Raw genomic sequence first — 109,556 nt, forward strand, 5'->3', positions numbered from 1 at the left:
AGCGCTTCTCTGCTGGCGGGTTTCGTATCATCGCGCTTGCCCGCTCAGCGGAGCTCATCAATCGACTTGCGCAAGAGCTTCCGGACGTGCACGCGGTGACCTGCGACGTCTCGGAGGAGGCTCAGGTGCGGACCGCAGTCGCTGACGTAAAGCGCCGCTTTGGCGCGGCGGACGTTCTCATCCACAACGCGGTCGGAGGGGGCTGGGGGAGTTTTCGCGAGATCGATCCGAAGATGCTGAAGGGCAACTTCGAAGTCAACGTGATGGGGCTGTTGTACCTGTCGCGAGAAGTGGCGCCTGACATGATCGATCGGGGCAAGGGCGCAATCCTGGTGACCGGCAACACCTCTTCGATCCGAGGCAAAGCCAATTTCGCCGGCTTCGCGCCGACGAAGGCGGCGCAGCGCATTCTGGCCGAGTCGATCGCACGTGAAGTAGGACCTCTCGGCGTCCACGTCTCCTACGTTCTCATCGACGCCGTTATCGATACGCCCCGGATGCGGGCGCGGATGAGCGACAAACCGGATGAGTTCTTCATCAAGCCGGCGGCGATCGCCGACGAATTATTGCATCTCTACGGTCAGGATCGCTCGGCTTGGTCGTTTCTCACGGAACTGCGGCCATTCAACGAAAACTGGTGATGCTCGAACACGGGCACGGCGGGCTGGGTCACTTTGGAGAGCTCTCCGTGGGGCTTGAAAGGTCAGAAACATGACGGATGGATCCATCTCGGTTGATACGGGGACGGACGAACTGCTGTGCGCGATCCGGGATCGCGTCGCGGTGATTACCTTGAACCGACCCGAAGCCCGAAATTCGTTGTCCGATCATCTTACGCCGGCGTTGCGCCGGATGGTCAAACAGAATGGAGATGATCCTGAGGTCGGAGCCCTCCTGATTACCGGTGCAGGCACTGCCTTCTGTTCGGGCGGCGATGTTAAGGGGATGGGCGGCAACGCTGCCGCGTCGGCGATGTCATTCAGCGACAAGGTTGCGCGATTGCGGGAACGTCAGCGAACCCTGACCGGCGCACTTGTTTCGGTGCGGAAGCCCACCATCGCGGCTTTGCCGGGACCGGCGGCTGGCGCCGGGCTTGCGATCGCACTCGCTTGCGACCTTCGTATTGCAGCCGAATCCACGATCATGACGACAGGCTATGCCAGGATTGCGCTCACCGGCGATTACGGCATTTCGTGGCTGTTGACCCGGCTTGCCGGGACGGCACGTGCTCGCGAACTGATGTTTCTGTCTGAACGGATCAGTGCACGGCGCTGCGAAGCATTGGGCCTTATTAATCGCGTGGTGCCTGATTCCGAACTGCAAAGCGAAGCATTCGAAATGGCGAGAGCATTGGCGAATGGCCCGGCGAACGCGTATGCCTCCATGAAGGATAACCTCGATCTTGCGCTGTCGGCCGACTTCTTGACGTCACTAGATCAAGAGGCCGAGAGGATGGTCCTCGCGGCGGGCACTGCGCAGCACGCCGAAGCCGTCCGGGCTTTTATTGAGAAGCGTCCGCCGACTTACAGGTGAAACTCTTTCAGGTCATTACTTCGAAGGCCTAGCGGGCCGCACCCGCAACCGCACAAGCTGGAGCTGCCAAGCTAATTGCTCATTCGACTGCGGCGATACGAATGGGACGCGTTCCAATCGGAGCGCCGGTCGCGCGGTCGATGGTGAGGGGATCGATCTCCGTTCCGTTCTCGGCATCAAAGAACCGGGTCACCTTGCCTCCGCTGCGATGCTTGCGTCCCCACGCGCCAATCGCGAATAGGACCGGCAAGAAGTCGCGCCCGGCTTCCGTCAGCACATATTCGTCCCGTGGCGGGCGGTCTGAATAACGGCGTTTCTCCAGCACTCCCTCGTCAACCAGCGCCGAAAGGCGCCCCGTCAGCATCGTCGGCGCGATACCGAGACTCCTGCGAAAATCGTCGAAGCGGGTCAGCCCCGCATGGGCGTCGCGCATGATCAGCATGCTCCATGCGTCTCCGACCAGCGCCAGGCTTCGGGCGATCAGGCAAGGCTGGGCCGAAAGTTTTTTCATGTAAGTCTCATTTTGGTAGTGACTTGATACTAAATTGATAGTAACAGATCATTCGTCGGTGTTCCACACCAAATTGGGAAGACCGGAGCCGAGGACGACAGACGCGGAATTGCGCTGATGCCGGGTGCTTCCGCCAGCATTGGGCTGGCGTCGGGGCCAAGGCCAACACAGCGGCCTATCAACACGTGCGTCTCTTGGTGCGCACAGGAAGAACCGCGTCATCCGATATCCCTCTGATCTCAGGGATTCCGGTGTCAGCCGAACTATGGAGTAAGTGATGTCAACTTATGTCAGCCACCCAGGATCGGTCGTGCGCTATGTCGATGCGCCGAATCTTTCGATCAGTGCTGCGGGAACAACTTTTGCCTATCGCGATATCGGTCCACGCACTGGCGTGCCATTGATCCTTCTCAACCATTGGGGCGCGGTTCTCGACAATTTCGATCCACCGATCGTCGATGGGCTCGCCACCATGCATCGCGTCATGGCGATCGACTACCGAGGCATCGGCGCTTCAGGCGGGAAAGCGCCTGTCACCGTTGGCGAAATGGCGCAAGATACGATCGCTCTGATCGCGGCGCTCGGCTTTGAAAAAGTCGATCTGCTCGGCTTTTCCCTCGGCGGCTTCGTAGCCCAGGATATCGCGCTGAAGGCCCCTGGTCTCGTGCGAAAGCTGATTCTGACCGGCACGGGCCCGGCAGGCGGCAAAGGTATCGAGAAGGTCGGGCCGGTGTCCTGGCCGCTGATGATCAAGGGCTTGCTGACTTTGCGAGACCCGAAATTCTATCTGTTCTTCACCTCCACGGCCAATGGCCGCCGGGCCGCAAAGGCCTTTCTGGAAAGGCTGAAGGAGCGCAAGTCAAATCGGGACAAAGGAGCCACGCCAGTGGCCTTGTTGCGGCAGCTCAAGGCGATCAAGAGCTGGGGCCAGCAGGCGCCTCAGGATCTCGGCAGCCTCCGCATCCCGGTCCTGATCGCGAATGGCGATAACGACATCATGGTGCCGACCGCAAACAGCATCGACATGGCACGGCGTATCCCGGGCGCCCAACTGGTCATCTACGAAGATGCCGGGCACGGCGGGATTTTCCAGTACTACGCCGATTTCGTGCCGAAGGCGCTGTCGTTCCTCGACGCCTGACGCCGCGACCAAATTTTCAAATTGGAGATGACATCATGAAGGCATTCGTCGTCGACAAATATAAGAAGAACGGGGCTCTGCGCTCGGCAACCATGCCAGAACCGGAGTTGCGGGACGATGATGTCCTGGTTCGGGTTCACGCAACTGCTGTGAACGTCCTGGACTCCAAGCTCAGGGATGGAGAATTCAAACTCATCCTGCCGTATCGTCCGCCCTTCATTCTGGGCCACGATGTTGCCGGGACGGTCGTGAGGGTTGGCCGCAATGTCAGGCGATTCAAGGCAGGCGACGAGGTCTATGCACGGCCGCGCGATCATCGGATCGGAACATTCGCCGAATTCATTGCCATGAACGAAGCCGACGTGGCGCCGAAGCCTGAGAACATCAGCATGGAAGCGGCCGCTTCCATCCCGTTGGTGGGACTGACCGCCTGGCAGGCGCTGGTCGAGGTGTGCAAGCTGAGGCCCGGCCAGAAGGTCTTCATCCAGGCAGGCTCCGGCGGGGTGGGGAGTTTCGCGATCCAGCTCGCCAAGCATCTCGGTGCGATCGTGGCGACGACGACGAGCGCGAAGAATGTCGAACTGGTCAAGAGCCTCGGCGCGGACTTGGTCATCGACTACAAGACCCAGGATTTCGAGAAGGTCTTGTCGGGCTACGATCTGGTCCTGCACAGCCAGGACGCCAAGACGCTTGAAAAATCTCTGCGCGTGCTCAAGCCGGGCGGCCTGCTCATCTCAATCTCCGGGCCGCCCGACCCCGAATTCGCGAGGGAACAGGGGATGAACCTCTTCCTGAAACTGGTGCTGCGTTTGCTGAGCCATGGTGTGCGGAAGAAAGCCAGAAAACTTGGTGTGCGCTTCTCATTCCTGTTCATGCGCGCGCAGGGACAGCAGCTACGCGAAATCACGTCCCTGATCGAATCCGGCGTGATCCGTCCGGTCGTGGACCAGGTTTTCCCGTTCGAAAAAGCCGGTGACGCGCTCGCCTATGTCGAGACCGGTCGAGCAAGGGGCAAGGTCGTGATTGCGGTGAAACAATAGTTCCGTAACGGTGCCGCCTGCGTTGCGACGCCATACGCCGGCCGGCACCAAGTGCATCCGAGGAAACGACATGACTGAATCCAACCGCGATACACAGCCTTTCCTGCAGGAAGTTGCACTCATTGTCGGCGGTGGCCCGGGCATCAGTTCGAGTTGCGCCAGGCTGTTCGCGGAAAACGGGATGCGTGTCGCCGTCGCAGCCAGGAATCCGGAAAAAGCCGTCCTTGAGACTCTCGAAAAGATGCACGGCGTGCGTCGGTACGCCTGCGATGCAAGCGAACCGGAGGCCGTGGCACAGCTGTTCGCGAATGTCGCTCGAGAGATCGGAACGCCGAGGCTTGTCGTGCATAACATCGATGGCCGCGTTCCCGGCATTTTCCGCAAGGGCATTCTCGAAGCCGACCCGATGATGGCGCTCGAAACAATCCGAAACTCGGCATTTAGCGCTTTTCTGGTAGGTCAACAGGCAGCTCGGCTCATGCTCGGAAACGAACCCGACGTCAATGGTACGAGAGGAACGATCATCTTTACGAACGCTAGCGCGGCGCTCAAGGGCTTTCCATCGAGTGGTGCATTTGCGATGGCGTGCCATGCCAAGTCCGGACTCGCGCAAAGCATGGCGAGAGAATTGATGCCGCAGGGAATCCATGTGGCGAATGTGCCGATCGATGCCGCGATCGGTTGGACTCAGGAGGATGGGACCCGCGCGCACCGGTTGGCGGGAACGACCGTGGACGACAACATGGCCGACCCTGTCCATATCGCGGAAACCTATCTGCAGCTGCACCGCCAGCATCGGTCGACCTGGGCTTTTGAAGTCGTGCTGCGGCCGTGGGTCGAGAAATGGTAATTACGCTCAGCTGACCCTTCCGAACAAGTGCGCGGAGACCACAAATTCTAAATTGGAATTCGATTTCTGCATCAAGAATTCCGCCATTTGCTGGTACATTCACGTCTGCTCGTCTTGACAGTTCTATTTTAGAACGGTTTACTCCGCGGGCCGATAGGAATGAAGGGTGCGGACCTCCCGGTTGAAGGGGGCCGCGCACGCTGCCGAAAACAAGGCGCGAGGGAGGATGGCATGAGGAGCGTGGACGAGCTCACCGCAGCCGAACTGCTGGACGGCCTGCCGTCCAGAGTGCACGAGGTTTACGTGCCGTTCGTGCGGGATATTCCGGATCATCCGGCCTTCGTGGAAGGCGGGCGTGCCTGGAGCTACCGGCAGTTCGCGGATGCGGTCGACGCTGCGGCAAAGAAGCTCGCCGGATTGGGCATCAGGCCCGGTGATCGCGTGTTGATTGCCAGTGAGAACAGCGTGGCCCTCGGCGTGATGCTCTTCGCAGCGAGCAAGCTCGATGCCTGGGGTATTCCGGTCAATCCCCGCCTTTCGCCCCGAGAGATCGACCTGATCGGGACGCACAGCGGTGCCAGACGCGTACTGTTCAACTCGGCGCTGTCGAAGGAAGCGGCCGACCATGCCAGCCGTATCGGTGCGAAAATCGGCGCCGTGGGGCCGTTCGGCGGAATCGGCATCGGTCCTCTCAATGCGGATGCCGAAGCGGAGCCCGTCGAGAAGGATGGCGCCCACCAGGTCGCAGGCCTTTTATACACCTCAGGCACGACCGGTGCACCGAAGGGCGTCATGCTGAGTCACCGCAATCTCCTCTTCACCGCAAGGACGTCGGGAATCCTTCGCCGAAGCAGTCCAGGCGACCGCATTTACGGCGTGCTGCCGATGTCACACATCGTCGGGTATGCGATCCTACTGATTTCGACGCTGATGCACGGCGGCACGTTGCATGTCGTGGCCAAGGCCGATCCCGCTGCGCTGGCTCATGCCATCGCCGAGCAAGGGATTACGAGCCTGTTCGGCGTGCCTGCCACATATCAGCGGCTGCTTGAGCACAAGGCGGTCAAGGGCATCCAACGGCTCGAACGGGGCAGCCTGCGGATCATGGCGGTGGCTGGCGCTCCGCTCGACCTCGATCTCAAGAAGCGGATCGAGGACGAGTTTGGAATCCCGCTGCTGAACAATTACGGCATAACCGAATGCTCACCAGGCCTCACGGGGGTCCGTTCGGAACAGCCTGTCCCGGACGAGTCGGTCGGCCCGTTTCTTCCCGGCATCGAGCACCGGATCGTGGACGGACAAGGAAAAAAGGTGGCGATCGGTGAAGTGGGCGAATTACACGTTCGAGGTCCGAACATCATGCTCGGCTACTATCGTGCGCCCGACCTGACGGCGGCGGCGATCGATGAGCAGGGATGGTTCAACACGGGAGATCTCGCGCGGGTGAACAGCAAGGGACATCTCTATATCGCCGGCCGCACCAAGGAGCTTATCATCCGCTCCGGCTTCAACGTTTATCCCGCCGAGGTGGAGGCGGTCCTGAACGCGCACGACCAGGTCGTTCAGTCGGCCGTCGTCGGACGAAAGATCGACGGCAACGAGGAGGTCGTCGCGTTCGTTCAGCTTCTCCCCGGTGCGAGCATCAGCGCGGAAGACCTCAAAGCGTACACGGCCCAATTGCTCACATCCTACAAGCGTCCGACCGAATTGATCGTCCTTGACGCTCTGCCCTCGGCCTCCACCGGCAAGATACTGAAACACAAGCTGCGGGAGATGGCGAACGAACAGGCCGCCCCGAAGGCGTCTCGTGCGGCAGCCGCTGGCTGACGGGCGGCAGGAGTAATTTGAACGGAATATGCGCTGCAGGAAAGAACGGTGAGCGACGGACCTGTCGCCGGAGGGAGATGACAATGTTGAGAAGCGCCATGATTGTAGCCGCGCTCGCGGCATCCGTAGCCGGCGCGCATGCGCAGACGCCGGGCGTCACCGAATCCGAGGTGAAGATTGGGGCGACGTTCCCTTTTAGCGGCCCCGCTTCGCCGCTCAGCAATACCGGAAAGGGCATGATCGCCTACGTCAATTCGATCAACGAGCGTGGCGGCATCAACGGGCGGAAGATCAATCTCATCACCTACGACGATGGTTACAGCCCTCCCAAGACGGTGGAGCAGACCAGGAAACTCATCGAGAGCGACGAGGTGGCGTTCCTGTTTGGCCCGTTGGGTACGCCCGGCATCAGCGCCACCATCAAGTACGTCAACGCGAAGAAAGTGCCGCACCTGTTTGTCGTGAGCGGGGTCAGCAAGTTCACGAATTTCGCTGAATTCCCCATGACCACGACGGGATTGCCAAGCTACGACACCGAAGGACGAATCTACGCAAAATACATCACCCGGACCCGTCCCGACGCGAAGATCGCGATACTGTATCAGAACGATGATTTGGGTAAGGACTTCGTCAATGCATTCAAGGCCTACCTGAAGGACGATTTCGACAAGAAGGTCGTCGTGTCCTCCTATGAGGTGACCGAGCCGACCATTGATTCCCACGTCGTGTCGCTGAAGTCGTCTGGCGCAGAGGCCTTTTTGGTGGCCGGCACGCCGAAATTCGCAGCGCAGGCCATCAAGAAAGTCGATGAGATCGGCTGGAAGCCGCTGTTCCTGATCAACTTCGTTTCGAGCTCCGTGTCGTCGACCATCATCCCCGCAGGACCGGAAAAGGCGGTAGGCATAGTCGCCGCGACAATCACGAAGGATCCGAACGACAAGAAGTGGGCCGATGATCCGGGCATTAAGTGGTACCGCGACTTTTTTGCCAAATACCTGTCAGGCGCCGATATCGGCGACAACAATTATCTGTTCGGTACCCAGCAGGGACAGATCCTGGAGCAGGTGCTCAAGCAGTGCGGCAACGATCTCTCGCGCGAGAATATCGTCAGGCAATCGCGCAGCATACGCGGGCTGTCTCTTCCGACTTCCATACCGGGTGTCGTGATCAACACGGGCCCGGAAGGCAGCATGGCGTACACGCAGCTGCAGCTTCAGCGCTGGAACGGGACCACGTGGGAGCAATTCGGTGACGTACTCAGTGCCGACGCAAAGTGAATTGTACCTTCTGAACATGCGGGGCGGATGATCTAAGTCCGCAAGACGACCACTAGATCATGGAGCACGGATGTCCATCGACGTTCTTTTCCAGCCTTGCAAGCTGAAAGGGCTGAACATTCCGAACCGGGTCGTGATGGCGCCGATGACGCGCTCGTTCTCTCCGGGCGGAATCCCGACCGAAGACGTCGCGCGGTATTACCGCCGGCGTGCCGAAGGAGCGGTCGGATTCATCATATCGGAGGGTACGGGCGTGGATCGTCCGGCATCCCTGAACGATCCGAACGTTCCCCGTTTTCACGGAGAGAAGGAGCTGGCGGGGTGGCGGCGTGTGGTCGACGAGGTGCATGCCGCGGGTGGTCTGATGGCACCGCAGCTATGGCACGTCGGAGCCGTTCGCACCCGCGCCAAGGATTGGTCTCCTCCGGGTGCCTACGACAGTCCGTCCGGCCTGTCGCGACCGGAGAAGAAATTCGGCGAGCCGATGAGCGAAGAGGACATCGCAGACGCCATCCGCGCTTTCGCCGATGCGGCGCTTGTCGCGAAGCGCTTGGGGTTCGACGCTGTCGAATTGCACGGGGCGCACGGCTATCTGATCGATCAATTCTTCTGGGAAGGCACCAATCGCCGCGAGGATGCCTATGGAGGCAAGGACCTGCCGGGTCGGGCGCGGTTTGCCGCTGATATCGTTCACGCCGTGCGCAAGTCGGTCGGACCCGACTTTCCGATATTGCTGCGGATCAGCCAGTGGAAACAGCAGGACTACGAAGTGAAGTTGGCCGATACGCCTCGCGCGTTGGAAGCCTGGCTCAAACCGCTGGTCGATGCGGGGGTCGATATTCTGCATTGCTCGCAACGGCGCTTCTGGGAGCCGGAGTTCGATGGTTCCGATTTGAACTTCGCCGGATGGGCCAAAAAGGTGACGGGGGTGCCGACAATCTCGGTCGGGTCGGTCGGCCTGACCGGCGAGTTCATTGCCGCATATGGCGGGGAGAGCTCCCGTCCGGCGTCCCTCGACGAACTGATCCGCCGCCTCGATCGCGAGGAGTTCGATCTTGTCGCGGTGGGGCGGGCGCTGCTTCAGGATCCGCGATGGCTCCTGAAGATACGCGACGGCCGGACGGAGCAATTGATGGCCTTCGAACGGACTGCGTTTGCTGCGCTGAGTTAAGGCTCAGCGATGACGGGTTGCGAGGCGGGCTGCGTCGCCGCTGAATAAAGGTTATCCAAATATTTGGTGGCTGATATTTCGCCTATCTGTCCAAGCTGACTACTAAAGAAGATCGGCGCATGCCGGTCGACGGGAGGGACATGCGCGTCATTGCGCAGTCGCCTGGAAGCAATTTGGAGACGAACAATGAGCGACGCCAAGACCCAAGTCGGCCATATTCGCACCGAGGTGCACGGGCATGTGTTCAAGATCATCATCGACAACGTGGCGAAGAAGAACTCATTCAGTCCGCAGATGATGGCGCAGATGTCGGATGCGATGACCCTTCTCGATCGCACCGACGATTATTGGGTCGGGGTACTCTGCGCCGAGGGTCCGGATTTCACGGCCGGGCTGGATATGCCGAAGTTCTTCGGACCCAAGGCCGAGAATACCGAGTTAGAGCCCGGCAACATCGATGCGTTCGCCTTGAAGAGCCGGTGCCGCAAGCCGATTGTGACGGCCGTACAGGGGATCTGCTTCACAATCGGAATCGAAATGATGCTGGCTGGCGACATCGTCGTGGCGGCCGACGACGCCAGGTTCTGTCAGATGGAATCCAAGCGGGGGATCGCGCCTCTTGGTGGTGCCCATTTCCGGTATTTGACGCGGGCGGGCTGGGGAGACGCGATGTATCACCTGTTCCTGTGCGATGAGTTCGGCGCAGCCCGGGCTCACAAGATCGGCTTCGTTCAGGAAGTCGTTGCATCCGGCCAGCAGATTGCGCGCGCGATGGAGATTGCGAATTTGATCGCCAAGAACGCGCCGATCGGCATTCAGGTGACGAAAGAGGCCGCGTTGAAATACATCGAGGCCGGCGAGAGAGCCGCGATCGACTACATTCCCAAGATCAAGGATCGCGTCTTCAGCAGCGAAGACATGAAGGAAGGCATCCAGTCTTTCGTGGAACGTCGCTCGGCCGTGTTCCGCGGGAAATAGGAATCCGGCGGACCGGACAGTAGGACTTCGCTCACGAGCCAGAGGATTTGACCATGGGAAGCATCAAGAAGGCATTTGATCTCACCGGCAGGAACGCCCTTGTTACCGGAGGCTCCCGTGGCCTTGGGTTGCAGATCGCCGAGGCGCTAGGTGAGCAAGGAGCACGGGTCGTGATCTCCTCTCGCAAGGCTCCAGACCTGGAAAAGGCCCAGGCGCATCTTGCCGGGCTCGGCGTCAAGGCGGAGTGGATCGCAGCAGATAATTCCAGGGACGAAGACGTCAAGCGGCTCGCCGACGAAACGATCAAGAAGCTCGGACGGGTGGACATTCTGGTGAACAACGCGGGCGCCACTTGGGGCGCGCCGACCGAAGATCACCCGATCGAAGCGTGGGACAAGGTGATGAACTTGAATATCCGCTCGCTGTTCCTGCTCAGCCAACAGATTGCGAAGGGCTCGATGATTCCCAACAAGTATGGCCGCATCATCAACCTTGCTTCGATCGCCGGCTTGTTCGGAAGTTCCGGGGATATGCAGACTGTCGCCTACAATACGAGCAAGGGTGCGGTGGTCAACTTCACGCGGGCGCTGGCGGGGAGTTGGGGGCGCTACGGAATTACAGCCAATGCTCTGGCGCCGGGATTTTTCCCATCGAGGATGACGAAGGGTACGATCGAAGCTGTCGGTGTCGAGAAGCTCGCCGCCGGTGCGCCGCTGCGCCGCATCGGTGACGAAGACGATCTGAAAGGGGCCGCGATTCTCTTTGCCAGCGACGCTGGCAAGCACATTACCGGACAGATTCTTGCCGTGGATGGCGGTCTGACTTCGGTGCTATCGTCTTCCTGACCGTCGCTATACAGCCGCCTCCGGTTCTGCGGATACCGTTCGTGGCAGGTGGAGAGCTAGGGGACCACCAGGGTCAGCGTCTCGGCGACCAGAGCCGGCGTTTGGCTATTCTCGATCTCAAGTACCGCGTTGCTCTTGATCAACAAACGCCCGTTGTCCTTTGGTTCGACACTGGTCATGGAAAGCTGAAGGCGAACGCGGTTACCCGATCTCACCGGTGTCAGGAACCTGACCTTGTCCAGGCCATAGTTGAAGACGGCAGATGCGTCGACCGGAGCAAGACCCAGGTTCATGCCGAGTGGCGCGATCAACGACAGGCTCAGGAAACCGTGAGCAATGGTGCCGCCTGCGGGACTTTCCTTGCTGGCGCGCTCCGCGTCCACATGAATCCACTGCCTGTCTCCAGTACAGGCCGCGAACTGGTCAATCATGGGCTGGTCGATGGTGATCCAGTCGGATGTTCCGAGATTCTGGCCGACGAAATCCCTGATCGCCTCGAGCTTGATCTTTGCCATCGCCGTGTCCGTTGGTTCAACTGCTTCGCATATTTCCCCAAACTGCGAGGAAAGCCATGTCGATTTTGTTGAACGGGGAACGCAATATTGAATAGCGGCCAAGATTTGATGGTTTTTCGTTTGCGTTCCGGGTCCTGCGATGTCGTTCGCACTCGGAGATTAGGGACGCAAAGCGCTTGCGCAAAGGACGAGCATGACCAAGGCCAGCTGGGATTTGTTTCGCTTGTTTTCCGTGGTGGCGAGAACTGGAAGCGTCAACCGCGCCGCCCATGAACTGGGAATGAGCCAACCGACATTGAGCAGGCGTCTGAAGGAGCTGGAGCGCTACGTGGCCGCTCCCCTGTTCTTTCGCGCCTCGTCCGGGGTGAAGCTGACGCGGGAAGGCGAGGACCTGCAACGCTCGGCGGGGGATATGATGATGGCATTCGAGTCGTTTCATCGCGATCTGCGCTCCCGGGTCGGGCAACGATCGTCAGTGGTCCGGATATCGGCGACCGAAGGCATGACCAAACATTGGCTTCTTCCGCGGGTTGCGGAACTGCGTCGGCGCGATAGTCGAATATATCTGGAAATAATCTCCACCGTGAACCAGCAGAGCTTGGCAACGAGCGATCTGGATTATGTCATCAGGATGGGAGATCCCGGCGAGAACGATCTCATTGGCAAGCGGGTCGCTGACGTACCGATGGGGATTTTTGCCTCCGAGCAGTACCTTGCCGGACGCTCGGCGCCTCGATCATTGCCAGAGCTGAGGGATCACGACATCATCGGCCATACTGCCGATTTTGTCTCGTTCCGCAACGTTCGGCCTAATCAGAGGCATTTGTTGGAATATTTCTCGGAAGCCGCGGGCATCCGCAGCGTTGTTCGGCTTAACCCGGTTGCTAACCATTTCGCCGCCGCCGGTTGCGGTCTCGGGCTTGCGCTTCTTGCTGTACCATTCGCGCAGGCCGAGGGATTGGTTCAGGTCTTGCCACAAGAGACAGTTACGATGAACGTATGGCTGCTTCGCAGGCGCGAGAGCGATCTGAGAAAGTTAACTCGTGAAGTCAGGCGATTCCTGGAAGCAGAATTCGCTGCTTCCAGGGAATGGCTCGCCGGCAGCCCTCGAAATGCGAGAGTAACCAAGCACAAGGCCTGAGGCCGTCTTACATGCTGCTTTCGCCGTGTCTGGAAATATCGCGGTAAGCGCGAAGAGGCCGTGGTCATTCTGCGCTGAATAGCGGTAGTTCAGAATTTAGATACTTGCCGGGCGCGGTGCCGGTCATCCTCCATCCCAAAAGTCATAATGGGAGGGATGGATGTCCAAATCGGAAGGGGCCTTACTGTCAACCCCGATCCAGACGATCGCGGAAATTCCGCGACGTTACGCGGCGATCACTCCCGACGCCGTCGCCGTGAGCTTCGAAGGGCGCGAGACAAGCTATAGGGTCCTGGACGAATTATCGAATCAAGTCGCCAATGGCTTTGTGGCGGGGGGGCTGCGACCGGGCAGCCGAATTGCGATACTCGACAAGAATTCAGATATCTTTTTTCAAGTGCTTCTCGGGGCAGCCAAGGCCCGCGCCGTCCTGGTTCCCATCAATGCAAGGCTGGCACCTCCTGAGGTCGTTTTCGCGGTGAACGATGCCAAAACCGAGATTCTCTTCGTCGGCGAATCGTTCGAGAAACTGATCACGGAAATCCAGGATCAGCTGGACACTGTTTACCAGATCATTGTGCTGGATTCGCGTTACCTGAAGTGGCGCGATGGCCACCCGCCGACTGAGGCGAGCCTGCCAGTCAGCCCCGATGACATTTGCCTGCAACTCTACACGAGTGGCACGACCGGCCATCCGAAGGGCGTGCAGCTTTCTCACGCAAATTTTCCGCTACACGCGCTTGACGACTGGAAGGCGTGGTCGTCCGACGATGTCATGCTCCTGGCAATGCCGTTGTTCCACATCGCAGGGGTCGGTACCGGCGTATTCGGTCTGGTCGCCGGGCTCAAGACGATCGTGCTTCGCGAGTTCGTTCCATCGCCGGCGCTTGAAACGATACAGCGCGATCGAGTTACGGTCACGTTCCTCGTTCCGGCAATGTTATTGGCGATGCTGGCCGAACGGAACGTCGAGACACTCGATCTCTCCTCACTGAGACAAATTCTTTACGGGGCCTCCCCGATACCGCTCGAGCTTCTCAAGAAGTCGCTCCGAGTGTTCAGGCATACGGGGTTTTTCCAGGTCTACGGTCTTACCGAAACGACCGGGGTCATCACCGTTTTGGCAGACGCAGACCACGCCGTTGGGGATGGCGAACTCTTAAGGTCGTGTGGCCGCCCTATCGAAGACGTTGAGCTGCAGATCGTCGACGCTTCGGGAAAATCGCTGCCGGCTCGACAGGTGGGTGAGGTCGTGTGTCGCTCATCACAAAATATGCGGGGGTATTGGAATCGGACGGACGACACCGCGAGGACCATCCGGGACGGGTGGCTGCATACCGGCGATGCCGGATTCCTCGATGAAAACGGCTACTTGTACATTCATGATCGTTTGAAAGACATGATCGTTTCCGGCGGAGAGAACGTGTACCCCGCCGAGATCGAAAGCGCCTTGTATGGACACGCGGATATCGCCGATGTCGCCGTCATCGGGGTGCCTGACGACCGGTGGGGTGAAGCGGTCAAGGCCCTCATCGTGTTGAAACCGGATCGTACGGCGGACCCGGCGGGCATACTGCATTTCGCGCGAGGAAGGCTGGCGGGGTTCAAGATCCCAAAGTCGATCGAATTCGTGCACGAGCTTCCCCGCAATCCATCCGGGAAAATCCTGAAGCGGCTGCTGCGAGAGCGCTACTGGGAAGGATACGAGCGGATGGTCAATTGAGTGCGGTTGGCCGAATTGGTTGGATCGGACCGGGAGACGTTTTTGCTAGGCGACCGCTGCGTCCTGCAACTTGAGCGACTGAAGCGTCAGCACCTCGGTCAAGCGCAAGTGTTCCGTCATCAAATCGGTGGCGAGTTTCACATCCCGGCTAAGAATGGCTTGGGCCAGTGCCCAATGTTCGGCGCGCAGATCACGATCCGCGCGCGACATTCGCACATTGATACGGCGATAGCGTTCGCCCTGGACGTAGAGTTGGTCGCGAATTCGCAGCAGCCAGGGGCTGTCGCAAGCCGCCACCAGGGCAGCATGGAATTTCGCGTGTGCGATCATCCAGTCGTCGCCCAGGTCGTGAATGTCATGGGGCGTATGCGAGAGTTCATGATCGGCTGCGACAATAGCAGCCTCCCATTTGAGGCCGCCGAGTTTCATCGCGCGGTGCGTGCATTTCAATTCGATGTCGATTCTGACGGCCGTCAGGTCCGAAACGTCGGCGGCATTGATGGGCGCCACCCGGAAGCCCCGCTGGGGCTCTGCAATGACAAGTGCCTCCGCAGAGAGACGCGAAAGCGCCTCCCGCACGACGCTCGGGCTCACCATAAGGTGTTGAGCTAAATCCCGAATTTTCAACTTCCCACCGGCCGGCAAGCGGCAGGCCAAGATGTCCGAGCGAAGCCGGGCATAGGCTGAAACGGTAAGGCTGGTGGCGTCTGGGGACATCCTCCCATTTTCGTAAGGATTCGGAAGAATACAAGACAAAGTCAAAAATATCTTTTTTCTATTGACCGTATGATTTTTTGGACTACCGTTCCATTATCGAACTTTAAGGCCGCTTAAGAAAAAGTCCGGAGGAAGCTAATGACCACATCAAACGAGTTGGTTGCCGTCAGTCGGGAGGGCGATCTCGTTACCCTGACGATGACTTTCGCTCCCTATAATCTCGTGGCAAAGCCGCTGCTGACTGCGCTCCTGGACGCAGTCGAAAAGGCTCATAAGGAAGGCGCGCGCGCCATTATCCTTCGCAGCGGGTTGCGACACTTCTCCGCCGGTGCTGAAATAGAACTATTCGACAATCGCGGTGAACGGCTGCCCGAAATTGATGTGTGCGCCTGCCTGGATGCGTTCGAACAGGTCCCGGTGCCGATCATCGCAAGCATGCACGGATTGGCCCTCGGTGGCGGATTCGAGCTGGCCCTGGCCTGCGACATCATCGTTGCCGCTGACTCCGCGAAGGCCGGCATGGTCGAAGTGACGCTGGGCCTGCATCCGCTGATGGGCGCTATACAACGTGTGGCATCGCGCGCCGGCGTGGGGCGCGCCAAGGAGATGGCTCTGTTCGGACGTCGCTATGATGCGGCGACGTTGGAGCGCTGGAATATCGTCAATCGCGTCGTGCCCGAAGCCCAGCTTGAAGAAACGACGCGAATCCTCGCGCTCGAGCTTGCGATGGGCCCGACGGTGGCGCATGGCGCCACCAAACGGCTAATCCGCGAATACATGGACGAGAGCGTCGTGAAAGCCGACCGCGCAATGTCTGACGCGCAGCGTCCGATCTTCCAGAGCAACGATCTCGTCGTCGGCCTCAAGGCCTTCCGCGAGTCCGGGCCTGGTCACGCCATCTTCTCCGGCCGCTGAGGGACATCGTCATGACAAATCGTGCCCCCCTTGCCGGAATCAAGGTCGTCGACTTCTCGCGCGTCCTTGCTGGTCCTCATTGCACCAGGGCCCTGTCGGACCTCGGTGCCGACGTGATCAAGATCGAGCCGCCGCGCGGAGACATCTCACGGTACGCACTGCCTGGCGACGAAACCGCGAGCATGTCCTACTACTATATCCAACAGAACGTCGGGAAACGTAACATCAGCATCGACCTGAACTTCCCCGAAGGAAGAGAAGTCGTGCGCAAGATGTGCGATAGCGCCGACATCATCGTTGAGAATTTTCGCGCCGGCACATTGAAATTCTTTGGCCTCGATTATGAATCCGTCGCCGTGCGCAACCCGAAAGTGATTTACGCCTCAATCAGCGGCTACGGCCAGGGCAGCGCGCTGTCACACCGCAGCGCCTACGCGCCGACCGTCCATGCCGAATCCGGCTTTGTCGGCGGGATGATCGACCATCTCGGCGAGGATCTCACGGTCAAACGGCATGATGCCTATTCGCATGCTGACGTTTATACGGGCCTCGAAGCGATCATTGGCATACTGGCTGCACTGCATCACCGCGACCAAACAGGCGAGGGCCAATATGTCGATATCGCGATGGCCGCCACCATGCTTGCCGTCAACGAGCGGGTGCACGCCGATCTCTCCGACGCGGATCTCGGCGCCGAACCGGCAGCGCTCGGACCTGCTGACTCACCGTTCTTCAAGACAAGCTACGGTGACGTCATTACAATCGCGACCAGTGTCGTCAGCAGTCTGACGTTTCCGAATTACATCGCGGCGATGCGTCGCCCCGATCTCGCTTTAGATCCCAGATTCGCCACGCCGGCGGCGCGCCGGAAGAATCTCAACGCCCTTTACGAGATCATCCAGCAGTGGATTCTTTCCTTTGCCACGGCCGGCGAACTCGATGCCCAGCTCGACGAAGTGAAGCTGGCGTTCGGTGTGGTCCGCTCGGTCAAGGACTTCGCCGGTTCGGAATGGGTCAAATGGTGGGGCGCGATAGAAGAAGTTACCGACCGCCGCGGAAAGGCGGTCAGAATCCCCGGCAAGCCCTGGCACTTCTCAAAGACGCCGCTGGCCGCTGCGCGCGAAGCCGCCTTTCGCGGCGAACACAACGTCGAAGTGATGAAGGAATACGGCTACTCCGATCAGGAGATTGCTGTTCTTACCAATTCGGGCGTGCTGTTGACGAACATTCCGCCGCGACCCTCGCCATTAGTAGGAGCATCCGCGCCGCCCGATAGTGCCCATGTCCTGAAGCAGGCGTCCTAGCTGCGCCGAAGCCAACTAGCCAAAAAGATGCGGGAGGGAAATCATGTCATTGTCGCTATCTTCGGAACAAACGCAAAAAATCTTGTCTAATCCGTCTTTTCGGGAGCTGACCGCCGCACGGGCACGGTTGCGGTGGGGGCTCTCGATCGTCACGTTGCTGATGTTCTTCGGCTTCATCGGGCTGATTTCGGCGGCGTCGTCAGCGCTCGGGAAGAGCATGGCAGGCGGAGCCGTTCCGTTGGGCATGGTGATCGCGCTTGGCATGATCGCCTTGGTCGTTGCCCTGACCGGTTACTATGTACGCCGTTCCAACACCTACTTCGACGGCCTGACACAGCTCGTTCGCCGGGAGTGTGGCCGATGATCATGCGTATTCTACTGGGGGCCATCGCGGCGACAGCATCCTTTCCGGCGCATGCTCAGGCGACCACCGTTGTAGCGGGGCGCGATCTTAACTGGGTTGCGATCAGCATGTTCCTGTTGATCGTCGCCGTCACGCTCCTCATCACCTATCGATCGGCTGGCCGAACCAAATCGAAGGTGGACTTCTATACCGCGGGACATGAGATCACACCCCTCCAGAACGGCCTGGCGATTGCGGGGGATTTTCTTTCGGCCGCGGCTTTCCTCGGTATCTCGGCGCTGATCTATGCGACCGGCTTTGATGGCCTCATCTATGCGCTAGGCTTCTTGACGGGTTGGCCGATCGTGCTGTTCATGATGTCGGAGCGCTTGCGCAACCTCGGCAGTTACACATTCGCCGACGCAGCGTCGTTTCGCCTTGATCGCACCTCGGTTCGTTTGGTCGCCGCCACGGGTAGTCTCGTGGTCGTGCTGTTTTACCTGATCGCGCAGATGATCGGCGCCGGCAAGGTTATTCAACTTCTGTTCGGCGTGAACTATCTGTTCGCGGTCGCTGGAGTCGGACTTCTGATGATCGTCTATGTGGCTGTCGGCGGCATGCAGGCTACCACCTGGGTTCAGATCACCAAGGCTCTGCTGCTGCTGATCGGCGGCACCTTGATGGCGCTGGTGGTGCTGTGGCGCTTCGATTTCAGTCTTGGACACCTATTCGCCGAGGCGAGCCGGGTGCACCCCAAGGGGGCCGCAGTTCTCTCTCCCGGCGGGCTGTTCGCTGAGCCGGTTTCAGCGATCTCGCTTGGACTCGCGCTGGTGTTCGGGACCGCTGGATTGCCGCATATCCTGATGCGGTTCTTCACCGTCAGGGATTCCGCAGGCGCAAGGAAGTCGGTTTTCTACGCGACGACCTGCGTAGCCTATTTCTGCCTGGTCATCCCGCTGTTCGGCTTTGCCGCGATGGTGGTCCTTATGCCGGACGCGAGTTTCTTCAACGTCGGCGCAGGCGGTCAATTCAACAAGATTACCGATTTGATCGGCGGTCCCAATATGGCAGCGGTGCACCTGGCGGGCGCTCTCGGCGGACCAATCCTGCTTGGGTTTATCTCGGCTGTCGCGTTTGCCACCATTCTCGCCGTGGTAGCCGGATTGACTCTCGCCGGCGCCTCCGCGGTGAGCCACGATATTTATGGGCAGGTGATTGCGAAGGGTAACGCGCCGGAGGCACGTGAGGTGATGGTTGCGAAGATTGCCGCGGTGGCGATAGGCATCGTCGCGGTGGGCCTGGCCATCACGTTCGAGAACCAGAATGTCGCGTTCATGGCCGGCTTAGCGCTATCGGTCGCGGCAAGCTGCAATTTTCCAGTGCTGGCGATGGCGATCTTCTGGCGCGGTACCACCACCCGCGGTGCGGTTGCCGGCGGCCTCGTCGGTCTGTTCAGCTCCCTCATATTTGTCGTGCTGAGCAAGACTGTCTGGGTCGCGGTGTTCCATTTCGCGGCGCCGTTATTTCCCTACGACAATCCCGCGCTCTTCTCGATGCCGTTGGCCTTCTTGGTGATATGGCTTGGTTCGCTAAGTGACCAAACGGCCCGTGCCTCGGCCGAGCGGCGCGCGTTTAATGCTCAGTTTGTCCAATCGGAAATCGGCATCTGGGTCCTCTGAAGACAACAAGGCGTTGGCGGGAGCTGCATGATGAAAGCTACGATCGACGAGACCCACGATCCGGCACGCCGCAGTTTTGTGTCGACCGCCAACGACCCCTCCGGCGACTTCCCCATCCAGAATCTGCCGCTCGGCGTCTTCAGCCGTGGCAAGGAGGGAAAACTGTCCGCGGGGGTTGGGATCGGCGATCAGATTCTTGATCTTCATGCGGCACACAGGTCCGGTCTCCTGCCGAGAGAAATTCCCGAGTGGACCGTCGCCGACTCCTCGCTCAACTCGCTGTTTGCGTTGGGGCCTGGCTCGTTGCGAACTTTACGAAAGGCAATCAGTGCCGCGCTTGACGCGGGTTCAAACGGTGAGGCTGCGCGCCGCCATGCGTCGGACCTGCTGGTCCCAATGAGCGCTTGCACGATGTATCGTCCGACCGCGGTGCCGAACTACACGGATTTTTATGCCGGCATACATCATGCGAAGGCGGCGGGCGCACTTCTCACGCCTGAAAATCCGCTGCCCGCCAACTACAAATGGGTGCCGATTGCCTATCACGGACGGGCGTCTTCGGTGCAAGTCGGGCAGGGTGTTGTTCGCCGACCCATTGGACAGCGGATGCCATCGGTGGACGGAGGCAGCCCCGGCTTCGGCCCTTGCGATCGGCTCGATTTCGAATTGGAGATGGGATTCTATCTCAGCGGCGGCAACGAGCTCGGAAGTCCAATCCCGGTTGCGCGCGCAAGCGAACAGATTGTCGGCTATTCACTACTCAACGATTGGTCGGCGAGGGACGTCCAGCGCTGGGAGATGTACCCACTCGGCCCGTTCCTCAGCAAGAGTTTCGCAACGTCTGTGTCGCCGTGGGTTGTTACCGCGGACGCATTGGCGCCGTTCCGCATTCCGGCGATGGTTCGTCCTCACGGGGACCCCCAGCCGTTGAAATATCTGCTCGACGACGATGATCAGAAAAGTGGCGGGCTGGACATAAGCCTGAAGGTGTTTCTCACGACCGAAAAGATGCGGGCCGCAAGGGACGTTCCGGTCGAAATTCTCAACTCGAACGCCAAACATCTATATTGGACACCGGCGCAGATGGTTGCGCACCACACGATCAATGGATGCAACCTTCTACCGGGGGACCTGATCGGCACCGGCACGATTTCCGGACCTACCGACGCTGAATTGAGCAGCATGCTCGAATTCACGTCTGCCGGAACCCGCCCCATTACGCTTCCCAACGGAGAGCGTCGCGGCTTTCTACACGACGGTGACGAGATCCGATTTGAGGGGCGCTGCACTCGTGAGGGTTTTGCATCCATCGGCTTCGGAGTGTGCGTCGGAACGATTGCGGCATCTCATCAGACGGAGCTTGAAAGCAGGGCGGCCTGATCCGCTCGTGTTAAGCGAAGAGTCGCCCCTCGAGCGATCCGCTCCGAGCGGGTTGGTACTGCCCGGAAGACGGCAGAACGATAGCTAGGAGAGGAACTGCCATGGACAGTTGCCACATGATCGCATACGCCATGATCACGATGCCGGACATCGACATGGAAGAGGTCCAGTTTGGGCAACTTCTCGTCGTTCTCGTAGCCTTATCGGTCGCGGTGGTGGGCCGCTTGGCTGCGTTTGTCTTCTGAGCCCTCACGAGGTGGTTGATGTAGCCGTGGGGTCAAGCAAACTCGGCAATCGTGTGTGGGAGCCTGCGTGATGGAAACTGCGGCGCTCCCTGTAGATTGTGCGCGAACTTTGAATTGGCCTGCGCGGCAGCGGGTCCCGATTTTGGTCTCTCGGCGCACTCGTTTAGTAGCTGTCAAGCCGTTGCTTCAAGGGACGCTTTTGACGAACTACCAAGGGTCTAGGTCGCGGGTTGGCTGCCCGATTGCGATCCGCGCTGGGCGCTTTTCCATTTGGAAAAGCCTGCTAAGCAATTGATCTCACTAGAGGCCAATTCGCACATTTTTTCCAAATGCGGCTTGAAATCGTTGAATAATCAAACTGATTTTGATTCCGCCATTCGGAGGTTCGATCCCTCCCGCCCCAGCCAGAAGCTTAAGCTGCTGTCTTGCGCAAGGCGGACGTTCAGCTTCGATCGGTTGGCAGCGAAGAGCCGAAACTGCCTCAATAAGCGCTTCACTGCGGCCGCATTTTGCGTGGCCCTCGTTTCTTCGGCCGACTGGAAGGATGCAGACCCCGCACCTCCTGCTGTTGAAAAAGTTCCGCGCAGATGCCACGCAGCCATTGGCTTGCCGGGTCGTGGTGGAAGCGGGCATGCCAATATTGCTTCACAGTAAAGCCGGCGATCGCAAGCGGGCAGTCGAACACGCGCAGTCCGTAATAGTGAGCCAGCGTTTCGCCAATGTGCCTTGGCAGGGTGGCGATCAGGTCGGTCGTCCCCACGATTGCGGGCAGTCCCAAAAAGCCGGGTAGCTCAAGCGCCACGTCAAGGACTATCCGCTGCTCCTGTAGCGCCGTCGCGAGCAACTGATGTCCAGTGCCGGAGCGAATGAGGACGTGGGCCTCGCGCCTGAAGTCCTTTGCGGTGATGCGGTCGCGGATCCGGGCATGTTTGGCGTTCGCCAAACAGACCCAATCCTGCGGAAAAAGTGCCTGTTGGAAATGTCCGGCGTCGAGACCCGAGATGTAGCCGAGGGCCAGATCGGCTTCACCGGATTGCAGCATCCGTGGGGTGTCCGCGCCGATCTGTGTCGCCTCGATACGAACGCCCGGGGCGACGCGGCGGATGTGAGCGAGGATGGACGGAAGCAGCGTGACGTGGCTTCCATCCGTCATGCAGATCGCAAAACGGCGCTTTGCGGTTGAGGGATCGAAGTCGGTGCGAAGCTCAGCCAGACGACGCAGCGTTTCCAGCGCCTGCCTCGCCGTGCCGATGAGAGCCTCGGCGCGCGGCGTTGGCAGCATTCCCTCCGCCGACCGGATGAAGAGCGGATCGTCCAGTTCCTTACGCAGTCGCGCCAGCCAGATCGAGATGGTCGGCTGACTTTGACCGAGCTTTTCTGCGGCCTTGGTGACGCTGCCCGTGGCGAATAACGCGTCGAAGAGCCTCAGCAGGCGCGGGTCCAGCAGGTTGGTCTCGACATCGTCCGTCTGCTTCATTGCGATTCACAATAGTAGATATAAAGATCATAGCATATCTTAATATGGATCGGCCTGCTACCACGCTTCCAGCGCCAAGAAGGGCGCGCGGGGAAGCGTTGGATGAGGATCTGCTTTATTGGAGCGGGAGCCTTGGGCTCGACCATCGGCGGCACGCTGGCGCGCGGCGGGGCCGAGGTCTGGCTCATCGATCCGTTCCAGGCTCATGTCGACGCCATCAATGCCGCGGGCCTTCGGATGCTTGAAGGCGACGCCGAAACCATCGTGAAGGTCGCCGCTGGCACCTCCGCGGCCCAAGTCGGCGTAGAGGCCGACCTCGTCATCGTCCTCGTCAAATCCTACCACACGCGGGATGCCATCCGGGCGGCAGCGCCGATCATCGGGCCGCAGACGGTTGTGATGTCGCTTCAGAACGGTCTTGGTCACGAGGACATCCTTTCGGAGGAAGTTGGTCGTGAGCGGGTCATGGCGGGCAAGACCTACGTTGGTGGCGTGCTGCTTGGCCCCGGTCACGTTCGCTCCGGGGTCATCGGCAAGGAAACCATCGTCGGTGAACTTGACGGACGCTTGACGGAACGCGCGCAGCGAATCTCCGAAGCTTTCAATCGTGCCGGCATTCTCACGCTGCTCAGCGACAACATCCTGGGCACGATGTGGGACAAGCTTTTCATCAACGTCGCCGGCGGCGGCGTCACCGCCATTACCGGCCTGACCTATGGCGGCCTCTATTCGCTCCCCATCCTGAAGGATTGTGCGCTGGCAGCGATTTCAGAGGGCATCGCGGTAGCGCAGGCGGCCGGCGTGAAGATCTCGATTACCGACCCACTCCGCGCCTGGACAATGGCATCCGCCGGTCTGCCGCCCGAGTTCAAGACGTCGATGTTGCAGAGCTTGCAGTCCGGCAATCTGACCGAGGTTGACTACATTCACGGCTCCGTCGTGCGTTGGGGCGCAAAGCTCAACGTGCCGACCCCGGTCAATTCTACCCTCGTCGCGTTGGTCAAAGGGCTCGAATACGCCCGCGGCGACTATCCTGGAAAGGGCTGAGACGATGTCGTTGCCTCGCGCTTATATCGAGCACGTCGCGATCCGTGTGCCGGACATTGATCGTCACGTTGACTTCTTTCGCGAGGTGCTTGGTCTCGCCATTCGCGACGAGCAACCCGCCGATGGTGCGCGCCCGCGCCAGGTGTGGGTGCTCGGAAGCGTGCAACTCATCGAGGATCCGAATTTTGTCGGACCGGAGGGGCGTCTCGCCCATCTCGGCATCATGGTCGACGACTACGAAGGCGTGCTCGTCCGCGCTGCCGCCTGGGGCGCCAGGGCGTTGCCCGCAGGACCGAACTGGCTCGAACTGCCGGGGGGGCTCAACGTCGAAATCTTGCAAGCCAGCGCAGGCGCTGTGGAAGCCGCCCTGGCGATCAATCCACGGGCCTGAGGAAAACGCGACATGATCGATGAGCGCTACTGGGACGATGCCAAGGTCGGTGACGAATGCGTCACCCCCTCGGTGACGGTCACCGAGGCGATGGTCAATGCCTATGCCGAGTTGACGGGTGATTTCACCCCGGTCCACCTCGACGAGGAATACGCCAAGACCACACCATTCGGCACGCGCGTCGCGCACGGGCTGTTTGGTCTGTCGCTGGCCGACGGTTTGAAGACCCGTGCCGACTACCGTTTTCTTCCGGGAATGTCATTGGGCTGGACGTGGGATTTCAAGCTGCCGATCAAGCTCGGCGACACCGTGCACGTGAAGTTCCGTGTCGGCTCGATGCGCGCCACGAAGCGTGATGGGTGGGGCATTGTTGTGCTGCCCTCGGAGCTGATCAATCAGCGCGGCGAAGTGGTGCAGCTAGGCGAGCATCGGTTGATGATTCCGATGCGCCCGAAGAACAACGCCGCAGGAGAGCAGGCATGACCGCGCAAGATCTGCCGCTCCAAGATCTGCCGCTCAAAGGCATTCGCGTCATCGACTACAGCCATTTCCTGGCAGGCCCGTTCATGGGCCGTTGCCTCGCTGCGATGGGCGCGGAAGTCATCAAGGTGGAGCGCCCTAGGGAAGGCGATGCGGGACGCGCCCACGGATATTTCAAGGACGGGCAATCCGGCTACTTCCTGCAGCAGAACATGGGAAAGCAGGGGCTCTGCATCGACCTGCGCGACAAGCGTGGTCTCGACATGATGATGAAGCTCGTCGACACGGCCGATGTCTTCATCGAGAACTACCGCCCCGGCGCACTCGAGCGCCTCGGGCTCGGTTACAAGGCGCTGTCGGCACGGAATCCCAGACTGATCTACTGCTCTGTCTCCGCCTACGGACACACCGGCCCCTATGCCGGCCGTCCGGGCTTCGGCCTGATCGCAGAGGCGATGTCGGGCGCCCTGGCGCAGCTGGGCACTCCCGGTGAAGCTCCGCCGTTGCTGCGGATGCCGCTGGCAGACATGTATACCGGCATCCACGGCGTAGCAGCCATCAACGGGGCGCTGGTCGGTCGCGTATCGTCCGGCCGTGGCCAACACATCGATCTGGCGCTGTACGACTGCATGGTCTCGATGCACGACTATGCGGTTCAGCGTTACTTCCTCTCCGACGGCGCCGACATGCCGAAGCAAACCGGCAGCGGACAGCCGGACTCGACCGTCTACGGCGTCTTCCCTGCCAAGGACGGTAATCTCGTCATCGCCGCGCAAGTCGATGATGCGTGGCGGCGATTGGCGACGCTGATCGGAGGGAACGCGTTGGCATCCGACCAGCGCTTCGCCCAACCTGCCGCACGCAACGCCCATTATGCCGAAGCCATGGAGATTGTGCGTAACTGGACGCTGTCGCAGCCGTCCCGGGATGCGTGTCTGGCAGCACTCGAGCAAGCAGGTGTGCCGTCCGCTCCCGTGCAGACCATCGGAGAAGTCGTGAAAGATCCGCAGATCCACGCGCGCGGAATGCTGGTCGAGCAGGAGCATCCCGTGCTCGGCAAGGTGACGTTGCCGAACCTGCCTTTCCGCTTCTCCGACTGCGACACCACGATACGCATGCCGGCGCCACTACTCGGTCAGGACAATCGGCGCATTGCCGCGTCACTGGGATTGTCGGCCGAAGCCGTCGACGCGATGGTGCGCGACGGCGTGCTGTACAACGAAGTCGCAGTGCAGGAGTGAGCGATGAGCGATCGTTATGCGGTGATTGGCAATCCGATCGGCTTCAGCAAGTCACCCCTTATCCATGGCACTTTCGCCAGAATGACGGGACAGGACCTTACCTATGAGGCAATCGAGGGGCCCCTCGATGGTTTCAACGAGCGGGTTGATCAATTCCGGACCGAGGGCGCCAAGGGGCTGAACATCACCGCCCCGTTCAAGCTCGATGCCTTCGAGTACGCAAATGAGCTTTCGGAGAGCGCCGAGCGAGCTGGCGCCGCAAACTGCCTGAAGTTCGTCGGCGATCGGATCATTGCCGAGAATTTCGACGGGATCGGCCTCGTCCGTGACATCACCGTCAATCTCGGCGTCAAAATGGCCGGCCGCCGCGTCCTGATGCTCGGCGCTGGAGGAGCGGCCCGCGGCGCGTTGCTGCCGTTCCTGCGCCAGGACCCCTCGGAGCTGGTTCTCGTCAACCGAACGCTGTCGAAAGCCGTGGCTTTGGCCGACGAGTTTGCCGGCTGTGGTCCCCTGATCGTCAGCGGCTACGCCGAGCTGGCCGATCTCGCGGAGGGCTACGACGTCGTCGTCAACGCGACGTCTGCCAGTCTGCGCGGTGAAATGCCGCCGCTTCCAGGCAATGTCTTCCGGGGGGCGGAGCTAGCCTACGAACTCGCCTACGGCAAGGGGCTCTCGCCCTTTCTGCACACGGCCCGCGCCGAAGGCGTCGCCAAGCTCGCCGACGGCGTCGGCATGCTGGTGGAGCAGGCGGCCGAAGCTTTTGCCTGGTGGCGCGGCGTTCGACCGAGCACGGCTCAGGTCATCGCCGAGCTGACCGTCCCATTGCGCTGACCGGCGGTGCCGAGCATGCAACCCAAACCCAGCTTCCTCGTCGGCCTGATCGGCAGCGGCATTGCTGCGTCCCGCACCCCGCCCATGCATGAAGCGGCCGCTGACGCCGCGGGCATCCGCTATCTCTACAAGAAGATCGATCTGTCCGAGTTGAAGCTCGGTGCGGAGGCATTGCCGGAATTGCTCATGGCCGCGAGGCGGATGGGCTTTGACGGGCTGAATGTGACCCATCCCTGCAAGCAGGCGATTATTTCACTTCTGGACGAGCTCTCGCCCGACGCGGAGGCGCTTGGCGCCGTGAACACCGTGGTCATCAGGAATGGCCGAATGACCGGCCACAACACCGACTGGTTCGGCTTCGCCGAGAACTTTCGCCGCAACATGCAAGGCGCATCACTCGGTCGGGTCGTCCAGTTCGGCGCGGGCGGCGCAGGCGCGGCAGTTGCTTTCGCGCTCATGAAGCTCGGCGTGCAGGAGTTGATCATTGTCGACTTGGACCTGGCCAAGGCGCAGAGCGTGGTGGACGGATTGTCCCCCGATTTGCAGAGGGGCGCTTGAAGGCCGGCCAGGATGTCGCAGCCGCCGTGGCTGCCGCAGACGGAATTGTCAACGCGACTCCGATCGGCATGGACAAGTATCCAGGGACGCCGCTGCCGACCGTCCTGCTGCGTCCGAGTCTCTGGGTCGCCGAGATCGTCTATTTCCCGCTGGAAACCGCACTACTGCGCGCGGCGCGCGCCCTTGGTTGCCGCACCGTCGACGGTGGCGGCATGGCGATCTTCCAGGGCACCGAAGCATTCCGCCTGTTCACGGGCATCTCACCTGATCCGGACGTCTTCTTCGCGACTTTCGCATCCCTGGGAGGGTGACACCCGGCCGATGGGCGAGCGGCACGCACAACGCCCGAGAGGAAACGCAAGATGGGCTATACGCTCGATTTCTCGGTGGTCTGGCAGGCGCTCCCAGCCTTGTTGTGGGGGTGCCTGGGGACGCTCGGGCTGGCGCTTGCCGGCATGACACTGGCGATGATCATCGGCGTCGCCGGCGTCGCGGCACGCGATTCGAAGGCGGCCTGGTTGCGTGCCATCGTGATTGGCTTCGTCGAGATCGTGCGCAATACGCCTTTCCTGGTGCAGATCTTCTTTCTGTTCTTTGCACTGCCGCTCATCGGATTGAAGCTCAATCCGACCGCCACCGCCATTATCGCACTCGGCGTGAATGGAGGCGCCTACGCCATCGAGATCATCCGGGGCGGCGTGCAGTCCATTCACCAAGGACAGGTTGAGGCCGGCTACGCGCTCGGTTTGCACAAAGGACAGGTGTTCCGCTTCATTGTACTCAAGCCCGCGCTTCGCGCGATCTACCCGTCGCTCACGGGGCAGTTCATCATGCTGACGCTGACCTCGTCGATCTGTTCGGCCGTCTCCGCCTATGAACTGACATCGGTTGCGCAGCGCATCGAAAGCGACACATTCCGCAGCTTCGAAGTCTATTTCTCCGTCACCTTCCTCTATCTCGCGATCTCCTGGCTGCTGATGCTCGGCTTTGCGGTCATCTCCCGCCGTTTCTTCTCTTATCCGACGCGCTGAGGAGAATTCATGACACCGCATTTTGGCCTTCCGGAGTTCGGCTTCCTGTTACGTGGTCTGCAATGGACCGTGCTGCTGACGCTGGTCGCATTCGCAGGCGGCTGCACGGCGGGGCTTGCCGTCGCATTGATGCGGACCTGTGGTCACAAGGGCGTGGAATGGATCACCAGCGTCTACATCGGGATATTCCAGGGCACTCCGCTGCTGCTGCAGCTTTTCGTCGTGTATTACGGATTGGCGCTAACCGGGCTGAAGCTCGATGCCTTCGTCGCGGTAGCGATTGGCTTCACCGTCAACGCTTCCGCCTTCCTCGGCGAGATCTGGCGCGGCGCAATCCAGGCCGTTCCGCGCGGCCAGTCCGAGGCGGCAATGGCGCTCGGCCTGCATTATTCCTCCCGCATGCGCGACATCGTGCTGCCGCAGGCGATCCGCATCTCGCTGCCGGCGACCGTCGGCTATCTCGTGCAACTCATCAAGGGCACCTCGCTCGCCGCCATCGTCGGCTTCATCGAACTCGCTCGCGCCGGTCAAATCGTATCGAACCAGACCTACCAGCCGTTGCTGGTCTTCGGCGTGGTTGGCGCGATGTATTTCATCCTCTGCTGGCCACTCTCATGGTGGGGCAGCCGGATGGAGGCCAGGCTCGCCCTGGCCAATCAAAGGTAGGAACGGCCGCACCTACCCAATCAAATACAGCCATCACCAGGAGGAGGAGAACACCAAATGCTATTTTCGATCACTCGCCGCCGGCTCGGCATCGGGCTACTCGCAGTGGCGGCTGTCGTCACTGCGGGCAAATTGCAGGCCGCTACGTTGGAAGACGTGAAGAAGAAGGGCGTCGTCGTCATCGGCATTCAGGGCGATAATGCGCCTTGGGGCTTTGTCGATAGCTCGGGAAAGCAGGAGGGCATCGATGCCGACATGGGGCGTGCCTTCGCTGAATTCCTCGGCGTGAAGGCCGAGTTCTCGCCTCTGGCCGTGGCCAATCGTATCCCGGCACTGACCACGGGCCGCGTGGACATCCTGTTCGCGACCATGGCCATGCTGCCGGAGCGCGCGAAGGCGGTGCAGTATTCCAAGCCGTACGTCGCCAATGAGATCACGCTCGTCGCGGCCCAGGCAACGCCGATCAACAGCAATGCCGATATGGGCAAATATGTCATCGGTGTCCCGCGCTCCTCGACGCAAGATACGCAGGTCACCAACAACGCCCCGTCCGGCACCGAGATCCGAAGATTCGACGATGACGCGGCCACGATACAGGCACTGCTCTCTGGCCAGGTCCAGGCCGTCGGTGCGAACTTGTTTTACCCGCAGCGTCTGAATGCCGCGAAACCGGAGCTCGGGTTCGAACCGAAGCTTCATTTCTCCGCTCTGTACAACGGCGCATGTACGCGCCTGGGAGACAAGGAGTGGAACGAGACGGTCAACAAGTTCATCGACCAGATCAAGTCGAACGGCAAGCTGGCCGCCTTCTACGCCAAATGGATGAAGGTGCCGGTCCCGGTTTTCCCCGACTCGGTCCCCGGCGTCCCTTTCACCGTTCAGTAGTCCCTGCGAGCGGCCGACGCGCGATCCGCGTTGGCCGCCGCCGACAGCGGAGGCCAGCATGCAGGACCAGATCCTGATCGTAATGAAGCGTGTGCAGAAGTGGTACGGCGGGTACCAAGCTCTCCGCGATGTCGATCTCACCGTGCGCAAGGGCGAGAAGATCGTGCTCTGCGGTCCGTCCGGTTCGGGCAAGTCGACGCTGATCCGCTGTATCAACCGCCTGGAGGCGATCCAGCAGGGCAGTATCGTGGTGAACGGTCATCGGCTGGACGACAGCATCAATGCGATCGATGTCGTACGTCAGGACGTCGGCATGGTTTTTCAGAGCTTCAACCTTTTTCCGCATATGACGGTGTTGCAGAACTGCATGCTCGCCCCCATTCGCGCGCGCCGCATCGGCAAGGCCGAGGCAGAGGCGACCGCGCGAAAATACCTGGAGCGGGTACGCATCGGTGACCAGGCCGACAAATATCCGGCTCAGCTTTCGGGCGGCCAGCAGCAACGTGTCGCGATCGCGCGTGCTCTCTGCATGCAGCCCAAGGTGATGCTGTTTGACGAGCCGACCTCGGCTCTCGATCCTGAAATGGTCAAGGAGGTGCTCGATACGATGATTGGCCTCGCCAACGACGGCATGACCATGATTTGCGTCACCCACGAGATGGGCTTTGCCCGCCAGGTTGCCGATCGTGTCATCTTCATGGCCGAAGGGCACATCATCGAGGAAGGCGCGCCCGACGCTTTCTTCCGCAATCCACAGCACACCCGCACCAGGCAGTTCCTCGGCGAGATACTTGCCCATCACTGAACGGAGTTCTTCCATGAGTCGTCTTGTCTACGTCCTCAACGGGCCAAATCTCAATTTGCTTGGCAAACGCCAGCCTCACATCTACGGTCACGAGACGCTTGCGGACGTGGAGCGGGATTGCCGGGCGCTGGCCGCGGAGCTCGGCCTGGAGATGCGCTTTTACCAATCGAACAGGGAATACGAGCTGATCGACTGGATCCACGAGGCGCGCGAGACGGCTGCCGGTATCGTGATGAATCCCGCGGCCTTCACCCATACCTCGGTCGCCATCCTGGATGCTTTGAACACGTTCGAGGGCACAGTGATCGAGGTGCACATTTCCAACGTGCACAAACGCGAGGAATTCCGCCACCACTCGTTTGTGTCCAAACGGGCTGATGGGGTCATCGCAGGCTTCGGTACTCAGGGCTATCTGCTCGGCTTGCGTCGTGTGGCCAAGCTGCTCGACGAGAAGAAGGGCTAGTATCGCGTGAGTGCACCCGCCCGCCCATCAGTGATGGGAGCGGGTCTCATCGGCGAGCGACACATCGAACACATTCTCGCGCGGCCGGAGCGGTGCAGCGGAAACCGGAGATCTCGTGTCGGTTTGATACTGGAAGGTGAAGCCGGCCTTGTTCAGACCCTTTGGCTGGTCCTCGTCACGGCGTTGCGGCGGCCCAGGGCCGCCGCAGCCGCATCGGGACGCCGCCGCCGGGCGGCGGGTCGTCGTCATCATCATCGAGCTTGCGCAGCGCGGCGAGAATGTCCGCGAGCCGGATCGGCTGATCCATGCCGGGAATCTCGCGCAGCGCTGGATGGGATTCGACCGCGTACATGTCCGAGGCCCAGGACGACAATATGATCCGCTTCTCCGCTGTCGAGAGCTTGCCATCCTCGAGGACGGCGCTTGGCGATGCATAATGCGCAGCGGGATGGAACAGCGCGCCGAGAGCGCCGGTGGTCGCATTGGCATTGGTCATCACTTGTCTCCCTCTACACTCCTTTCGAAGGGATGCCCGATCGGCGGATGGCGATCCGGTCGCCATCCGTCAGGGTGGTCGCTGTCGAACGCGTTCGACCGGCCTAAGCCGCTTTCTTCTGCTCGATCTGCGGTGACGCAGCACCCGCGATCTGGATCCGGCGCGGCTTCATGGCTTCCGGAATCTCGCGCAGCAGATCGATGACCAGGAGACCGTCCTGGAAAGCGGCCTGCTTGACCTGGACGTAGTCGGCGAGATTGAACACGCGGCGGAACGGACGCGCGGCGATACCCTGATAGAGATATTCACGCGTGGCGCTGTCCGGCTTCCGGCCCTCGATGGTGAGCGCGTTCTGTTCGGCGGTCACGCTGATGTCGTTGACGCCAAAGCCCGCCACGGCCAGCGTGATCCGGTATTGGTCTTCGCCGGAGCGCTCGATGTTGTAGGGGGGATAATTGTCCTCGCCCGCCTGGCGCAGCGTGCTGTCGACGAGGTCGGCCAGATGGTCGAAGCCGATGGTGGAGCGCCACAGCGGCGCGAAGTCAAAGGTGGTCCTCATACCAAGTCCTCCAAAGAGCAAGATGGATACGAAGGAGCGCCGTTAAGGAATCGGGAACGGATCCGAAGACCCCGGCACGGCGCCCGCGCCGGACCCGATCGGGCATCCGGCACACCGCTCTCGCGGCGAAAAACGACTTAGAGCGCCGCAAGGCCCTTGCAAGAGGGACGCGCAAAATTTTTTTCCGGCACCCCCAACGGTGTCAAGGAAGCGGCGAAAGAGGATCTTGACAGCAAAACAAGCCTGAATATTTTTTGCGCCGGAAGATGTTTCTTCCCGCACCGCAAATTCGAAAAGGACCGTGAAAGACCGTCAGGAGTGACGACGATGCTCGATCAGGATTTCGCCCGCATCCGCGCGCACCGCAACAACCTCTCTCGTTATCGACGCTTGCTGAAGACCGAGCTGTCGGACATTGAGCGCCAGTTTATCGAACGACGCCTCGCCGAGGAGCAGACCGCGCTCGAGGCTCTCGCCGCCGATGCCTTCCCGGCCGCATTCACCGTTCCGAACACGCCATCGGCGATCGCCACGACCGGAGCGGAACGATGAGTGACGTCCGCAACCTCCTCATCAGCGGCAGCGAGAAGGTGATCGGGCACTATCGCGTGTTGCTGGCCGGTGCCGGAAGCGAGAGCGAACGCGAGCTCTATCGCGCCCGGATCGAGCGCGAGCAGCGCCTGCTTGACGCCCTGCGGGGCGGCCTGCCGGATCGATCCGCGGCATGAACCAGCGGGCACCTGTCATTCCGGAAATTTGCTGGCGAGCGTGCGGCCTTCCTGCACCAGCATGGCCACGAACTCGGTGATCTTCGGCGGCCGGAACCGGGCCGCGGGATACACGGCATGGATCCCGCCGGTCGGCAGGCTCCAGGACGGCAGGACATGGACCAGCCGGCGGGACTTCAAATGCTCCGCGGCCAAATAGTCGGGCAGCACGCAGAGTCCGCCGCCGGCAAGCGCGGCGCCCAGCACCGCAGGCGTCGTATTGATCGAGATCGACTGCCGCATGCGGATCGTGCGGCTGTCGATATCGCGTCTGGTGAAGCGCCAGACCAGCGGCTCGTCGAGCGCGCCGTTGGCGATGAATGGCAGAGCCGCACGCTCGTCGGGCGTCTTGCTCCGGAACGCCGCCGCCACGTCCGGCGCGGCCACCAGCAATTGTCGAAACGATCCGATCCGCCTGGCCTGCTGACTTGAATCGTTCAGCCAGCCGACCCGGATCGACAGGTCGATCTGGTTGGCGAGGAGGTCCGTTCGCGTGTCCGACAGGATCAGCTCGACGCCGCAAGCGGGATATTTGCGCGCAAACTTTGCCGCCAGCGGCGCGATCATCGTTGCGCCATAGTCGTTCGGCGCGGCGATCCGCAGCATGCCCATCGGCTCGGCATTGGTCTGGGCGAGCTCGTCCACGGCATCTTCCGCCGTGCGCAGGATCATGACGCAGCGGGCATGCAGCAACCGGCCGGCTTCGGTCGGCTCGACCCTCCTGGTGGTCCGCAGCAGCAAAGCCGTTTTCAATTCTGCTTCGAGCCGTGCCACCTGCTGGCTGACGACGGTCTTGGTGATGCCGAGGCGCTCGGCAGCGCGCGTGAACGAGCCGGCATCGACCACGGCTGCGAAATAGGCGAGGCGGTTGAGATTGATCGCTTCCATGCGGTCGCCATTGTTAGCTAATAACAAACAATATGTACAATTATCTGATATTTATCAAATAATTATCGGCCGCTAGGTTCTCCGCATCGAACATTGGCGGCCCGAAAATCATGCAAATCACCTATCTCTTCGACCCTCTCTGCGGCTGGTGCTACGGCGCATCGCCGGTGCTGGAGCAGCTTGCCGCGCACGGCGATGTGACGCTGGTGCTGGCACCGACCGGCCTGTTTGCGGGCCCCGCGGCGCGGACCATGGACCAGCATTTTGCCGCCTATGCCTGGCAGAACGACCAGCGCATCGCACGGTTGACCGGCCAGCCGTTCAGTGAGGCCTATCGCACCGGCATTCTCGGAAATACCGGCAGCCTGTTCGACTCGGCGCCGGCGACCCTTGGCGTCGTCGCCGTGGGCCTGGTTGATCCGGCTCGTGAGCTCGAGGCGCTCAAGCTCTTGCAGCGCGCCCGCTATGTTGATGGCCGCGACAATTCCAACCTTCAAGTCGTCGCCGATTTGCTCGACGGCGCGCAACTGACCGATGCGGCGCGCCGCGTGCGGGCGCCTGACGATGCATTGATCGCGGCTTACCAGGCGCGGACCGCGGCCGCGCGCGCCGACATGACGCGATTTGGGGCCGGTGGCGTGCCGGCCCTGGTGGTCGGCGAGGGCGCCGGGCGGAGGCTGCTGGACGGCAGCATGCTGTTCGGGCGGTTCGATCTGCTGGCCGCACAACTCCGTGCCGCCTGATCATCCAAACCGACTTTCCCTGCAGAGTTCAATGGAGAAAGCGATGTTGTCGAGGAGACAGATCATGAAGACCAGCCTTGCCGCGGGGGCCGCCGCATTATTCGCGCCCGCCGACGTCGGCCATGCCGCGGAGGGCAAGCTGAGCTGGAAACATTTTCCCGCAGGCCCCAATGGATTTTTCCGTGCGCCCGTCCTGCTTTCCGGTCCGACCGAGGCGGTGCTGATCGACGGCGGCTTCTCCTATCCGGACGGACGCGCGCTCGTCGAGGCGATCAAGGCGAGCGGCAAGAAGCTCACCACCATCTATGTCAGCCAATCCGATCCGGACTATTATTTCAGCCTGAAGCCGGTGCGCGAGGCTTTCCCGACTGCCAAGGTGCTGGCGGCGTCCGCGACGCTCGCGGCCATCAAGGCGAATGTGGAGAAGAAGCTCGCCGTCTGGGGACCGCAGCTCAAGGAGAACGGTCCGCAGACGCTCGCCGATGTCGTTCTGCCGGACGCGTTCGATGGGGCTTCTCTTGCGGTTGACGGCGAGGCGATCGAAATCGTCAACGCCGAAGGTCTCGCCAACCGCCGCTATCTCTTCGTTCCGTCCTTGAATGCCGTGTTCGGCGGCGTGATGATCTTCTCCGGCGTGCATGTCTGGACCGCCGATACGCCGACCAAGGAGCAGCGCGCAGCCTGGGTCGCCAACCTCGACAAGATCGCGGCCCGCAAGCCGTCTCTCGTCGTGCCGGGCCACATGGCAGCGGGCGTCGCCGTCGATCTTTCCGCTGTCGATCACACCAGGAAATATCTGCTCGCGTTCGACGAAGAGCTGGCGAAGGCCGCTGACAGCGCTGCGCTGAAGGCTGCCATGGAAGCGCGCTTCCCGAATCTCGGCATGGGCGTCGCGCTCGATATCGGCTCGAAGGTCGCCAAGGGCGAGATGAAGTGGGGCTGAGGGGGAGAAGCTACGCCAACGCCGCCGACAATTTGCGCATCACCCGGTCGAGTACCGCCACTTCCTCGGCAGTCAGCGCCCCAAGCAGCTTCGTCTCCCGCGCCAGCGCGTAGGGCACGATCTTGCGATAAAGCGCGCGACCGGCTGGGGTCAGCGAGACGATCAGCTCGCGCCGATCGTCGGGATGGTGCTTGCGGCCGGCGATGCCGCGCGACTCCAGGCCCTGCACGGCGCGGCTGACCTGCATCTTGTCGAGCGTCGTCAGCGGGCCGATCTCCTTGGTCGCAATCTCCGGGCGCACGCCAAGAATGGCGAGCACGCGCCATTCCTGCCGTGTCAGCGCAAAACGTTCGGAATAGACCTCGGCAACCGCCAGCGACACCTGCTCGGCAAGGCGTGCCAGCCGGTACGGAAAATATCGCTGCAGGTCCAGCTCGACGCCGTCCTGCGCCGTGGCGGCTTTGGCCGCTTCGCCGCGCTCCACGCTTGAACGTCCCATCACGCGATTCCCGTCGCCCGACCCACTCGAAAAATTCTTCGGAGTGGATTGATCCAGATCAAATTCAGAAAATAGTAACATTTGATACTAATTTCGCAACCGCAGATCCAGGGAGCGAAACGCCATGAAAATCGAGAAGATCCATCACGTCGCCTATCGCTGCGTCGATGCCAAGGCGACTGTCGAATTCTACAAGACCGTCATGAACATGGATCTTCTCGGCGCCATTGCCGAGGATCGGGTGCCTTCGACCAAGGCGCCCGATCCCTACATGCACATCTTCCTCGATGCCGGGAACGGCAACATCCTCGCCTTCTTCGAGCTGCCGAACTCGCCGCCGATGGGCCGCGATCCCAACACGCCGGAGTGGACCCAGCACATCGCCTTTCAGGTCAAGGACCTCGCCGAGCTCGAAGAGGCCAAGGCGCGCGCGGAGGCCGCCGGCCTCGACGTCGTCGGCGTCACCGACCACACCATCTTCAAGTCGATCTATTTCCGAGACCCGAGCGGCCATCGCCTGGAGATCGCGGTCTGGACCGCGACGCCAGAGCAGATCGACCGCATGAAGTCGGTCGCGCACGAGATGGTCGAGGAATGGTCGCGCACCAAGCGCCCGCCGCGCCACACCGCCTGGATGCACGAGAAGGAATTCGCCGACGCGCATTGACCCCGGCACGCGCATCAGGAAGTGAACATGACGAGCTACATCTATCCGAAGTTCGGCTATCGGCGTTCCCAAGAGCAGGCCGAGGGGATCGTGAAGCGGCATCCGATCGTGGTGATCGGCGCAGGTCCCATCGGCCTGACCGCGGCGCTCGATTGCGCGGCGCGCGGCCAGCCGGTCGTGGTGCTCGACGACAACGACACCGTCTCGATCGGCTCGCGCGCGGTCTGCTACGCCAAGCGACCGCTCGAAATCTGGGACCGCCTCGACTGCGCGGCGCCCATGGTCGAGCGCGGCGTGAGCTGGAACGTCGGGAGGGTCTTCTTCCAGGACCAGCTGTCCTACCAGTTCGATCTGTTGCCCGAGGCCGACCACCAATGGCCGGCCATGATCAATCTGCAGCAATATCATCTGGAAGAGATGCTGGTTGCCAAATGCCGGGCCAATCCGCTGATCGAGCTGCGCTGGAGGCACCGGCTCCTCAGCCTCAAGCAGGCCGCCGACCACGCCACGCTGGCGGTGGAAACGCCCGACGGCATCTTCCCCATGGAGGCGCAATGGGTGATCGCCTGCGACGGGGCCAACTCCGACGTGCGCAAGATGGTGGGGGCCGAGTTCACTGGACAGTACTTCCAGGACCGCTTCCTGATCGCCGACGTCGCCATGAAGGCGGATTTCCCGACCGAGCGCTGGTTCTGGTTCGATCCGCCGTTCCACCGCGGCCAGTCCGTGCTGCTGCACCGGCAGGCGGACAAGATCTGGCGCATCGACTTCCAGCTCGGTTGGGAAGCTGATCCCGATGAGGAAAAGAGGCCCGAGCGGGTGATACCGCGCATTCGTGCCATGCTCGGCGAGGACACCGAGTTCGTGCTCGAATGGGTCTCGATCTATCAGTTCGCCTGCCGGCGCATCGACAATTTCCGCCAGGGCCGGGTGTTGTTCGCCGGCGATGCCGCGCACCAGGTCTCGCCGTTCGGCGCGCGCGGTGCCAATACCGGCGTCCAGGACATCGACAATCTCGCCTGGAAGCTCGCGATGGTGCTGCGCGGCGAGGCGTCGGAAGCACTGCTCGACAGCTATCACGAGGAGCGCGCCTATGCCGCCGACGACAACATCCTGAACTCGACGCGCGCCACCGACTTCATCACGCCGAAGACGAAAGCGAGCCGCTATTTCCGTGACGCGGTGCTGGAGCTGGCCCGCCATCACGCCTTTGCGCGACCTCTGGTCAACAGCGGCCGTCTCTCGACGCCGACGCCCTATGTGATGTCGGCGCTCAATACCCCCGATGACGACGCGATGATGGGCGGCGTGCGGCCCGGCACCAATGCGGCCGATGCGCCGATCACGGTGGATGGCAAGCCCGCCTGGTTCCTCCATTGTCTCGGCGATGGCTTCACGGTCGTGGCCTTCGGCAAGGAGACCGACAAGACCGAGATCGCGGTGGGTCCCCTCAAAGCGAAACTCATTGTCGTCGGCCGCGACATCGCCGATCCCTCCGGCCTGCTTGCCGAGCGCTACGGCGCTTCGGCCGGGACCACCTACCTGTTCCGGCCCGATCAATACGTCGCGGCACGCTGGACCGGATTCGACGAGGCTGAGATCGCGGATGCGATGTTGCGGGCCTCCGGGCACGACACCGCCGGACGGAAGGAGCTGGCAGCATGACGCTCAATTTGTCACCCAACATCGCCGATCCCGACGACTTCTACGCCGAGCTGATCGACGGCCAGCGAGATCTCGACGAGGAACAGGCGCTGCGGATGAACGCACGGCTGATCCTGTTGCTCGCCAATCACATCGGCGACCGCAAGGTGCTCACGGAGGCGATCGGCTGCGCCCGCACCGGCGGCGGCGTCGAAAAGCCGTAGGGCCAAGCTGGAGCAAAAGCCGCTTTTTGATTTGGCTCAACGTAAACTCGGTGAAGTTCGACACCTTGTAGGCCCACCCCAAGGATTGGAGGAAGCGCCATGCCAGGTCGAACCATTGCTGCAGCGTTGCTGCTCGCCACTTTGGGCCAGCCGGCTTTGGCTCAATCGCCAGCGGACCATCAGAGCCACCATCCCGGACAGGAGCAGGCGCCGGCCTCGCCGCAGTCGAGCTCTCCTGCAAACCCATCCGCCGAGCGGCAGAGCCCGATGCGCGGTGGAGATATGATGGGAATGATGGGGCGCGGAATGATGGGACAGGGAATGAAGGGGCATGGTGCGACAGGCAGTGACGCCATGGGGCCGCCGGTCGCCTTTCGCATCATCTTCGCGCTGATGGATGCCGATGGCGACGGAACCGTCTCGTTGCCCGAGTTTCAGGACGCGCACGAACGAATTTTCAAGGCCATGGATCGCGACAAGGACGGGAAGCTCACTCCGGACGAGATGATGGCGTTCATGCACGGGAACAAGAGCGCCGTCCCGCAGCAATAGCGAGTGGAAACCGAAGGGCGGGCGCGCCAAGCCATGTCGTTTGATCGGGTCCTGCGATGGGCTCTGGTTGCGATCGCAATCGCAGGATTGATCGCAGGTATTCTCGCGCGAGCCGCGGGCCGGCCTGATGTAGCAGACTTCGCCTGGGCGCTCGGTACGGCGCCCGTGATTGCGGGATTGGCGGTCTCGATCGTCAAGGATCTCTTGAGCGGCCGCGTCGGCGTGGACGCGATCGCGCTGCTGTCGATGAGCGCGGCGTTGGCGCTCGGACAGCCGCTCGCAGGCGCTGTGGTCGCGCTGATGTATTCCGGCGGCAACGTGCTGGAGGAGATCGCGGTCGCACGGGCGGAGCATGATCTGCGATCCCTGGTTGATCGGGCACCGCGGCAGGTCCATCGCAAATCCGGCGAGCGGATCGAGGATGCTCCGGTTGAGGACGTCGCGGTCGGCGAGGAGCTTCTGGTTAAGGCCGGCGAAATCGTGCCGGTCGACGGTGTGGTTGCGTCGGCCTCTGCCACCATCGACGAGTCCGCTGTGACTGGCGAGCCGATTCCGGCGGAGAAGACACGCGGAAGTGCCGTTCTCTCTGGTTCTCTGAATGCGGGTGAGGCCTTCCAATTGACCGTGACGGCGATGGCCAGCGAGAGTACTTACGCGGGCATCGTGCGTATGGTGACTGCGGCGCAGACTGCGAGAGCTCCCTTTGTGCGGTTGGCCGACCGCTATGCGCTGATCTTCCTGCCGGTCACACTCGTCATCGCCTTTGTGGCATGGCACATCTCCGGCGACTTGACCCGCAGCCTTGCCGTGCTGGTGGCGGCGACGCCTTGCCCCCTGATTCTGGCCGCACCCGTCGCCTTCATCGCGGGGGTGGCACAAGCGGCCCGCCGCGGCATCCTGGCCAAGGGCGGAAGGGCGCTGGAGGCGCTGGCCCGCGCGCACACCGTGCTATTCGACAAGACCGGTACCCTGACGGTGGGCGGGGCGCGGCTGCTGTCCGTAGAGGTCGCGCCGGGCGAGGATCCGGATGAGGTCCTCAGGCTCGGAGCGTCGCTCGAGCAAGCGTCGCATCATGTGCTTGCGAAGGCCGTCGTCGCTGCGGCGCTCGCCCAGGGGCTCGAGCTGAGGCCGCCGGAACATGTCAAAGAGATCATGGGATCCGGCCTCAGCGGCCAGATCGACGGGCGCAACGTTGTGGCGGGCTCGCGGGAAATGCTTCTCTCGCATGCCGATCTGTCGCCATGGGAGTTGCGAGCGATACGACGTGCCTCGTGGCGCTCGGCGCTGATCGTCTTTGTCGCGGTGGACGGCCGTCTGATCGGCGCGCTGCTGCTGGCCGACGAATTGCGGGCCGACACGCCACGCGCGATCCGGCTGCTGCGCGATGCCGGCATCGCGCGGATGGTGATGGTCACGGGTGATCGCGCCGCGGCGGCGCAGGCCATCGGAGCTGCGCTCGATCTCGATGCCGTGCTGGCCGACCGCGTTCCCGCAGATAAGGTCGAAGCGGTGCGTAGCGAACAGCGGCTGCATCCGACCATCATGGTCGGCGACGGTATCAATGACGCCCCGGCGCTGGCCGTGGCTGACACCGGGATCGCGCTCGGCGCGCGTGGTGCAAGCGCCTCCTCCGAGGCGGCAGATGTGGTGATCCTCACGGACCGGCTGGATCGGGTCGGCGAAGCGATCATCATCGCGCAGCGGGCGCGACGCATCGCCCTGCAGAGCATCTTCGTCGGTATGGGATTGTCATTGGTAGCCATGGTCGCTGCCACTGTTGGCTGGCTCGATCCCGTGCCCGCTGCCATCGTCCAGGAGGTGATCGATGTTGCCGTCATTCTGAACGCGCTGCGAGCGCTCAATCCGCCTCTCGTCAGGAGTGGTCCGCGCCTCACCGCAGAGCAGGGGCTGACGTTGCATCACGATCATCAGGCCCTGCTCAGGGATCTCGACCGCTTGCGCCAGATCGTCGATGCGCTCGACGACGCGGTGCCCGAAGCCGTCGCTGCCTTGATTGGCGAGGCCCATCGACTGGTCCAGAGCAGCGTCGTGATGCACGAACGCGAGGATGAAGACAGCGTCTATCCGAAGCTCACGCAGGTTCTGCGCGACCGCCACGGACTCTCCGCCATGAGCCGTGCGCATCGCGAGATACTGCATCTCGCGCGGCTGCTCGCCCGGATCGCGGAGGATCTGCCGTCAGAGAAGATCGACCGCTACCTCATTCGCGATGCCCAGCGCGTGATCGAGGCGATCGAGACGCTGGTGCGCATGCACACGGCCCAGGAGGAGGACATCTACGAGGCCGTGGCGGCATAGGAGGCAGCGGCAATCGACCTCAATGCTGCAGCGGTTGCCAGCCGGCGTGGTCAAAATACTTGCCGTATTGAGCGAGCGCCCGCACGATCTTCATGGCCCCCTGATCGCGGCTGGTCCCGGTCTTCATCGTCGCCGCGCCATCGATGATCTGCTCGAGGACGAGGTGAAGCTGCTGATCGGCCTGCTCGGGCAGCTTGCAGTTTCCGACCACGTCATCGACTTGCGCCTGGATTCGCGTCGCCAAAGCCTCGTATTGCGCAGGCGTAAACACGTTGCTGTGAATGGGTGCCAGCGATTGCCTCATCGCGAGTCTGATGTCGTCCATGCCGCGGCGCAAGACATCATCAGTCGGCCACTTCTTGCCGTGGTCGAGCTCCGGCCGGGCGGTCGTGGTTGGTCCTTCATGGCAGTGGGGTCCGGCGGCGAGAGCAGGCTGCCCCAGCATGAAACAGAGCGCGAGAACTGCCATCAGGAGTGACTTGGTTGAGATGATCACGGGATTCCTCCGAAGAGCTTCTTTGCCTTCAAGTGGGAGATTGCGACATCCAGGAGTTTGCGCTGGAGCAAAGTCGTGGACGGAATGAGCTGCGGCCCCGCGACGCAGGATGCGTCGAGCCAGCCATCAGGCAGTCGTCAGGCGCCTGCTTAGATGAGCCCGTGCAGCTCATCACGAGCAGGCTTGAGTCAGCTCAATGCAACGCAGCTCATCGGTGGCCAGAGTGCGCCAAAATGCCCGTTTGAGCTTTTGCATGCCGTCCTTCCCTCACGATGTTACGGCGCACCTTGAGGCTCTCGTCTTGCTGCGGCTGGTCCTGGCGATCGGTTGAATGAGCATGGCGATGATCCTTGCGCCGCGGTCCGGCGGGTTTCGGGGAAGCGCTCAGACGAGACCTCAGCGCGCACGGTTTCCCTGTCGAGAAGCGTTTCATCAGGAACTGTTCGCGATGCGATGATGAAAGTCGCGCGTGCATCCCGCTTCCCAACTTGCCCTGGCAGCCAGTCCCTGTAATCTGCGGAAAACAACAGGGAAGGAATCGATGGGAGGTGTTCTGGAGGGCGTGCGCGTGCTCGATTTCGGGCGCTATATCGCAGGGCCCTATTGCGCGACATTGCTGGCCGAATTCGGCGCCGAGGTCATTCGCGTGGAGAAGCGCGAGGGCAGCGAGGATCGGTACGTCGCGCCGGTCGGCGAAGGCGGCGAGGGCGCGTTGTTCCTCCAGGTCAACCGCAACAAGAAGTGCATCACGCTCGATCCGATGAAGCCGGAAGGGCAGGAGGTGATGCGCCGCCTGGTTGCGACCGCGGACGTCGTCGTCGCCAACCTGCCGCCGCAGACCCTGCGCGCGATGAAGCTCGACTACGAGTCCTTGAAGGCGATCAAGCCCGACATCATCCTGACGACCGCAACCGCGTTCGGCGGGCCGGGCCCCTGGTCCGACCGCGTCGGCTTCGACGGCGTCGGGCAGGTGATGTCGGGATCGGTCTACATGACCGGCACCGGCGATCCGCCGTACCGGGCCGCGGTGAACTGGGTCGATTTCGGCACCGCGCTGCATTGCGCGTTCGGCACGCTCGCCGCGCTGATCGAGCGCGGCAAATCCGGGCGCGGGCAGATCGTCGAGGGCGCGCTGCTCGCAACCGCGCTGTCCTTCACCAACGCGACGCTGATCGAGCAGGCCGTCATCAACGTCAATCGCGTGCCGACGGGCAATCTCGGCCAGACCGCAGCGCCCGCCGACATCTACCGCACCCGGGACGGCTGGGTGCTGTGCCAGGTCACGGGGCATCCGCTGTTCAAGCGCTGGGCGAGGCTGATGGGCGAGGAGGAGCTGTGGTTGAACGATGCCCGCTTTGCCGACGACATCAGCCGCGGCAATAACGGCGCTGTCATCAGCGAGCGGATGGCGCGCTGGTGCGCCGAGCGCACCACGCAGGAAGCGGTCGATGCGCTGGGCCAGGCCATGATCCCGACCGGGCCCGTCCTCTCACCGCAACAGGCGCTGGATCACCCGCACATCCGCGCCGCCGGCTTCATGCAGGACGTCGATTATCCCGGCCTGCCGAAGCCCGCCCCGGTGACGCGTGCCGCCGTCCGGCTGTCGGAAACGCCGGGCGAGATCGCGAGCCGCCCGCCGACGCTCGGCGAGCATACGGATCGCGTTCTCGCCGAGCTCGGCTATGACGCGGCCGCGATCGCGGCGCTTCGGCAAAGCGGTGTCATCTAGAGCAGTTGCTTCAACGCCTTGGCGTCCGCGGGTGCCGCGCTCTTCTGGTCGTTGTCGAAATAGACATAGACGTCGCAGCCCTGCCGCTTCCACGACTTGATGCGCTTCGCCCATTGCGCCAGCGCCGCCCTGGTATAGTGCCCGTGATAGCGCCCGCCCGGCCCGTGCCCGCGCACATAGACGAAATCCGCCGTGCGCTTCCATGGCGCGGGCGCATCGTGATGGTCGGACAGGCAAAGCGACATGTTCTCGTCGGCCAGCATTTTGAGGATGCGCGGCTGATACCAGCTCGGATGCCGGAATTCGAAGCTGTAACGCCGTTTCCGTGACAACAGCTTGAAGAAGGAGGCGAGGCGGTCCGCATCCGCCTGGAATTGCGGCGGCAGCTGGAACAGGATCGGGCCGGCCTTGCCGCCGAGCCGTGAGATGCGGTCCTCCAGCAGCTCGAGGCTGTTGACCGAGCGCTCCGACAGGCGCTTCCAGTGCGTGATGAATTTCGACGCCTTCCAGGCGAAGACGAAATCGCGGCCGGTCTGCTCGCGCCAGCCTTTCACCGCTTCAGGCGTCGGCGTGCGGTAGAACACGCCGTTCAGCTCCGTCGTGTCGAACTGTCCGGCGTAGTAGCTAAGCTGTTGCTTCAACGTCACGCCTTCAGGGAAGAACGGGCCGCGCCAGGAGTCGTAATGCCAGCCCGAAGTTCCGACCAGAACGCGCGCCATGGTTTCCGTGCCCTCCGTTGCCTTTGCCGGAAAGGAACGTCCAGGCAGCCGATACGTTGCTGGTGAACCCGCCAACGCAAGGACCGGAACCGATGTACGCGCTGTTCGAAGGCAACAAGCAGATCGGCGATCCCTTTCCGACCGAGAAAGAGGTGTGGGAAGCCGCCTTGATCGAGGGCCTCGTGACCGACGTTCCGGTCGCGGACGAGGAGGGCGGCCGGCTTCTCCCTGCCGGATATCACGTGGCGCCCGTCGAGGAGACGTTCGCGCCGCGGTCGGATTGGAAGCTGCCGCGCGAGATCTCGTGACCTAGTTCGACGCCAGCGCCGTCTTGGCGACTTCCGCCATCCAGCCGGAGGCGACGGGCAGGATCGCGTCGTTGAAATCGTAGCACGGGCCGTGCAGCTCGGCGCCGTCGCGCAATTCGCCATTGCCGATCCAGACGAAGGCGCCCGGCCGCTGCTGGAGATAGTGGGCAAAATCCTCGCCGGCCATGCTGGGCGCGAGGTCGCGCCGCACCTCGGCCTGCACCTTCTCGGCAGCGATGCGCGCAAGCGCGGCCTCATCAGGCGTGTTGATCACGACGCCGACGCCCATCACGATCTCGGGTGTCACCTTGACGCCAAAGCTGGTCGCGATGCCGGCGCAGGTCCGTTCGATGCCGTCGAGGATGACGTGCTTGACCGCCTCGCGATGGTACCGCAGCGTGCCGCGGATGGTGACGCGTCCGGCGATCTGGTTCGGCGCGGTGCCGCCCTCGATGGTGCAGAGCGACAGCACGGCGGTGTCGAGCGGATCGACGCCGCGCGAGACGACCGATTGCAGCGCCACGATCAGATGGCCCGCCGCCATCACCGGATCGCGCGTCAGGTGCGGCATGCCGGCGTGGCCGGCATGGCCCTCGATGGTGATGGTGATGCGTCCGCCGGAGGCCATGACGACGCCGTCATGCACGGCGATGGTGCCGGCGGCAAGGCCCGGCCAATTATGAAAGCCGAACACGCGTTCCATCGGAAAGCGGTCGAACAGCCCGGCCGCGACCATCGCGCGCGAGCCGCCGAAACCTTCCTCCGCCGGCTGGAAGATGAAATCGACCGTGCCGCTCCAGCTGCTGTCAGCGGCGAGCAGCGCAGCGGCGCCGAGCAGCGAGGCGGTGTGCCCGTCGTGGCCGCAGGCATGCATCACGCCTGATGTCCTGGAGGCGTAGGCAAGCCCGGTATCTTCGGTGATCGGCAGTGCATCCATGTCGGCGCGCAAGCCGACGCGGCTGCGCGCATGCCCGCGCGTCAAGGTCGCGACGATGCCGTGGCCGCCGATGCCCGCCTCGAAGGGAATCCCGAGCTCGATGAGCTTGTCCTGCACGAAGGCGGCGGTCTCCTTCTCCTGGAGCGACAGCTCCGGGTGCGCGTGGAGGTGCCGGCGCCACGCGGTCAGTTTCTGGTGCAGCTCGGGTGTCAAGGAGGGGATCTTTCGCAAAAGTGTTGGTTGCCGCCACCATAGCGGATTATCCGTGGCCCGCATCAAGCGCGTTGGAATGCCTCGCGTGCAGCAACGCGCTTCGTCGGCGTGAGATCAGGTTCGACGGTGCCGCGGGGAAAGGTGCGCCCCCTCTCCCGCTTGCGGGGGAGGGTCGGGGTGGGGGTGCCTCCGCGGTGGGATTCCCGACGAGGAGAAAGCCCTCGCCCGCGCCCTTCGGCGCGACCTCTCCCGCAAGCGGGAGAGGTTAGGACACCGAGTCTAAGGCGCCAGCTTCGCCAGCCCCGACCAGTCGAAGCTGATGCCGTGCCCGGGCCGGTCCGGCGCCAGCGCCTTGCCCTCCTGCAGCACCAGCGGGTGCTCGATGTACTTGTCGAGCCCGAAGCCGTGCGCCTCCAGATAGGATCGGTTCGGGCAGGCCGCGAGCAGGTGCACGGTGATGTCGTGCGCGCCGTGGCTTGTGACGGGCAGGTTGAACGCTTCCGCCAGCCGCGCGATCTTCATGAAGGCGGAAACGCCGCCGCAATTGGTGACGTCAGGCTCGGGATAGGACACCGCGCCACTGGCGATGTAGCTCTTGAACTCCCACAGCGAGCGCAAATTCTCGCCCGCCGCGATCGGCACGCCGCCGGCCTGCATGATGCGCGCGTGGCCGGCGACGTCGTCGGGGATGATCGGCTCCTCGAGCCAGGTGAGGTCGTAGGGAACGAAGGCGCGCGCCGCGCGGATCGCCTCTTCGACCGTCCATTTCATGTTGGCGTCCACCATCAGCGGAAAACCGTCGCCGAGGTGCTGTCGCATCGCGGAGACCTTCGCGACGTCGGATTTGAGATCGGGCCGGCCGACCTTCATCTTGATGGCGCGAAAGCCCTTGGCGAGATTGCCGTCGGTCTGCCTGAGCAGCGCCTCCACGGAGAGATCGAGGTCGATGCCGCCGGCATAGCACGGCACGCGCGCGTCGAACCCGCCGAGCAATTGGTACAGCGGCAGCTTGGCGCGCCGCGCCTTCAAATCCCACAGCGCGATGTCGAGCGCGGAGAGCGCCAGCACCACGGGCCCGCCACGGCCGCCATAATGCAGCGCCCACCAGACGTGATGCCAGATCGCCTCGTTGTCGTCGGCCTCGCGTCCCTCGACGAGCGGAGGGATCTCGCGCTTGAGGATGTCGGCGACGGCGCCGCCGTTACGGCCCACGGTGTAGGTGTAGCCGACGCCCTCGGCGCCGTCGGCATCACGGATGCGGCAGGTGATCAGCTCGAACGCCGCGATCTCGCCATGGGTGGAGTCGGACAGCGTGACGGGGAGGGGGATCCGGTAGAGCCCGGTCTCGATATTTGCGATGTGCGGCATGTGGCCTCCCTTCTTGTTTTTGTTTCGTAGGGTGGGTTAGCCGAGCAAATGCGCAAAGCGCATGTGCTCGGCGTAACCCACCACTTCTGCTTCCACGGAGACGAACAGTGGTGGGTTATGCCTTCGGCTAACCCACCCTACAGACGGAAACTCACCGCATCGTCGCAAGCTGCACGGCCAGCGCACACGCACGGTCGTATTCGTCGAGATTGATCCATTCGTCGATGGTGTGCGCCTCGTTCTGGCCGGCGCCAAAGGTTACCGTCGGAATGCCGTGGCGGACCATCCAGTTGGCATCCAGGCCGCCATTGGCGGTGCGGACGTTCGGCGTGCCGCCGACCGCGGATACGGCCTCGACCGCGCGCTTGATGACGGGCTGGCTGTCCTTCATGCGGAACGGATAATAGTCGGTCTCGGCCTTGAACTTGACCTTGCCGGACTTGCCTTGCGCGTTCGTCACCTTCTTGGCCGCCTTCTCGAACGCGGCCTTGTAGGCCTTGGTGATCTCCTTGAAGAACTTTCCGTCGTGGCTGCGGCTTTCGCCGCGGACATGCACGTAGTCGGTGACGACATTGGTGGCATCGCCCGCGGGGCGGCCCTCGCCGCCGGTGACGGGGCCGACATTGCTGGTGCCTTGCCGCTTGCCCTTCACCACCTTGCCGAACCAGCCGCCGGCCTTCACCTCGGCAAGCGCGAGCGCCATGATCATGGTCGAGGAGATGCCGCGCTCGGGCGCGACGCCGGCATGCGAGGCGCGCCCCATGATCTCGACGGTCCAGCGGTCGGCGCCGACCGCGCCGATCACGACGTTGGAGGCCGAGCCGCCGTCATAATTGAAAGCCATCACCGGCGAGCCGAGCTCGTCCAGCTTGACGTGACGCGCGCCGTAGAGCCCGCTCTCCTCGCGCACGCAGAACAACAGCGTGATCGGCGGATGGTCGAGCTTGTGCTTCTCGAGCTCGGCCGCCAGCGTCACCAGCACGCCACAGCCGCAGCGATTGTCGCCGCCGAGCGCAGTCTTGGCGGAGTTGACGATCTTGCGGCCCGATTTCTTCGGCTTGGCCCCAGCACACAGCGGCACGGTGTCCATATGGGTCATGAACATGATGCGCGGCTGGTTGTGCAGCGCGCCGCGGCCGGGCAGGTCGACGATCAGGTTGCCGGTCTCGGTCGGCACCGGAATGCGGGTGTTGGCATCGTCGAGCCGGATGGCCTTCGCCGCCACGCCGCTGTCCTTCAGCGCGGCGGTGATCTCACGCCCGATCGCCGCCTCCTGTCCGGTCACGCCCTCGACGGCGAGGAAGCGCATGAGGCGGTCGGTGGCGGCTTTGGTGTCGACAGGCATGAGTTCATTCCCTTGATGCGCGATGCTTGTCAGCATCCCTTGCAGCGCGCCGTTGTGCAAGGCGGGCTCGACGCATGAGGGACGGCGCTGCGTTGCCATGCGCGCATGGTCCCGCAGATGGCGTCGCGTCGCGCGAACACAATGTGTCCGGATGTTGCTGTCAGGTGACAGCGTCGGCTGCGATTCGCTTCTAACTTAAGGGGGTTTCGTGGCGCCGCGGCGCGCCGATATTTGCCGAAATGCTGGGGACGACGATGCGGATCGCGGCCATTGCCGGAAGTGCCTTATTGTTCGGTGTCGTGGCGGCAAATGCCGCGGATATGGCGGTCAAGGCGAGACCCGTGCCGGTCGCTGCGCAGATCTTCAACTGGACCGGCTTCTATGTCGGCGCCAATGTCGGCGGCGCCTGGACTCCCGGCACCGGTGACAGCGATTTCGGACCGCTGTTTCCCGCTTTCGGCGTGCCGCCCCCGGTCGCACCCGTGCTGACGATTGTTCCCGAACAGAGGGGCATTATTCCCGGCGACGGCCGCCACAGCGGTGTCATCGGCGGCGGCCAGATCGGATACAATTGGCAGGTCCAGCAGTTCGTGCTCGGCGTGGAAGCCGACGCGGTCGGCACCGGCTTGAACGGAAGCAGCGGCAGCGCTTCGCGTACCTTCGGCGCCCCGACATTTGCGCCGCCGGTGACGCAGACAGTGACGGTCGATTTCGGTCATATCGACTGGATGGCCACCTTCCGCGGCCGCGCCGGCGTCACGGTGGACCGGGCGCTGTTCTACGTCACCGGCGGCGCCGCCGTTGCCGAGATCGGCGGTTCCAGGACCACCGTTGTCAACGGCCCGGGTATCGGCATTCCGGCGGGAACGTTCACGGCAACGAACGGCTCGACCACGCGCTGGGGCTGGACCGTCGGCGGAGGCATCGAGTGGGCGTTCACCCCGAACTGGAGCCTGGCTGGCGAATATCGCTACACCGACTTCGGCCGCCGCAGCGTCGCCTTCACCGTTCCTGATGGGTTCGGCGGCGTTTTCGCGACGGGGACGTCAAGCTCGCGGCTGACCGTCGAGCAAGCGACCCTCAGGGTCAATTATCGCTTCGGCGGGCCGGTGGTCGCCAGGTACTGAGCTTGGTCGCGGGGATGCTCTGAGAGCGTGCAAGGATGGGGTTGAGCGAAGCGCTCAGCCGGTCCCGCGAAGTGGCAGCGTGTAGGCCAGGAAGACCAGCACGCCGATTGCCAGCATTGCTGCCATGAACAGCAGCACCGCCGGCAATCCCGCGAGTGCTGCTACCGCGCCGGTCACCGACTGCACCAAGGCGGCGCCGAGGAAGAAGGCGAGGTTCACGGCCGCCAGCGCTTTGCCGGTAGTCTGCGCGTCGACCAGCTGCCGCGACATGCCGAATAGCAGCGGCTGGGCGGAGGTCGCAAGGCCGATCAGCACAAACAGAACGAGGTCGTATTGCGGCGGCATCACGGGCACGCCGAACAGAACGGACACGGGGTAATGCGGCGCCCCGAGCGCCATCAGCGCCAGCAGCACCGCCCCGGCCATATGCGAGCCTGCCACCAGCGCGCGGCGGCGGCCGAGCCTGCGATCGATCATGCCGATGCACAGGGGCCCCGCGATCATCGCCAGGGTGAATGCGCCAAGCTGATTGCCGGCCTCAACCCGCGACAAGCCCTTGACGTCCATCAGCCACGGTCCGCCCCACAGGCCGCGCAGCACCAGCGAGGTTGCCAGCGACACCAGCGCGAGCGCAATCAGCCCGCGCAACGGACGTGAGAGGCCGAGCCTGAGCACCTCGATCATCTGCGACAACGGCGAGGTATCGTCCTTGTGCTCGGCCGGCTGCTGCGGCACCAGCGCGAACACGGCGAGCGCGACTGCAACGCCGCCAGCCGCGGATATCCAGAACCCGGCGCGCCAGCCGTAAGCGTCAACCACGAAGGCGAGCGGGCTCGACGACAGCAGCATGCCGATATTGCCGATCGACAGGATCGCGCCCGACCACAGCCCGAAGCGGCCCGCCGACAATTGCTTGGCCGCCAGCGTCATCGGGCACATCAGCATGCCGGACGTGGCAACGCCCAGCATGAACTGCCCGACCGCAAAGCTCGCAGCCCCCGTGGCAAAGCCCGACGCCACCGCGCCGAATACGGTCCCCGCGAGCAGGCTCAGCGACACCGGCCGCACGCCAAACCGGTCCATCGCCGCCCCGACCGGGATCTGCGCTGCGGCAAAGGCGAAAGGATAGATCGAGGTGAGGCTGGCGAGGGCTTGCGGCTCGATGTGGAAATCCGCGGCCATGAGGTCGAGGCTGACGGCGGGAATAGTGCGCAACAAGGTCGAGAGCATATGGCCGCAGGCGAGCGCGAGAAGTGCAAAGATCAGCGTGCGGGTGGCGGTGCCCGCGTCGTCGGTGGTGGCCATGAGCGTCCCGTCCCGGAAGGTTTGGATGGGCGTACATGATGACGAGGCGGGCGCCAATGGCGGCAGCGCGACCCCCTCATTCCGGATTGTGGCGTCTCGGGATCAGCGCGCGGAAGGACGAGATACAGGCAGCCGGCGGTTCGCATCGTCAGTGATGGGCAAGATGGAGCCGAACTGATTTCGCCAGTTGCCGACCCAAGCGATGTCAGTTGCCATGCCGGCCCTCCTACGCTCGCGCACTCGGCATCGCGCGCAGCCGGCGCAACCTGCTCAGCTCCTTCGTTGCGTCCTTCATCAGGCCGTCAGCGGCCTCGCGTTCCTGGCCGACGACGACGCCCGATGCGAAAGCCTGGGCGCGGCGGTGTGCAGGTGGCGCCGTCAGCGCCGCCTCCGTTGCCAGCTCGCGGTGCGCCATGAAGTCGTTCAGCGATCCGAGCGCGGATTGAATCTGCTTCAGGCGGTCGGACAGGGCTGCAAGCTCCTTGCGGTCGCGATCTGCGTAGAGGCTTTCGAAGAAATCAACGGCGTAGCGGATCTTCTTGATCTTGATCCGCAGCTTGTGGCGCCGCATCGGATCCAGATCGTGCAGGCGCTTGCCCTCCTTTCGCGCCTTCCTGATGCGCCGGTCGAGCAACGCCGCGGCGTAAGCGGCGATCGAACGGTCATCATCGCCGTGAGGCCGTCCGCTTCCGATCCACTCGATCACGTCGATCAGCAGGCGGCGGTAAGGCGCCGACATGACCGCATCGCGCGCCCGCTCGAATGCCGCCACCCGTTGCCGGGAGAACCTCTTGCGGATCGCGCGGGCGCCGCGTCGCGGCACGTCCCGTTCGGTGATCGGCCGGATGCTCTCATTCAGGAATACGTCGATTTCACGCGCCGGCGCCAGCTCGCTCGTGAGCCATTTCAGCTCGGCCTTGATCCGCGCGGTGCTGGCCCGCGGAAGGATATCAGCGAACAGCGAGATGGCCGCACGCAGACGCCGCAAGCCGACCCGCATCTGATGAACCCCTTCGGCGTCCATCTCACGCACCGGATCGGCGTTCGCGGTGACCTGATGCAACGTCGAATGTGCGATGACGCGGAACGCCTCGCGCGGTGAGAGTCCGTCCTCCAGCGCGATCGGCTCGGCGTGCTGTGCGCCGCCGCCGCTGCCGGCGACGAGCAGGTAGCCGCGCTCGGATTTCGAACGCAGATCGAGCTCCGCCCCGGTTTTGCGTTCGAGATCGCGGGCAAGGCGGAACAGGTCCGCGACATGCCCGGACTTCAGTTCCAGCTCCAACTCGGCGACGGGCCGCGACCGGTGACCGGCGCTGATGCGGCCACGGTCGACCGCCAGTTCGATCTGGCTCTTCCGGACGCGTCGCGCCTGCGCCAGTCGATGAATGTCGGTCTGGAAGACCGGCTTCAGCTTGCGAGGAAGCTTTCGCGTCGCAAGATCCCGGAGCGGCGTGTGTCCCGTCTTATTCAGGTCGGGACGTGCACCGGAAACCTCGTGCTCCCATTCGCCCCGCTTCACGCCATCCGTGCCGCCGGCTTTCACGGTCTGCACGTAGCGCCCCTCGATCTTGCGGACGCGCAGCGTCAGGCCATGGCGCCTGAGCTTGTGCTTGGTCGTATCGTAGTAGGTCGACACGAGCGACTGCTCGGACTGGTCGCCGCGCCGCCCACTCAAACCGCCCGTCCGCAACACTGACGACAATTTTCGCGGCGCAACGCGGAATTTAAGTTCCGTTTCGGAGGCCATGGCGAATTCTTTCGTTTGCTGAATTCAAAGCGGTGCCGGCTCGGGAAGTTCCGGGCCCGCCAGCTTTTCGACCCGCACGCCGCTGCGGGAGCCGCAAAGGCACGGAAACTTCACGCGATTGAAGGCAACGCCATGAACTGAAGCGGCGCCCTGGGCCGAACCAACGCAATCGCGATCCTCGTCACCGTTCGCGCGTACGGACCAGGCCGGAAGCCAGAGATTGTTCCCGGGAAAACGTGGTATCCTGCGGAACAGGGAGAACCCCGATCTGCGGTTGGCGGCGGCCATGTCTTCGTCCGAGAGTCCGAGTAAAACGACCAGTGAGGCGGCCCGCCGCGAGCGGAGAAGAAGCAATTCCTTACTGTTGGTCCTCGCCGTTGGATTTCTCATTTTTGCCGCCGCAGCGGGCGCGCTCTATTATGCGTTGCGGCCGGACGTCCTCCGGATCGCCGTTGGACCACCCGGCAGCGATGACGACAAAGTCATTCAGGCGATGGCCGATGCCTTCGCGAGCGAAAGCCGCACTGTCAGGCTGCTTCCCGTCAAAACCGACGGGGCGGTGGAGTCTCTCGCCCTGCTTGGGGCAGGCAAGGCCGACCTTGCCGTCGGCCGCGGCGATCTGGACATGCCCGCCGAGGCACAGACCGTCGCCGTCGTGCGCAAGAACTTCGTCGTGCTGTGGACTCCGTCTGGAGCCGCCGGCAAGAGCTCGAAAAGAAAGCCCTTGCCGAGAATCAAGGAGGTCGCCGATCTCGCAGGGCGCCGTGTCGGCGTGATCGGCCGGACCCCGGCAAATGCCGCATTGCTACGCGTCATCCTGAGCGCCTCCGGAGTGGAGGCGGACAAGGTCGTCGTGACACACTTCGGCACGGACCAGACCGAGGAGCTGGCACGCGATCTGACCATCGATGCCTTCATGGCGGTCGGGCCGCTCGACAGCAAAATCACGTCCGATGCCGTGGCTGCAACGGCGCGCCTGCGCGGCGAGCCGAGATTTCTCGCCATCGAGACATCGGAAGCGATCGCCCTGAAGCATCCGCGGTATGAATCGGAGGAAATTCCGCCCAGCGTCTTCAAGCCGGATCCGGCCTGGCCGGGTGACAAGGTCGAAACCGTCAGCGTCAGCCACCTCATCGTCGGGAGAAAGTCCCTGCCTGAAACGACAGTCGCCGCCTTTTTCCGCCAGCTCTTTGCCGTTCGCCAGGCGATTGCAAGACAGGTCCCGGGTGCTGCGCATATTACCAAGCCTGATGTCGACAAGGACACGGAGCTGCCGGTGCATCGGGGAGCGGCGGCTGTCATCGACGGCAACGAACGTACCTTCCTCGACCGATACGGCGATTACTTCTGGTTCGGGCTGCTGCTTCTTTCCGGGATCGGCTCGGCCGCCGCCTGGTTGCGTCGCTATTTGAATCGCGACGAAAGAGAGGAAACCAACGACCATCGCAAGAGAATCCTGGCCATGGTGTCCAGCGCGCGAACCGCGGGATCGAGCCAGGAGCTTCTGGTTCTGCAGCGCGAGGCCGACGCCATCATAGCTGAAACGCTCGAATGCTACGACGACGGCGCTATCGAAGAGGAGGAACTCGCAGCATTCGGTCTGGTGCTCGGCCTGTTGAGCAGCGCCATCGCGGAGAGACGAGCCGCGCTGCAGCGTGCCAACTTCGAAACCGTTCGAGGCGCGGCGAGCGCGCCGCGAGGATGAGGCGCCCTCTGAAGCTGCCGCTGTCGATCTCTGCGACGCATCGGCCCGCAAATGCCAACGGATCGAGGGGCGGAGCGGCCTGGATCAACTTCTGCTTGTGTGCATGGGCTTCCGGCGCAGTCGAAGTTCTCCGCCCCGACTACACATCCTTCTGTCGATCGTGACGCTCTCGTCGCCGTTTCGCTTATTCCATCATTCGGTGCCGGCGCTGTTCGGGAAGAATCGGAACAAAACGGACATCATCGCTCTTACTCTAGCAAGGAGACCTGCTCATGCTGTGCTCAAGGCCGCCACGGGTCATTCGCACGACGCTTGATCTTGCGGACGCAAAGCAGGTCAAGTCCGTTCGAAGGCGCCTCAAGATCTCCGATGCCGATCTGATCAGGATCGTCGAAAAGATCGGCAACTCTCTGACGGCCATAGAGAAGGAAGTTCAGCTCGAAAAGCTCGAACCGGCGGAGCAGTGCAGCGCCAAGAGTGGCCTCACGTTCCCCGGATAGATTCAGTCATTCCATAGAAAAGGAGAACTGCAATGAACGGCCTGATTTACCTCGTAGGACTCATTGTCGTGATCGCGGCCATTCTGTCATTCTTTGGCTTGCGTTGACCGCTCTCTTTTCTACTAGCCGACGCGCCACCTGTCTGGGTGAATTATTTGGCAACTTCGCGTGCATCAAATGGATGATTTGCACCAGGTGAATACCATCATCGCCACGACCATTTGCGCGTTCTTCAAGGGACATCCCGACGCGCAGATCGGGACCGAAGAGGCCAAGCTGCTGGCGAAGCAGATTGCCCAGGCGCTGGATGAGGCAGGGCTGCAGATTTCCCCAGTCGATCCGACAAGCGCGCCGCGCTAGCTTTTCGGCCGGCAACCGGTGATGTGCGGGGTGAACGCCTCGCGCAATTGTCGACGGCAAGGACGGGCGCCCAAGGACGGGCGGCAATGGCACCAACGGGACCCGCTTCCTCGTGCTTCAGGTCCGTTCGAACGTATCGACGTTCGTTGTCACGGCGCGCCACCAGTTCACTGGTTTGAGCTTCGCCGGGTCGCCCTCTCTGGACGCGCTCAGCGCTTGGTCTGCGATCACGAACCAGGCGGTCTCCATCTTTCTGTGACGCAGCAATCCGGTATAGGAGACGGCGCGGTCGCCCGTCACAGACGAGCCCACTGCGACAAAGGCGATGCAATTGCCTTTATGAAATCCGGTGATGGGCACTGCTTGGCCGTAGAAGCCGCTGTCGTCGAGCGCGGTCTCGAAATTCCCCTCGATGCGGCCGTTCGCATCATCGGTGATGCGTAAGATGGAGCCGAATTGATTTCGCCAATCGCCGACCCAGGTCATGTCGGTTCTCCTACGCTCGTCGATTTGGCTCGGCGCGCAGCCGGGCGGCCTGTGCAGTTCCTTTGCGACACAGTCCGATTGCGGTTGGCTGCGGCCTACGTACGGCTCGGGACGCCGGCATTCCAAGGCGCGACGGCCTGCTTCAGCCGGAGATCGCGCCTGCGTGCTGTCCGCCTGCTCGCGAAATTCCGTGCAGCGCCTTCGCCGCACCGTCGCCGGGCCTGCACCCGGCGATATCGCCGAGTGCGATGATGCCGACCAGCCGCTTGTCTCGATTGAGCACCGGCAGGCGCCGCACCTGAATGTCGGCCATGTTACGGGTGACCTCTTCGATGTCCTGGTCCTCGTAGCAGTATTTGACGTCTGTGGTCATGACGTTCCGCACTGGCGCGTCCGGCCCCAGGCCCATCGCGACCCCTCGCGTTGCGATATCGCGGTCCGAGATCATACCGACAAGGTGATCATATTCAGCCACGGGCAGCAGGCCGACATTGAGCGCCGCCATCGCCTCGGCTGCGTCCTTGATGGTGTCCTGTGGGGTGCAAAGCTGCACGTCGGGAGTCATGACATCGCTGACTCTCATGGAAATCTCCATCGCTGATAGGCCGCCAACAAAATGCGCCGGCGGTCGTTCCTCAGGAACAGGTCGCAAATGGCGACGAGTTCCCGAAGTCATGATGCAGGGCAATGATTGTCCATTGACGGCAGGCTTTTGGACTAAGCGGTTTGATCCCTCCGATCGTCTGACGCCATCTCCTCCAGCAGCTTTCCCGCCTCATCGAGCAGTTCCCGGATCGCCCTTCGCTCCGCGATCCGCTCCTGTGTGAAGGCGCCATGCTTGTGCGCATTGCGGTTGCCCCAAGGCGCGCCAGATCCTGGGGCGCCGCCGTGCATACGGCAGCGGAGCCCGCCGCGCATGGCCGGCGCGCGGCAGGGGAGGCCGCCGCGTGTGTCGGCGCCGCAGCGCGGGCTCGCCGCCATCGCGCGCGTGTTGCGGATGTGACCGGCCCTCATGCGGTGGTGCCTCGCAACGCCTCGGTCCGGTCGCGTTCGCCGGCGTCGCGGAGCGGGGCCAGCCCTGCCTCTGTCGCGGTGCCCGGCTCGGCAGCGATCAGATGTGCCTGTTGCGTGACATTCCCCACGATCGCGCTGCCGCCGTCCTGCACCGACAGATTCTGCACCGTGATCGGACGTTCACCGTTGCCGCGATGGCGGTTGAGGGCCTCCATCTGGGCTGCGAAAGTGCGAGCCAGCCGGGTCAATGTGCGTGCGACGCCTTCCTGCTGCGGGATGCCTTCGGCGAAGGCGAGGCGGCAGGCAAAGCGCATGGTCGCGACGTGGACGGACACCATCTGCGCCGTCAGCATGGTTTCGAGGGAATCCCGCGGGGCGATGCTTTTCATCATCGAGATCATGAAGGCGAGATTGTCCTCATCGGGCTTCTGCAGGATCACGCTGGCTTTCATCAATTGCTTGAGGATGCCATGCAGAGCGTCCTGATCGACGGCACCGAGCGCCTCGCCCAGCAAGTGCTCGCCGGTCTCCGCGTCGGGGTGCTGAATTGCGATCCGTTGTCCGGTGAGCTTGACCCGCGGGGCGGGCCTGCTGCCGTACCTGACGACTGGCGTCGTGCTGTTGCGTGTCATGGCTGTTGTCATGTCGATGTCTCCCTTGAGCCCACGGCACGCGCGAGCAGGCCTCTCCGGTGCGAGAAGACCTCTCAGTTGCCGTGCGGCGGTTGCGTATTCAAATGTCGATGCTGGGCTTGTTCGCGATCGAAGCGAGGCCCACATGGCTGTGGAGGCCGATTGCTCACGCGGATCGCGATGATGGCATTATGCCCCTGTTTTGCCCGACGAGTCAAAATCGATTTCGCAACATCCGAAAGTTCTGCCTGGCGTAAGTCCTTGTTCGGACAGGGGCCGTCTACTGTGCATGGGGTTGTTTTCGCATTTTTTGTTTGCAAGCGATGCAACACGTGCCGTGGGGCGGAATGCCGGCGACCAAACGCGATTGCGAAATCCGGGATGGCCGCTATTCATGATCTTCACATGCGTCGCACCAACAAGCCTGCACAAGCGGCGCTGCTGATGTCTGGGGAGAGAACCAATGCAACGAACCGCCCGCCTGCTCGCCGTCGTCGCCGGATTGTGTGCGTCTGTACTGTCGACGGAGGCCATGGCGCAGAAATATCCGGTGCGGCCGGTCAAGGTCATGGTCGGCTTCAGCGCCGGCGGGCCGGTCGACGTCGTCGCGCGCATCGTCGGCGATCGCTTGGGCAACAAGCTCGGGCAGCCCTTCGTGGTTGAGAACCGCGCCGGCGCCAACGGCATGATCGCGGCCGAAGGCGTCGCCCATGCGGAAGGCGACGGCTACACCATGCTCGCCTGCAACTCGTCCACCATCACGCTCAACAAGACGCTATTCAAGGATATCCGCTACGATCCGGAAAAGGACTTCGCGCCGCTGACCACCGTCGTGTCGGCGCCGCTGGTGCTGGTGGTCAATCCGGAGAATCCAAAGACGGCTAATATCAAGACCGTCGCCGATCTCGTCGCCGCGGCGAAGGCGGCACCCGGCGCGCTGGCCTACGGTTCGGGCGGCAACGGCAACCTTGCCCATCTCGCCATGGAGCTGCTGAGCCAGAAGGCCGGCATCAAGCTGATCCACGTGCCTTATCGCGGCGGTTCGGCCGCCGAGGTCGGCATCCTCGCCCAGGAGGTGCTGGCGGTGTTCGATCCGCTCTCCGCCGTGCCGCTGGTCAAGGCCGGCAAGCTGCGCGCGCTCGCGGTGTCGTCGGCCGAGCGGCTGCCGGCGTTGCCCGATGTGCCGACCGTCGCGGAAGCAGGCTATCCCGGTTTCGACATCTCGTTCTGGGTCGGCTTCTTCATGCCGAAGCCGACGCCGGCGCCGATCCTGGAGACGCTGCACCGGGAAATCGTCGCGGCCGCCAAGGATCCGGCGGTCGCGGAGAAGCTCGGCTCGCAGGGGGTCGTCAGCGTGCTGACCCCGGCCGAGTACGCCGCGAAGATCGCGAAGGAGACGAAGGAGCTCGCCGAGGTCGTCGCTGCCGCGGACATCAAGGCGGAGTAGGGAGCGCACCTGCTTCCATCGCTATTCACCGCCGGCCAGCTGCGCCAGCCGATCGAGCAGCGGGCGTTGTCCTGCGTTGATCTTCTCTTGAGCCTCCTCGAGCGTGAACCATTCGGCACGGTCGACTTCCGGGAAGACTTGCCGTTTGCCGCTGCGCGGCGGCCATTCCATCTCGAACGTGTTGCTGCGGATGCTGCGCACGTCGATATCGAGCTCGGCGGCGAACGCCGTGACGACCTTGCCGCCGCGCTGCTTGACCTCGCCAAGCGCGCTCAGCGGCACGGACAGCTCGAATCCCAGCTCCTCGGAAAATTCCCGTCGCGCGGCGGCCTCCGCATCGTCTTCGTCCGCATATTCGCCCTTGGGGATCGACCACGCGCCGAGATCCTTGTTGCGCCAGAACGGCCCGCCGGGATGAACGAGGAGGATCTCGATCGCCCGGCGTTTGCGATAGGCAATGATCCCCGCACTCTTCGATGGCATCGCAGGTTCCGTGCAGAAGCGGTCCGCTTTGTCTCGGGAAAAAGTGGAACCGGCCGTTTTAGCGCAGGTTAGTAGCCAACGTTCATTTGATAAAAGGGAGTGAACCATGATCCGCCTGTTGGCAACCACCGCATTAGGGCTGGTGCTGGCGAACGCCGCCTTCGCGCAATCGCCCACCAAGTCCGAGCAGACGCCGCAATCCCAATCCAATTCCACGGCGCCGTCCACCACCGCACCGTCTGGTGCGGCCGGCCCGCAGCAGACCACATCGCATCCGCAGCAATCACCGTCGACAGGAAGCTCGGCACAGACGACGCAGAGCACCGCGCCATCCTCCGGGGCCGCCAATTCCGGCACATCCAACAATGCTGCGAACAGCACGGACACTTCGCGGCCGCAGAGCGGCACGGCAAGCTCGAACACGACCGGTAATCAGCCCGCCACCCAGCAGGGCGCCAACCCGCCGCCGGCAAACACGAACCAGGCGCAGGATCGGTCCAATCCGCCACCGGCCAATAGCAATCAGGCGCAGCAGGCGCCCGCTGCATCCGGGACCAACCAGGCTCAGCAGGCGCCGACGGCGCCAGCCGGCAATCAGGCGCAGGGCGAGCGGTCCGGAACCAACTCTCAGGCGGCCGCGCAGACCAACGTCAATCTGAACCGCCAGCAGGAGACGAAGATCAGCACCTCGATCTCGCATCTGAACGTCCGGCCGCTGACCAGCGTCAATTTCTCGCTGAATGTCGGCACGGTCGTTCCGCGCGACGTGCACCTCTCGACTCTTCCGCCTGATGTCGTCGAGATCGTGCCGCAATATCGCGGCTACAGCTTCGCGCTGGTGAAGGATGAGATCGTCGTGGTCGATCCGGCGACCTACAAGATCGTGACGGTGCTGCCGTATTCGGGGAAATCCACGGCAACGACGACGTCGACCACCCGCGAGCGTAGCGCAAGCAAGTTCTCTGACCGCGATCGCGATGCGATCCGCAAGCATGCGAAAGCGCGTCCCGAGAGCCGGAGCGAACGGCAGACCACCGGAAGCACCGCACGCACCGAGATCCATGTCGGCGATCGCGTCCCTGATAGCGTCGAGGTCGAGGAATTTCCGAGCACGGTTTATCGGGATGCGCCCGACCTGCGGGAGTACCGCTACATCCATCGCGATACCCGGACTTATGTCATCGAGCCTCGCGAACGACGCGTGATCGAGGAGATCGACTAGTTCTCAGCCGTCGGAAGCCGCCCATCGGGCGGCTTCTCGATTTGTGCGTCAGATCGCCGAACGTTCGCGTGCCGCGATGCGGATGGCGCGAGCCTTGGTGCCCTTCGCCGCGCGCGCTGCAATCATGCTCCTCGCCTTGCCACGGGCCGAGGCGTTCTTGTGGAGCAGGGATACGAACCGCTTGCGCGTCCGGTTTGTCGACAGGCGCGCCGCAAGCTGTTCGGCCTTGCGAATGATGGTCGCGACCGAGGGTGTCAGGTTGACCGGAACCCAGGCGATATCCTTCGCCTTGGAGAGGCTGCCGATGCCCTCGCATGGCGCCTCGCGCGGCAAGTCGATCCTGATCGCGAGCGCCTCGGACCGCTCGGTCCAGTCCTCAGCCTTGGTACCGGTGATGATGCGGACATAGTCGCGCGTCTCACGCGGCAGCTCGCTCTCCTTGGCGAGCCACTTCTGAACGCGGCCGGGACCGGCATTATACGCAGCCGCGGCGAGGCCGAGATTGCCGAAATCGTCGCGAAGCTTGCGCAGGAATTTTGCCGATGCGGGAAGCGCCTTCATGGGATCGAAGGGATCGTCGAGCCCGACTTCGGCGGCCGTCCCGGGCATGAACTGCGCCACGCCCTGGGCGCCGGCCTGGCTCACCTCGTTGGACTTGAAGCGGCTTTCCTGCCAGAGCAGGCGGGCAAAGAATGGCACGGGAATGCCGCTGGCCTCGGCGGCCTCGCGCAGCGCGTGGCAAAATCGCTCGGTCGGGGAAACCGGCGCCTGTAGGGCTGGCTCGTCCGCCCGGGGCGGCTCGATCACCTGCTCATAGGCGGCACGCGCGTTGGCGAGCTCGATGGCCTGCACACTTGCGAGGAAGAGCTCGACCACCGGAACAAGTGGGGAGGCCCGATTGTTCTGAATAACGGCGCGGTCGAAAGTTGATGTTTGCCGGGACGCCGACGGATCGAGGTCGCACATCAGAATCATGAACGCGGCGCAAGCCGCGATGACAAATCGCATTTGCGGAGACAACCTCGAACTGTGGGATGAACGGCCAGCGGTGCGCCGGCGATAAGAAGTTCTTAACCGTCTGATTGCGGCAAAGCTGCGGTCTCGTTGGTTCCTTCGGTGTTACTACGGTGTTCCCGAACAGAAACTCCCCGCGGTTTTGCGGATCATTATTTTTGGAATGGGACGAGCGATCATGAGGCGGTGGCTGCTTGGCGCGGTGATGTCGATGTGGTTCGTCTGCCCGGTGCTCGCGGGCCATCTCGATGCGAAAGCGGTGAACGAGGCCGCGCGTCCGGAAAAGCAGCCGGCCGCGGACAAGGTGGACGCGCCGGTGACGAAGCTGCAGATTCTGCTCGATCGTGCGCAGTTCTCTCCTGGCCAGATCGACGGCAAGTTCGGCGAGAACGCGCAGAAGGCGATGAAGGCGTTCGCCGAGCAGAACGGAATGGCCTTCGACAAGGTCGTTGCCCCTGAACTCTGGGACAAGCTGACCGCAGCGAGTGAGGGGCCTGTCGTTGTCGACTATAAGATCACCGACGCGGACGTGAAGGGGCCGTTCCTCAAGAAGCTACCGGCCAAGCTCGATGACATGAAGTCGCTGGAGGCGCTGAGCTACACCAGCCCGCTCGAAGGGCTCGCGGAAAAATTTCACATGAGCGGAGAGCTGTTGAAGGCGCTCAATCCGGGCAAGTCATTCGACAAGGCTGGCGAGGCGATTGCCGTGGCCAACGTGCCGGCGCGGCGGGAGCTGCCGCGCATCGCTCGGATCGAGATCGACAAGACGCGCGCGACGCTGAAGGCTTACGAGGGCTCTGGTCGTCTGGTCGCGTTCTACCCGGCATCAATCGGCAGTCCGGATCGCCCGACGCCGACGGGGACGCTGAAGGTCACCGGCACCAACGAGCAGCCGACCTATCACTACAATCCGGAGTACAAGTTCAAGAGTGTGAAATCCAAAAGACCCTTCGACATCAAGCCGGGTCCCAACAATCCGGTGGGATCGTACTGGATCGGCCTGTCGGCACAGGGCTATGGCATCCACGGGACGGCGGAGCCCGACCGGGTCAGCAAGTCGGCGTCACACGGCTGCATCAGGCTGACCAATTGGGACGCCCGCACGCTCGGCGAAAACACCAGGCGCGGTACGCCCGTCGTCTTCCTCGATGCGCCGACGGAATCTTCCTCGAAGCAGAAGGGCAAGACGGCCGGCAAGCGCGCCGCGAATTAGTCCTTGCTAGTCCTTTGGGAAATCCTTGCGCATCGCCATCTCGGCGGCATCGCCCGGCGACAGCACGGTCTGATCGAAGGCCGCTTGCGGCTTCGTCATGATGTCGTAGAGCGAGATGCCCTTGATCGGCTTGCCCATGAGCTCGCGGACGCAGTCGGCGAGCGTGCCGTTGTAGACGAGATAAGGCGGACCTCGGTCCTTCTGCCTCTCGCCCTTCAGCGACGGCCACTTCTTCAGTTCGGCCGGCGCGTCATAGGCGATCGGCGATCCCTCTTTGAACATGCGTTTGGCCCCGGTGGCTTGGATTGCAGGGAATCCTAGAGCCGCCGGGTAAACACGCGTTGAAGAATTAGTTCAAATCAGCCGGCAATGAAGGCGAGCAGGGTGCCGTTGGCCTTGGCCGGCGGCACACAGATCGTCGGCCCGCTGCGCACCGCTGCCGAACCCAGGGCCTTCTCGGTCGCTGCCAGGTCGCCGCTGGCGAGCACCAGCGCCGCGCCGCCGCGCTCGGAAAGGCCCGCGAGCGGAACGCCCGGATAGCGTTTGGCGAGTTGGTCCAGCGTCAGATAGACGAAGTCGGCACGATCGCCGCCGGAGGGCACCGTGACCGCGCCGTCGGCCTCGGCGGTCGGTTCGCGGTCAATCAGCCGGCCGAGATGCGCGGCGTCCTTTGCCGGCTCCGGCGTTGCGATCAGCGTCTGCCTGATCCGCTTTGCCGCGTTGGCGTGCCTCATCAATTCGGGAATCCACACGGTCTCGCGCGTCTTGTGCTTGCAGGCGAAGATGCGCACCCCGCCCGGCGCTTCCGCGGTCGGCCACATGAAGGTGCGGAATTTGGCCGCCGAGACGGTGCCATCAGGCAGCGTCACCGGCCGCTCGAAATCGGTCGGGCCGATCGGCGCCAGGCCTCGCGCGCGGATCTCCTCGGCACCGGCGGCGGAATCGACCGCGGTGAAAGCGATGCGCTCGATGCCTTCGCCGCGCTTGTCGAGGAAGGCGCGCGCCGGTGCGTTGTGCTCGGTCGCGACGAGCACGCCGAGCAGCTCCATATAATCGGGGTCGAACATGATGGTGTAATTGCCGGTGCCCATATGCGCGCTGTGGGTGCCGCGCGGCGACACGGTGAAGCCGAGCTGCCGATAATTCTCGGCGGCCTTGTCGAGGTCCTGAACCATGACCACAGCGTGGTCGATACCGATGACGTTCTTGAGGGCCACTGTTCTTTCCCCGCGCATGCAAATGACTTTGGGCCGCGTCGGCGGCCGCTGGTCCTGTCTACGCCGGATAGGCGGTCAAGTCATTTTCAATTCAGTGGGAGATGCGGAATTTCATTCCGCGAAATGATCGCCGCGCGGGCAGCATCAGCGGGCCTGCTCGAGATAGGCGGCGAGGATCGCGCGCTCCTCGCCGGTCATTTCGGTGATGTTGCCGGGCGGCATCGCGCTCGACCAGGCCGCGACGCGGCCGATCAGACGGATGTTGCGATGGATGTGCTCGGGCGCATCGAGCAGGATGCCCTTCGGTGCGGTCACGATGCCGGCCCAGACCGGCTCAGCCGCGTGACACATGCTGCAGCGGGACATCACGATCTCCTCGACAGCGGCAAGGGTCGGCTGTGTCGGCAGCGCGCCGGACTTGACCTCGCGCGGTCCGGCGGCGGAGAGGAAGAGGATCGCAATCACGCCGATTGCCGCGACGCCCCACACCCACCATGGCGATTTCCGCCCCGCGTGGCGCTCGTTGAAGAAGTGGCGGATCACCGGCCCCAGCGCCAGGATGATGGCGACGATGATCCAGTTGAAGCGCGTGGCATAGAGCAGGGGATAGTGGTTGCTGATCATCAGCACGACCACGGGCAGCGTCAGGTAGTTGTTGTGGACCGAGCGCTCCTTGCTGGCCTTGCCGAGCTTCGGATCCGGCGCCTGTCCCGCGATCAGGCTGGCCACGATCTTCTTCTGGTTGGGGATGATCAGCGCAAAGACATTGGCCACCATGATGGTGCCGATGATGGCGCCGATCTGGTTGAAGGCGCCGCGGCCGCTCAGCACATGGGTGAAGGCATAGGTCAGCGCGACCAGGAACAGATAGCCGCCGATGGCGAAGGGCAGCTCGCGCTGGGCAAGGCCGGTACGGCAGGCGGCTTCATAGAGCAGCCACGCCAGAGCCAGGCTCGCGAGGCTGAACAGGCCGGCCTGGAACGGCGTGAGATCGAGGATCGACTTGTCGACCAGGAACAGATCGGCCTCGAGATAATACACCACCACCATCAGTGCGAAGCCGGACAGCCAGGTGGTGTAGGCCTCCCATTTGAACCAGGTCAGCTCGTCCGGCATTTGGTTGGGAGCCACCAGATATTTCATGATCCGGTAGAAGCCGCCGCCATGGACCTGCCAGGCTTCGCCCTGGACGCCGTCGGGCAGGTCACTCGTTCGGTTGCCCTTGGGCCTGAGGCTGAGGTCGAGGGCGATGAAATAGAAGGAACTGCCGATCCAGGCGATCGCCGCCACCACGTGAAGCCAGCGCAGCAGCAGGCTCGCCCATTCCGATATGATGGATCCCCACATGATCATCCCGTCGATTGCGACAGCGATGCCGCAGCTTTGATGACCGCAACCCCCGCCCATACAATGTGTCGCACCTATCCGCGGTGTTTTCCAGTACGATGGGCGCAGCTGATGCACATCGTGCGGGCATCAGCTGACGTGGGATGCGGCAGAGCTTCGACCTGCCGCGGTGGTATCGATGGTCGAGATTGCAGGCCGGGAGGACAATTTGAAGAGCAGAATTTTGTCCGTCGCGATATTCGCGGGGCTACTGATTGCTACCGGTGCGCAGGCCGAGCCGGTGTTGCAGGGCAAGGACGCTTATGGCGATTGGCGGGCCGACAAGCCCGGCACGGTCAGGCTGATCCGGCCGCGGGATCTGGTCAGGCCCGGCGCCACGCGGTCGGTTGCGAGCTCGTCGCGCGTGGTGCCGCGCCCGGCCGAGGCTGCGCTTCAGGTGCCGGCGGGCTTCAAGATCGAACTGTTCGCCGAAGGACTGCGCGCGCCACGCATCATCAGGGTTGCGCCGAATGGCGACGTCTTCGTCGCGGAGACGCGGGCCGGCACCATCCGTGTGTTGCGGGCCGGGGAGGGCAACAAGCTCGCGACCAACGAGGTGTTTGCCAGCGGCCTGAGGCAGCCGTTCGGCATCGCCTTCTTCCCGAACGGGGACAATCCGCAATGGGTCTATGTCGCCAACACCGATAGCGTCGTCCGCTTTCCCTATCAGGCCGGCGATCTCAAGGCGCGCGGCAAGGCCGAGACGATCGTGCCGAGCCTGCCGCATGACGGCGGTCATTCCACCCGCGACATCGTCTTCACGCCCGACAACAAGCGCATGCTGGTCTCCGTCGGTTCGCTCAGCAACGTTGCGGAAGGCATGGGCACGCCCCCGGGCGGGATGGAGGCGTGGGCGAAAACGCAACCGCTCGGCGCAGCCTGGGCCAGTGAGACCGAACGCGCGGCGGTGCTGGCTTTCAATCCCGATGGCAAGGAGCGGAAGATCCACGCCACCGGCATCCGCAATTGCGTCGGCCTTGCGATCCAGCCGCAGACCGGTCTGCCCTGGTGCTCGACCAACGAGCGCGATGGCCTTGGCGACGATCTCGTGCCCGACTACGTGACCAGCGTGAAGGAAGGCGCGTTCTACGGCTGGCCCTGGTTCTATATCGGCGCCAACGAAGACCCACGCCACGCCGGTGCGCGGCCGGATATCAAGGACAAGGTGACGGTCCCCGATCTGCTGGTGCAGCCGCACTCGGCCTCGCTCGGCATGATTTTCTATCAGGGCACGCAGTTTCCGCCCGAGTATCAGAGCGACGCGTTCGCCGCGGAGCACGGCTCCTGGAACCGGTCGAAGCGCACCGGCTACAAGGTGATCCGCATCCGGATCAAGGACGGCAAGCCGACGGGTGAGTACGAGGATTTCGTCACGGGTTTTGTCGTCAGCGACATGGAAGTGTGGGGGCGGCCGGTGGGAGTCGCGGTGGCGAAGGACGGATCGCTGCTGATCTCGGAGGATGGCAACGGCACGATCTGGCGGGTGACGCACGCGCCGCAGTGACGGTGCATCCTCTCCCCTTGCGGGAGAGGGTGGCGCACCGCACCGGCAGCTTCTACCCCCGTCTCACGCTGGCCCCACCATCCACCGGCAGCGTCACGCCCGTAATGAAGTTTGCCTCATCCGACGCCAAAAACAGCGCAGCGTTCGCGACGTCCCATCCGGTGCCCATTTTCTTGCGCAGCGGCACCTTGCTGTCGCGTTCGGCCTCGACCTCGGCGCGGGTCTTGTGCCATTCGCGGGCGCGGGTGTCGACGGCCATCGGCGTGTTCATCAGGCCGGGCAGGATGACGTTGGCGCGGATGCCGTATTCGGCGTTCTGGTAGGCGAGCTGTTCGGTGAAGGCGATCATCGCCGACTTCGTCGCCTTGTAGGCGACGTAAGGATAATTCGTGATCGCCGCCATCGAGGAGATGTTGATGATGGCGCCGCTTCCTTGCGCGCGCATGATCGGGATCACTTCTTTTGCCGCCAGAATGCAGCTTTTCAGATTGATGGCGACGACGCGGTCGAACGCTTCCTCGGTCAGTTGCAGCAGCTCGGCATCGCCGCCGGACAGGCTGACGCCGACATTGTTGTGCAGCACGTCGATCCGGCCCCAGCGCGACTGGGCGTCCTTGACCATCGCCTTGATGTCGGCCGACTTCGTGACGTCGGCCTTGAAGGCCGCGGCGGTGCCATGTTTCGCGGTGATCATCGCCACCGTTTCCTGCGCCGATTCCAGATGATGATCGACGCACAAGACCTTTGCGCCCTCGCGCGCGAAGGTCAGCGCGGTGGCGCGGCCATTGCCCATGCCTTCGCCGGGGCTTTGCCCGGCTCCGACGACGATGGCGACCTTGTCCTTCAAGCGCATCTCGGTTCACTCCCTGATCCCGTATTTCTCATTATTTTCGTGCAGATTAGCAATCGTCCCGACCTGGGAGAAGGGCGCGGCTTCTGCGTTCATGTCATTGACATCGCATGGAATTGCATGTTGCGCGGGCCCAACGCGCATGGCTGGCCCTTGCGGTTCAGGAACCGTTCTGAGGTCGCCGCGTTTGTTGCGGAGCCTTTCCCGCGCTAGGCTCTGTCCCGGGGCTTCCCAACCGCCAGTGGCTTGCCGATGAATCTGCTCGACCCACAAGGGCCCGTGGCTGCGGCCAACAGCACCATTCTGGTCGATTCCGTCTTCATCATGCTCGTGATCGTGGTGCCGACCATTTTCGCGATTCTCGGCTTTGCGTTCTGGTTTCGCGCCTCGAATCCAAAAGCGCGCTACCAGCCTGACTTCGTCTATTCCGGCCGGGTCGAGATGGTGGTGTGGGCGATCCCTGCGCTCACCGTCATCCTGCTCGGCGGCGTCGCCTGGATCGGCTCGCATCAACTCGATCCCGCAGCACCGGTGCCGGGGACCGGAAGCCCGGTGCGGATCCAAGCGGTTTCGCTCGACTGGAAATGGCTGTTCATCTATCCGGACCAGCGCATCGCCACCGTCAACACGCTGACCGTGCCGGCCGGCGCCGAGCTGAACTTTCAGCTGACGTCGTCGAGCGTGATGAACACGTTCTTCATCCCGCAGCTCGGCAGCATGATCTACACCATGAACGGCATGGTGACGAAGCTGAACCTGCGCGCCGACAACGAAGGCAAGCTGCAGGGGTTGTCCGCGCATTTCTCCGGCGACGGCTTTCCCGACATGATGTTCGACGTCAACGTGGTCTCCCCGCTCGCCTTTCCTGAATGGGTGACGACCACGGCGAAGACCGATGCCGTGCTGAATGAGGACAGCTACAAGAAGCTGATGCAGCAGGGCGTCGAGAAGGGCAGGCCAATCTATCGCCTGGAAGATCCCCGCCTGTTCGACCTGATCGCGACCCAGCACATTCCGCCGGGACCGGGGCCGGAGCTGCTCTCCGATGCAGGCCGTCCGCACAGTGGAGGCCATGATGCTCGGTAAGCTCGATTGGTCGGCCATTCCGTTCGATCAGCCCATCCCGCTGGTCGCGGGTGCAGTGGTGCTGGTCGCGATCTTGGGCGTGCTGACCTGGGTCGTGGTGAAAGGGCATCTGCCCTATCTCTGGATCGAATGGATCACCAGCGTCGATCACAAGCGCATCGGCGTCATGTACATTCTGCTGGCCTCGGTGATGCTGCTGCGCGGTGGCAGCGACGCCATCATGATGCGGATCCAGCAGGCCGTCGCCTACCAGTCGCAGGGCTACCTGCCGCCGGAGCACTACAACCAGATCTTCTCGGCGCACGGCACCATCATGATCTTCTTCGTGGCGATGCCGTTCGTGATCGGGCTGATGAACCTGATCGTGCCGCTGCAGCTCGGCGTGCGCGACGTCGCTTTCCCGACGCTCAACTCGGTCGGGTTCTGGCTGACCGCGACCGGTGCGCTGCTGGTCAATCTCTCGCTCGTGATCGGCGAGTTCGCGCGCACCGGCTGGCTCGCCTTTCCGCCGCTGTCGGAGCTGTCCTATTCGCCGGGCGTCGGCGTCGACTATTACGCCTGGTCGCTGCAGATATCCGGCGTCGGCACGCTGGTCGCCGGCATCAACCTTGTCACCACGGTGCTGAAGCTGCGCACTAGGGGCATGAATTATCTGCGCATGCCGATGTTCTGCTGGACCACGCTGGCCTCTAATCTGCTCATCGTCGCGGCCTTCCCGATCCTCACCGCCACGCTCGCGATGCTGCTGCTCGACCGCTACCTCGGCTTTCACTTCTTCACCAACGAGGCCGGCGGCAACGTCATGATGTTCATGAACCTGATCTGGGCCTGGGGACATCCGGAGGTCTACATCCTGGTGCTGCCGGCCTTCGGCATCTTCTCCGAGGTGGTCTCGACCTTCTCCGGCAAGGCGCTGTTCGGTTATCGCTCGATGGTGCTTGCGACCATGGCCATCTGCGTCATCTCCTTCATGGTCTGGCTGCATCATTTCTTCACGATGGGGGCAGGGCCGGACGTCAACGCCATCTTCGGCATCGCCAGCATGATCATCGCGGTGCCGACCGGCGTGAAGATCTACAATTGGCTGTTCACGATGTATGGCGGCCGCATCCGCTTCGCGACGCCGATGCTATGGGCGGTCGGCTTCATGGTGACATTCATCATCGGTGGATTGACCGGCGTCCTGCTCGCGGTGCCACCCGCAGACTTCATGCTTCACAACAGCATGTTCCTGGTGGCGCACTTCCACAACGTTATCATCGGCGGCGTGTTGTTCGGCGCCTTCGCCGGCTTCGAATATTGGTTTCCCAAGGCGTTTGGCTTCCGCCTCGACGAACGCTGGGGCAAGCTGGCATTCTGGTTCACCTTCCTCGGCTTCTTCATCACCTTCATCCCGCTCTACATCGCCGGCATGCTCGGCATGACCCGGCGCATGCAGCATTATGACGTCGCGGCGTGGCGGCCCTGGATGATCGTTGCAGCAATTGGCATGGCCGTGCTCACGATCGGGGTGATCTGCCAGATCATGCAGCTCGTGGTCAGCATCCGCAACCGCGAGGCGCTGCGCGACCGTACCGGCGATCCCTGGGACGGCCGCTCGCTGGAATGGGCGACCTCGTCGCCGCCGCCGGTGTTCAACTTCGCCTTCAATCCCGATGTGCGCGGCGAGGACGCCTATTGGGACATGAAAGTCCATGCCCAGCAGCAATCGCTCGAACGCGACAGGCCGGAATATCAGGACATCGAGATGCCCAGGAATTCTCCGACCGGCTTCGTCTGCGCGTTCTTCGCCACCGTCATGGGCTTTGCACTGATCTGGCACATCTGGTGGATGGTGATTTTGGGCGGTCTCGGCGCGTTCGCGACCTTCGTCGTTTTCGCCTGGCGCGACCATGACGAATACGTCATTCCCGCGGAGGAGGTCGCAGCGATCGACCGCATCAATCTCGAGGAACGACGCAGCCTCGTCAGCATGGCGGGGGCGGTCTGATGACGATGACTGCGACCGCCGGCCACGCGCATGCCGATCCCCATCACATCGGGCTCGTCATCGAGCACCCCGGACCCGCTTCGAAGCGGATCGTGACCGCCTACGGCTTCTGGATTTTCCTGCTCTCCGACATCGTGATGTTCTCCTGCTTCTTCGCGGCCTACGCGGTGTTGTCCGGGCAGACGGCCGGCGGCCCGAAGGGCTCGGAGATTTTCGAGCAGAGGAACGTCGCGATCGAGACCGTGTGCCTGCTGTTGTCGAGCTTCACCTGCGGCATGGCCAGCATCGCGGCCGATGTGCGCAACCGGTTCTGGTTCTATCTCGGGATGACCGTGACCTGCGTGCTCGGGCTGATATTCCTCGTCATCGAGTTCCGCGAATTCGCCGACCTCGTCGCGCGCGGCTATGGCCCGTCGCGCAGCGCCTTCCTTACGGCGTTTTTCTCGCTGGTCGGCTGCCATGGCCTGCATGTCTCGGCCGGCGTGCTGTGGCTCCTCACCATGATGGCCCAGGTGTTTGCCAAGGGCTTCCGCGCCGACGTCCTGCGCCGGATGATGTGCTTTGCGCTGTTCTGGCACGCGCTCGACATCGTCTGGGTCGGGGTGTTCTCCGTCGTCTATTTGCTTGGGAGTGCCGCATGAGCGATCAGAGCCACGCGCGGAGCGACCACGACCTCGCGCCGGGCGAGGAAGAGCAACACAGCGTCGGCACCCGCATTCTCGGCTACGTCGTCGGCCTTGTCCTGGCGCTGCTGCTCACGGCGACGTCGTTCTTCATTGCCGGCACCGATCTGGTCTGGCAACCCTCCATCCCGGTTGCGTTGATCGTGCTGGCGATCGCGCAGATGGGGGTGCATCTGGTGTTCTTCCTGCACATCACGACCGGTCCCGACAACACCAACAACGTGCTGGCGCTGGCCTTCGGCCTGCTGGTGGTCTTCCTGGTGGTGGGCGGCACGGTCTGGATCATGGCGCATCTGAACGCGAACATGCCGCCGATGGACCAGATCATGCGGATGCAGTGATAGCACCGCCCAAAAAAGAAGAGCCGCTTGTTGTGACAAGCGGCCCAAGTCTAGGGAGGAAACGCCCAAGCAGGGCAATCAGGCCGGAGCCGGATTGCTGCCAAGGAAACGCCCGCGCAAGCGCTTGCGTACCTTTATGAGTGCAGCAACTCGCGAAGGGGTTCAATTCCGGATCAATACGGTCATGGACTACTACTCACGGATGCGTGAGGGAATTTTTCACTTCGGCCGGCGGCAGTTGTAGGCCTTGCGGAAGCCGGCCGCCTGGGCATCGTCCTCCGAGCAGAACCAGCGGTCCGGCTTGGTGGTCGCGGGGTAGCTCGGGCAACCCCGCAGATGATAGATGCCGATGTTGCCGGTGACGCGTGCGCGCACCGCGAGCTTTCCCTTGATGCTGCAACTCGGCGGCATCGTCAGCTCCTCCGGGAACAGCACGGCGCGAATTTCCTTGTCGCGGTCCGGACGGCAGGCGGCGCCCAGCAGTGCGCCGTCCTTCTTGCCCCCGCGGAAGTCTTGCGGCGCAACAAAACACCCCTTCCAGATCCCGGCGGCGGCCGACTTGGCCTCGGCCACGGCCGGCTTGACGTTCGCCTTGATCGGCTCCCGCGCGACGGCAAAGCCGAGCTTGACCAGCTGTTCGTTCAGGCTGGCCTTGTCGCCCTCGGCCGTGCAGATCGCCCGGTGCCGCTTGCCAAAGCTCTTCTCCGGCCCAACATCGTCACAGCGCACGGAGCGCTTGTTGATCAGCTTCGCCAGCTGGTCGCGAGCCTCGATGCCGCAGGTCCAGGAATCGGCGTGGTCGTCGATGCAGACCTGGTCGAGCTCGGGCGCGTCGACGCCGTCAAGCCGGTAGGTGACGTCGCCAAGCTGGATGGAGTTGCCGTCGCGGACTGTCGCGGCGGCGGTCAGCGCGGAAGCCGGCTCGGAAGACGCCAGGACTCCGGACAAGGCGAAAAACAAAACGAGCGCAAAAGCGCGGGCGGCGGCAAAGACATTTCGGAAGGACATACGGTCTCGCTATCGATTGCTCGTGCGCCTGTTCCTAGCATCCGGACGTGGCGATACCAATGGTCTGCGCCCTGCGAAGTGCGACATTCCGGCCCCGCGGCTTTACTCCCCGCCCGCTCTGACCCTATCGTTCGCAGGCCTTGCGGACCGTGCAGGCCGAATCGCCCGGGAAGCGGCGAGGGCGGGAGGAAAAGGTTGCGATGAAAGACCCCGTGGACGTCCTGATCATCGGCGCCGGCGCTTCGGGCGCGGCGGTGGCGTGGTCGCTGGCCGAGACCAAGATGCACATTCTCTGCCTGGAGCAGGGCGGCTGGATGAACCCGGCGGAATATCCCAGCACGGGCCGGGACTGGGAGGCCAAGTTCTACGGCGAGTGGTCGTCGAGCCCGAACGTGCGCGGCCGGCCCGAGGACTATCCGATCAACGACGACAATTCGCCGATCAAGGTCGTGAACTACAACGCGGTCGGCGGCTCCACGGTGATGTACACCGCGCACTGGCCGCGGCTGCATCCCTCCGATTTCAAGGTGAGGACGCTGGACGGCGTCGCCGACGACTGGCCGATCGATTACGACGCGCTGACCCCGTTCTTCGAGGAGAACGATCGGATCATGGGCACGTCGGGCTTGTCAGGCGATCCGCTCTCGCCGCTGACGCATCCGCCGATGCCGCAACAGCCGCTCGGATTGTCCGGCGCCATCATCGGCAAGGCCATGAACAAGCTCGGCTGGCACTGGTGGCCGTCGGATACGACGGTCGCGACGATGGACTATGAGGGCCGGGCGCGCTGCATCAATCTCGGCCATTGCACGCCGGCCTGCGCGCAAGGCGCCAAATCTTCCACCGACATCACCTATTGGCCACAGGCGATCCGTGCCGGCGTCGAGCTGCGCACCCATTGCCGGGTACGTGAGATCACCACCGACGAGAGTGGCATGGCCTCCGGCGTGGTCTATTACGACAAGGACGGCGTCGAGCAGTTCCAGCCCGCGCATGTCGTCATCATCGCCTGCAACGGCGTCGGCACGCCGCGGCTTTTGCTGAATTCGGCGTCAAACCGCTTTCCGAACGGCCTTGCCAATTCGTCGGGCCTCGTCGGCAAGAATTTGATGTTCCATCCCTATGCGCAGATCTACGGCTATGTGAAGGAGCCGACCGATAGCAACCGCGCGCCGCCGACCTGCCTGTGGAGCAAGCAGTGGTACGATACGGACCCCTCGCGCGGCTTCGTGCGCGGCTATGGCGTTCAGTTCGTGCGCGGGGCTGGGCCGGTGTTCGAGGCCGTCGTCAGCGAGCAGAAGGGCATTCTGCCCTGGGGCGAGGATCATCACCGCGTCTTCCGCAAGCTGAACGGCCACCGGCTCGGATTTTCCGCGATCTGTGAGGATCTGCCGGAGGAGCATAATCGCGTCACGCTCGATCCCGTCCTGAAAGACAGCCACGGCATTCCAGCGCCGAAGATCGACTACACCATCAGCGAGAACAGCCGGAAGATGATGGAGCATGCGCTGGCGCGCGGCCGGGAGATTTTGGAGACCGCCGGCGCCACCGATATCTGCATCAATTCGCCGATCCCCTGGGGCGGCTGGCACCTGCTCGGCACCGCGCGGATGGGCACCGACCCGGAGCGCTCCGTGGTCAATGAATGGGGCCGCACGCACGACGTCAAGAATCTCTTCATCGTCGACGGCAGCATCTTCGTCACGTCGGGCGGCGTGAACCCGACCTCCACCATCCAGGCCCTCGCGCTCTACATCGCCGACCAGATGAAGCAGCGCCTCGCCAATTTGTTTGATTAAGGCCGCCATGTCCGCAGACAATCTCACGCGCACCCAACGCGACGACCTCCGCAGCATCGCCGCGATGATCGTTCCCGCCAGCGGCGAGTACAAGGTGCCCGGCGCCGACGATCCCGCGATCCAGGCAGATATGCTCGCAACGCTTGGCCGCGATACCAAATTGGTCGCGGCCGCGCTGGATGATCTGGCGCGGCTGGCAGGAGCGCCGCTCGCCGAGCTCGATGCCACCAGACGCGATGCGGTGGCGCAGGAGTTTCGCAAGCACGGCGGCGTCGCCGCCGCGACGCTCGTCCGTGTCGTGCTGCAATGCTACTACCGCGACGACCGCGTGCTGGGTTCGCTGGGGATCGAGCTGCGGGCGCCATTCCCGAAGGGCCATGTGCTTCCGGATGGGGACTGGTCGCTGCTCGATCCGGTGAAGGCGAGGGCAGGCACGCTGCGGCGGGCGCCCTAGCCATCTGGGCAGTCCAGCCCTGCGCGCCCGACGGGCACCTTGCGCGGCCGGGCACAGGCCACCATCTGTGTGAGCCTTCAAGGACTCTTGCCATGCTGGATTTCACCTCAGATACCGTCGATGACGCCGCGTCATCGCGAACGACAGCATCTGCGCCGGCCGATGACCGGGCGTTGCTGGACGCCTATTCCAATGCCGTGATCGATGTGACCGACCGGGTCGGCCCCGCGGTCGTGCGTGTCGAGACCGGGCCAAAAGTGCCGAACGGCCGTGAGCGCGGCGGGCTCGGCTCGGGCATCGTGATCTCGCCTGATGGCCTCGTCCTCACCAACAGCCACGTGGTCGGCATGTCGAAGGAGATCCGGCTGCGCGACGTCGAGGGCCATGTCGGCGAAGCCCAGGTGCTCGGCGTCGATCCCGATACCGATCTTGCGCTGCTGCGCGCCAACGGCGTGCGCCATTTGCCCTATGCCGCGCTCGGCAATTCCAAGACGCTGCGCCGCGGCCAGCTCGTGATCGCGATCGGCAATCCGCTCGGTTTCGAATCGACCGTGACCGCCGGCGTGGTCTCGGCGCTCGGCCGCTCGATCCGCTCGGTGAGCGGGCGCACCATCGAGGACGTGATCCAGACCGACGCCGCGCTCAACCCTGGCAATTCCGGCGGCCCGCTGCTGTCGTCGAATGCCGAGGTGATCGGCATCAACACCGCCATCATCAACGGCGCTCAAGGCATCTGCTTCGCGGTCGCCAGCAACACCGCGCAATTCGTGCTGTCGGAGATCATCCGCCACGGCTATGTCCGTCGCGCCTATATCGGCGTCGCCGGACAGACCGCGCCGATCCCACGGCGGCATGCGGTGCTGGCCGGCATCGAAAACAAGATGGGCGCATTGCTCGCGCAGATCGAGCCGGATGGTCCGGCGGCGAAGGCGGGCCTGTTGCCTGGCGACGTCGTCATCAGGCTCGACGGCGTTGAGATCAACGGCGTCGACGATTTGATCCGCGTGCTCGACCGCGACCGCATCGGCCGGCGGCTCGCCATGGACGTGCTGCGGCTCGGCCGCCTGCGGGCGATCGATATCGACCCGATCGAGCGCAAGCCGCAGCGCTAGCGTGGGACGGGCGAGGCGGGGTATGACGGTGTCATGCCTCGCCTTCGGAAACCCGCCGCATGATGCCGGCGCATGAGACCTACGACGTCATTGTCATCGGCGCCGGTGCCGGCGGCATGACGGCGGCGGCCGTGGCCGCTGCGCAAGGCCTGCGCGTGCTGGTGATCGAGAAGACCGCGTTCGTCGGCGGCACCACCGCCTGGTCCGGCGGCATGGTCTGGATTCCGGCCAATGCCAGGATGAGGGAGGCCGGGCTCTCCGACAGCGTCGCGGATGCCGTCCAATATCTGTCGAGCACGGTGCCCGAGCCCGCCAATGCCGGTCTGCGTGCCGCCTTCCTCGCGCGCGGGCCCGAGGCGATCACCTATCTCGAAGCCAATACGGAAGTTCGCCTCCAGCCGGTGAAGGCTTGTCCGGATTGTTATCCGGAGCGGCTGGGCGCAACGGCTGGCGGCCGCGTGTTGGAGCCGGTCGGTTTCGACGGCACGCGGCTCGGCGGCGCTTTTGCGCGATTGCGGCCACCGTTGCCGGAGTTCACGCTGTTCGGCGGGATGATGGTCGATCCTCGCGACGTTCCGCATTTGCGCAGTGTTGGAAAATCGCTGCGCTCGACCCTGCGTGCGGCGCGGCTGATCTCTCGATATGCGCTGCAGCGGCTGCGGAGCCCGCGCGGCACGTCGCTGTATCTCGGCAACGCACTTGCCGCGCAGCTCTATACTTCGCTGCTGGCGCGGCAGGTTGAAGTTCTCTTCAGCGCCGATGTCGAAGACCTCTCGATGCAGGGCGACCGCGTCAGTGGCGTGGTGATCCGTCATGGCTCGCGCGACCGGCCGATCGCAGCGCGCCGCGGCGTGGTGCTGTCAACCGGCGGGTTCTCGCACGACGCCGTATTGCGCAAGCGCTTTTTCCCGGCGGCGGCTGGCTTCGTCTCGGCGACCAACCCTTCCAGCACCGGCGACGGACTTCGGCTGGCGGCAGCGACAGGCGCCGCGCTCAATGCGGATGCGACCAGCCCGGCCTATTGGGTGCCGGCCTCGCTATTCCGCCGCGCCGACGGCAGCCGCGGCGTGTTCCCGCACCTTGTGGCCGACCGCGCCAAGCCCGGCGTGATCGCCGTCAACACAGCGGGCCGACGTTTCGTCAACGAGGCGCTGTCTTACCACGAATTCGTGCTGGCCATGCTGCGCGACGGCAATGCCGAGCCGGACCGGCTGTTCTATTTGATTTGCGATCGCCGGTTCCTGTGGGCTTACGGCCTCGGCCGGATCAGGCCGTTCACGCGGAGCTATCGGCGCTATGTGGCGAGCGGCGAGTTGATCGAGGCGCCTGATATCGCGGGCCTGGCGGCGAAGATCGGCATCAAGCCGCCGGTGCTGGCGGCGACGATCGCGAGCTACAACGAAGGCGCGAAGGAGGGGCGCGATGGCGAATTCGGCCGCGGCAGCACCATCTATCAGCGCCACCTCGGCGATATCAGCCACAAGCCTAATCCCTGCGTCGCGCCCATCCTCCGCGCCCCGTACTTCGCGATGCGCATCCATCCGGCCGATCTCGGCACGGCCGTCGGCATGAAGGTCGATCCGCAAGCCCGGGTGCTGCGCGCGGACGGCACGCCGATTGCGGGCCTTTATGCCTGCGGCAATGACATGGGCTCGATCATGAACGGGAATTATCCGGGACCGGGCATCACGCTGGGGCCGGCACTGGTGTTTGGATATATCGCAGGAAGGCATCTGGCGGAGGGAAGCGTCACACGTGAGACCGCTGCAGGCGTGTCGGCGTCGGTTTAGCTATTTCCACCGCTGCCATGCTCCGCGAAAGCGGGGCATGCAGTACGCCGCGGCCCATCGGTTCAATCACAACCGCCTCGGAGTACTGGATCGCCCGGTCCCGGCTCCGCCAAGGCTACGCCGCGGCCCACACGAGCACACGAGCGCTTGGCACGCCGAAGCTTCAGCGAAGGCGGCAAGCCGGGCGATGCACTGAGTATGTGGCGAGACTCTGGATTGCTTCGTCGCAAGGGCTCCTCGCAATGACGGGGAGAGAGCCTGCGTTCTTAGCCGCTACTCCGCCGCCGCCGCAAAACGGCTGTTCTCCAGCTCCGCCTCCAGCCGCGCCGTCTCGGCCGCCGCCAGCTTGATGTTGGCCTCCTTGACGTGGCCGAAGCCTCGGATCGCCTCGGGCACGCGCGCGAGGCGTGCCAGCAGCGGGATCTGCTCTGCCTTCAGCCCGGCCATCCGCTGATCGATCATCGCCAGATAATCCTCAACCAGCTTGCGCTCGGTCCGGCGCTCCTCGGTGCGGCCAAACGGATCGAGCGCGCTGCCGCGCAGGAACTTGAGCTTGGCGAGAACGCGGAAGGCATGGATCATCCAGCCGCCGAACTCCTGCTTCTGCAGCCGGCCCGTCGACTTGTCGCGCTTGGCGAAGATCGGTGGTGCCAAATGGTATTTCAGGGTGAAGTCGCCGTCGAATCTCTCCGAGACCTTCTTCGCGAAGCTGCCGTCGGTGTAGAGCCGGGCGACCTCGTACTCGTCCTTGTAGGACATCAGCTTGAACAGATTTTTCGCGACGGCCTCGGTCAGCTCGGTTGACGCGGGAGAGGCGAATGTTTCCGCCTTGCGTACCTTGGCGACGGCCGCGAGATAGCGGTCGGCATAGGCCTTGTCCTGATAGCTGGTCAAAAACTCCGTGCGCGTCGCGATGATGTCGTCGAGCGACTTCGTCGGCGCCGACGCTCGGCTCTTGAACTGCAGCACGCTGCGCACCCGCGACATGTCGTGGGCGGCCAGGCGTCCCCAGGTGAAGGCGAGCTTGTTCATCTCGATCGCGGCACCGTTGATCTCGATGGCGCGCAGCAGCGCCTCCAGCGACAGCGGGATCGCGCCCTTCTGGAAGGTGAAGCCGAGCATGAAGGGGTTGGTGGCGATGCTGTCGCCCATCAGCGCGGCGGCAATGCCCGTGGCGTCGATAATATCGAGGTTCTTGTCGCCGACGGCGTCGCGCAGCACGGTCTGCATCGTGCCCATCTCGAAGTCGAGATCGGGGTTTTGCACGAAGCTCGCGGTCGGCTGCAAATCGGCGTTGATGTAGGCTTTGGTCACGCCACGTTCGGCGCGGCTGAGCGCGGTGGGGCCGGCCGAGACGATCATGTCGCAACCGAGAATGACGTCGGCGCCGCCGGTGGTGATGCGGACCGCGGAGATGTCTTCAGGCTTCCGTGCGATGCGGACATGGCTCATCACGGCGCCGTTCTTCTGCGACAGGCCGGTGAAGTCGAGCGCCGAGCAGCCGCGGCCGTCGACATGGGCCGCCATGCCGAGCAGGGCGCCGATGGTGATGACGCCGGTGCCGCCGATGCCGGTGACGAGGATGTTGTAGGGCGCGTCCAGCTCGCGTGCGGGCGGCAGCGGCAAATCGGCGAACAGCTGGCCGGAATCGACGGCCGAAGTCTTCATGCGCTTGAGCGAACCGCCATGGACGGTGACAAAACTCGGGCAAAAGCCCTCGACGCAGGAAAAGTCCTTGTTGCAGTTCGACTGGTCGATCTGGCGCTTGCGGCCGAACTCGGTCTCCAGCGGCTGCACCGAGACGCAGTTGGAGGCCTGCGAGCAGTCGCCGCAACCTTCACAGACCAGGTCGTTGATGAAGGCGCGCTTGGCGGGATCGGGATAAAGCCCGCGCTTGCGGCGTCGGCGCTTTTCCGCGGCGCAGGTCTGATCGTAGATCACGACCGTGAGACCCTTGATGTCGCGCAGCTCGCGCTGGACAGCATCAAGCTCGCGGCGGTGATGGATGGTCGCGCCTTGCGGGAAGTAGTTCCCTTGCGGATACTTGCCCGGATCGTCCGAGACGATTGCCAGGCGCTTGATGCCCTCGGCCCAGACCTGATGCGCGATCTGCGCGACGTTAAATGCGCCTTCGGCGGGCTGGCCGCCGGTCATCGCGACGGCGTCGTTATAAAGGATCTTGTAGGTGATGTTGATGCCGGCGGCCGAGGCGGCGCGGAGCGCCAACAGCCCGGAATGGGTGTAGGTGCCGTCGCCGAGATTCTGGAAGATGTGCGTCTCGCTCGTGAAGGGCGACTGGCCGATCCAGTTCACGCCCTCGGCGCCCATATGCGAGATCAGATCGGTGCGGCGTGTCGGCATGCTCAGGGCCATGCCGTGGCAGCCAATGCCGGCCATGGCGCGGCTGCCTTCAGGCACGCGGGTCGAGGTGTTGTGCGGACAACCCGAGCAGAAGAACGGCGTGCGAGCCAGCTTGATCTGCGTGCCGGTGGTGACCGGATTGTCAAAGGCCTCGAGCCGGGCGAGGCGCTGCTCCAGCACCGGGCTGTGATGGCCGAGCTTGCGCAAGCGCGCCACCAGCGCGCCGGCGACGATGGTCGGCGTCAGCTCGCCCTCGCTCGGGAGCAGCGGCGCGCCGCTTTCGTCGCGCTTGCCCGTGATCGTCGGGCGCCGCGATGCATCGATGTTGTAGAGGATGCGCATCAGCTGGTCTTCGATGAAGCCGCGCTTCTCCTCGACCACGAGCACGTCCTGAAGACCATCGGCGAAACGCTTGGCGCCGCTTTCTTCCAGCGGCCAAGTCAGGGCAACCTTGTAGATGCGAAGACCGAGGTCCTGCGCGTCCTTGTCGGTGATGCCGAGATCAGCCAGCGCCTGGCGCAGATCGAGATAGGCCTTGCCGGTCGCGACGATGCCGAGCCGCGCAGGCTTGGAATCGAGCACGATGCGGTCGAGCTGGTTGGCGCGGGCGAAGGCCTGCACCGCAGCCATCTTCGGGCCGAACAGGCGCCGCTCCGCTTCCAGCGGCGGATCGGGCCAGCGGATGTTGAGGCCGCCGGGCGGCATCTCGAAATCGTCAGGGAGCACGATCTTGATGCGTTCAGGGTCGCTGTCGATCGACGCCGAACTCTCCACGGTTTCGCTGATCGCCTTGAAGCCGACCCAGCAGCCGGAGAAGCGCGACAGCGCAAAACCGTAGAGGCCGAGATCGAGATAGTCCTGCAGCGTCGCCGGATTGATCACGGGGATCAGCGCAGCTGCGAACACCTGCTCGCTCTGATGCGCCAGCGTCGAGGACTGGCAGCCGTGGTCGTCGCCGGCCAGCGCAAGCACGCCGCCGTTGAGCGAGGTGCCGGCGGCGTTGGCGTGCTTGAGGGCATCGACCGAGCGGTCGACGCCTGGGCCCTTGCCGTACCAGATGCCGAATACGCCATCGACCTTGGCGCCCGGAAACAAGCCGACCTGCTGGCTGCCCCAGACCGCAGTCGCCGCCAGATCCTCGTTCAGGCCAGGGACGAAGGCGATGTCATGCTGCTGGAGGTGCGACTTCGCGCGCCACAGCGCGTGGTCGTACATGCCGAGCGGGGAACCGCGATAGCCGGAGATGAATCCGCCGGTGTTGAGGCCCTGGAGCCGGTCGCGTTCGCGCTGCAACATGGGCAAGCGAACCAGAGCCTGTGTGCCGGACAGGAAGATCCGCTTCGATTCGAGCCGGTATTTGTCGTCCAGCTCGACCTGCAACAGCGTCATTTCGGCAGTCCTTGTGTGGTAGTCCGGCGAGGGATTTTGCGCCGCGGGAGGCTTGCGGCTTTGCGAAGCGAGAGATGCCAGTCAAGAGCATGGGCCGGCGAAGTCAATATCGCTGGCCGCATCCGTGGCGCTCCTGCTAGTCATGGCTTCCAGTGGAGAACATCATGGCTGCAAACGCATTCGACACCGAGATCACAGCGACGGCCGAGGCCCTGATTGGACCGTGGCGCCAGCCGCGTCAGATGCTGCAAGCGCAAACCTATGATGCGCACGCGTCCATTCACGACGACGCCACCGCGCAGAAGCTCGGCTTCAAGGGCGGCACCATCGAAGGCCCGACGCATTTCAGCCAGTTCGCTCCGCTCTGCGCGCAGCTGTGGGGACACACCTGGTTCGAAACCGGCTGCCTGTCCGCGCATTATCGCAGCGTCTGCTATGAGGGCGAGGAGGTGCAGGCGATTCTGTCGAAGCCACTGCCCGGGACAAGCCAGTGCCAGATCCAGATGGTCAAGCGCGACGGCACCGAGGTGCTGCGCGGCACGGCTTCGGTCGGTGAACCGCACGCAGCGACTGCGCTGGAGGCGCGCCTCGCCGAGCTCAAGCCGCTCGCCGATCCCGTGATCCTGCGCGACGTCAAGGTGGCGCAGACCGGCAAGCGACAGACGGTCCGCATGGCGTTCGATCAGACCATGGGCGACCTCTATCCGTTCTCGCTGCGGCAGAAGCTCGCCGTCATCACCGAGAATTCGCCGTACTATTCCGGCGCCGGCAACCCCTGGGGCAGACCGATCATCCCGATGGAGATGCTGAGCGTGCTGTTCCAGTATCGCTCGAAGGACGATCCGCTCCCGGCCAAGGGCCCGGCCGTCGGCCTGTTCGCCGATCAGGAGATCCGGCTGATCAAGGGCCCGCTCTTCGAGGGCGAGGAGTACGAAGTCGAGCGCGAGGTGGTCGCGCTCTCCGGCAGCCGCCGCACCGAAAGCGCCTGGGTCAGGACACGCGTGTTCGACAAGGCGGGCACCATGGTGGCCACCATGCTGCTGAACATGGCGACGATGAAGGACTCCTATGCGCCGTACGAGGAAGAGTATCGGCAGCTGTATGGGGCGTAGGAGCGATGGCTGCACCCTCTCCCCTTGTGAGGGGAGAAGGGAAGAATGCTGCCAATCGGCCGCCCATCCTTTAAGCAGATGCACGCGGGGAAGCGTCGCACAGGGAATATGCAGGCGCCGATCGCTTGCGTAACCTTCTGACTACACAACGAATTCCCTCGCGTCCGGCGCTCCACCGCAATTGTACACAATGGCACGGCGCTTGCAGAACTCCGGCAAAGAGAGTTCTCGCGAGGGGCGGGCGTCATGCTGGACTCGAGCAAGTCGACATTGGGCGTCATCAGCGCCGAGCCCGAGCCGATCAGGCTCGACTGGCCGAGCACCGCGCTTCTCATCATCGACATGCAGCGCGACTTCATGGAGCCCGGCGGCTTCGGCGAGACGCTCGGCAACGACGTCAGCCAGCTTGCGCGCGCGGTGAAGCCGATCGGCACAGTGCTGACGGCGGCGCGCGACACCGGCATGCTGGTGATCCACACCCGCGAGGGCCATCTGCCCGATCTCTCCGACGCGCCGCCGGCGAAAGTCGAACGCGGCGCGCCGTCTTTGCGCATTGGCGACCCCGGTCCGATGGGCCGCATCCTCATTCGCGGCGAGGCCGGTCACGACATCATTCCTGAGCTCTATCCGCTCGACAGCGAGATCGTGATCGACAAGCCCGGCAAGGGCGCGTTCTACGCCACCGAGCTCGGCGACGTGCTGGAGAAATACGGCATCGAGAATTTGCTGGTGTGCGGCGTCACCACCGAAGTGTGCGTCAACACCACAGTGCGCGAGGCCAATGACCGCGGCTACCGCTGCGTCGTCATGTCGGACGGCTGCGCATCCTACTTCCCCGAGTTTCACGAGATGGGCCTGAAGATGATCAAGGCCCAGGGCGGCATCTTCGGCTGGGTCGCAACCTCAGCCGCAGTTCTGGAGGCAATGAAGGTTTCGACCACATAGGGGTATTGTCATGAGCACATTGACGGGGACGGCCGGCAAATCTGACTTGAACAAGTCCGAGTTCAAGCCGGCGCTATGGACATCGGGCGACTGGAACGCGTTTTTCGGCTTCGGCACCAACATCCTCGTCAACATGCTGGTGCTCACGGGACTCCTGCGCTTCGTCTTGAAGATGCCGGACAGCCTGGTGTTCGGCCGCATCCTGCCCGCGCTAGGGCTGATGATGTGCCTCTCGACCTTCTACTACGCCTACCTCGCCTACCGTTTGGCGCAGAAGACCGGCCGCAACGACGTCTGCGCGCTGCCCTCGGGCGTCAGCGTGCCGCACATGTTCATCGTCACCTTCGTGATCATGCTGCCGATCACGCTGAAGACCGGTGACCCGCTCAAGGGCTGGTCGGCCGGCCTCGTCTGGGTGTTCTTCCAGAGCTTCATTCTCATGATCGGCGGCTTCATAGCGCCATTCATCCGCAAGATCACGCCGCGCGCGGCGCTGCTCGGTACGCTCGCCGGCGTCTCTGTCACCTTCATCTCGATGCGGCCGGCGCTTGAGATGTATATGACGCCGCAGATTGGTCTCGTCTGCTTCGCCATCATCCTGGTGAGCTGGTTCGGTGGCGTGAAATATCCGCGCGGCATTCCCGCAGGCCTCGTCGCGATCGCAGTCGGCATGATCATCGCCTGGGGTTCGAACCTGTTCGGTCTTGGCCTCGGTGGACTTAGCGTCAAGGGTGTCGGCGATGCCTTCGCCACTTTCGGCTTCTCGGTGCCGATTCCCGCCGTGGGCTACGTGTTCTCCGGCTTCGAATTCCTCGGCATCATCCTGGTCACCGCCATTCCGTTCGGCATCTATGACCTCGTCGAAGCCATGGACAATGTCGAGAGCGCGGAAGCCGCCGGCGACGAATATCCAACCACGCGGGTGCTCACGGCGGACGGCGTCGTCAGCCTGATCGGCTGCCTGATGGGCAATCCCTTCATCAACGCCGTCTATATCGGCCATCCCGGCTGGAAGGCAATGGGCGGCCGTATCGGTTACTCCGCCGCAACCGGCATCATGGTGATCGTGCTGGCCTGGTTCGGCATCATCTCGGTGCTGCTGGCCCTCGTGCCCGTGGTCGCGATCTCGCCGATCCTACTCTACATCGGCATGCTGATCGGCGCCCAGGCGTTCCAGACCACGCCGGTCAAGCACGCGCCCGCGATCGTGCTGGCGCTGACCCCGCATCTGGCCGCCTGGGCCAAGCTGCAGATCGACACGATGCTGGGCTCGACCATGAATGCGGCGGCAACCGTCGGCGGCATGGCGGCCGACAAGGCCGACGCGGTGAAGGCTGCCGCGATCGCCGCGCTGCCGCAGCAGGGCGTGTTCTACCACGGACTGGAGGTGATGGGCGGCGGCTCCATCCTCGGCGGCCTCATCCTGGGCGCGATCGGCGTCTTCATCATCGAGCGCGACTTCGAGAAGGCATCAGGCTTCGCGCTGGTCGGTGCGGTCCTGACCTATTTCGGCTTCATGCATGGCGAGGCCGTCGGCATCGGCGGCGGATTCGGTGTCACGCCCGCCGTTGCGCTGGCCTACGCCGCGATGGCCGCCGGCCTGTTCGCGGCCAGCAAGCTTGGCGCCGGCGGACACTATGCCGCCCATCCGGAGATGTCGGCCGCGCCGGCGGAATAGGAGAAGCGAAGCGGAGATTGCGGCCGGGCGGCGATATGCTGCCCAGCCGTTTCCTTTCAAGCCGCACGACAAGGCAAGTCAACCGAGCTGGTTGATCCACTCGCGGAATAGCTCCGGGCCAGCGTCGACGGCAGCTGCGAGATCGCGGGAGTCGCGCGCTGCGCGCGGCGAGTAGCCGAAGCGTTGCCGGAAGCTGCGGCTGAAATGGGCCTGGCTCACGAAGCCGAATTCAGCTGCGATCTCCGCATTCCAGCGGTCTTCGTCGGCGTCATCCAGCAGCACATGGATCGCCTCGAGCCGCCGTCCGCGGATGTAATCGGCGACGCCCGCGAGCGGCGTGAAGACCCGATAGAGCACCGAGCGCGACACGCCGATCTCGCGGCAGATGGTTGCCACCGAGAGATCTGGGTGACCGAGATTCTGATCGATGAAACGGCTGGCGCGATGAAGGATGGCGATGTCGCGCCGGGCGAGCCCTTGCTCGCGCGGCCGCGCGGCCATGCCGAAACATCCGCGCAGCAGCCCGAGCGTCGTCTGGACCGCCTCGGGCGCCTCGTTCCCGTCCATCGCCGGAAGCCGTCGTCGCAGCAGTCCCATCTGATCGGCGAGCACGCGGCCGGCGGCGCCGTCGAGGACGAGCCCGTGCAGGTCGAGACCATCGGGCGCGGCGTTGACGATCGCATCGCGCTCGACGTCGAGGCTGACCGTGTCGGTCGCCGTGGCGATGCCGTCGAAGCGCCGGGTCAGGTCGAGCACTAGCACCTGGCCGGGGCCGGCCGAGATCGGCTCGCCGTCGACCTCGCCGCTCCAGGCGCCGCGACGGAGCAGCAGCAGCGCGAATGAGTTGCGGCCATCGGCCTTTGCCAGCGCGGCGGTTCGGGTGAAGCGCACGGGCCCCATCCTGGTGGATGCGGCCACCAGGCCGCCCAGCAGCCAGGCCTCGGCCAGAACCTCGAAGTCGTCGCTGGACGTGCCTTCGGGGACCGACACCTCGTAATGGGTGAGAATCGCGCGGTAGCGATCGAGCCGCTCGGCGGCGGGTAGCTCCGCTGTATCGAACCGCAGATACGGAATTTTCGTCATGCCAGGCCGCTCCCTCCGGCAGTTGGTCTGCAAATTGGGACGATCAGGCAAGTTTCCACGCCGTCGAACCGCAGTCTCCGGACATGAATATTCATATTATCGCGCGCGGGCCAGACGTGAGTGTTTGCCGGCCCGCGCAATTAGCAATGACGTGAAGGTGAGCGATGAGCGAGCAGGGGATGGCGGTTGCGTTGAAGCCGGCTGAGGGTCGGATCGTCGAGAGAAGGACGTCGGCCGCGAGGGGGGCTGCGCGCCGCGGGTGCGGCCGGCCCTTGCTCGGGAATTTCGCGGCTGCTGCAATCGCGCTCGCCTTCGCCTGGCTGGATGCCTCATCCGCGCGGGCGCAGTTCGTCTGCGTCGATGCCAGCAACAGTGCCGCCGGTGCAACCGCAAGCTCGTTTTCAAGCGTCGCTTGCGGAGCCAATGCAAGCGCGACGACCGAGGGCGCCGCATACGGCGCTTCGAGCGCTGCCGGTTCGGAGGCCTCGGCCTTTGGTGCCGGAAGCCTCGCCGCAGGCGGCATGAGCACGGCGCTGGGCTATCACAGCTATGCGGGCGGCTTCTGGAGCACGGCGGCCGGCGCCTCGAGTTCGGCCAGCGGCGCCAACGCTTCGGCTTTCGGCTACCAGAGTTCCGCGTTAGGCTTTGCCGGCACGGCGATCGGCTACCAGGCGGCCGCTGGCGCCTTTGCTAGTGCGGCCGTAGGCTATGGAGCGGCAGCAGGCGGCATTGCCAGCACGGCGGTTGGCAACGCCAGTCGGGCGCTCGCCGACAACGCCTTGGCGATAGGTGCCAGCGCCAACGTTTATGCAGCGGGCACAAACGGCACGGCGGTCGGCTACAATACCGGAGTGAATGGTGCCAACAGCACCGCGGTCGGCGCGAGCAACAGCGTCACCGGCACCAACAGCGGTGCATTCGGCACCGGCCAGACCGTGCGCGGCAATGGCAGCTACGCCATCGGCGATCCCAATACGCTGAACGGCAATGGCAGCTTCGTGCTCGGCGACAACAACACCGTCAACGGCACCAACCAGACCGGCCGGGGCGACAACGTCAATGTGGTCGGCTCCAACAACGCGGTGGCCGGCACGGCGAGCGCTGCCGGATCCTCCGTGTTCGGCTCCGGCAACACCGTCAATGCGCCCAATGCGCTGGTGATGGCGAACGCGGGGACCGTGACCGGCGCGGGCGGCATCGCAATCGGCAACACCGTTTCGGTCACTGGGGCCAATGCCTTCGCTATCGGCAACAATTCCAGCGCCGGCTTTGCCAATTCCGCCGCCTTCGGCAATGGCGCCACAGTGACCCGCGCCAACCAGCAGACGTTCGGCACGGCCGGCAACACCTACACTATGGCCGGCATCACCTCTTCGGCCAGCAAGGCTGCGCAGAGCGGCACGACCCAGCTTGTCACTTCCGATGGCGCCGGCAATCTCGCGACCACGACGCTTGCCAATCTCGGCATCGCCTCGGCCAGCGATCTCAGCGCCATCAACGGCCAGCTCGCCAGCATCAACGGCCGCCTCGACGACCTCAGCAGCCGGACCAGCAAGGTGACCAGCGGCGTCGCCATGGCCTTTGCCATGGCCGGCGTGCCGACGCTGCTGCCGAATGAGAGTTTTGCCGTGACCATGAACTACGGGACCTTCGAGCGGGCCAACGGTCTCGCGTTCAACGCGGCACTACGTCTCAATCAGAACATGCAGTTCAACGGCGGAATAGGTTACGGACCCGACCAGCGGGTCGCCGGCGGACGCGTCGGCTTGCGCATGGGCTGGTGAGTGTATGGTCGTATCGCCACGATTGATCGTAGGTACGATCCTCATCGCAGCCTGCGCACCCATGCGTGCGGAGACGCAATCACCGCCTTCCGGCTTTGCGGATCGTTGGGCGGTTCAGCCCGCCGCGGCCCCGACACGACAGGGCGGGCCGCAGGTCACCGTCGAGCAGGCACTCTATCTGATCCGCTCCTCGCTCCTGACGTTGAATGACGCCAATCGCTCCGGCAATTATTCGGTGTTGCGCGACCTTGCCGCACCTGAATTCCAGGCCAGGAATAGTGCCGCCGATCTCGCGCTTGCGTTCTCCGACCTGCGGGCCCGCAAGTTCGACCTGTTTGGAGCCGCACTTCTCGCCCCGCGATTGTCGGCGGCACCCAACGTCAATGGCCGCGGCATGCTGCGGCTCAGCGGCACCATTCCGACGAGGCCGTTGCAGATCGATTTCGATCTGATGTTTCAGGATGTCGGCGGCAGCTGGAGGCTCCATGGACTATCGGTCGCGACACCCGCGGCTGCGGCCGAAGCCACCTCGCCACAAGCGGAAGCCTCAAAGCACTAGTCTCAGGGCCGGACAGCCGGCGTCTCCATCGGCAAGCCGCGCGCCCGCGACGTCAGATAAAGCTCGAGCGCGACCAGCTCGGGCGAGCCGTAATCATAGGCCTGGGCGCGGACGCCGCTCATGCAGCTGCGCAGCCGTCGCTCCAGCGATCCCAGCGTTTGCCATTCGAGGCGGTAGAGCGGATAGCCGGTCGGCTGTCCCTGCGTGATCGGCGCGCCCGCAAGGCGCTTGTCGAAATTGTCGTCGTGGCAATTGGTGCAGGCGAGGTTGAGCTGGCCCTCGCGCTGCATGAAGAGGTCGCGGCCTTGCTCCACGAAGGGCTTTGCTTGCGGATCGTCGCCGGCGGTGATCGCGACACCGCGCGATTGATGGGCGACGAAGGTGGACAGCGCCAGGAGGTCGCGGCTCTCGTAAGGCAGTGGCGACGCCTGCTGATGATTGGAGCGGCAGAGATTGATGCGCTGGTCGAGCGTGACGGGGCGACTGAGCGCCTTGTCGAAGGCCGGGTAGCGTGCGGCAACACCCTTCATGCTGGTGCGTGCATCGCCATGGCAATCCGCGCAGGCTTTCTCGGCGCTGCCGGTCTTCTTGTCCCATAGCTGTTCGCCATCGAGCACGAACAGCATGCCGGGATTGGAGGTGTCGTCGTCCTGCATGGCGCGCGTGTCCGGGCCCATGAAGGAGTAGCCGGACCGGCGCGCATCGTGCGGGACTTCACCAGCGAGCAGGGCAGGCGCTGCGGCGAACAATGCGGCCGCCGCTATCGCGCGCCAAACGCTCATTCGACAATGATCGATGCCGACGCGGTGGAGGAATAGCCGTTGTCGCCGATCCACTCGAACTCGAACTTGCCGCTTTCCCTGGCGACCGTGAAGAACGACAGATAAGGATTGGCCGCGATCGCAGGAAACAGATCGGCGCGGAAGATCTCGGCGCCGTTGTAGCGGCAGGTGAAGCTCGTGATGATGTCGCGCGGCACCAGCTTGCCTTCTGTGGTATGGCGGAAGCCTGTTTCCATGATATGCGAGGTCAGCGTGCGGATCTCGATGACGTCGCCGCGCTTGGCCTTCGCGGGAACGTTGATAAGCGCGGCCATCAGTTCATCTCCTCGGTGCAGGCGGCCAGCGTCACGACCACGTCGGCGGCGACCTGCCAGAACGTGTCGTCGGACAGGTGTGCGATCGCAACCACCTTCTGGGTGTCGGCGAGGCGGATGCGGGTCGAGATTTGGGCGCGGCCGGTGGAGGGGCCGAAATAGAAATTGCCGATGTTCGGCTGCGGGTTCTTCTCGTTGAAGACGTGGATGCTCTTGACGTGGTCGTCCGCCGTCATCGGGCTTGCAACGCTCACCGTCATCGGCACGGTGTTGCCGTTCTCGACCAGCGGCGGAATGTCGAGCTTCACCCTGCCGGTGCGAATTGGTGCTTCGCCGACGACATTGCGGATTGCGATGTTGAGCATCGCGGGCGTCGCGTGAAGCGGACGCAGGGTGACGATCGGGATCGTCCCGGCGGCCGTCACGCCTCCGGCGAGGCTCAGAAATTGTCGTCGCGTGGTTGGCATGAACAGTCCTAGTCGCGAAGCGTTGCAAGAAAAGCCACGATGTCCTCGATCTCCGCCGCCGACAAGATCGGCTTTCCGGCAAAATTGCGTCCGACTCGCACGAGGTCGCCGTTGCGATAATAGGACGGCATGATGGTGTCCGGGTTGAAGCGCGCCGCATCGACCAGCCGAAGCCGCAACTGACTCACCGACCATCGGTTCCCGGCGCCTGTGAGGTCAGGCGCGAGATCTCCCTGGAACCGCGTTTCCGGGAAAGGGCCGGAATGGCAGAGGATGCAGGTCGTGGTGCGCGCCAGCACCAGCGCGCGGCCGCGCACGGCATCGCCTGGCGTGCCCGTGAGAGAAGCCGGGATGCCTTCGCCTACGATCTTGTAGGGCGCGAGTTCGTCTGCCTTGGCAAGCGAGGACAGGGCGAGGCTCGCCGCGATGAACGCAGCAACCGCAGAAATCGGACTGGGTGCACGGTGCCGCCGCGAACTCCGCTTACCTCTCCCGCTTGCGGGAGAGGTCGCCGCGCAGCGGCGGGTGAGGGCTTTTTCCTCTTGGGGAGTCTCGCGAGTGGAGACACCCTCTCCCCAACCCTCCCCCGCAAGCGGGGGAGGGAGCGCACCTAGCTCGTGGCGGCAACTTGGTCCCATCATCGCTCTAACCAAAGACGTCCGCCGTGATGATTTGAAACCAGCGCTCGGCTTCGGTCGCCTCGCGGGCGCGCAATTCGCGCGGGGCATCGACTGGGCTCGTCGCGCCGCCCTCGACCTCGGCAAAGATGTCGCCTTTCGGCTGATAATTGCCTGCAAGCAAAAATCCATAGCCTGGCGCGACGGTGTTGTAGCAGACGCCGGTCAGCCGTGGCGTCTCGGGTGCTCGGTCCGCGAGCAAAGCGACGATGGCAGCGGCGCAAGCCTTGCCCTGCCCGCTTGCGGCCGAGGCCGATTTGGGAATGCCGTCGCCGAGGCAGGCGTCGCCGATGACGTGGATGTTCTTGACGAGCTTCGACTCGAAGGTCACGGGATCGATCGGACACCAGCCGGTGTGGTCCGCCACGCCTGCGATCTCGGCAATGCGTCCCGCGCGTTGCGGCGGAATGACATTGGCGACATCTGGCGTGTAGTTGCCGAACTCGGTGACAATGGTCATGGTCGCCGGATCGACTGAGGTCACGCGGCCGCCTTGTGACAGCGCGATGCGCTCGATCATGTCGCCATAGAGCTCCTTCCACGCCCTCTCGAACAGCCGCTGCTGGGAGAAATTGTCCTTGGCGTCGAGGATCAGAACTCTCGAGCGTGGCTTGTTCGTCTTCAGGTAATGCGCGATCAGGCTGGCGCGCTCGTATGGCGCGGGCGGGCAGCGCGAGGGATTAGCGGGGATTGCGATCGCGACGGTGCCGCCGTCAGCCATTGCCTCCAACTGCCTGCGCAGCAACAGCGTTTGCGCGCCGGCCTTCCAGGCGTGCGGCATCTTCTCCGATGCGGCGTCGTCATAGCCGGGCAGGGCTTCAAAGTGGAAGTCGATGCCGGGCGAGAGCACGAGGCGGTCATAGGCAAACGTGGCGCCATCGGCGGCCGTCACGCTGCGCTTTTGCGCGTCGACGGCCGTCGCGGCCTGAGCAGCGACGGTGACGCCCTCGGCGGCGAGCCTGTCATAGCCGAACTGCTGCGCGTCGATCTCGCGCAAGCCGGCGATCACCTCGTTGCTGAAGGGGCACGACGTGAAGGTCTTGTTCGGCTCGATCAGCGTCACCTGCAAGCCCGCCTGCGCACGCTTGAGCGCCCGCGCGCAGGCCGCTCCACCAAAGCCGCCGCCGACCACGACGATGCGGCCTGCGGATTGCGCGCGCAGGATCGAGGGGACGGCAAACGATGTGGCCGCGGCGGTGATGCCGAGAACGGCATTCCGCCGTGTCACCGGCGCATTCATGAATCTTGTCCGCAAAATGCCGCGGCGGCCGTCGTGGCCGCCGCGGCTGTGCTTAGGCGAAGGTGATATTCTGGTCCCGCAGCGGCACGGAGCGGATGCGCTTGCCGGTCGCGGCGAAGTACGCATTGAGCACCGCCGGCGCTGCGACGCCGATGGTCGGCTCGCCGACGCCGCCCCAGAACCCGCCGCTTGGCACCATCACCGATTCAACCTTCGGCATCTCGTTGATGCGCATCGAGTTGTAGGTGTCGAAGTTGGTTTGCTCGATCTTGCCGTCCTTGACGGTGCAGCCGCCGTAGAACAGCGCGGAGAGGCCATAGACGAAGGACCCCGCGATCTGCCGCTCCACCTGCGCCGGATTGACGACGTAGCCGGGATCGGTGGAGGCGACGATGCGATGCACCTTGATCTTGCTGCCGTCGGTCACCGAGATTTCGGCGGCGCCGGCGACATAGCTGCCATAGCCCATGACCTGGGCAATGCCGCGATAGACGCCCTGCGGCGCCGGTGTGGTCCAGCCGATCTTCTCGGCAACGGCATTGAGCACCGCCAGATGCTTGGGATGGTTGCCCATCAGCTTGCGACGGAATTCGAGCGGGTCCTGGCCTGCGGCCTGGGCCAGCTCGTCCATGAAGCATTCCATGTAGATCGCGTTGTGATTGACGTTGACGCCGCGCCAGAAGCCGGGCGGAACGTGCGGGTTGCGCATCGCGTGCTCGACCAGCAGGTTCGGCACCGAATAGCCGAACGCGGCTTCGCCGGATTGGGCGACGCCCTGGAAGGCGGCCGGATCCATGCCGTTCTGCAGCGCTTCGGGGCGCAGCGAGAACAGGATTGATTGCCCGGACAGGCGGTAGTGCAGCGCGACCAGATTGTTGTTGGCATCGAACGCGCCGGTCATCTTGCACTGGGTGATCGGGTGGTACCGGCCGTGCGCCATGTCCTCTTCGCGCGACCACAACAGCTTGACCGGGGTGCCCGGCATCTCTTTGGCGATCATCACGGCCTGGCGGACGTAGTCGGTCTGGCCGCGTCGGCCGAAACCGCCCCCTAACATCACCTTGTGCACGTCGCACTTGTCGGCCGGCAGGCCGGAAGCTTCGAGCACCGCCGCGAACGCCGCCTCGCCATTCTGCGTGCCGCACCAGACCTCGCATTTGTCCGCGGTGTAGAGCGCGGTGGCGTTCATCGGCTCCATCGTGGCGTGGTTCTGGTAGGGATAGGAGTAGACGGCCTCGACCTTCTTGGCGGCGCCGGCAATCGCCGCCTTCGCGTCGCCGTTCTTGTTGCCGACATAGGCCGGCTGGTTGTTATCAAGGCCCTCGGCCAGCCACTTCGCAATCGACTCGCTGGAGACTTTTGCGTTGTCACCTTCGTCCCAGACGATCGGCAACGCCTCCAGCGCGGTCTTGGCGTGCCACCAGGTGTCGGCAACGACCGCGACCGCGGTATCGCCGACCTTGACGACTTTCTTGACGCCTTTCATGCTGGCGATCTTGGCTTCGTCAAAGCTCTTCAGCTTGCCGCCGAACACCGGGCAATCCTTGATCGCGGCATTCAGCATGCCCGGCAGCTTGATGTCGGCGCCGTAGATCATGGCGCCGTTGGTCTTGTCGACGGTGTCGAGCCGCTTCACGCCCTTGCCGATCAGCTTCCAGTCCTTCGGATCCTTCAGCTTTACCTCGGCCGGCGGCGACAGCTTGGCGGCGGCCTCGGCGACCTTGCCGTAGGTCGTGGTCCGGCCCGACGGCGTATGGGTGATGACGCTGTTCGCGGCCGCGCATTCGGAGGCCGGCACCTTCCATGCATCGGCGGCGGCCTGGCTCAGCATCACGCGCGCGGTGGCGCCGCCCTTGCGGACATAGTCCTGCGAGGAGCGGATGCCGCGGCTGCCGCCGGTCGAAAAATCGCCCCAGACGCGCTTGCGGGCGACGCTCTGGCCGGGTGTCGGATATTCGGTCGTGACCTTGGTCCAGTCGCATTCGAGTTCCTCGGCGACGAGCTGGGCGAGACCGGTGAGTGAGCCCTGGCCCATCTCGGAGCGGGCGATGCGGATCACGACGGTGTCGTCGGGCCTGACCACGACCCAGGCGCCGATCTCCGGCGAGCCGTCGGCGGCACGGACCACGGCGGGCCCGCCGAAGGGGAGGTCGAGGCCGATGGCGAGGCCGGCACCGACCGCGGCCGTGCCGATGACGAAGGCGCGGCGGTTGAGCCGCGGCGAGACATGCTTATTCATGTGGGGATTTCCTTACGCGCTTGCGATCGTGTGGATCGCTTCGCGCACCTGCTGGAAGGTGCCGCAGCGGCAGATGTTGGTGATGGCCTCGTCGATATCGGCGTCGGTCGGCTTCGGCTTCTCGCTCAGCAGCGCCGCCACCGCCATGATCATGCCGCTCTGGCAATAGCCGCATTGCGGCACGTCCTGGGCGATCCAGGCCTCCTGCACCTTGTGCAGCGCATCGCCGGAGGCGAGCCCCTCGATGGTGGTGATCTTCTTGCCCTCGGCTTCGCTGACCGAGACGCCGCAGGAGCGGGTGGCGACGCCTTCGATGTGAACCGTGCAGGCGCCGCATTGTGCAATGCCGCAACCGTATTTGGTGCCGGTCAGGCCGGCATTCTCGCGAATCGCCCAGAGCAGCGGCGTATCCGGCTCGACGTCGAGAGTGAAGGTTTTTCCGTTGATTGTTAGGTTTGCCATCGCAGTCCCCTGATTGGCCCAATCCACCGATTGAACTCAGGGGCGCAATGTGTCCGGCAAACTGGAACTGTTCAAATCAACAGTCCGAGGGGTGAAATGCGAAAAATTACGCCGCTGAGGGAAGATTGTGGGGAGGGTGGTGTTTTGTCTCGCCCTCCATCATGGTTGATTCGGTCGTCCTTCCGCGGGCGTCAATCCATGGGTCTGAGGCGACGCCAGCTGTGAACGCCGGTTCCAGGCCCGGTCGAGGCCACGGCGACAGTTTGTCCCTTTTGCCGGGGTGCAAGACGCGGGCGCTTTGGTACACTGCGCCGACGCCAGAAGGAGTTCCATGAACGTGCCGAGTCCCAACGTACTGATGCTGTACCCGCTGTTCTCGGCAGAGTCCTTCTGGACCTTTGGCGAATCCTGCAAGGTATTGGGCGTAAAGCGCCCGGCCGCTCCTTTGGGCCTGATCACCGTTGCCGCGATGCTGCCCGAAAGCTGGACCGTCCGGCTGATCGATTGCAACACGGCGCCCTTCAACGACGAGGATCTCGCCTGGGCCGATGTCGTCTTCACCGGCGGGATGATGCCGCAGCAGGCCGACACGCTGCGCCTGATCGAGCTCTGCCGCGCGGCCGGCAAGCCGGTGGTCGTGGGCGGCCCCGACCCGACTTCAAGCCCGCACATCTATGAGCGGGCCGACTTCCGGGTGCTCGGTGAGGCCGAGAGCGTCATCGACGAATTCATTGCGGCCTGGGAGGGTGGCGCGCGGAGCGGCACCTTCACCGCACCGAAATTCCAGGCGGACGTGACCAAGACGCCGGTGCCGCGTTTCGACTTGCTCAAGTTCGAGGACTATCTCTATCTCGGTGTGCAGTATTCGCGCGGTTGTCCGTTCACCTGCGAGTTCTGCGACATCATCGAGCTCTACGGCCGCGTGCCGCGGACTAAGACGATCGAGCAGATGTTCGTCGAGCTCGATAGGCTCTATCAGATGGGCTACCGCGGCCATCTCGACTTCGTCGACGATAATTTCATCGGCAACAAGAAGTCGCTGCGGCAATTCCTGCCTAAGCTCGCCGAATGGCAGCGGACCCACGGCTATCCGTTCGAATTGTCGACCGAAGCCTCGGTCAACCTGGCCGATGATCCCGAGCTGTTGGAGTTGATGGGGGCGGCGAATTTCTTCGCCATCTTCGTCGGTATCGAGAGTCCGGATCCGGCAACGCTGGTCGCGATGCGGAAGAAGCAGAATACGCGGCGCAACATCGCCGAGAGCATCCACAAGATCTACGCCGCCGGCATGCTCGTCACCGCTGGCTTCATCGTCGGTTTCGACAATGAGAAGGTCTCCATGGCGGACGCCATGATCGATTTCATCGAGGAAGCGGCGATTCCCGTCAGCATGGTCGGGCTGCTCTATGCCTTGCCGAACACGCAGCTGACGCGCCGCCTGGAGCGCGAAGGCCGGCTCCACGCGGGCCACGATGTGGCGCCGACCATCGGCGCCGATCAGTGCACGGCTGGAATCAATTTCGATCCGGTGCGCCCGCTCCGCGACATCCTGACGGACTACAAGCGGGTGCTGGAGCACGTCTACAGCCCGGCTGCCTATTCAGGACGCGTCGACCGCCTCATGACGCTGCTCGACCGGTCCCGGCAGCGCCACGAGCTCGCCGAAGGCGATATCCGCGCCAAGCTCGGTGCGATGGAGACGGTGCACAAGGTGGTCACCGCCCTTCCCGAGGCGCGTGGACCGTTGTGGCAAACTTTCATGAACTGCGCCAAGCGCGACACGACATCCGCGCGCATTGCCGTGCAGATGATCGCAGCCTATGCCCATCTCGGACCGTTCTCGCGCAAGGTCATCGCCGCCATTGACGCGCGCCTGGCGGCGCTGGACGAGCAAATCCCGAGTCCGGCCGTGGCTGTGGGCGCGACCGAGGCTCGACATCTGGCCTGACATCCGGAGAGCGATGGAACCGCCCACGACCCTTTGATGCGCTGCCCGGCGTGCCGTCGGCAATCAAACTGGCTGTCATGTGTGAGATCCCGGCTTGACAGCAGGACAACCTCAAGCCGATCGTCGTCAGGACGACCCGGGCCCGCCGCGATTTCGGCGTCTGGACGTTCCGCGCGGGCATTTTGAGTTGGCCCGCGAGGCTCAGTGCTCGTCTGCGATTGCGACCGACGTCATTGCCGGAAAAGCTCTAGCGGGGTTGGGCCATGTTCAGGAAGGTGATCCGCTGGTCGGTTGCGCTGATTGTCGTGGCGGTGCTGGTCTTCGCATATCTGCCTTCCTTCATCGCCGATTCCATCTACAAGAACGTCGACGACATCACCGATGGCGAGATGCCCGCCACCGTCACGGCCTTTCAATCGGGGCCGGACGTCGTCAGTACCATCGGTGGCAGCGGCGAGGGCCTGAACTGCAGCCTGCCGCCCTGGGCCAACATATTTTTCGACGGCGGCAGGGATTCCAACCAGAAGCGCCATCTCGTCCTGCAGCGCTTCAGGCAGGCGTGCGTCTTTCACGACCTGTGCTATCGCCATGGCCTGGCGACCTATGGCTATAACCAGAACGATTGCGACCGCATTCTGCAGAACGCGGCTTTTCGACTGTGTCTCTACATACGAAACGGCAGCCAGGAGAGCAGCGCGGCGCGCTGTCAGACCGACTCCAAGATGGTTCTGGCCGGCGTGAGCATCGGCGGATACGACGCCTATCGCGGCTGGGACCGATCGACCTATTTCGAGTTCGATTCGGACCCGTCGCGGTCGAACGGATTTCTGGTCAGCCGTGTGGTGGATCATCCGTTCAAGGCGGCCGCGCCGGCCAAATACGGCAGCGACCCCGATCAGGTCATTCTCATGTTCGAGAACGTCCGCTCCAATCTTGCGGTGACCTGCATTACCTGCGCGAGTGTTCCCGTTCTCGAGTGGACGACCGATCCCAACGCCGTCAGCGCCGAGTTGCGCTCGGTCGGCGTGACGCGGTTGCCGGAAGCGCTGCTCAAGCGCGAGCCCATGCTGTCCGAAACCATGCCGGTCTGGTTGCCGCCGCGCCGTCGACACGCGGCGCCGCATCTCCTGGTCGACGGAGCGGGCAAGGACCATCTGATCTGGATGAGCCGGAACAACCCGCAGGACAGCATGTCCTGTATCGTCGGCGCCGATCCGGCGCACCTCCTCACCAATACCCTGCCGGTCCGGGATCTCTGCTCCGTCGATGCGGGCCCGTCGCTCAGCAGGGTTGAGGTCGACATGTTCGCGACCTCTCCGCTTCCGATGGAAGTGCCCGGAAGTCCGGATCTCGTCTACGCGACGTCGATCAGCACACAGAAGACAAAGGAGCAGCATCTGAGCTTCTGCTCCCGCTCTGCATCCAGGAAGGTCGAGGAGTCCGGAGGCGACGACCGGTCCAAATGCGTCACCTTCCCCGAAACGGAGGTTCGCAAGGGCGCGGCGCTCGGTGCATTCCAGAACTTTCCGCTGGTTCGCGCCGGACAGCAGATCTATTTCGCGCGGGACATCGATCAGCGGACGGATTCGCTGTTGACCGCCGCCTGGCAGCGCGCCTTCGGCAACAGCTTCTCGCCCGACGGTGCCTTGCTTGTGATTGACGTTGCGCCGCCGCTCGCCGCCAAAGGGCCTCTCTCGGCCAAGCTGAAGAAGATCGTCCGGTTCAACATCGACGATCGCTTCGATCCGATGATGCCGATCACGCGCAAGGCGGATGATTTGCGATTCCTGAGCCTCGAGGCGTCGAAGTCGAGTGTGCACCTTCGCACGATCGATTTCGCCAAGGACGACCCTTCCGTTGGCAATGCGCGGCTGACGATGGGCGACGGGGACGTGGACCTGGATCGCTCGTGGGCGGAGAGACCCATGCTGGTGCTGGAGACCAGGGAGGCGCGACCGAGGACCAAGCTGGTGTTCTCCCGTGGGGAAATAGCGATCGAACGGGGCAAGCCCGACGTGTCCCGCGCGACGACCGAAGTGTTGACGCTGCAGACCCTGGTTTTCGAACGCGATGCCGCCGCGCCGTCGGATGCGCCGTTCGTGAAATCGGCCGGAGCTGCTTGCCGGGTCGTCTATGAGTTCGAAGCGAACCACACCGATTGGGCGTGCTATCGCGCCTTCGACCCCGACCGCGCGATGCGAGCCTCGCCAGCGACGCGGATGCAGGCCTCCCAGACGCTGGTTGGGCGGTTCAGCCAAGGCGACGGCCATGGCCTCGCATTTCCCGATCTCTGCCTGAAGTCGGAGCCGATCATCCTGACGCCGCAAGGAGGCACGTTTGCGCCCCTGAGCGAGACCGCGGGCTGGAAAGGCCCGCCAAAGCTGACACGGACGATCAAATGCGAGCCGCTCGATGCCGCGGCAATCGTGAGCCGTCCCATCGTGCAGAAGGCTCCGTGAAGGCAGGCCGGCCGATTGAGGCGCGCCAACGCGTCCGGTCTACTTCACCGCCAGCCGCAGGAAGCTCATCACGCTGCCGAGTGCGGCAAAGCCGGCGCCGAGCGCCAGCGCGACGGTTGCGCCGTCGTGACCGGCCAGCGCGAAGCAGAGCGCCGCGAGGGCCGCCCCCGTCGTCTGTCCCGTCAGGCGCGCGGTCGCGACGATGCCCGAGGCGCTGCCGCTGCGGTGCGGCGGCGCGCTTGACATCACCGCCTTCATGTTCGGCGCCTGGAAGAAGCCGAAGCCCATGCCGCAGATCACCATCCGCCAGATGATGTCGGCAATGGCGGGGTTGGCCGGAAGCGTCGCAAGCAGCGCCATGCCGAGGCCGAGCAGCACCAGGCCGATGCCGCCGAGCAGGCCGACCGCGTGCCGATCGGACAGGCGTCCCGCGATCGGCGCCATGATGCCGACCACCAGCGGCCACGGTGTCATGAAGAAGCCGGTCTCGACCTGCGAGCGGCCGAGCACGTCCTCGAAATAGAACGGTAGCGAGACGAAGGCGAGGCCCTGCACGGCGAAGGAGCACACTGCGGTCGCGGCCGACAACGCGAACATCGGCCGGCTGAACAGGTCGATCGGCAGCATCGGCGCCGGATGGTCGGCGTGGCGGCGCGTCAGGATAAAGCCGAGCGCGAGGGCAGTGACCAGCTCGATGATCACGACCACCGGCGACAGATTATGCGCGGCACTGCCGATGCCTGTGATGAACAGGCCGAGGCAGGCCGACGCCAGGATTGCGCCGAGAAAGTCGAACCCGTGATCGGCGCGCGGCGTCTTCGGCAGCATCGCAACGCCGATGCCGATCGCGACGAGGCCGAACGGGATGTTGACGGCGAACAGCCACGGCCACGGGCCGAGGGCCAGGATGGCGGAGGCGATCGTTGGCCCGAAGGTGAAGGCGGTCGCGACCACAAGCGCGTTGTGGCCAAAACCGCGGCCCAGCATCCGGCCGGGATAGACGAAGCGCACCAGCGCGGTGTTGACGCTCATGATGCCGCTGGCACCCAGCCCCTGCAGCATGCGCGCGACCAGCAAACTGTCCAGCGACCACGCCACCGCGCAGAGCAGCGAGGCGATGGTGAACAGGATGAGGCCGCCGAGATAGATGCGCTGGTGTCCGACGATCTCGCCGAGCGCACCCAGCGGCAAGAGCGTTGCCACCAGCGCGATCTGGTAGACGTTGACCACCCAGACCGACTGCTCCGGCGAGACATGCAGATCGGCAGCAATGGCGGGCAGGGCGATGTTGGCGATCGCGGTGTCGAGCGAGGCCATCGCCAGCGCGGTGAAGATCGCGGCGATCGCCCAGCGCCGCTGCGCGGCGGGGAGGCCGTCAGAGATGGTGTGGTCGGGCTCGCGCGCGGCGGCAGGTAACGTGATCGTCATTGCGTTGGCGCGTGGCTCCGGCGGCGCGGCTCAAATCGGTCATTTCGCATGTACTACGGCGGGGCCGCCTACCACAGGCATATGCTTGCATGCTGTGTATGCGCGAAGGTGAGGCGATGACGGCTCGCGCTGGCGTATGATCGCGCCGCGGCTGCAAAAGTCAGGGGATCGCCATGCAAATCGTCGTTCTGCCCGGTGACGGCATCGGACCCGAGATCACGACCGCGACATCGGGCGTGCTGCGCGCGGCCTCAGAGCGCTTCCAGCTCAATTTGCGTCTGGAGGAGCACGCGGTCGGGCATGCGAGCCTGAAGCTATCAGGCACGACCGTGCGCCCCGAGCTGCTCGACATCGTCCGCGCCGCCGACGGCCTGATCCTGGGGCCGACCGCGACCTTCGACTTCAAGGACGAGGCTCATGGCGAGATCAATCCGTCGAGGTACTTCCGCAAGAACCTCGACCTCTACGCCAATATCAGGCCCGCGCGCACCTATGCGGGGCGGCCCGGGCGCCTCGGTGATTTCGACCTCGTCGTGGTCCGCGAGAACACCGAGGGGTTCTACGCCGACCGCAACCTGGAGCAGGGCAATGGCGAGATGCTGGTCACGCCCGACGTGGTGATCTCGCTGCGAAGGATCACACGCCTCTGCTGTGAGCGCATCGCGCATGCCGCATGCCGCCTCGCGATCAAGCGGCGCAGGCACCTCACCATCGTGCACAAGGCCAATGTGCTCAAGATCGGCGACGGCATGTTTCTCGAGATCTGCCGCGCGGCGGCGAAGGCTTATCCAGGACTGAGCGTCGACGACATCCTTGTCGATGCCATGATGGCGCATGTGGTGCGCAGTCCCGATCGTTTCGACGTCATCGTGTCCACCAACATGTTCGGCGACATCCTGTCCGATCTTACCGCCGAACTTTCGGGGAGCCTCGGCCTCGGCGGCTCGCTCAATGTCGGCGAGCGCTACGCGATGGCGCAGGCCGCGCACGGCTCGGCGCCCGACATTGCTGGACAGGACGTCGCCAATCCCGTCTCGCTGATCCTGTCGACCGCGCTGCTGCTGGGCTGGCACGGCGAGAAGACTGGTGCGGTCCGCTATGAAGAGGCCGGGCACGCGATCGAGGCGGCGGTGGCGAAGGCGATTGGCGAGGGCAGGGCGACGCGGGACATCGGCGGCAAGCTCGGCACGATCGCGGCAGGAGCGGCGATTGCGGAGATTCTGCAGGCGGAGTGAGCGGTGCTTGCACACTTTCCTCGGGGCCCAAGACAAAAGGTCGAAAAACAACCCCATGCACAGTAGAAGTCGCCTTGATTGATAAGGGATTTTCGAACCGCCTTGCGACGGTAATCGCGGCTGCGATCAAGTTGACCCGTCGGGCAAAACATTGCCAGGATGCTAACGTGCCAGCGACGCCGGTGAACGTGCGACGCCGCCTATCAAGGCGGGCCACGTATCGGCTTGGCAAGCGCTGACCTACGATATCGCGCGCCGATCGCGGTGCCGCTGCCCGGGCCGGCCCGCCAAGGCTCTTGACCTCGTGATCTCCGAAAGTTTTCTGATCGGTGCCGATCAGGTGATGGACTGAAGTAGTTGGGTTCACGGCAGAAGCGTCATGAACTCGTAGACGACGACGGCAGCGCCGAGACAGCGCCGCCAGGGATTCACGCCGCGGAAGACCTCGTCGGCGCCCCAGACGACGAGTCCGCCCTTCATGACGATCGACAAGCCGACGCTGACTTTGCCTGCGGCAGGCCAGATCCAAAGCAGAACGCCGGCAACGAGGACGATCCAAAGAAGAAGATTCGGCCACTGCGCGATAGGGATGGCACCTGTTTCGCGGCTCCGGAAGAACCAATCAGCGAATCGCTGTACCGAGCCAATCAGAGTGCAACCTCATCCTCTTCGCGGCCCTTCCAGTAAGTGATGCGGTTGGCTTTGACCTTGATCAGCACGATGCCCGGCGTATCAATGCCGCGGTCGAACCATTTGTCGAGATCGCTCGTCCAATGCTGTTGGAATGCCGCCTTGTCCCGGATCAGTTCGGCCGTCCCCTCGACGGCGACATAGATCCCCTTCGAGAACAGGCCCGCTTCCGACGAAAAGCCGAGCGCGACTTTCGGATTTCGCCTGATGTCCGAGACGGTGCGGGTCCGGTCATGGGCAAAGTAGTAAGACGTGCCGTCGTAGGCGACATCGCCGTTGTTGCTCATGGGGCGGTTGGCGATTTCGCCGTTCTCGGTGTGGGTCGAAAGAATGGCGATGTCGATGTCGGCCATTTCCTTCGCGATCTCGGCGAGCGATGTCTTGGACATGAATTTTTCCTCCAGTGGGGCTGGAGCAACGGCGGGATGAGGCTACGCGTTCCTCGCGTTCTACTCGTTGGAAACGCAAAACCGCCCCCGACATCAGTCGGAGGCGGTTTCGAATTGAATCGGATCAGTGGCCCGTGCCGGGCTTGGTGGTCTTCGGGGGCTTGCCGTCTTCCATGCGGCCCTCATTGCGAAGATCGCGCCCCTCTTGAGCCTTGCGCTGGCTCTCGGGATCCTTGCCGTGCTCGTTCATCTCTTCCTTGATGTAACCGGCGCCTTCCTTGATCTTGCCTTCAACGCTCATGATCTTCTCCTTCCATACAGGCGATAACGCGTTGGCGGACTTGGCGTTCCGGTATCATAACGGCGCAGATTGCGGGGAACCGAGTTGTGCCTTCGAACGCGCAGAATGGTAGAGCGCTTGCGAAACTCATCGTGCTGAGTGCTGAACGTTCGTCGACGGTGTCGCTGCGCATTGATGGCGTGGCTCGGACTTTCCGAGCTGTGGCGTTGGTGCACGACAGGCGCACTGCTCACTTATTTCCACTGCATGGATCACGTCAGCAGATGGCAGCTCATGAGAGCCATCCGTTCAATTTCGTTTCGCTCTTCATCGTCTACGGAGTGGTTGCTGCCATGGGAGTGACGATTTGCGCCATGCAGTGGCTGTTGATCCGCAGGTGGTGGTTGAAGAAGCCGGCGGCGGATCAGTGATCGTGCGCGCGCCTCTTACGAGCATCATCGGCCGCTTTTGAAGGCAAGGAAGATGCTCGGCGCGCTGTCGCCGACATTGTTGTCGGTGCCTCCTGCACGCACTCCCGCACTGTATTGCCTTAGCAGGCTCGCCCAGGCTGACGACTAGGGGGCCGGGAGATCGGGTAGTTCCGAATGATGAATTGCGCGAGGTCGCGGCAAGACGGCTGGTAAGAAACAAGCGGAATAAGCGACGTGGAGGTCAACGCTCGGGGTGGAAAACCGTCACTCGAACGCAAGCCCCAACGCCAACCAGGTCGCAAGAGACAAACAGACGCCAATTCCCAAATAGGGCAATGCAAGGCGCATCGGTCACTCCTCAGCTCCGAGACGCGAAAACGCCGTCAGCTTCGCATGTTCGCCGTGCACTGCCCATATTCCATACGATGTACGAGGGTTGGTTTGCCGTGGACGACAACGTACCCGACCGCGCAATGAAGACGATGCCAACAGGAAGCAGACGTGCCTGATTTGACGCCCCTTTCAGGCCGGATCCGGCTGATTTAATTTGACTCCGCATTTGGTTCAAAATATATAATTTATTTAATTATTTAATTGTGGGGCTGATGCCTGCCAAGTCCTTTCGATCTCGGGATTTTCTTCCATGCCGAACCGCGAAACAGGCGGAGCAATCGCGCCGCTCTAGCCTTTATCTAAAGAGGCGTGATCGATGCGCCGACCGATTGATACTGCACCCAGGGACGGAGAAGACATCTGGGTGGAAGATGCGACCGGGGTCGTTGACGTCGCTCGCTGGTCGCCTCAAGCAGGCAAATGGGTCTCCAAAGACGGTGCTCCAATCAACGCCGAGCCGACCCATTGGTATCCCGAAGCTGAGGACATTGACCCAGAGGGCGAACCATCGGGCAATCCGCTCGCGGCGGCTGTCATTTTGCTTCCCGCGATCCTGGTTGGAGCGGCCTTACTGGGTGTGTTCGACACTTTCAGCGCACGAACGATGCCGGAAATGGCGCAAATCGGCGGCGAGAATGCCCTCCGCTTCGACCGACGGCCGGAAATAGGGGCGAGGTCGCAAGCGCTCCTTCAGCGCGAAGCGAACGGAGACCTAACGTACACGGTGCCGGCGGGCATGGTGCAGCCTGAGCCATGGCCCGATCGAGATGCTTTGCACAGTCATGCGCGCGCCAGTGAACTGGACGGGGCGCGCAGGGAACTTGAGGAGGCGGTCCAGCAGGCGCACGCGGCAAAAATTGCGGCGGACGAGTTGCGGCAGTCGCTGCAACAGGAGCAAGCGCGCAACGCTGCGCTTGCGAACGAAGTTGCCGAATTCCGCCGGCAGGTCGATGCCCGCGACGCAGAATCGCGGAAGGCGGAGGATGTGGCCGCGCAACAGAGAGAGGCGGCGCAACGGCAGATCGCAGAACTAGAGCAGTCTCTGCAGCGCGAGCGGGAAACTAGCACCGCCCGCGCAAGGCAGGTGAACGCCGCACAGGCAGCGGCGGCGAGCGCTGAGCAGGAACGCCACGAGGCGCAGTCGCGCGCCGCCGCGCTCGCGAGCGAACTCGCCGGAATGCCTCGCCGCTTGCCTGTGACGGAAGCTGCGACTGCGGAGGAAAGCCCGGCGGAGGGACTGGAGATTGCGGAACTGCGGCAGTCCCTGCAGCAAGAGCAGGAAAAGAACGCCATTCTGGTCACGGAAGCCAAAGCAGCGCAGGCAGCAGCTGCCGATGCCGATCAACAACGCCGCGCTCTCGAAGCGGCTCAGGCGCACGCCGCTGCGCTGGAGAGCGAACTTGCCGAAGTGCGCCGGGAGATCGAAACCCGCAACGCGCAATTGCGCGATGCCGAAAATGCGGTCTTGCAGCAGAGACAGGCAGCGAAACGAGAGATCAGTGAGCTGCGACAGTCGCTGAAACAGGAGCTGAGCAAAACCGAGGCCAGGGAGAGAGATCTTGCATCGGGGTGGCGCTCCACCCATGAGCGCGCCCTTGCCGAGCAAGCAAATGACGCGCCGGTCCTGCCGGCGACGCGGAGCGTGGAAGTGGCGGAGCCACCGACCGCCGCAGTCCAGAACGAGGCGGAGGCCCGTTTGCTCCCGCGTGCCAGGGCGCTGCTCGATCAAGGAAATATTGGTGCAGCACGCATTGTACTCGAGCTCGCAGCAGAGAAGGACATTGCGCAGGCAAGTTTCATGCTCGCCGAGACCTATGATCCGGCGGTTCTTTCCGCCTGGGGTACTTATGGAACTCGCGGCGAAGCGGCCAAGGCGCGCGAATTTTACGCGAAGGCACACAGGGGCGGTATTCGCGAAGCCAAGGAACGGCTGGATGCGCTCCGACCCTGAGAATGGGATTCTTGCAGTCCGAGAGACGAAAGCTTGCGGCGGCTGAGCCGGAAGGGAACGACATGAACAAGGCGCCAAAGTTACGCTCGTTGCTCCTGCTGGCTTGGTGGGTGCCGGTCGCTATGATGCTTCAAACGGCCTGCCTGGAAGCGCAAACGGCTGGAAATGCCAAGGCCGATGCACAGCTCGACCGACGGCCGCTTCCGAAAGAGAACGAAAAGAACCGGATGAACGCCTGGACGGTCGGGCTCGCCGGGGGCCTGCTCGAGGGCGCGCCGATCCGCCTCGCCGCAGAAATGGCTCGCGTCGTCGACGACGGAGCAGACCTGCATCTCCTGCCGATCGTCACCCGGGGGGCCACCGACAATCTGAACGCGCTGCTCTATTTGCGCGGCGTCGATACTGCCATCATCAACTCCGACGCGCTCGAGGAGTATAAGATTCAGGTACCGCAGATCCGGAGTCGCATCACCTATCTGCTCAATCTCTTCCCATCCGAGCTGCACATCTTTGTGCGGCCTGAGATCACAAGCCTGCAGGATCTTGTCGGCAAGAGGGTGAACTTCAACACCCTGGGCACCGCGGCCGCCTATTCAGGGCCACTGATCTTCAGCCGCTTCGGGATCGATGTCGAAAAGACATTCATCCCGCATCAGGTCGCCCTGGAGCAGATGCGTAAAGGCGAAATGTCGGCGGTGGTGTTCATCACGTCGAAACCCGTCGACGCCTTCGTAAAGGGCCGCTGGGAGGCTGGATTCAAGTTCCTCCCGATCCGTTACGACAAGAAATTCGAGGACTATTATCTGCCCGCGACCTTGGACGCCAATGAGTATCCTAATCTGATCAAGCAGGGTGAGCGGGTCTCGACCATCGCGGTCCCGACAGCGCTGGTCGCTTTCAACTGGCCGCCAGGCTCCAATCGCTACCAACGCGTGGCTCGCCTTGTCGAGTACCTGTTCTCGCGGATCGACCGGCTGCAGGCACCAGGCTTCGATCCGAAATGGCAGTCGATCAATCTTGCGGCATCCGTCCCGGGTCTCACCCGCTTCCAGGCCGCGCAGGAATGGCTGGATCGCAAAGCGCGCAGCGTACAGGCGAGGCCATGAAGACTGCCGCTCCGCCGCTCGCTGTCGCCTTCAACGTCGCCTGCGGTATCGCCTACGCGCAAAGTACGAGCGATCCCATGGAAACACTTAGGGCTTGTTCGGCGATGGAGGGACAAGCCCGGCTGGAATGTCTGCAAGGCCTATCGCGCAAGATTCCCCCGTCCAGCCGGAGTAGCCGGGATGCCGGCTGGATCGTCAGCGAGACGACTTCGCCAGTCGATTATCTGCCGGTCGTCACTGCCACGGCCACTTCTGTCGGCCGCTCGGACGGTGCCGCGATGCAGCTCGCAATCCACTGCCGCAGAGGCCGCACGGAAGTCATCGTCGCCGGACCGGCGCTGTCACGCAGCGCCAACGAATACGTGATCTCCTTTCGGCTGAATGCGGATACGCCAATGCAACTCGCAGCAGCGTCGCCGTCATTCGGCTCCGGCGTCGCTTTCGGGGGCGACGTCGTAAAATTGTTGAGCTCGCTACCCGACGACGGTCACATCGTCGTGAGCCTTTTCACCCGCACTGGCCCGGCGCAAGACGGACAATTCCTGCTCAGCGGATTCGAAAACGTGCGCAAGAAAATGGCGGCCGCATGCAAATGGCCACATGCCGTCACCAGGCCGGGTAGGTGATGGTCAGGATATGGGAGACACGAGATGATCAATCCAAAATTGGCGATGGCAGTCATCGGCGGCTTGACGATAGGGCTTCTGGTCGGACCAGGCGCGCAGGCGCAGCAGGACAACCAGTGGTTCCCGCAGGCGCGCGAGAAGAGCCAAGCGAGCAACGCGAAGCATCCGGGTGGACAGAAGCAGGTGAGCAAGCCGCGGCAGACTCACGCGATCAGGCAGGATCCTCCGAACAACACGAAGATGGCTCAGGCTTCAAGAACCGAGAGCGCGAAAAAGTCGCACCGGCTGGTGCTGCAGGTCAATTCCAACGAACCTGCGATGATGAACCTCACGCTCAACAATGCGAGCAACGTCGCGCAATATTATCGCGATCTCGGTGAACCAGTGTCGATCGAGGTCGTCACCTTTGGTCCCGGCCTTCACATGCTGCGCGATGACACCTCGCCGGTAAAGCCGCGCATCGAGGTGCTCGCGATGAGCCATCCCGAAATCTCGTTCAAAGCCTGCGGCAACACGCAGGAAAACATGCGCAAGGCGGAGAATAAGGACATCAACCTGATCCCACAGGCAACGGTCGTGAAATCCGGCGTTGTCCGCGTCATGGAGCTGCAGGAGCAGGGCTGGAGCTACGTCAAACCGTGAGGTCTGGCGGCAAACCCAGGTCAATGCATTTGGCGCTTAGCGCGAGCTGAGCGCGCGCCTCGTCCTTCGAGACGACCGCTTCGCGGTCTCCTCAGGATGAGGCTAAGCAGCATCGGTGCTCGTTGAAACTGCAGCCGCGCACTCGATCGTCATCCTGAGGGCCCGCCAACGGCGGGCGTCTCGAAGGATGGCCACAGGCGAAATCACTCCCAAATGCGATAGCCCTGGGGGCAAACGGGACGTGGCGTGCGTTCGCGGGTCGTGGATACAGGAGCCCAGCCCTAGAACTGATACCGCCGCAGCCCCCCGTCCACCGGGATCACCGTCCCGGTGATGTACCGCGCCACCGGCGAGGCCAGGAACACCGCGAGTGCGGCCAGATCTTCCGGCTCGCCCCAATAGCCGACCGGGATTTCCTCCTCGGCAAAACGCTCCCGGTAATCTGGCGGATAGTTGCGGCGGATCTGCTCGCTCATGATGCGGCCGGGAGGGATGCAGTTGATGGTGATGCCGTGCTCGCCGATCTCGCGCGACAGGCCCTTGGCCCAGGCGTGCACGGCGGCCTTGGCGGCGAACGCCGCGTTGAGTCCCTCGGGCTCGGACTTGCCGGTGATGTTGACGATGCGGCCCCATTTGCGCTCGATCATCTGCGGCAGCAGTGCATGCGCGATGCGGCGGTAGCTGGTGAAATTCAACGCGATCGCCTCGTCCCATTTGCTGTCGGGTGCATCGACCGGCAGCGGCCGGCTGCCGCCGGCATTGTTGATGAGGATGTCGACATGGCCGAGCTCCTTCACCGCAAAGGCCGCGATCCGCTCTGCCGCGTCCTTCGCCATCACGTCCTGCTCGAGCGGCGTGATCAGCCCGGAGCCTTCCTCCTTCACCAGCTCGGCGAGCAGAACGGTGCGCCGCGCCACGCCGACCACACGCACGCCTTCGGCGGCGAGGCCCTTGGCGATGGCGCGGCCGATGCCGATGCTCGCGC

General features: G+C 63.4%; 109 protein-coding genes and 1 pseudogene (2 of these 110 only partly in view). 69 read left to right on the top strand and 41 right to left on the bottom strand.

Translation table 11 applies throughout. From position 1 onward, the window contains the following. Together A3AS_RS0137785 and A3AS_RS0137790 are read left to right on the top strand one after the other, a co-directional pair. Positions 1 to 641: the 3' portion of an SDR family NAD(P)-dependent oxidoreductase gene (locus A3AS_RS0137785; protein ID WP_018322618.1), read on the top strand. The gene continues 64 nt to the left of window position 1, outside the view; the window shows 641 of its 705 coding nt (coding positions 65-705); its start codon lies beyond the left edge, outside the window; the stop codon is at positions 639 to 641. A 70-nt stretch (positions 642 to 711) separates the two neighbouring features. Next, positions 712 to 1,533 (top strand): enoyl-CoA hydratase-related protein, encoded by an 822-nt coding sequence (locus A3AS_RS0137790; RefSeq protein ID WP_018322619.1) that lies wholly within the window; start codon positions 712 to 714, stop codon positions 1,531 to 1,533. A gap of 79 nt (positions 1,534 to 1,612) precedes the next feature. On the opposite strand, the gene A3AS_RS0137795 is transcribed toward A3AS_RS0137790, so the two are convergent. Then, on the bottom strand, positions 1,613 to 2,044 hold the full coding sequence (locus A3AS_RS0137795; RefSeq protein ID WP_018322620.1) for a helix-turn-helix domain-containing protein: 432 nt from the start codon (positions 2,042 to 2,044) through the stop codon (positions 1,613 to 1,615). A 277-nt stretch (positions 2,045 to 2,321) separates the two neighbouring features. Here A3AS_RS0137795 and A3AS_RS0137800 point away from each other — a divergent pair, with 277 nt between their 5' ends. The 8 genes from A3AS_RS0137800 to A3AS_RS0137835 all read left to right on the top strand — a co-directional run bounded on the left by A3AS_RS0137800 (position 2,322) and on the right by A3AS_RS0137835 (position 11,173). Further along, positions 2,322 to 3,185 (top strand): alpha/beta fold hydrolase, encoded by an 864-nt coding sequence (locus tag A3AS_RS0137800; protein WP_026202778.1) that lies wholly within the window; start codon positions 2,322 to 2,324, stop codon positions 3,183 to 3,185. Between the two features lie 35 nt (positions 3,186 to 3,220). Next, complete coding sequence (locus A3AS_RS0137805) at positions 3,221 to 4,225, top strand: NADP-dependent oxidoreductase (protein ID WP_018322622.1); 1,005 nt, start codon at positions 3,221 to 3,223, stop codon at positions 4,223 to 4,225. 70 nt (positions 4,226 to 4,295) lie between these two features. Next, positions 4,296 to 5,075 carry an SDR family oxidoreductase gene (locus tag A3AS_RS0137810; RefSeq protein WP_018322623.1) on the top strand — a complete coding sequence of 260 codons (780 nt, stop codon included), beginning with the start codon at positions 4,296 to 4,298 and terminating at the stop codon, positions 5,073 to 5,075. 231 nt (positions 5,076 to 5,306) lie between these two features. Further along, positions 5,307 to 6,902, top strand: a complete 1,596-nt coding sequence (locus A3AS_RS0137815) for a class I adenylate-forming enzyme family protein (RefSeq protein WP_018322624.1) — start codon at positions 5,307 to 5,309, stop codon at positions 6,900 to 6,902. A gap of 83 nt (positions 6,903 to 6,985) precedes the next feature. After that, positions 6,986 to 8,179: an ABC transporter substrate-binding protein gene (locus A3AS_RS0137820; protein WP_049815108.1), complete on the top strand. Its 1,194-nt coding sequence runs from the start codon at positions 6,986 to 6,988 to the stop codon at positions 8,177 to 8,179. Between the two features lie 70 nt (positions 8,180 to 8,249). Then, a complete protein-coding gene (locus tag A3AS_RS0137825; protein WP_018322626.1) occupies positions 8,250 to 9,350 on the top strand; it encodes an NADH:flavin oxidoreductase in 1,101 nt (366 codons plus the stop codon). A gap of 186 nt (positions 9,351 to 9,536) precedes the next feature. Then, a complete protein-coding gene (locus A3AS_RS0137830; protein WP_018322627.1) occupies positions 9,537 to 10,328 on the top strand; it encodes a crotonase/enoyl-CoA hydratase family protein in 792 nt (263 codons plus the stop codon). A gap of 53 nt (positions 10,329 to 10,381) precedes the next feature. Continuing rightward, a complete protein-coding gene (locus A3AS_RS0137835; RefSeq protein WP_018322628.1) occupies positions 10,382 to 11,173 on the top strand; it encodes an SDR family oxidoreductase in 792 nt (263 codons plus the stop codon). Positions 11,174 to 11,229: 56 nt separating this feature from the next. Here A3AS_RS0137835 and A3AS_RS0137840 read toward each other — a convergent pair whose 3' ends face one another. Next, positions 11,230 to 11,688, bottom strand: a complete 459-nt coding sequence (locus A3AS_RS0137840) for a MaoC family dehydratase (protein WP_018322629.1) — start codon at positions 11,686 to 11,688, stop codon at positions 11,230 to 11,232. A 193-nt stretch (positions 11,689 to 11,881) separates the two neighbouring features. On the opposite strand from A3AS_RS0137840, the gene A3AS_RS0137845 reads away from it, so the two are divergent. After that, on the top strand, positions 11,882 to 12,829 hold the full coding sequence (locus A3AS_RS0137845) for a LysR family transcriptional regulator (protein WP_018322630.1): 948 nt from the start codon (positions 11,882 to 11,884) through the stop codon (positions 12,827 to 12,829). 160 nt (positions 12,830 to 12,989) lie between these two features. Continuing rightward, entirely contained in the window at positions 12,990 to 14,552 is a 1,563-nt protein-coding gene (locus tag A3AS_RS0137850; RefSeq protein WP_018322631.1) for a fatty acid--CoA ligase, read from the top strand. Positions 14,553 to 14,597: 45 nt separating this feature from the next. Here A3AS_RS0137850 and A3AS_RS0137855 read toward each other — a convergent pair whose 3' ends face one another. After that, positions 14,598 to 15,269, bottom strand: a complete 672-nt coding sequence (locus A3AS_RS0137855) for a GntR family transcriptional regulator (protein ID WP_018322632.1) — start codon at positions 15,267 to 15,269, stop codon at positions 14,598 to 14,600. A 138-nt stretch (positions 15,270 to 15,407) separates the two neighbouring features. Between A3AS_RS0137855 and A3AS_RS0137860 the strand changes: the two genes are divergently transcribed. From A3AS_RS0137860 to A3AS_RS49880, 6 genes are all read left to right on the top strand, one after another. Then, a complete protein-coding gene (locus A3AS_RS0137860; RefSeq protein ID WP_049815109.1) occupies positions 15,408 to 16,184 on the top strand; it encodes an enoyl-CoA hydratase/isomerase family protein in 777 nt (258 codons plus the stop codon). An 11-nt stretch (positions 16,185 to 16,195) separates the two neighbouring features. Further along, positions 16,196 to 17,488: a CaiB/BaiF CoA-transferase family protein gene (locus A3AS_RS0137865; protein WP_018322634.1), complete on the top strand. Its 1,293-nt coding sequence runs from the start codon at positions 16,196 to 16,198 to the stop codon at positions 17,486 to 17,488. A 43-nt stretch (positions 17,489 to 17,531) separates the two neighbouring features. Then, positions 17,532 to 17,852, top strand: coding sequence for a DUF485 domain-containing protein (locus A3AS_RS0137870; RefSeq protein WP_063707647.1), 321 nt, complete (start codon positions 17,532 to 17,534; stop codon positions 17,850 to 17,852). Then, positions 17,849 to 19,510, top strand: a complete 1,662-nt coding sequence (gene actP, locus A3AS_RS0137875) for a cation/acetate symporter ActP (RefSeq protein WP_026202783.1) — start codon at positions 17,849 to 17,851, stop codon at positions 19,508 to 19,510. Before A3AS_RS0137870 ends, actP begins: the two co-directional genes overlap by 4 nt. A 30-nt stretch (positions 19,511 to 19,540) precedes the next feature. Next, positions 19,541 to 20,890 (top strand): fumarylacetoacetase, encoded by a 1,350-nt coding sequence (fahA, locus tag A3AS_RS0137880; protein WP_049815115.1) that lies wholly within the window; start codon positions 19,541 to 19,543, stop codon positions 20,888 to 20,890. A gap of 116 nt (positions 20,891 to 21,006) precedes the next feature. Then, positions 21,007 to 21,135: a hypothetical protein gene (locus A3AS_RS49880; RefSeq protein WP_018322638.1), complete on the top strand. Its 129-nt coding sequence runs from the start codon at positions 21,007 to 21,009 to the stop codon at positions 21,133 to 21,135. 493 nt (positions 21,136 to 21,628) lie between these two features. Here A3AS_RS49880 and A3AS_RS0137890 read toward each other — a convergent pair whose 3' ends face one another. After that, complete coding sequence (locus A3AS_RS0137890; protein WP_018322639.1) at positions 21,629 to 22,612, bottom strand: LysR family transcriptional regulator; 984 nt, start codon at positions 22,610 to 22,612, stop codon at positions 21,629 to 21,631. Between the two features lie 102 nt (positions 22,613 to 22,714). Between A3AS_RS0137890 and A3AS_RS0137895 the strand changes: the two genes are divergently transcribed. The 11 genes and pseudogenes from A3AS_RS0137895 (at position 22,715) to aroQ (ending at position 31,010) form a co-directional block, all read left to right on the top strand. Beyond that, on the top strand, positions 22,715 to 23,659 hold the full coding sequence (locus tag A3AS_RS0137895; protein WP_018322640.1) for a ketopantoate reductase family protein: 945 nt from the start codon (positions 22,715 to 22,717) through the stop codon (positions 23,657 to 23,659). A 4-nt stretch (positions 23,660 to 23,663) separates the two neighbouring features. Further along, a complete protein-coding gene (locus tag A3AS_RS0137900; RefSeq protein WP_026202784.1) occupies positions 23,664 to 24,050 on the top strand; it encodes a VOC family protein in 387 nt (128 codons plus the stop codon). 12 nt (positions 24,051 to 24,062) lie between these two features. Beyond that, positions 24,063 to 24,533: a MaoC/PaaZ C-terminal domain-containing protein gene (locus tag A3AS_RS0137905; protein ID WP_018322642.1), complete on the top strand. Its 471-nt coding sequence runs from the start codon at positions 24,063 to 24,065 to the stop codon at positions 24,531 to 24,533. After that, positions 24,530 to 25,771: a CaiB/BaiF CoA-transferase family protein gene (locus tag A3AS_RS0137910; RefSeq protein WP_018322643.1), complete on the top strand. Its 1,242-nt coding sequence runs from the start codon at positions 24,530 to 24,532 to the stop codon at positions 25,769 to 25,771. Before A3AS_RS0137905 ends, A3AS_RS0137910 begins: the two co-directional genes overlap by 4 nt. A 3-nt stretch (positions 25,772 to 25,774) precedes the next feature. Then, positions 25,775 to 26,602 carry a shikimate dehydrogenase gene (gene aroE / locus A3AS_RS0137915; protein ID WP_018322644.1) on the top strand — a complete coding sequence of 276 codons (828 nt, stop codon included), beginning with the start codon at positions 25,775 to 25,777 and terminating at the stop codon, positions 26,600 to 26,602. A gap of 15 nt (positions 26,603 to 26,617) precedes the next feature. Next, positions 26,618 to 27,471 (top strand): annotated as a pseudogene (locus tag A3AS_RS0137920) (shikimate dehydrogenase). Positions 27,472 to 27,522: 51 nt separating this feature from the next. Beyond that, positions 27,523 to 28,191 carry an amino acid ABC transporter permease gene (locus A3AS_RS0137925; protein WP_018322645.1) on the top strand — a complete coding sequence of 223 codons (669 nt, stop codon included), beginning with the start codon at positions 27,523 to 27,525 and terminating at the stop codon, positions 28,189 to 28,191. Positions 28,192 to 28,200: 9 nt separating this feature from the next. Beyond that, on the top strand, positions 28,201 to 28,857 hold the full coding sequence (locus tag A3AS_RS0137930) for an amino acid ABC transporter permease (RefSeq protein WP_018322646.1): 657 nt from the start codon (positions 28,201 to 28,203) through the stop codon (positions 28,855 to 28,857). A gap of 57 nt (positions 28,858 to 28,914) precedes the next feature. Further along, entirely contained in the window at positions 28,915 to 29,742 is an 828-nt protein-coding gene (locus A3AS_RS0137935; RefSeq protein ID WP_018322647.1) for a transporter substrate-binding domain-containing protein, read from the top strand. A 58-nt stretch (positions 29,743 to 29,800) separates the two neighbouring features. Next, complete coding sequence (locus A3AS_RS0137940; protein WP_018322648.1) at positions 29,801 to 30,547, top strand: amino acid ABC transporter ATP-binding protein; 747 nt, start codon at positions 29,801 to 29,803, stop codon at positions 30,545 to 30,547. Positions 30,548 to 30,560: 13 nt separating this feature from the next. After that, positions 30,561 to 31,010: a type II 3-dehydroquinate dehydratase gene (aroQ, locus tag A3AS_RS0137945; RefSeq protein WP_018322649.1), complete on the top strand. Its 450-nt coding sequence runs from the start codon at positions 30,561 to 30,563 to the stop codon at positions 31,008 to 31,010. A 175-nt stretch (positions 31,011 to 31,185) separates the two neighbouring features. On the opposite strand, the gene A3AS_RS0137950 is transcribed toward aroQ, so the two are convergent. Together A3AS_RS0137950 and A3AS_RS0137955 are read right to left on the bottom strand one after the other, a co-directional pair. Then, positions 31,186 to 31,506 carry a hypothetical protein gene (locus A3AS_RS0137950; protein ID WP_018322650.1) on the bottom strand — a complete coding sequence of 107 codons (321 nt, stop codon included), beginning with the start codon at positions 31,504 to 31,506 and terminating at the stop codon, positions 31,186 to 31,188. A 103-nt stretch (positions 31,507 to 31,609) separates the two neighbouring features. Beyond that, the gene (locus A3AS_RS0137955; protein ID WP_018322651.1) at positions 31,610 to 32,065 is read right to left on the bottom strand and encodes an Hsp20 family protein; all 456 of its coding nucleotides are present in this window, start codon (positions 32,063 to 32,065) and stop codon (positions 31,610 to 31,612) included. 156 nt (positions 32,066 to 32,221) lie between these two features. Between A3AS_RS0137955 and A3AS_RS50250 the strand changes: the two genes are divergently transcribed. Together A3AS_RS50250 and A3AS_RS0137965 are read left to right on the top strand one after the other, a co-directional pair. Next, the gene (locus tag A3AS_RS50250; RefSeq protein WP_371260749.1) at positions 32,222 to 32,617 is read left to right on the top strand and encodes a hypothetical protein; all 396 of its coding nucleotides are present in this window, start codon (positions 32,222 to 32,224) and stop codon (positions 32,615 to 32,617) included. After that, positions 32,614 to 32,793 carry a hypothetical protein gene (locus tag A3AS_RS0137965; RefSeq protein WP_018322653.1) on the top strand — a complete coding sequence of 60 codons (180 nt, stop codon included), beginning with the start codon at positions 32,614 to 32,616 and terminating at the stop codon, positions 32,791 to 32,793. Before A3AS_RS50250 ends, A3AS_RS0137965 begins: the two co-directional genes overlap by 4 nt. A gap of 15 nt (positions 32,794 to 32,808) precedes the next feature. Here A3AS_RS0137965 and A3AS_RS0137970 read toward each other — a convergent pair whose 3' ends face one another. Next, entirely contained in the window at positions 32,809 to 33,720 is a 912-nt protein-coding gene (locus A3AS_RS0137970) for a LysR family transcriptional regulator (protein WP_018322654.1), read from the bottom strand. A gap of 110 nt (positions 33,721 to 33,830) precedes the next feature. Here A3AS_RS0137970 and A3AS_RS0137975 point away from each other — a divergent pair, with 110 nt between their 5' ends. Next, positions 33,831 to 34,463, top strand: a complete 633-nt coding sequence (locus A3AS_RS0137975) for a DsbA family protein (RefSeq protein ID WP_018322655.1) — start codon at positions 33,831 to 33,833, stop codon at positions 34,461 to 34,463. A 43-nt stretch (positions 34,464 to 34,506) separates the two neighbouring features. Continuing rightward, on the top strand, positions 34,507 to 35,406 hold the full coding sequence (locus A3AS_RS0137980) for an MBL fold metallo-hydrolase (protein ID WP_026202785.1): 900 nt from the start codon (positions 34,507 to 34,509) through the stop codon (positions 35,404 to 35,406). Between the two features lie 10 nt (positions 35,407 to 35,416). On the opposite strand, the gene A3AS_RS0137985 is transcribed toward A3AS_RS0137980, so the two are convergent. Beyond that, entirely contained in the window at positions 35,417 to 35,905 is a 489-nt protein-coding gene (locus A3AS_RS0137985) for a MarR family winged helix-turn-helix transcriptional regulator (RefSeq protein WP_018322657.1), read from the bottom strand. 124 nt (positions 35,906 to 36,029) lie between these two features. Between A3AS_RS0137985 and A3AS_RS0137990 the strand changes: the two genes are divergently transcribed. The 5 genes from A3AS_RS0137990 (at position 36,030) to A3AS_RS0138010 (ending at position 41,311) form a co-directional block, all read left to right on the top strand. After that, positions 36,030 to 36,572: a VOC family protein gene (locus tag A3AS_RS0137990; protein WP_018322658.1), complete on the top strand. Its 543-nt coding sequence runs from the start codon at positions 36,030 to 36,032 to the stop codon at positions 36,570 to 36,572. Between the two features lie 27 nt (positions 36,573 to 36,599). Next, positions 36,600 to 38,237, top strand: a complete 1,638-nt coding sequence (locus tag A3AS_RS0137995; RefSeq protein WP_018322659.1) for an FAD-dependent oxidoreductase — start codon at positions 36,600 to 36,602, stop codon at positions 38,235 to 38,237. Further along, positions 38,234 to 38,440: a DUF2783 domain-containing protein gene (locus A3AS_RS0138000; protein WP_018322660.1), complete on the top strand. Its 207-nt coding sequence runs from the start codon at positions 38,234 to 38,236 to the stop codon at positions 38,438 to 38,440. The genes A3AS_RS0137995 and A3AS_RS0138000 overlap by 4 nt, the downstream gene beginning before the upstream one ends. Before the next feature lie 99 nt (positions 38,441 to 38,539). Next, positions 38,540 to 38,992 carry an EF-hand domain-containing protein gene (locus A3AS_RS48690; RefSeq protein ID WP_020508813.1) on the top strand — a complete coding sequence of 151 codons (453 nt, stop codon included), beginning with the start codon at positions 38,540 to 38,542 and terminating at the stop codon, positions 38,990 to 38,992. Positions 38,993 to 39,025: 33 nt separating this feature from the next. Further along, entirely contained in the window at positions 39,026 to 41,311 is a 2,286-nt protein-coding gene (locus A3AS_RS0138010; RefSeq protein WP_026202786.1) for a heavy metal translocating P-type ATPase, read from the top strand. A 19-nt stretch (positions 41,312 to 41,330) separates the two neighbouring features. Here A3AS_RS0138010 and A3AS_RS0138015 read toward each other — a convergent pair whose 3' ends face one another. After that, positions 41,331 to 41,807, bottom strand: a complete 477-nt coding sequence (locus A3AS_RS0138015; RefSeq protein WP_245283388.1) for a hypothetical protein — start codon at positions 41,805 to 41,807, stop codon at positions 41,331 to 41,333. Positions 41,808 to 42,348: 541 nt separating this feature from the next. Here A3AS_RS0138015 and A3AS_RS0138020 point away from each other — a divergent pair. After that, positions 42,349 to 43,536 carry a CaiB/BaiF CoA-transferase family protein gene (locus A3AS_RS0138020; protein WP_018322664.1) on the top strand — a complete coding sequence of 396 codons (1,188 nt, stop codon included), beginning with the start codon at positions 42,349 to 42,351 and terminating at the stop codon, positions 43,534 to 43,536. Here the strand turns inward: A3AS_RS0138020 and A3AS_RS0138025 are convergent. Then, entirely contained in the window at positions 43,533 to 44,255 is a 723-nt protein-coding gene (locus A3AS_RS0138025) for a DUF72 domain-containing protein (RefSeq protein WP_018322665.1), read from the bottom strand. The two genes, A3AS_RS0138020 and A3AS_RS0138025, sit on opposite strands and share 4 nt — an antisense overlap. Before the next feature lie 92 nt (positions 44,256 to 44,347). Between A3AS_RS0138025 and A3AS_RS0138030 the strand changes: the two genes are divergently transcribed. Then, entirely contained in the window at positions 44,348 to 44,563 is a 216-nt protein-coding gene (locus A3AS_RS0138030; protein ID WP_018322666.1) for a hypothetical protein, read from the top strand. A gap of 1 nt (position 44,564) precedes the next feature. Here the strand turns inward: A3AS_RS0138030 and A3AS_RS0138035 are convergent, their stop codons facing one another. The 3 genes from A3AS_RS0138035 to A3AS_RS0138045 all read right to left on the bottom strand — a co-directional run bounded on the left by A3AS_RS0138035 (position 44,565) and on the right by A3AS_RS0138045 (position 48,426). After that, complete coding sequence (locus A3AS_RS0138035; protein ID WP_018322667.1) at positions 44,565 to 45,713, bottom strand: amidohydrolase; 1,149 nt, start codon at positions 45,711 to 45,713, stop codon at positions 44,565 to 44,567. A 279-nt stretch (positions 45,714 to 45,992) separates the two neighbouring features. Further along, a complete protein-coding gene (locus tag A3AS_RS0138040) occupies positions 45,993 to 47,081 on the bottom strand; it encodes a mandelate racemase/muconate lactonizing enzyme family protein (RefSeq protein ID WP_018322668.1) in 1,089 nt (362 codons plus the stop codon). A gap of 151 nt (positions 47,082 to 47,232) precedes the next feature. Continuing rightward, the gene (locus tag A3AS_RS0138045) at positions 47,233 to 48,426 is read right to left on the bottom strand and encodes a M20/M25/M40 family metallo-hydrolase (RefSeq protein WP_026202788.1); all 1,194 of its coding nucleotides are present in this window, start codon (positions 48,424 to 48,426) and stop codon (positions 47,233 to 47,235) included. 239 nt (positions 48,427 to 48,665) lie between these two features. On the opposite strand from A3AS_RS0138045, the gene A3AS_RS0138050 reads away from it, so the two are divergent. After that, positions 48,666 to 49,553: an outer membrane protein gene (locus A3AS_RS0138050; RefSeq protein ID WP_018322670.1), complete on the top strand. Its 888-nt coding sequence runs from the start codon at positions 48,666 to 48,668 to the stop codon at positions 49,551 to 49,553. Between the two features lie 54 nt (positions 49,554 to 49,607). Here A3AS_RS0138050 and A3AS_RS0138055 read toward each other — a convergent pair whose 3' ends face one another. From A3AS_RS0138055 to A3AS_RS48695, 3 genes are all read right to left on the bottom strand, one after another. Beyond that, positions 49,608 to 50,858: an MFS transporter gene (locus A3AS_RS0138055; protein WP_018322671.1), complete on the bottom strand. Its 1,251-nt coding sequence runs from the start codon at positions 50,856 to 50,858 to the stop codon at positions 49,608 to 49,610. Positions 50,859 to 51,084: 226 nt separating this feature from the next. Next, on the bottom strand, positions 51,085 to 52,605 hold the full coding sequence (locus A3AS_RS0138060) for a CYTH and CHAD domain-containing protein (RefSeq protein ID WP_026202790.1): 1,521 nt from the start codon (positions 52,603 to 52,605) through the stop codon (positions 51,085 to 51,087). Positions 52,606 to 52,629: 24 nt separating this feature from the next. Continuing rightward, a complete protein-coding gene (locus A3AS_RS48695; RefSeq protein WP_198293760.1) occupies positions 52,630 to 52,893 on the bottom strand; it encodes a hypothetical protein in 264 nt (87 codons plus the stop codon). Between A3AS_RS48695 and A3AS_RS44395 the strand changes: the two genes are divergently transcribed. From A3AS_RS44395 to A3AS_RS0138075, 3 genes are all read left to right on the top strand, one after another. Then, entirely contained in the window at positions 52,892 to 54,310 is a 1,419-nt protein-coding gene (locus A3AS_RS44395) for a TAXI family TRAP transporter solute-binding subunit (protein ID WP_049815110.1), read from the top strand. The two genes, A3AS_RS48695 and A3AS_RS44395, sit on opposite strands and share 2 nt — an antisense overlap. Before the next feature lie 272 nt (positions 54,311 to 54,582). Beyond that, the gene (locus tag A3AS_RS44400) at positions 54,583 to 54,810 is read left to right on the top strand and encodes a DUF3606 domain-containing protein (protein WP_018322674.1); all 228 of its coding nucleotides are present in this window, start codon (positions 54,583 to 54,585) and stop codon (positions 54,808 to 54,810) included. A gap of 195 nt (positions 54,811 to 55,005) precedes the next feature. Further along, positions 55,006 to 55,170, top strand: a complete 165-nt coding sequence (locus A3AS_RS0138075) for a hypothetical protein (RefSeq protein ID WP_245283389.1) — start codon at positions 55,006 to 55,008, stop codon at positions 55,168 to 55,170. Positions 55,171 to 55,287: 117 nt separating this feature from the next. Here the strand turns inward: A3AS_RS0138075 and A3AS_RS0138080 are convergent, their stop codons facing one another. From A3AS_RS0138080 to A3AS_RS0138095, 4 genes are all read right to left on the bottom strand, one after another. Continuing rightward, positions 55,288 to 55,656: an avidin/streptavidin family protein gene (locus A3AS_RS0138080; protein WP_018322676.1), complete on the bottom strand. Its 369-nt coding sequence runs from the start codon at positions 55,654 to 55,656 to the stop codon at positions 55,288 to 55,290. 142 nt (positions 55,657 to 55,798) lie between these two features. Then, positions 55,799 to 56,239, bottom strand: a complete 441-nt coding sequence (locus A3AS_RS0138085) for a CBS domain-containing protein (protein ID WP_026202791.1) — start codon at positions 56,237 to 56,239, stop codon at positions 55,799 to 55,801. Positions 56,240 to 56,373: 134 nt separating this feature from the next. Further along, the gene (locus A3AS_RS49925) at positions 56,374 to 56,670 is read right to left on the bottom strand and encodes an HGGxSTG domain-containing protein (protein WP_018322678.1); all 297 of its coding nucleotides are present in this window, start codon (positions 56,668 to 56,670) and stop codon (positions 56,374 to 56,376) included. Then, entirely contained in the window at positions 56,667 to 57,314 is a 648-nt protein-coding gene (locus A3AS_RS0138095) for a hypothetical protein (protein ID WP_026202792.1), read from the bottom strand. The genes A3AS_RS49925 and A3AS_RS0138095 overlap by 4 nt, the downstream gene beginning before the upstream one ends. Before the next feature lie 451 nt (positions 57,315 to 57,765). Here A3AS_RS0138095 and A3AS_RS0138100 point away from each other — a divergent pair, with 451 nt between their 5' ends. Further along, positions 57,766 to 58,749 (top strand): tripartite tricarboxylate transporter substrate binding protein, encoded by a 984-nt coding sequence (locus tag A3AS_RS0138100; protein ID WP_018322680.1) that lies wholly within the window; start codon positions 57,766 to 57,768, stop codon positions 58,747 to 58,749. A gap of 21 nt (positions 58,750 to 58,770) precedes the next feature. Here A3AS_RS0138100 and A3AS_RS0138105 read toward each other — a convergent pair whose 3' ends face one another. After that, entirely contained in the window at positions 58,771 to 59,232 is a 462-nt protein-coding gene (locus A3AS_RS0138105; RefSeq protein WP_018322681.1) for an NUDIX domain-containing protein, read from the bottom strand. 106 nt (positions 59,233 to 59,338) lie between these two features. Here A3AS_RS0138105 and A3AS_RS0138110 point away from each other — a divergent pair, with 106 nt between their 5' ends. Then, positions 59,339 to 60,454: a DUF1236 domain-containing protein gene (locus tag A3AS_RS0138110; protein WP_018322682.1), complete on the top strand. Its 1,116-nt coding sequence runs from the start codon at positions 59,339 to 59,341 to the stop codon at positions 60,452 to 60,454. Positions 60,455 to 60,502: 48 nt separating this feature from the next. On the opposite strand, the gene A3AS_RS0138115 is transcribed toward A3AS_RS0138110, so the two are convergent. Continuing rightward, positions 60,503 to 61,462: a lytic transglycosylase domain-containing protein gene (locus A3AS_RS0138115; RefSeq protein WP_018322683.1), complete on the bottom strand. Its 960-nt coding sequence runs from the start codon at positions 61,460 to 61,462 to the stop codon at positions 60,503 to 60,505. A 184-nt stretch (positions 61,463 to 61,646) separates the two neighbouring features. Between A3AS_RS0138115 and A3AS_RS0138120 the strand changes: the two genes are divergently transcribed. Next, complete coding sequence (locus tag A3AS_RS0138120; protein WP_026202793.1) at positions 61,647 to 62,681, top strand: L,D-transpeptidase family protein; 1,035 nt, start codon at positions 61,647 to 61,649, stop codon at positions 62,679 to 62,681. Positions 62,682 to 62,687: 6 nt separating this feature from the next. Here the strand turns inward: A3AS_RS0138120 and A3AS_RS0138125 are convergent, their stop codons facing one another. The 3 genes from A3AS_RS0138125 to A3AS_RS0138135 form a co-directional block, all read right to left on the bottom strand. Continuing rightward, positions 62,688 to 62,963: a hypothetical protein gene (locus tag A3AS_RS0138125; protein WP_018322685.1), complete on the bottom strand. Its 276-nt coding sequence runs from the start codon at positions 62,961 to 62,963 to the stop codon at positions 62,688 to 62,690. Between the two features lie 77 nt (positions 62,964 to 63,040). Beyond that, the gene (locus A3AS_RS0138130; protein ID WP_018322686.1) at positions 63,041 to 63,898 is read right to left on the bottom strand and encodes a VOC family protein; all 858 of its coding nucleotides are present in this window, start codon (positions 63,896 to 63,898) and stop codon (positions 63,041 to 63,043) included. 144 nt (positions 63,899 to 64,042) lie between these two features. Then, a complete protein-coding gene (locus tag A3AS_RS0138135) occupies positions 64,043 to 65,245 on the bottom strand; it encodes a urate hydroxylase PuuD (RefSeq protein ID WP_026202794.1) in 1,203 nt (400 codons plus the stop codon). A gap of 178 nt (positions 65,246 to 65,423) precedes the next feature. Here A3AS_RS0138135 and A3AS_RS0138140 point away from each other — a divergent pair, with 178 nt between their 5' ends. Then, positions 65,424 to 66,788, top strand: coding sequence for a PQQ-dependent sugar dehydrogenase (locus tag A3AS_RS0138140; RefSeq protein WP_018322688.1), 1,365 nt, complete (start codon positions 65,424 to 65,426; stop codon positions 66,786 to 66,788). Positions 66,789 to 66,840: 52 nt separating this feature from the next. Here the strand turns inward: A3AS_RS0138140 and A3AS_RS0138145 are convergent, their stop codons facing one another. After that, entirely contained in the window at positions 66,841 to 67,641 is an 801-nt protein-coding gene (locus A3AS_RS0138145; protein WP_018322689.1) for an SDR family NAD(P)-dependent oxidoreductase, read from the bottom strand. A gap of 249 nt (positions 67,642 to 67,890) precedes the next feature. Between A3AS_RS0138145 and A3AS_RS0138150 the strand changes: the two genes are divergently transcribed. From A3AS_RS0138150 to cyoD, 4 genes are read left to right on the top strand one after another with little or no spacing between them, the layout of a single operon-like run. After that, positions 67,891 to 68,724 carry a ubiquinol oxidase polypeptide II gene (locus A3AS_RS0138150; protein ID WP_018322690.1) on the top strand — a complete coding sequence of 278 codons (834 nt, stop codon included), beginning with the start codon at positions 67,891 to 67,893 and terminating at the stop codon, positions 68,722 to 68,724. Beyond that, complete coding sequence (gene cyoB / locus A3AS_RS0138155) at positions 68,714 to 70,714, top strand: cytochrome o ubiquinol oxidase subunit I (RefSeq protein ID WP_026202796.1); 2,001 nt, start codon at positions 68,714 to 68,716, stop codon at positions 70,712 to 70,714. Before A3AS_RS0138150 ends, cyoB begins: the two co-directional genes overlap by 11 nt. Further along, a complete protein-coding gene (locus A3AS_RS0138160; RefSeq protein ID WP_018322692.1) occupies positions 70,714 to 71,355 on the top strand; it encodes a cytochrome (ubi)quinol oxidase subunit III in 642 nt (213 codons plus the stop codon). The genes cyoB and A3AS_RS0138160 overlap by 1 nt, the downstream gene beginning before the upstream one ends. Further along, the gene (gene cyoD, locus A3AS_RS0138165) at positions 71,352 to 71,738 is read left to right on the top strand and encodes a cytochrome o ubiquinol oxidase subunit IV (protein ID WP_018322693.1); all 387 of its coding nucleotides are present in this window, start codon (positions 71,352 to 71,354) and stop codon (positions 71,736 to 71,738) included. The genes A3AS_RS0138160 and cyoD overlap by 4 nt, the downstream gene beginning before the upstream one ends. A 219-nt stretch (positions 71,739 to 71,957) precedes the next feature. Here the strand turns inward: cyoD and A3AS_RS0138170 are convergent, their stop codons facing one another. Further along, positions 71,958 to 72,746, bottom strand: coding sequence for a thermonuclease family protein (locus tag A3AS_RS0138170; RefSeq protein ID WP_018322694.1), 789 nt, complete (start codon positions 72,744 to 72,746; stop codon positions 71,958 to 71,960). Positions 72,747 to 72,946: 200 nt separating this feature from the next. Between A3AS_RS0138170 and A3AS_RS0138175 the strand changes: the two genes are divergently transcribed. From A3AS_RS0138175 to A3AS_RS0138190, 4 genes are all read left to right on the top strand, one after another. After that, positions 72,947 to 74,545: a GMC family oxidoreductase gene (locus A3AS_RS0138175; protein WP_018322695.1), complete on the top strand. Its 1,599-nt coding sequence runs from the start codon at positions 72,947 to 72,949 to the stop codon at positions 74,543 to 74,545. A 7-nt stretch (positions 74,546 to 74,552) separates the two neighbouring features. Next, positions 74,553 to 74,999, top strand: a complete 447-nt coding sequence (locus A3AS_RS0138180) for a hypothetical protein (protein WP_018322696.1) — start codon at positions 74,553 to 74,555, stop codon at positions 74,997 to 74,999. Between the two features lie 92 nt (positions 75,000 to 75,091). Beyond that, positions 75,092 to 76,111, top strand: a complete 1,020-nt coding sequence (locus A3AS_RS0138185; protein ID WP_018322697.1) for a S1C family serine protease — start codon at positions 75,092 to 75,094, stop codon at positions 76,109 to 76,111. A 59-nt stretch (positions 76,112 to 76,170) separates the two neighbouring features. After that, on the top strand, positions 76,171 to 77,901 hold the full coding sequence (locus tag A3AS_RS0138190; RefSeq protein ID WP_018322698.1) for an FAD-dependent oxidoreductase: 1,731 nt from the start codon (positions 76,171 to 76,173) through the stop codon (positions 77,899 to 77,901). 273 nt (positions 77,902 to 78,174) lie between these two features. Here A3AS_RS0138190 and A3AS_RS0138195 read toward each other — a convergent pair whose 3' ends face one another. Then, the gene (locus A3AS_RS0138195) at positions 78,175 to 81,651 is read right to left on the bottom strand and encodes an indolepyruvate ferredoxin oxidoreductase family protein (RefSeq protein ID WP_018322699.1); all 3,477 of its coding nucleotides are present in this window, start codon (positions 81,649 to 81,651) and stop codon (positions 78,175 to 78,177) included. A gap of 164 nt (positions 81,652 to 81,815) precedes the next feature. On the opposite strand from A3AS_RS0138195, the gene A3AS_RS0138200 reads away from it, so the two are divergent. The 3 genes from A3AS_RS0138200 (at position 81,816) to A3AS_RS0138210 (ending at position 85,386) form a co-directional block, all read left to right on the top strand. Next, the gene (locus A3AS_RS0138200; RefSeq protein WP_026202797.1) at positions 81,816 to 82,763 is read left to right on the top strand and encodes a hypothetical protein; all 948 of its coding nucleotides are present in this window, start codon (positions 81,816 to 81,818) and stop codon (positions 82,761 to 82,763) included. 246 nt (positions 82,764 to 83,009) lie between these two features. Next, positions 83,010 to 83,708: a cysteine hydrolase family protein gene (locus tag A3AS_RS0138205; protein WP_018322701.1), complete on the top strand. Its 699-nt coding sequence runs from the start codon at positions 83,010 to 83,012 to the stop codon at positions 83,706 to 83,708. Positions 83,709 to 83,718: 10 nt separating this feature from the next. Further along, positions 83,719 to 85,386, top strand: a complete 1,668-nt coding sequence (locus A3AS_RS0138210) for a xanthine/uracil/vitamin C permease (RefSeq protein ID WP_018322702.1) — start codon at positions 83,719 to 83,721, stop codon at positions 85,384 to 85,386. A gap of 78 nt (positions 85,387 to 85,464) precedes the next feature. Here A3AS_RS0138210 and A3AS_RS0138215 read toward each other — a convergent pair whose 3' ends face one another. Next, positions 85,465 to 86,469, bottom strand: coding sequence for a helix-turn-helix domain-containing protein (locus A3AS_RS0138215; protein ID WP_018322703.1), 1,005 nt, complete (start codon positions 86,467 to 86,469; stop codon positions 85,465 to 85,467). Positions 86,470 to 86,633: 164 nt separating this feature from the next. On the opposite strand from A3AS_RS0138215, the gene A3AS_RS0138220 reads away from it, so the two are divergent. Both A3AS_RS0138220 and A3AS_RS0138225 read left to right on the top strand, forming a co-directional pair. After that, a complete protein-coding gene (locus A3AS_RS0138220; protein ID WP_018322704.1) occupies positions 86,634 to 88,253 on the top strand; it encodes a hypothetical protein in 1,620 nt (539 codons plus the stop codon). A gap of 4 nt (positions 88,254 to 88,257) precedes the next feature. Then, complete coding sequence (locus A3AS_RS0138225; protein ID WP_245283390.1) at positions 88,258 to 88,812, top strand: hypothetical protein; 555 nt, start codon at positions 88,258 to 88,260, stop codon at positions 88,810 to 88,812. A gap of 2 nt (positions 88,813 to 88,814) precedes the next feature. On the opposite strand, the gene soxA is transcribed toward A3AS_RS0138225, so the two are convergent. The 7 genes from soxA to A3AS_RS0138260 all read right to left on the bottom strand — a co-directional run bounded on the left by soxA (position 88,815) and on the right by A3AS_RS0138260 (position 94,993). Beyond that, complete coding sequence (gene soxA / locus A3AS_RS0138230) at positions 88,815 to 89,594, bottom strand: sulfur oxidation c-type cytochrome SoxA (RefSeq protein ID WP_018322706.1); 780 nt, start codon at positions 89,592 to 89,594, stop codon at positions 88,815 to 88,817. After that, on the bottom strand, positions 89,591 to 89,908 hold the full coding sequence (gene soxZ, locus A3AS_RS0138235; RefSeq protein ID WP_018322707.1) for a thiosulfate oxidation carrier complex protein SoxZ: 318 nt from the start codon (positions 89,906 to 89,908) through the stop codon (positions 89,591 to 89,593). The genes soxA and soxZ overlap by 4 nt, the downstream gene beginning before the upstream one ends. Further along, complete coding sequence (locus A3AS_RS0138240) at positions 89,908 to 90,375, bottom strand: SoxY-related AACIE arm protein (RefSeq protein WP_018322708.1); 468 nt, start codon at positions 90,373 to 90,375, stop codon at positions 89,908 to 89,910. The genes soxZ and A3AS_RS0138240 overlap by 1 nt, the downstream gene beginning before the upstream one ends. 8 nt (positions 90,376 to 90,383) lie before the next feature. After that, positions 90,384 to 90,824 carry a sulfur oxidation c-type cytochrome SoxX gene (gene soxX, locus A3AS_RS0138245; RefSeq protein ID WP_026202798.1) on the bottom strand — a complete coding sequence of 147 codons (441 nt, stop codon included), beginning with the start codon at positions 90,822 to 90,824 and terminating at the stop codon, positions 90,384 to 90,386. A gap of 196 nt (positions 90,825 to 91,020) precedes the next feature. Beyond that, on the bottom strand, positions 91,021 to 92,292 hold the full coding sequence (locus A3AS_RS0138250; RefSeq protein WP_018322710.1) for an NAD(P)/FAD-dependent oxidoreductase: 1,272 nt from the start codon (positions 92,290 to 92,292) through the stop codon (positions 91,021 to 91,023). 52 nt (positions 92,293 to 92,344) lie between these two features. Then, a complete protein-coding gene (locus tag A3AS_RS0138255; protein ID WP_018322711.1) occupies positions 92,345 to 94,531 on the bottom strand; it encodes a xanthine dehydrogenase family protein molybdopterin-binding subunit in 2,187 nt (728 codons plus the stop codon). 12 nt (positions 94,532 to 94,543) lie between these two features. Next, positions 94,544 to 94,993 (bottom strand): (2Fe-2S)-binding protein, encoded by a 450-nt coding sequence (locus A3AS_RS0138260; RefSeq protein WP_026202799.1) that lies wholly within the window; start codon positions 94,991 to 94,993, stop codon positions 94,544 to 94,546. 331 nt (positions 94,994 to 95,324) lie between these two features. Between A3AS_RS0138260 and A3AS_RS0138265 the strand changes: the two genes are divergently transcribed. Together A3AS_RS0138265 and A3AS_RS0138270 are read left to right on the top strand one after the other, a co-directional pair. Then, positions 95,325 to 96,941: a B12-binding domain-containing radical SAM protein gene (locus A3AS_RS0138265; RefSeq protein ID WP_018322713.1), complete on the top strand. Its 1,617-nt coding sequence runs from the start codon at positions 95,325 to 95,327 to the stop codon at positions 96,939 to 96,941. 263 nt (positions 96,942 to 97,204) lie between these two features. Continuing rightward, the gene (locus A3AS_RS0138270) at positions 97,205 to 99,400 is read left to right on the top strand and encodes a hypothetical protein (RefSeq protein WP_018322714.1); all 2,196 of its coding nucleotides are present in this window, start codon (positions 97,205 to 97,207) and stop codon (positions 99,398 to 99,400) included. Between the two features lie 39 nt (positions 99,401 to 99,439). Here A3AS_RS0138270 and A3AS_RS0138275 read toward each other — a convergent pair whose 3' ends face one another. Then, the gene (locus A3AS_RS0138275; protein ID WP_018322715.1) at positions 99,440 to 100,828 is read right to left on the bottom strand and encodes an MFS transporter; all 1,389 of its coding nucleotides are present in this window, start codon (positions 100,826 to 100,828) and stop codon (positions 99,440 to 99,442) included. Between the two features lie 173 nt (positions 100,829 to 101,001). Between A3AS_RS0138275 and A3AS_RS0138280 the strand changes: the two genes are divergently transcribed. After that, positions 101,002 to 102,063 carry an isocitrate/isopropylmalate dehydrogenase family protein gene (locus A3AS_RS0138280; protein ID WP_026202800.1) on the top strand — a complete coding sequence of 354 codons (1,062 nt, stop codon included), beginning with the start codon at positions 101,002 to 101,004 and terminating at the stop codon, positions 102,061 to 102,063. Between the two features lie 363 nt (positions 102,064 to 102,426). Here A3AS_RS0138280 and A3AS_RS0138285 read toward each other — a convergent pair whose 3' ends face one another. From A3AS_RS0138285 to A3AS_RS48700, 3 genes are all read right to left on the bottom strand, one after another. After that, positions 102,427 to 102,711, bottom strand: a complete 285-nt coding sequence (locus tag A3AS_RS0138285; protein WP_049815111.1) for a hypothetical protein — start codon at positions 102,709 to 102,711, stop codon at positions 102,427 to 102,429. Next, on the bottom strand, positions 102,711 to 103,142 hold the full coding sequence (locus A3AS_RS0138290) for a pyridoxamine 5'-phosphate oxidase family protein (RefSeq protein ID WP_018322717.1): 432 nt from the start codon (positions 103,140 to 103,142) through the stop codon (positions 102,711 to 102,713). Before A3AS_RS0138290 ends, A3AS_RS0138285 begins: the two co-directional genes overlap by 1 nt. A 124-nt stretch (positions 103,143 to 103,266) precedes the next feature. Further along, positions 103,267 to 103,443, bottom strand: coding sequence for a hypothetical protein (locus A3AS_RS48700; protein WP_018322718.1), 177 nt, complete (start codon positions 103,441 to 103,443; stop codon positions 103,267 to 103,269). A gap of 131 nt (positions 103,444 to 103,574) precedes the next feature. Here A3AS_RS48700 and A3AS_RS47990 point away from each other — a divergent pair, with 131 nt between their 5' ends. The 5 genes from A3AS_RS47990 to A3AS_RS0138320 all read left to right on the top strand — a co-directional run bounded on the left by A3AS_RS47990 (position 103,575) and on the right by A3AS_RS0138320 (position 108,571). After that, a complete protein-coding gene (locus A3AS_RS47990) occupies positions 103,575 to 103,853 on the top strand; it encodes a hypothetical protein (RefSeq protein WP_157644503.1) in 279 nt (92 codons plus the stop codon). A 709-nt stretch (positions 103,854 to 104,562) separates the two neighbouring features. Continuing rightward, a complete protein-coding gene (locus A3AS_RS0138305; protein ID WP_018322720.1) occupies positions 104,563 to 106,197 on the top strand; it encodes a hypothetical protein in 1,635 nt (544 codons plus the stop codon). Positions 106,198 to 106,259: 62 nt separating this feature from the next. Beyond that, complete coding sequence (locus A3AS_RS0138310) at positions 106,260 to 107,303, top strand: TAXI family TRAP transporter solute-binding subunit (protein WP_018322721.1); 1,044 nt, start codon at positions 106,260 to 106,262, stop codon at positions 107,301 to 107,303. Next, on the top strand, positions 107,300 to 107,929 hold the full coding sequence (locus tag A3AS_RS0138315; RefSeq protein ID WP_026202803.1) for a hypothetical protein: 630 nt from the start codon (positions 107,300 to 107,302) through the stop codon (positions 107,927 to 107,929). Before A3AS_RS0138310 ends, A3AS_RS0138315 begins: the two co-directional genes overlap by 4 nt. Before the next feature lie 24 nt (positions 107,930 to 107,953). After that, positions 107,954 to 108,571 (top strand): hypothetical protein, encoded by a 618-nt coding sequence (locus A3AS_RS0138320; protein ID WP_018322723.1) that lies wholly within the window; start codon positions 107,954 to 107,956, stop codon positions 108,569 to 108,571. 281 nt (positions 108,572 to 108,852) lie between these two features. Here A3AS_RS0138320 and A3AS_RS0138325 read toward each other — a convergent pair whose 3' ends face one another. Continuing rightward, positions 108,853 to 109,556, bottom strand: partial view of an SDR family NAD(P)-dependent oxidoreductase gene (locus A3AS_RS0138325; protein ID WP_018322724.1) — the 3' portion only. It continues 40 nt past the right edge of the window; 704 of the gene's 744 nt are visible here — the last part of the coding sequence; the start codon falls outside the window, past its right edge; the stop codon is at positions 108,853 to 108,855.

The sequence above is a fragment of the Bradyrhizobium sp. WSM2793 genome, from assembly GCF_000379585.1.
Taxonomy (GTDB): Bacteria; Pseudomonadota; Alphaproteobacteria; order Rhizobiales; family Xanthobacteraceae; genus Bradyrhizobium.

Excerpts from the sequence above, each read along its gene's own strand:
- A3AS_RS0137790 (WP_018322619.1), top strand. The coding sequence starts at position 712 with ATGACGGATGGATCCATCTCGGTTGATACGGGGACGGACGAACTGCTG.
- A3AS_RS0137795 (WP_018322620.1), bottom strand. The coding sequence starts at position 2,044 with ATGAAAAAACTTTCGGCCCAGCCTTGCCTGATCGCCCGAAGCCTGGCG.
- A3AS_RS0137800 (WP_026202778.1), top strand. The coding sequence starts at position 2,322 with ATGTCAACTTATGTCAGCCACCCAGGATCGGTCGTGCGCTATGTCGAT.
- A3AS_RS0137805 (WP_018322622.1), top strand. The coding sequence starts at position 3,221 with ATGAAGGCATTCGTCGTCGACAAATATAAGAAGAACGGGGCTCTGCGC.
- A3AS_RS0137810 (WP_018322623.1), top strand. The coding sequence starts at position 4,296 with ATGACTGAATCCAACCGCGATACACAGCCTTTCCTGCAGGAAGTTGCA.
- A3AS_RS0137815 (WP_018322624.1), top strand. The coding sequence starts at position 5,307 with ATGAGGAGCGTGGACGAGCTCACCGCAGCCGAACTGCTGGACGGCCTG.
- A3AS_RS0137820 (WP_049815108.1), top strand. The coding sequence starts at position 6,986 with ATGTTGAGAAGCGCCATGATTGTAGCCGCGCTCGCGGCATCCGTAGCC.
- A3AS_RS0137825 (WP_018322626.1), top strand. The coding sequence starts at position 8,250 with ATGTCCATCGACGTTCTTTTCCAGCCTTGCAAGCTGAAAGGGCTGAAC.
- A3AS_RS0137830 (WP_018322627.1), top strand. The coding sequence starts at position 9,537 with ATGAGCGACGCCAAGACCCAAGTCGGCCATATTCGCACCGAGGTGCAC.
- A3AS_RS0137835 (WP_018322628.1), top strand. The coding sequence starts at position 10,382 with ATGGGAAGCATCAAGAAGGCATTTGATCTCACCGGCAGGAACGCCCTT.
- A3AS_RS0137840 (WP_018322629.1), bottom strand. The coding sequence starts at position 11,688 with ATGGCAAAGATCAAGCTCGAGGCGATCAGGGATTTCGTCGGCCAGAAT.
- A3AS_RS0137845 (WP_018322630.1), top strand. The coding sequence starts at position 11,882 with ATGACCAAGGCCAGCTGGGATTTGTTTCGCTTGTTTTCCGTGGTGGCG.
- A3AS_RS0137850 (WP_018322631.1), top strand. The coding sequence starts at position 12,990 with ATGTCCAAATCGGAAGGGGCCTTACTGTCAACCCCGATCCAGACGATC.
- A3AS_RS0137855 (WP_018322632.1), bottom strand. The coding sequence starts at position 15,269 with ATGTCCCCAGACGCCACCAGCCTTACCGTTTCAGCCTATGCCCGGCTT.
- A3AS_RS0137860 (WP_049815109.1), top strand. The coding sequence starts at position 15,408 with ATGACCACATCAAACGAGTTGGTTGCCGTCAGTCGGGAGGGCGATCTC.
- A3AS_RS0137865 (WP_018322634.1), top strand. The coding sequence starts at position 16,196 with ATGACAAATCGTGCCCCCCTTGCCGGAATCAAGGTCGTCGACTTCTCG.
- A3AS_RS0137870 (WP_063707647.1), top strand. The coding sequence starts at position 17,532 with ATGTCATTGTCGCTATCTTCGGAACAAACGCAAAAAATCTTGTCTAAT.
- actP (WP_026202783.1), top strand. The coding sequence starts at position 17,849 with ATGATCATGCGTATTCTACTGGGGGCCATCGCGGCGACAGCATCCTTT.
- fahA (WP_049815115.1), top strand. The coding sequence starts at position 19,541 with ATGAAAGCTACGATCGACGAGACCCACGATCCGGCACGCCGCAGTTTT.
- A3AS_RS49880 (WP_018322638.1), top strand. The coding sequence starts at position 21,007 with ATGATCGCATACGCCATGATCACGATGCCGGACATCGACATGGAAGAG.
- A3AS_RS0137890 (WP_018322639.1), bottom strand. The coding sequence starts at position 22,612 with ATGAAGCAGACGGACGATGTCGAGACCAACCTGCTGGACCCGCGCCTG.
- A3AS_RS0137895 (WP_018322640.1), top strand. The coding sequence starts at position 22,715 with ATGAGGATCTGCTTTATTGGAGCGGGAGCCTTGGGCTCGACCATCGGC.
- A3AS_RS0137900 (WP_026202784.1), top strand. The coding sequence starts at position 23,664 with ATGTCGTTGCCTCGCGCTTATATCGAGCACGTCGCGATCCGTGTGCCG.
- A3AS_RS0137905 (WP_018322642.1), top strand. The coding sequence starts at position 24,063 with ATGATCGATGAGCGCTACTGGGACGATGCCAAGGTCGGTGACGAATGC.
- A3AS_RS0137910 (WP_018322643.1), top strand. The coding sequence starts at position 24,530 with ATGACCGCGCAAGATCTGCCGCTCCAAGATCTGCCGCTCAAAGGCATT.
- aroE (WP_018322644.1), top strand. The coding sequence starts at position 25,775 with ATGAGCGATCGTTATGCGGTGATTGGCAATCCGATCGGCTTCAGCAAG.
- A3AS_RS0137925 (WP_018322645.1), top strand. The coding sequence starts at position 27,523 with ATGGGCTATACGCTCGATTTCTCGGTGGTCTGGCAGGCGCTCCCAGCC.
- A3AS_RS0137930 (WP_018322646.1), top strand. The coding sequence starts at position 28,201 with ATGACACCGCATTTTGGCCTTCCGGAGTTCGGCTTCCTGTTACGTGGT.
- A3AS_RS0137935 (WP_018322647.1), top strand. The coding sequence starts at position 28,915 with ATGCTATTTTCGATCACTCGCCGCCGGCTCGGCATCGGGCTACTCGCA.
- A3AS_RS0137940 (WP_018322648.1), top strand. The coding sequence starts at position 29,801 with ATGCAGGACCAGATCCTGATCGTAATGAAGCGTGTGCAGAAGTGGTAC.
- aroQ (WP_018322649.1), top strand. The coding sequence starts at position 30,561 with ATGAGTCGTCTTGTCTACGTCCTCAACGGGCCAAATCTCAATTTGCTT.
- A3AS_RS0137950 (WP_018322650.1), bottom strand. The coding sequence starts at position 31,506 with ATGACCAATGCCAATGCGACCACCGGCGCTCTCGGCGCGCTGTTCCAT.
- A3AS_RS0137955 (WP_018322651.1), bottom strand. The coding sequence starts at position 32,065 with ATGAGGACCACCTTTGACTTCGCGCCGCTGTGGCGCTCCACCATCGGC.
- A3AS_RS0137965 (WP_018322653.1), top strand. The coding sequence starts at position 32,614 with ATGAGTGACGTCCGCAACCTCCTCATCAGCGGCAGCGAGAAGGTGATC.
- A3AS_RS0137970 (WP_018322654.1), bottom strand. The coding sequence starts at position 33,720 with ATGGAAGCGATCAATCTCAACCGCCTCGCCTATTTCGCAGCCGTGGTC.
- A3AS_RS0137975 (WP_018322655.1), top strand. The coding sequence starts at position 33,831 with ATGCAAATCACCTATCTCTTCGACCCTCTCTGCGGCTGGTGCTACGGC.
- A3AS_RS0137980 (WP_026202785.1), top strand. The coding sequence starts at position 34,507 with ATGTTGTCGAGGAGACAGATCATGAAGACCAGCCTTGCCGCGGGGGCC.
- A3AS_RS0137985 (WP_018322657.1), bottom strand. The coding sequence starts at position 35,905 with ATGGGACGTTCAAGCGTGGAGCGCGGCGAAGCGGCCAAAGCCGCCACG.
- A3AS_RS0137990 (WP_018322658.1), top strand. The coding sequence starts at position 36,030 with ATGAAAATCGAGAAGATCCATCACGTCGCCTATCGCTGCGTCGATGCC.
- A3AS_RS0137995 (WP_018322659.1), top strand. The coding sequence starts at position 36,600 with ATGACGAGCTACATCTATCCGAAGTTCGGCTATCGGCGTTCCCAAGAG.
- A3AS_RS0138000 (WP_018322660.1), top strand. The coding sequence starts at position 38,234 with ATGACGCTCAATTTGTCACCCAACATCGCCGATCCCGACGACTTCTAC.
- A3AS_RS48690 (WP_020508813.1), top strand. The coding sequence starts at position 38,540 with ATGCCAGGTCGAACCATTGCTGCAGCGTTGCTGCTCGCCACTTTGGGC.
- A3AS_RS0138010 (WP_026202786.1), top strand. The coding sequence starts at position 39,026 with ATGTCGTTTGATCGGGTCCTGCGATGGGCTCTGGTTGCGATCGCAATC.
- A3AS_RS0138020 (WP_018322664.1), top strand. The coding sequence starts at position 42,349 with ATGGGAGGTGTTCTGGAGGGCGTGCGCGTGCTCGATTTCGGGCGCTAT.
- A3AS_RS0138025 (WP_018322665.1), bottom strand. The coding sequence starts at position 44,255 with ATGGCGCGCGTTCTGGTCGGAACTTCGGGCTGGCATTACGACTCCTGG.
- A3AS_RS0138030 (WP_018322666.1), top strand. The coding sequence starts at position 44,348 with ATGTACGCGCTGTTCGAAGGCAACAAGCAGATCGGCGATCCCTTTCCG.
- A3AS_RS0138040 (WP_018322668.1), bottom strand. The coding sequence starts at position 47,081 with ATGCCGCACATCGCAAATATCGAGACCGGGCTCTACCGGATCCCCCTC.
- A3AS_RS0138045 (WP_026202788.1), bottom strand. The coding sequence starts at position 48,426 with ATGCCTGTCGACACCAAAGCCGCCACCGACCGCCTCATGCGCTTCCTC.
- A3AS_RS0138050 (WP_018322670.1), top strand. The coding sequence starts at position 48,666 with ATGCTGGGGACGACGATGCGGATCGCGGCCATTGCCGGAAGTGCCTTA.
- A3AS_RS0138055 (WP_018322671.1), bottom strand. The coding sequence starts at position 50,858 with ATGGCCACCACCGACGACGCGGGCACCGCCACCCGCACGCTGATCTTT.
- A3AS_RS0138060 (WP_026202790.1), bottom strand. The coding sequence starts at position 52,605 with ATGGCCTCCGAAACGGAACTTAAATTCCGCGTTGCGCCGCGAAAATTG.
- A3AS_RS44395 (WP_049815110.1), top strand. The coding sequence starts at position 52,892 with ATGTCTTCGTCCGAGAGTCCGAGTAAAACGACCAGTGAGGCGGCCCGC.
- A3AS_RS48695 (WP_198293760.1), bottom strand. The coding sequence starts at position 52,893 with ATGGCCGCCGCCAACCGCAGATCGGGGTTCTCCCTGTTCCGCAGGATA.
- A3AS_RS44400 (WP_018322674.1), top strand. The coding sequence starts at position 54,583 with ATGCTGTGCTCAAGGCCGCCACGGGTCATTCGCACGACGCTTGATCTT.
- A3AS_RS0138080 (WP_018322676.1), bottom strand. The coding sequence starts at position 55,656 with ATGACCTGGGTCGGCGATTGGCGAAATCAATTCGGCTCCATCTTACGC.
- A3AS_RS0138085 (WP_026202791.1), bottom strand. The coding sequence starts at position 56,239 with ATGAGAGTCAGCGATGTCATGACTCCCGACGTGCAGCTTTGCACCCCA.
- A3AS_RS49925 (WP_018322678.1), bottom strand. The coding sequence starts at position 56,670 with ATGAGGGCCGGTCACATCCGCAACACGCGCGCGATGGCGGCGAGCCCG.
- A3AS_RS0138095 (WP_026202792.1), bottom strand. The coding sequence starts at position 57,314 with ATGACAACAGCCATGACACGCAACAGCACGACGCCAGTCGTCAGGTAC.
- A3AS_RS0138100 (WP_018322680.1), top strand. The coding sequence starts at position 57,766 with ATGCAACGAACCGCCCGCCTGCTCGCCGTCGTCGCCGGATTGTGTGCG.
- A3AS_RS0138105 (WP_018322681.1), bottom strand. The coding sequence starts at position 59,232 with ATGCCATCGAAGAGTGCGGGGATCATTGCCTATCGCAAACGCCGGGCG.
- A3AS_RS0138110 (WP_018322682.1), top strand. The coding sequence starts at position 59,339 with ATGATCCGCCTGTTGGCAACCACCGCATTAGGGCTGGTGCTGGCGAAC.
- A3AS_RS0138115 (WP_018322683.1), bottom strand. The coding sequence starts at position 61,462 with ATGCGATTTGTCATCGCGGCTTGCGCCGCGTTCATGATTCTGATGTGC.
- A3AS_RS0138120 (WP_026202793.1), top strand. The coding sequence starts at position 61,647 with ATGAGGCGGTGGCTGCTTGGCGCGGTGATGTCGATGTGGTTCGTCTGC.
- A3AS_RS0138125 (WP_018322685.1), bottom strand. The coding sequence starts at position 62,963 with ATGTTCAAAGAGGGATCGCCGATCGCCTATGACGCGCCGGCCGAACTG.
- A3AS_RS0138135 (WP_026202794.1), bottom strand. The coding sequence starts at position 65,245 with ATGTGGGGATCCATCATATCGGAATGGGCGAGCCTGCTGCTGCGCTGG.
- A3AS_RS0138140 (WP_018322688.1), top strand. The coding sequence starts at position 65,424 with ATGGTCGAGATTGCAGGCCGGGAGGACAATTTGAAGAGCAGAATTTTG.
- A3AS_RS0138145 (WP_018322689.1), bottom strand. The coding sequence starts at position 67,641 with ATGCGCTTGAAGGACAAGGTCGCCATCGTCGTCGGAGCCGGGCAAAGC.
- A3AS_RS0138150 (WP_018322690.1), top strand. The coding sequence starts at position 67,891 with ATGAATCTGCTCGACCCACAAGGGCCCGTGGCTGCGGCCAACAGCACC.
- cyoB (WP_026202796.1), top strand. The coding sequence starts at position 68,714 with ATGCTCGGTAAGCTCGATTGGTCGGCCATTCCGTTCGATCAGCCCATC.
- A3AS_RS0138160 (WP_018322692.1), top strand. The coding sequence starts at position 70,714 with ATGACGATGACTGCGACCGCCGGCCACGCGCATGCCGATCCCCATCAC.
- cyoD (WP_018322693.1), top strand. The coding sequence starts at position 71,352 with ATGAGCGATCAGAGCCACGCGCGGAGCGACCACGACCTCGCGCCGGGC.
- A3AS_RS0138170 (WP_018322694.1), bottom strand. The coding sequence starts at position 72,746 with ATGTCCTTCCGAAATGTCTTTGCCGCCGCCCGCGCTTTTGCGCTCGTT.
- A3AS_RS0138175 (WP_018322695.1), top strand. The coding sequence starts at position 72,947 with ATGAAAGACCCCGTGGACGTCCTGATCATCGGCGCCGGCGCTTCGGGC.
- A3AS_RS0138180 (WP_018322696.1), top strand. The coding sequence starts at position 74,553 with ATGTCCGCAGACAATCTCACGCGCACCCAACGCGACGACCTCCGCAGC.
- A3AS_RS0138185 (WP_018322697.1), top strand. The coding sequence starts at position 75,092 with ATGCTGGATTTCACCTCAGATACCGTCGATGACGCCGCGTCATCGCGA.
- A3AS_RS0138190 (WP_018322698.1), top strand. The coding sequence starts at position 76,171 with ATGATGCCGGCGCATGAGACCTACGACGTCATTGTCATCGGCGCCGGT.
- A3AS_RS0138195 (WP_018322699.1), bottom strand. The coding sequence starts at position 81,651 with ATGACGCTGTTGCAGGTCGAGCTGGACGACAAATACCGGCTCGAATCG.
- A3AS_RS0138200 (WP_026202797.1), top strand. The coding sequence starts at position 81,816 with ATGGCTGCAAACGCATTCGACACCGAGATCACAGCGACGGCCGAGGCC.
- A3AS_RS0138205 (WP_018322701.1), top strand. The coding sequence starts at position 83,010 with ATGCTGGACTCGAGCAAGTCGACATTGGGCGTCATCAGCGCCGAGCCC.
- A3AS_RS0138210 (WP_018322702.1), top strand. The coding sequence starts at position 83,719 with ATGAGCACATTGACGGGGACGGCCGGCAAATCTGACTTGAACAAGTCC.
- A3AS_RS0138215 (WP_018322703.1), bottom strand. The coding sequence starts at position 86,469 with ATGACGAAAATTCCGTATCTGCGGTTCGATACAGCGGAGCTACCCGCC.
- A3AS_RS0138220 (WP_018322704.1), top strand. The coding sequence starts at position 86,634 with ATGAGCGAGCAGGGGATGGCGGTTGCGTTGAAGCCGGCTGAGGGTCGG.
- A3AS_RS0138225 (WP_245283390.1), top strand. The coding sequence starts at position 88,258 with ATGGTCGTATCGCCACGATTGATCGTAGGTACGATCCTCATCGCAGCC.
- soxA (WP_018322706.1), bottom strand. The coding sequence starts at position 89,594 with ATGAGCGTTTGGCGCGCGATAGCGGCGGCCGCATTGTTCGCCGCAGCG.
- soxZ (WP_018322707.1), bottom strand. The coding sequence starts at position 89,908 with ATGGCCGCGCTTATCAACGTTCCCGCGAAGGCCAAGCGCGGCGACGTC.
- A3AS_RS0138240 (WP_018322708.1), bottom strand. The coding sequence starts at position 90,375 with ATGCCAACCACGCGACGACAATTTCTGAGCCTCGCCGGAGGCGTGACG.
- A3AS_RS0138250 (WP_018322710.1), bottom strand. The coding sequence starts at position 92,292 with ATGAATGCGCCGGTGACACGGCGGAATGCCGTTCTCGGCATCACCGCC.
- A3AS_RS0138255 (WP_018322711.1), bottom strand. The coding sequence starts at position 94,531 with ATGAATAAGCATGTCTCGCCGCGGCTCAACCGCCGCGCCTTCGTCATC.
- A3AS_RS0138260 (WP_026202799.1), bottom strand. The coding sequence starts at position 94,993 with ATGGCAAACCTAACAATCAACGGAAAAACCTTCACTCTCGACGTCGAG.
- A3AS_RS0138265 (WP_018322713.1), top strand. The coding sequence starts at position 95,325 with ATGAACGTGCCGAGTCCCAACGTACTGATGCTGTACCCGCTGTTCTCG.
- A3AS_RS0138270 (WP_018322714.1), top strand. The coding sequence starts at position 97,205 with ATGTTCAGGAAGGTGATCCGCTGGTCGGTTGCGCTGATTGTCGTGGCG.
- A3AS_RS0138275 (WP_018322715.1), bottom strand. The coding sequence starts at position 100,828 with ATGACGATCACGTTACCTGCCGCCGCGCGCGAGCCCGACCACACCATC.
- A3AS_RS0138280 (WP_026202800.1), top strand. The coding sequence starts at position 101,002 with ATGCAAATCGTCGTTCTGCCCGGTGACGGCATCGGACCCGAGATCACG.
- A3AS_RS0138290 (WP_018322717.1), bottom strand. The coding sequence starts at position 103,142 with ATGTCCAAGACATCGCTCGCCGAGATCGCGAAGGAAATGGCCGACATC.
- A3AS_RS48700 (WP_018322718.1), bottom strand. The coding sequence starts at position 103,443 with ATGAGCGTTGAAGGCAAGATCAAGGAAGGCGCCGGTTACATCAAGGAA.
- A3AS_RS0138305 (WP_018322720.1), top strand. The coding sequence starts at position 104,563 with ATGCGCCGACCGATTGATACTGCACCCAGGGACGGAGAAGACATCTGG.
- A3AS_RS0138310 (WP_018322721.1), top strand. The coding sequence starts at position 106,260 with ATGAACAAGGCGCCAAAGTTACGCTCGTTGCTCCTGCTGGCTTGGTGG.
- A3AS_RS0138315 (WP_026202803.1), top strand. The coding sequence starts at position 107,300 with ATGAAGACTGCCGCTCCGCCGCTCGCTGTCGCCTTCAACGTCGCCTGC.
- A3AS_RS0138320 (WP_018322723.1), top strand. The coding sequence starts at position 107,954 with ATGATCAATCCAAAATTGGCGATGGCAGTCATCGGCGGCTTGACGATA.